Source organism: Bacillus fungorum (assembly GCF_002746455.1).
Taxonomy (GTDB): Bacteria; Bacillota; Bacilli; order Bacillales; family Bacillaceae_G; genus Bacillus_A; species Bacillus_A fungorum.
Genome location: NZ_NWUW01000004.1, coordinates 1 through 115343, shown reverse-complemented (window position 1 = coordinate 115343; position 115343 = coordinate 1). Strand labels below are relative to the sequence as shown.

At 35.4% G+C, this 115343-nt stretch carries 132 protein-coding genes, 4 pseudogenes, 4 riboswitches and 2 other annotated features (1 of these 142 running past the window's edge); of the genes and pseudogenes, 33 read left to right on the top strand and 103 right to left on the bottom strand.

Features of this window, described 5'->3' with window-relative positions; all coding sequences use genetic code 11:
- From CO726_RS07230 to gltP, 7 genes are all read right to left on the bottom strand, one after another.
- Window positions 1-1023, bottom strand: the 5' portion of a protein-coding gene (locus tag CO726_RS07230; RefSeq protein WP_098759129.1) for a sensor histidine kinase. It extends 33 nt beyond the left edge of the window; 1023 of the gene's 1056 nt are visible here — the first part of the coding sequence; its start codon is at window positions 1021-1023; its stop codon lies beyond the left edge, outside the window.
- Complete coding sequence (gene liaF / locus CO726_RS07225) at window positions 1023-1763, bottom strand: cell wall-active antibiotics response protein LiaF (RefSeq protein ID WP_099683811.1); 741 nt, start codon at window positions 1761-1763, stop codon at window positions 1023-1025. The genes CO726_RS07230 and liaF overlap by 1 nt, the downstream gene beginning before the upstream one ends.
- Window positions 1764-1869: 106 nt before the next feature.
- A complete protein-coding gene (locus CO726_RS07220; RefSeq protein ID WP_000814138.1) occupies window positions 1870-2532 on the bottom strand; it encodes a PspA/IM30 family protein in 663 nt (220 codons plus the stop codon).
- Between the two features lie 50 nt (window positions 2533-2582).
- Window positions 2583-2939, bottom strand: coding sequence for a lmo0954 family membrane protein (locus tag CO726_RS07215; RefSeq protein WP_000808632.1), 357 nt, complete (start codon window positions 2937-2939; stop codon window positions 2583-2585).
- A 226-nt stretch (window positions 2940-3165) separates the two neighbouring features.
- Entirely contained in the window at window positions 3166-4482 is a 1317-nt protein-coding gene (locus tag CO726_RS07210; protein WP_099683810.1) for a Na+/H+ antiporter NhaC family protein, read from the bottom strand.
- 94 nt (window positions 4483-4576) lie between these two features.
- Window positions 4577-4682, bottom strand: a riboswitch (SAM riboswitch).
- A gap of 120 nt (window positions 4683-4802) precedes the next feature.
- Entirely contained in the window at window positions 4803-5321 is a 519-nt protein-coding gene (locus tag CO726_RS07205) for a ribonuclease FAU-1 family protein (protein WP_099683809.1), read from the bottom strand.
- A 66-nt stretch (window positions 5322-5387) separates the two neighbouring features.
- Window positions 5388-6659 carry a glutamate/aspartate:proton symporter GltP gene (gltP, locus tag CO726_RS07200; RefSeq protein WP_098759134.1) on the bottom strand — a complete coding sequence of 424 codons (1272 nt, stop codon included), beginning with the start codon at window positions 6657-6659 and terminating at the stop codon, window positions 5388-5390.
- A gap of 493 nt (window positions 6660-7152) precedes the next feature.
- Here gltP and CO726_RS07195 point away from each other — a divergent pair, with 493 nt between their 5' ends.
- Together CO726_RS07195 and CO726_RS31715 are read left to right on the top strand one after the other, a co-directional pair.
- Window positions 7153-8415 carry a murein hydrolase activator EnvC family protein gene (locus tag CO726_RS07195; protein ID WP_099683808.1) on the top strand — a complete coding sequence of 421 codons (1263 nt, stop codon included), beginning with the start codon at window positions 7153-7155 and terminating at the stop codon, window positions 8413-8415.
- A 100-nt stretch (window positions 8416-8515) separates the two neighbouring features.
- The gene (locus CO726_RS31715) at window positions 8516-8677 is read left to right on the top strand and encodes a hypothetical protein (protein ID WP_169513023.1); all 162 of its coding nucleotides are present in this window, start codon (window positions 8516-8518) and stop codon (window positions 8675-8677) included.
- Here CO726_RS31715 and CO726_RS07190 read toward each other — a convergent pair.
- From CO726_RS07190 to CO726_RS07130, 12 genes are all read right to left on the bottom strand, one after another.
- A complete protein-coding gene (locus CO726_RS07190) occupies window positions 8667-10019 on the bottom strand; it encodes a sodium-dependent transporter (RefSeq protein ID WP_136699449.1) in 1353 nt (450 codons plus the stop codon). The genes CO726_RS31715 and CO726_RS07190 overlap by 11 nt on opposite strands.
- Before the next feature lie 112 nt (window positions 10020-10131).
- Window positions 10132-10380, bottom strand: a binding site (T-box leader).
- 61 nt (window positions 10381-10441) lie between these two features.
- A complete protein-coding gene (locus CO726_RS07180) occupies window positions 10442-11059 on the bottom strand; it encodes an NAD(P)-binding protein (protein WP_098759137.1) in 618 nt (205 codons plus the stop codon).
- Window positions 11034-11789 (bottom strand): sirohydrochlorin chelatase, encoded by a 756-nt coding sequence (locus tag CO726_RS07175; RefSeq protein WP_099683806.1) that lies wholly within the window; start codon window positions 11787-11789, stop codon window positions 11034-11036. The genes CO726_RS07180 and CO726_RS07175 overlap by 26 nt, the downstream gene beginning before the upstream one ends.
- Window position 11790: 1 nt before the next feature.
- A complete protein-coding gene (cobA, locus tag CO726_RS07170; RefSeq protein WP_099683805.1) occupies window positions 11791-12567 on the bottom strand; it encodes a uroporphyrinogen-III C-methyltransferase in 777 nt (258 codons plus the stop codon).
- Window positions 12568-12653: 86 nt separating this feature from the next.
- Window positions 12654-12854, bottom strand: coding sequence for a DUF3906 family protein (locus tag CO726_RS07165; protein ID WP_098759140.1), 201 nt, complete (start codon window positions 12852-12854; stop codon window positions 12654-12656).
- Between the two features lie 10 nt (window positions 12855-12864).
- Entirely contained in the window at window positions 12865-14487 is a 1623-nt protein-coding gene (locus tag CO726_RS07160) for a nitrite/sulfite reductase (protein WP_099683804.1), read from the bottom strand.
- Between the two features lie 144 nt (window positions 14488-14631).
- Window positions 14632-15243 (bottom strand): adenylyl-sulfate kinase, encoded by a 612-nt coding sequence (cysC, locus tag CO726_RS07155; protein WP_099683803.1) that lies wholly within the window; start codon window positions 15241-15243, stop codon window positions 14632-14634.
- 12 nt (window positions 15244-15255) lie between these two features.
- Window positions 15256-16392, bottom strand: a complete 1137-nt coding sequence (gene sat, locus CO726_RS07150; protein WP_099683802.1) for a sulfate adenylyltransferase — start codon at window positions 16390-16392, stop codon at window positions 15256-15258.
- A gap of 38 nt (window positions 16393-16430) precedes the next feature.
- Window positions 16431-17135 (bottom strand): phosphoadenylyl-sulfate reductase, encoded by a 705-nt coding sequence (gene cysH / locus CO726_RS07145; RefSeq protein WP_099683801.1) that lies wholly within the window; start codon window positions 17133-17135, stop codon window positions 16431-16433.
- 86 nt (window positions 17136-17221) lie between these two features.
- Entirely contained in the window at window positions 17222-17365 is a 144-nt protein-coding gene (locus CO726_RS07140; RefSeq protein WP_099683800.1) for a YezD family protein, read from the bottom strand.
- A 72-nt stretch (window positions 17366-17437) separates the two neighbouring features.
- A riboswitch (SAM riboswitch) is annotated at window positions 17438-17546 on the bottom strand.
- Between the two features lie 255 nt (window positions 17547-17801).
- Window positions 17802-19118, bottom strand: coding sequence for a diaminopimelate decarboxylase (gene lysA, locus CO726_RS07135; RefSeq protein ID WP_099683799.1), 1317 nt, complete (start codon window positions 19116-19118; stop codon window positions 17802-17804).
- 180 nt (window positions 19119-19298) lie between these two features.
- A riboswitch (Lysine riboswitch) is annotated at window positions 19299-19480 on the bottom strand.
- A gap of 94 nt (window positions 19481-19574) precedes the next feature.
- Window positions 19575-19964, bottom strand: coding sequence for a DUF3888 domain-containing protein (locus tag CO726_RS07130; RefSeq protein WP_169513022.1), 390 nt, complete (start codon window positions 19962-19964; stop codon window positions 19575-19577).
- A gap of 255 nt (window positions 19965-20219) precedes the next feature.
- On the opposite strand from CO726_RS07130, the gene CO726_RS07125 reads away from it, so the two are divergent.
- Window positions 20220-22106, top strand: a complete 1887-nt coding sequence (locus tag CO726_RS07125) for an LTA synthase family protein (RefSeq protein WP_099683798.1) — start codon at window positions 20220-20222, stop codon at window positions 22104-22106.
- Between the two features lie 182 nt (window positions 22107-22288).
- Entirely contained in the window at window positions 22289-22990 is a 702-nt protein-coding gene (gene pssA, locus CO726_RS07120) for a CDP-diacylglycerol--serine O-phosphatidyltransferase (protein WP_000285422.1), read from the top strand.
- A 31-nt stretch (window positions 22991-23021) separates the two neighbouring features.
- Here pssA and CO726_RS07115 read toward each other — a convergent pair whose 3' ends face one another.
- The 21 genes from CO726_RS07115 to CO726_RS32945 all read right to left on the bottom strand — a co-directional run bounded on the left by CO726_RS07115 (window position 23022) and on the right by CO726_RS32945 (window position 41614).
- Window positions 23022-23993 (bottom strand): 2-hydroxyacid dehydrogenase family protein, encoded by a 972-nt coding sequence (locus tag CO726_RS07115; protein WP_099683797.1) that lies wholly within the window; start codon window positions 23991-23993, stop codon window positions 23022-23024.
- A 144-nt stretch (window positions 23994-24137) separates the two neighbouring features.
- Window positions 24138-24305, bottom strand: coding sequence for a YozQ family protein (locus CO726_RS07110; protein WP_033694465.1), 168 nt, complete (start codon window positions 24303-24305; stop codon window positions 24138-24140).
- Between the two features lie 67 nt (window positions 24306-24372).
- Window positions 24373-25392 (bottom strand): histidinol phosphate phosphatase domain-containing protein, encoded by a 1020-nt coding sequence (locus tag CO726_RS07105; protein ID WP_099683796.1) that lies wholly within the window; start codon window positions 25390-25392, stop codon window positions 24373-24375.
- 11 nt (window positions 25393-25403) lie between these two features.
- Window positions 25404-25727, bottom strand: a complete 324-nt coding sequence (hisI, locus tag CO726_RS07100; protein WP_099683795.1) for a phosphoribosyl-ATP pyrophosphatase — start codon at window positions 25725-25727, stop codon at window positions 25404-25406.
- A gap of 10 nt (window positions 25728-25737) precedes the next feature.
- Window positions 25738-26043 (bottom strand): phosphoribosyl-AMP cyclohydrolase, encoded by a 306-nt coding sequence (gene hisI / locus CO726_RS07095; RefSeq protein ID WP_098758865.1) that lies wholly within the window; start codon window positions 26041-26043, stop codon window positions 25738-25740.
- Window positions 26040-26798, bottom strand: coding sequence for an imidazoleglycerol phosphate synthase cyclase subunit (hisF, locus tag CO726_RS07090; protein WP_099683794.1), 759 nt, complete (start codon window positions 26796-26798; stop codon window positions 26040-26042). The genes hisI (CO726_RS07095) and hisF overlap by 4 nt, the downstream gene beginning before the upstream one ends.
- The gene (gene hisA / locus CO726_RS07085) at window positions 26792-27511 is read right to left on the bottom strand and encodes a 1-(5-phosphoribosyl)-5-[(5-phosphoribosylamino)methylideneamino]imidazole-4-carboxamide isomerase (protein ID WP_098758863.1); all 720 of its coding nucleotides are present in this window, start codon (window positions 27509-27511) and stop codon (window positions 26792-26794) included. The genes hisF and hisA overlap by 7 nt, the downstream gene beginning before the upstream one ends.
- Window positions 27484-28113 (bottom strand): imidazole glycerol phosphate synthase subunit HisH, encoded by a 630-nt coding sequence (gene hisH, locus CO726_RS07080; protein ID WP_098758862.1) that lies wholly within the window; start codon window positions 28111-28113, stop codon window positions 27484-27486. The genes hisA and hisH overlap by 28 nt, the downstream gene beginning before the upstream one ends.
- Window positions 28114-28698 carry an imidazoleglycerol-phosphate dehydratase HisB gene (hisB, locus tag CO726_RS07075; protein WP_098758861.1) on the bottom strand — a complete coding sequence of 195 codons (585 nt, stop codon included), beginning with the start codon at window positions 28696-28698 and terminating at the stop codon, window positions 28114-28116.
- Window positions 28698-29987 carry a histidinol dehydrogenase gene (gene hisD, locus CO726_RS07070; protein ID WP_098758860.1) on the bottom strand — a complete coding sequence of 430 codons (1290 nt, stop codon included), beginning with the start codon at window positions 29985-29987 and terminating at the stop codon, window positions 28698-28700. Before hisD ends, hisB begins: the two co-directional genes overlap by 1 nt.
- An 11-nt stretch (window positions 29988-29998) precedes the next feature.
- Window positions 29999-30634, bottom strand: a complete 636-nt coding sequence (gene hisG, locus CO726_RS07065) for an ATP phosphoribosyltransferase (RefSeq protein WP_099683793.1) — start codon at window positions 30632-30634, stop codon at window positions 29999-30001.
- A complete protein-coding gene (gene hisZ, locus CO726_RS07060; protein WP_099683792.1) occupies window positions 30610-31872 on the bottom strand; it encodes an ATP phosphoribosyltransferase regulatory subunit in 1263 nt (420 codons plus the stop codon). The genes hisG and hisZ overlap by 25 nt, the downstream gene beginning before the upstream one ends.
- 312 nt (window positions 31873-32184) lie before the next feature.
- Window positions 32185-32766, bottom strand: coding sequence for a 3-isopropylmalate dehydratase small subunit (leuD, locus tag CO726_RS07055; protein ID WP_099683791.1), 582 nt, complete (start codon window positions 32764-32766; stop codon window positions 32185-32187).
- Window positions 32744-34138, bottom strand: coding sequence for a 3-isopropylmalate dehydratase large subunit (gene leuC, locus CO726_RS07050; RefSeq protein WP_099683790.1), 1395 nt, complete (start codon window positions 34136-34138; stop codon window positions 32744-32746). The genes leuD and leuC overlap by 23 nt, the downstream gene beginning before the upstream one ends.
- On the bottom strand, window positions 34138-35202 hold the full coding sequence (gene leuB, locus CO726_RS07045) for a 3-isopropylmalate dehydrogenase (protein WP_099683789.1): 1065 nt from the start codon (window positions 35200-35202) through the stop codon (window positions 34138-34140). Before leuB ends, leuC begins: the two co-directional genes overlap by 1 nt.
- Window positions 35203-35279: 77 nt before the next feature.
- Complete coding sequence (gene leuA / locus CO726_RS07040; protein ID WP_099683788.1) at window positions 35280-36800, bottom strand: 2-isopropylmalate synthase; 1521 nt, start codon at window positions 36798-36800, stop codon at window positions 35280-35282.
- 1 nt (window position 36801) lies between these two features.
- Window positions 36802-37812 (bottom strand): ketol-acid reductoisomerase, encoded by a 1011-nt coding sequence (gene ilvC, locus CO726_RS07035; RefSeq protein ID WP_001151735.1) that lies wholly within the window; start codon window positions 37810-37812, stop codon window positions 36802-36804.
- A 26-nt stretch (window positions 37813-37838) separates the two neighbouring features.
- Entirely contained in the window at window positions 37839-38348 is a 510-nt protein-coding gene (gene ilvN, locus CO726_RS07030) for an acetolactate synthase small subunit (protein WP_099683787.1), read from the bottom strand.
- The gene (gene ilvB / locus CO726_RS07025) at window positions 38345-40045 is read right to left on the bottom strand and encodes an acetolactate synthase large subunit (protein ID WP_099683786.1); all 1701 of its coding nucleotides are present in this window, start codon (window positions 40043-40045) and stop codon (window positions 38345-38347) included. Before ilvB ends, ilvN begins: the two co-directional genes overlap by 4 nt.
- Window positions 40046-40117: 72 nt before the next feature.
- Window positions 40118-40345, bottom strand: a binding site (T-box leader).
- A 16-nt stretch (window positions 40346-40361) separates the two neighbouring features.
- Window positions 40362-41258: a branched-chain-amino-acid transaminase gene (ilvE, locus tag CO726_RS07020; protein ID WP_099683785.1), complete on the bottom strand. Its 897-nt coding sequence runs from the start codon at window positions 41256-41258 to the stop codon at window positions 40362-40364.
- A gap of 158 nt (window positions 41259-41416) precedes the next feature.
- Complete coding sequence (locus CO726_RS32945; protein ID WP_099683784.1) at window positions 41417-41614, bottom strand: hypothetical protein; 198 nt, start codon at window positions 41612-41614, stop codon at window positions 41417-41419.
- A gap of 59 nt (window positions 41615-41673) precedes the next feature.
- Between CO726_RS32945 and CO726_RS07010 the strand changes: the two genes are divergently transcribed.
- Both CO726_RS07010 and CO726_RS07005 read left to right on the top strand, forming a co-directional pair.
- On the top strand, window positions 41674-41913 hold the full coding sequence (locus CO726_RS07010; protein WP_000752502.1) for a DUF3911 family protein: 240 nt from the start codon (window positions 41674-41676) through the stop codon (window positions 41911-41913).
- Window positions 41914-42039: 126 nt separating this feature from the next.
- Entirely contained in the window at window positions 42040-42279 is a 240-nt protein-coding gene (locus CO726_RS07005; protein WP_136699444.1) for a YkuS family protein, read from the top strand.
- Between the two features lie 352 nt (window positions 42280-42631).
- On the opposite strand, the gene CO726_RS06995 is transcribed toward CO726_RS07005, so the two are convergent.
- Window positions 42632-42721 (bottom strand): hypothetical protein, encoded by a 90-nt coding sequence (locus tag CO726_RS06995; RefSeq protein WP_000608225.1) that lies wholly within the window; start codon window positions 42719-42721, stop codon window positions 42632-42634.
- 108 nt (window positions 42722-42829) lie between these two features.
- Window positions 42830-43297 (bottom strand): GerW family sporulation protein, encoded by a 468-nt coding sequence (ytfJ, locus tag CO726_RS06990; RefSeq protein WP_099683783.1) that lies wholly within the window; start codon window positions 43295-43297, stop codon window positions 42830-42832.
- Between the two features lie 264 nt (window positions 43298-43561).
- On the opposite strand from ytfJ, the gene CO726_RS06980 reads away from it, so the two are divergent.
- On the top strand, window positions 43562-43945 hold the full coding sequence (locus CO726_RS06980) for a hypothetical protein (RefSeq protein ID WP_002002373.1): 384 nt from the start codon (window positions 43562-43564) through the stop codon (window positions 43943-43945).
- Window positions 43946-43978: 33 nt separating this feature from the next.
- Here CO726_RS06980 and CO726_RS06975 read toward each other — a convergent pair whose 3' ends face one another.
- The 6 genes and pseudogenes from CO726_RS06975 to CO726_RS06950 all read right to left on the bottom strand — a co-directional run bounded on the left by CO726_RS06975 (window position 43979) and on the right by CO726_RS06950 (window position 50717).
- Window positions 43979-45322, bottom strand: a complete 1344-nt coding sequence (locus tag CO726_RS06975; protein ID WP_099683782.1) for a TrkH family potassium uptake protein — start codon at window positions 45320-45322, stop codon at window positions 43979-43981.
- A gap of 904 nt (window positions 45323-46226) precedes the next feature.
- Window positions 46227-46847 (bottom strand): annotated as a pseudogene (locus tag CO726_RS32780) (IS66 family transposase).
- A 43-nt stretch (window positions 46848-46890) separates the two neighbouring features.
- Window positions 46891-47484, bottom strand: a complete 594-nt coding sequence (locus CO726_RS32775; RefSeq protein ID WP_281259832.1) for an IS66 family transposase — start codon at window positions 47482-47484, stop codon at window positions 46891-46893.
- 16 nt (window positions 47485-47500) lie between these two features.
- Window positions 47501-47635, bottom strand: a complete 135-nt coding sequence (locus CO726_RS32770) for a hypothetical protein (RefSeq protein WP_281259831.1) — start codon at window positions 47633-47635, stop codon at window positions 47501-47503.
- Window positions 47636-48425: 790 nt separating this feature from the next.
- Window positions 48426-49190, bottom strand: a complete 765-nt coding sequence (locus CO726_RS32395; protein WP_245916587.1) for a hypothetical protein — start codon at window positions 49188-49190, stop codon at window positions 48426-48428.
- 237 nt (window positions 49191-49427) lie between these two features.
- On the bottom strand, window positions 49428-50717 hold the full coding sequence (locus CO726_RS06950; protein WP_181950578.1) for an alpha-helical endospore appendage domain-containing protein: 1290 nt from the start codon (window positions 50715-50717) through the stop codon (window positions 49428-49430).
- 414 nt (window positions 50718-51131) lie between these two features.
- Between CO726_RS06950 and CO726_RS06945 the strand changes: the two genes are divergently transcribed.
- Entirely contained in the window at window positions 51132-51824 is a 693-nt protein-coding gene (locus tag CO726_RS06945; RefSeq protein WP_099683781.1) for an alpha/beta fold hydrolase, read from the top strand.
- A 56-nt stretch (window positions 51825-51880) separates the two neighbouring features.
- Here the strand turns inward: CO726_RS06945 and CO726_RS06940 are convergent.
- Both CO726_RS06940 and CO726_RS06935 read right to left on the bottom strand, forming a co-directional pair.
- Window positions 51881-52638 (bottom strand): annotated as a pseudogene (locus CO726_RS06940) (DMT family transporter); the annotation flags it as partial.
- 46 nt (window positions 52639-52684) lie between these two features.
- Complete coding sequence (locus tag CO726_RS06935) at window positions 52685-53164, bottom strand: GNAT family N-acetyltransferase (RefSeq protein ID WP_099683779.1); 480 nt, start codon at window positions 53162-53164, stop codon at window positions 52685-52687.
- A 143-nt stretch (window positions 53165-53307) separates the two neighbouring features.
- On the opposite strand from CO726_RS06935, the gene CO726_RS06930 reads away from it, so the two are divergent.
- Both CO726_RS06930 and CO726_RS06925 read left to right on the top strand, forming a co-directional pair.
- Window positions 53308-53760: a MarR family winged helix-turn-helix transcriptional regulator gene (locus tag CO726_RS06930; protein ID WP_099683778.1), complete on the top strand. Its 453-nt coding sequence runs from the start codon at window positions 53308-53310 to the stop codon at window positions 53758-53760.
- A gap of 223 nt (window positions 53761-53983) precedes the next feature.
- Window positions 53984-54166 (top strand): hypothetical protein, encoded by a 183-nt coding sequence (locus CO726_RS06925; RefSeq protein ID WP_099683777.1) that lies wholly within the window; start codon window positions 53984-53986, stop codon window positions 54164-54166.
- 474 nt (window positions 54167-54640) lie between these two features.
- Here the strand turns inward: CO726_RS06925 and CO726_RS06920 are convergent, their stop codons facing one another.
- Window positions 54641-54796 carry an imidazoleglycerol-phosphate dehydratase gene (locus CO726_RS06920; protein WP_099683776.1) on the bottom strand — a complete coding sequence of 52 codons (156 nt, stop codon included), beginning with the start codon at window positions 54794-54796 and terminating at the stop codon, window positions 54641-54643.
- A 135-nt stretch (window positions 54797-54931) separates the two neighbouring features.
- Window positions 54932-55351, bottom strand: a complete 420-nt coding sequence (locus tag CO726_RS06915; protein WP_136699442.1) for a MarR family winged helix-turn-helix transcriptional regulator — start codon at window positions 55349-55351, stop codon at window positions 54932-54934.
- Between the two features lie 162 nt (window positions 55352-55513).
- On the opposite strand from CO726_RS06915, the gene CO726_RS06910 reads away from it, so the two are divergent.
- On the top strand, window positions 55514-55945 hold the full coding sequence (locus CO726_RS06910) for a YrvL family regulatory protein (protein ID WP_099683775.1): 432 nt from the start codon (window positions 55514-55516) through the stop codon (window positions 55943-55945).
- A 33-nt stretch (window positions 55946-55978) separates the two neighbouring features.
- Window positions 55979-56566 (top strand): thioredoxin family protein, encoded by a 588-nt coding sequence (locus CO726_RS06905; protein WP_136699440.1) that lies wholly within the window; start codon window positions 55979-55981, stop codon window positions 56564-56566.
- Window positions 56567-56593: 27 nt separating this feature from the next.
- Here the strand turns inward: CO726_RS06905 and uppP are convergent, their stop codons facing one another.
- Complete coding sequence (uppP, locus tag CO726_RS06900; RefSeq protein ID WP_099683773.1) at window positions 56594-57385, bottom strand: bacitracin resistance undecaprenyl-diphosphatase; 792 nt, start codon at window positions 57383-57385, stop codon at window positions 56594-56596.
- 186 nt (window positions 57386-57571) lie between these two features.
- Between uppP and CO726_RS06895 the strand changes: the two genes are divergently transcribed.
- From CO726_RS06895 to CO726_RS31710, 3 genes are all read left to right on the top strand, one after another.
- The gene (locus tag CO726_RS06895) at window positions 57572-58927 is read left to right on the top strand and encodes an MATE family efflux transporter (protein WP_099683772.1); all 1356 of its coding nucleotides are present in this window, start codon (window positions 57572-57574) and stop codon (window positions 58925-58927) included.
- A gap of 76 nt (window positions 58928-59003) precedes the next feature.
- Entirely contained in the window at window positions 59004-59177 is a 174-nt protein-coding gene (locus CO726_RS06885; protein ID WP_098758840.1) for a 2-isopropylmalate synthase, read from the top strand.
- Window positions 59178-59195: 18 nt separating this feature from the next.
- A complete protein-coding gene (locus CO726_RS31710) occupies window positions 59196-59345 on the top strand; it encodes a hypothetical protein (RefSeq protein ID WP_000744621.1) in 150 nt (49 codons plus the stop codon).
- A 63-nt stretch (window positions 59346-59408) separates the two neighbouring features.
- On the opposite strand, the gene CO726_RS06875 is transcribed toward CO726_RS31710, so the two are convergent.
- Window positions 59409-59927, bottom strand: a complete 519-nt coding sequence (locus tag CO726_RS06875; protein WP_099683971.1) for a biotin transporter BioY — start codon at window positions 59925-59927, stop codon at window positions 59409-59411.
- Between the two features lie 83 nt (window positions 59928-60010).
- On the opposite strand from CO726_RS06875, the gene CO726_RS06870 reads away from it, so the two are divergent.
- Complete coding sequence (locus tag CO726_RS06870) at window positions 60011-60913, top strand: aminoglycoside phosphotransferase family protein (protein WP_099683770.1); 903 nt, start codon at window positions 60011-60013, stop codon at window positions 60911-60913.
- 2 nt (window positions 60914-60915) lie between these two features.
- Here CO726_RS06870 and CO726_RS31705 read toward each other — a convergent pair whose 3' ends face one another.
- From CO726_RS31705 to amaA, 5 genes are all read right to left on the bottom strand, one after another.
- A complete protein-coding gene (locus tag CO726_RS31705) occupies window positions 60916-61077 on the bottom strand; it encodes a hypothetical protein (protein WP_099683769.1) in 162 nt (53 codons plus the stop codon).
- 96 nt (window positions 61078-61173) lie between these two features.
- Window positions 61174-61947: a hypothetical protein gene (locus CO726_RS06860; RefSeq protein ID WP_099683768.1), complete on the bottom strand. Its 774-nt coding sequence runs from the start codon at window positions 61945-61947 to the stop codon at window positions 61174-61176.
- A gap of 24 nt (window positions 61948-61971) precedes the next feature.
- Window positions 61972-62418, bottom strand: coding sequence for a flavodoxin (locus CO726_RS06855; RefSeq protein ID WP_099683767.1), 447 nt, complete (start codon window positions 62416-62418; stop codon window positions 61972-61974).
- The gene (locus CO726_RS31700; RefSeq protein WP_169513020.1) at window positions 62411-62581 is read right to left on the bottom strand and encodes a hypothetical protein; all 171 of its coding nucleotides are present in this window, start codon (window positions 62579-62581) and stop codon (window positions 62411-62413) included. Before CO726_RS31700 ends, CO726_RS06855 begins: the two co-directional genes overlap by 8 nt.
- Window positions 62582-62965: 384 nt before the next feature.
- Entirely contained in the window at window positions 62966-64135 is a 1170-nt protein-coding gene (amaA, locus tag CO726_RS06845) for an N-acyl-aliphatic-L-amino acid amidohydrolase (RefSeq protein WP_099683766.1), read from the bottom strand.
- A gap of 335 nt (window positions 64136-64470) precedes the next feature.
- On the opposite strand from amaA, the gene CO726_RS06840 reads away from it, so the two are divergent.
- The 5 genes from CO726_RS06840 (at window position 64471) to dltD (ending at window position 68787) form a co-directional block, all read left to right on the top strand.
- Complete coding sequence (locus tag CO726_RS06840; RefSeq protein WP_000440293.1) at window positions 64471-64617, top strand: teichoic acid D-Ala incorporation-associated protein DltX; 147 nt, start codon at window positions 64471-64473, stop codon at window positions 64615-64617.
- Window positions 64618-64629: 12 nt separating this feature from the next.
- Window positions 64630-66144, top strand: a complete 1515-nt coding sequence (dltA, locus tag CO726_RS06835; RefSeq protein ID WP_099683765.1) for a D-alanine--poly(phosphoribitol) ligase subunit DltA — start codon at window positions 64630-64632, stop codon at window positions 66142-66144.
- Entirely contained in the window at window positions 66141-67307 is a 1167-nt protein-coding gene (gene dltB, locus CO726_RS06830) for a D-alanyl-lipoteichoic acid biosynthesis protein DltB (protein WP_098758831.1), read from the top strand. The genes dltA and dltB overlap by 4 nt, the downstream gene beginning before the upstream one ends.
- A gap of 68 nt (window positions 67308-67375) precedes the next feature.
- Window positions 67376-67615, top strand: a complete 240-nt coding sequence (gene dltC, locus CO726_RS06825) for a D-alanine--poly(phosphoribitol) ligase subunit DltC (protein ID WP_000807310.1) — start codon at window positions 67376-67378, stop codon at window positions 67613-67615.
- The gene (dltD, locus tag CO726_RS06820; protein WP_099683764.1) at window positions 67612-68787 is read left to right on the top strand and encodes a D-alanyl-lipoteichoic acid biosynthesis protein DltD; all 1176 of its coding nucleotides are present in this window, start codon (window positions 67612-67614) and stop codon (window positions 68785-68787) included. Before dltC ends, dltD begins: the two co-directional genes overlap by 4 nt.
- 21 nt (window positions 68788-68808) lie before the next feature.
- Here dltD and CO726_RS06815 read toward each other — a convergent pair whose 3' ends face one another.
- Complete coding sequence (locus CO726_RS06815) at window positions 68809-69939, bottom strand: NAD(P)H-dependent flavin oxidoreductase (protein ID WP_425427765.1); 1131 nt, start codon at window positions 69937-69939, stop codon at window positions 68809-68811.
- 73 nt (window positions 69940-70012) lie between these two features.
- On the opposite strand from CO726_RS06815, the gene CO726_RS06810 reads away from it, so the two are divergent.
- Window positions 70013-70933 carry a S66 peptidase family protein gene (locus CO726_RS06810; RefSeq protein WP_099683762.1) on the top strand — a complete coding sequence of 307 codons (921 nt, stop codon included), beginning with the start codon at window positions 70013-70015 and terminating at the stop codon, window positions 70931-70933.
- A gap of 27 nt (window positions 70934-70960) precedes the next feature.
- Here CO726_RS06810 and CO726_RS06805 read toward each other — a convergent pair whose 3' ends face one another.
- A complete protein-coding gene (locus CO726_RS06805) occupies window positions 70961-71359 on the bottom strand; it encodes an SseB family protein (RefSeq protein ID WP_099683761.1) in 399 nt (132 codons plus the stop codon).
- A gap of 183 nt (window positions 71360-71542) precedes the next feature.
- Entirely contained in the window at window positions 71543-72034 is a 492-nt protein-coding gene (locus CO726_RS06795; RefSeq protein ID WP_136699438.1) for a carboxymuconolactone decarboxylase family protein, read from the bottom strand.
- A 63-nt stretch (window positions 72035-72097) separates the two neighbouring features.
- Between CO726_RS06795 and CO726_RS06790 the strand changes: the two genes are divergently transcribed.
- The gene (locus CO726_RS06790; protein WP_001175498.1) at window positions 72098-72550 is read left to right on the top strand and encodes an Lrp/AsnC family transcriptional regulator; all 453 of its coding nucleotides are present in this window, start codon (window positions 72098-72100) and stop codon (window positions 72548-72550) included.
- 100 nt (window positions 72551-72650) lie between these two features.
- Window positions 72651-72833, top strand: coding sequence for a DUF3913 family protein (locus tag CO726_RS06785; RefSeq protein ID WP_000707104.1), 183 nt, complete (start codon window positions 72651-72653; stop codon window positions 72831-72833).
- Between the two features lie 36 nt (window positions 72834-72869).
- Here CO726_RS06785 and CO726_RS06780 read toward each other — a convergent pair whose 3' ends face one another.
- From CO726_RS06780 to CO726_RS06715, 13 genes and pseudogenes are all read right to left on the bottom strand, one after another.
- Window positions 72870-73883, bottom strand: coding sequence for a CPBP family intramembrane glutamic endopeptidase (locus tag CO726_RS06780; protein ID WP_099683759.1), 1014 nt, complete (start codon window positions 73881-73883; stop codon window positions 72870-72872).
- Window positions 73884-74084: 201 nt separating this feature from the next.
- A complete protein-coding gene (locus tag CO726_RS06775; protein ID WP_098758824.1) occupies window positions 74085-74861 on the bottom strand; it encodes an ABC transporter permease in 777 nt (258 codons plus the stop codon).
- Window positions 74861-75763, bottom strand: a complete 903-nt coding sequence (locus CO726_RS06770; protein ID WP_099683758.1) for an ABC transporter ATP-binding protein — start codon at window positions 75761-75763, stop codon at window positions 74861-74863. The genes CO726_RS06775 and CO726_RS06770 overlap by 1 nt, the downstream gene beginning before the upstream one ends.
- 14 nt (window positions 75764-75777) lie before the next feature.
- A complete protein-coding gene (locus CO726_RS06765) occupies window positions 75778-76566 on the bottom strand; it encodes an ABC transporter permease (protein WP_099683757.1) in 789 nt (262 codons plus the stop codon).
- A complete protein-coding gene (locus CO726_RS06760) occupies window positions 76563-77261 on the bottom strand; it encodes an ABC transporter ATP-binding protein (RefSeq protein WP_099683756.1) in 699 nt (232 codons plus the stop codon). Before CO726_RS06760 ends, CO726_RS06765 begins: the two co-directional genes overlap by 4 nt.
- Window positions 77258-77638, bottom strand: coding sequence for a GntR family transcriptional regulator (locus CO726_RS06755; protein WP_099683755.1), 381 nt, complete (start codon window positions 77636-77638; stop codon window positions 77258-77260). Before CO726_RS06755 ends, CO726_RS06760 begins: the two co-directional genes overlap by 4 nt.
- Before the next feature lie 217 nt (window positions 77639-77855).
- Window positions 77856-78824 carry a class 1b ribonucleoside-diphosphate reductase subunit beta gene (nrdF, locus tag CO726_RS06750; protein ID WP_099683754.1) on the bottom strand — a complete coding sequence of 323 codons (969 nt, stop codon included), beginning with the start codon at window positions 78822-78824 and terminating at the stop codon, window positions 77856-77858.
- A 94-nt stretch (window positions 78825-78918) separates the two neighbouring features.
- A complete protein-coding gene (locus CO726_RS06745; protein WP_074543497.1) occupies window positions 78919-79869 on the bottom strand; it encodes a ribonucleotide reductase large subunit in 951 nt (316 codons plus the stop codon).
- 182 nt (window positions 79870-80051) lie between these two features.
- Complete coding sequence (locus CO726_RS06740; protein WP_099683753.1) at window positions 80052-80522, bottom strand: NUMOD1 domain-containing DNA-binding protein; 471 nt, start codon at window positions 80520-80522, stop codon at window positions 80052-80054.
- Window positions 80523-80957: 435 nt separating this feature from the next.
- Window positions 80958-82085 (bottom strand): annotated as a pseudogene (locus CO726_RS06735) (ribonucleotide reductase N-terminal alpha domain-containing protein); the annotation flags it as partial.
- A complete protein-coding gene (gene nrdI / locus CO726_RS06730; protein ID WP_000959450.1) occupies window positions 82072-82431 on the bottom strand; it encodes a class Ib ribonucleoside-diphosphate reductase assembly flavoprotein NrdI in 360 nt (119 codons plus the stop codon). The pseudogene CO726_RS06735 and the gene nrdI, both read right to left, overlap by 14 nt.
- A 476-nt stretch (window positions 82432-82907) precedes the next feature.
- Window positions 82908-83225 (bottom strand): hypothetical protein, encoded by a 318-nt coding sequence (locus CO726_RS06720; protein ID WP_099683751.1) that lies wholly within the window; start codon window positions 83223-83225, stop codon window positions 82908-82910.
- Between the two features lie 26 nt (window positions 83226-83251).
- Complete coding sequence (locus tag CO726_RS06715; protein ID WP_000356685.1) at window positions 83252-83446, bottom strand: hypothetical protein; 195 nt, start codon at window positions 83444-83446, stop codon at window positions 83252-83254.
- Window positions 83447-83691: 245 nt separating this feature from the next.
- Here CO726_RS06715 and CO726_RS06710 point away from each other — a divergent pair, with 245 nt between their 5' ends.
- The gene (locus CO726_RS06710; RefSeq protein ID WP_098758820.1) at window positions 83692-84270 is read left to right on the top strand and encodes a GNAT family N-acetyltransferase; all 579 of its coding nucleotides are present in this window, start codon (window positions 83692-83694) and stop codon (window positions 84268-84270) included.
- A gap of 35 nt (window positions 84271-84305) precedes the next feature.
- On the opposite strand, the gene CO726_RS06705 is transcribed toward CO726_RS06710, so the two are convergent.
- The gene (locus CO726_RS06705) at window positions 84306-84908 is read right to left on the bottom strand and encodes a histidine phosphatase family protein (protein ID WP_099683750.1); all 603 of its coding nucleotides are present in this window, start codon (window positions 84906-84908) and stop codon (window positions 84306-84308) included.
- Between the two features lie 88 nt (window positions 84909-84996).
- Complete coding sequence (locus CO726_RS31695) at window positions 84997-85179, bottom strand: hypothetical protein (RefSeq protein ID WP_169513021.1); 183 nt, start codon at window positions 85177-85179, stop codon at window positions 84997-84999.
- A gap of 234 nt (window positions 85180-85413) precedes the next feature.
- Here CO726_RS31695 and CO726_RS06695 point away from each other — a divergent pair, with 234 nt between their 5' ends.
- Window positions 85414-85599 carry a YkvS family protein gene (locus CO726_RS06695; RefSeq protein WP_001165081.1) on the top strand — a complete coding sequence of 62 codons (186 nt, stop codon included), beginning with the start codon at window positions 85414-85416 and terminating at the stop codon, window positions 85597-85599.
- 55 nt (window positions 85600-85654) lie between these two features.
- Here CO726_RS06695 and queF read toward each other — a convergent pair whose 3' ends face one another.
- From queF to queC, 4 genes are read right to left on the bottom strand one after another with little or no spacing between them, the layout of a single operon-like run.
- On the bottom strand, window positions 85655-86152 hold the full coding sequence (queF, locus tag CO726_RS06690; RefSeq protein ID WP_000918895.1) for a preQ(1) synthase: 498 nt from the start codon (window positions 86150-86152) through the stop codon (window positions 85655-85657).
- A gap of 18 nt (window positions 86153-86170) precedes the next feature.
- A complete protein-coding gene (gene queE, locus CO726_RS06685) occupies window positions 86171-86887 on the bottom strand; it encodes a 7-carboxy-7-deazaguanine synthase QueE (protein WP_099683749.1) in 717 nt (238 codons plus the stop codon).
- Complete coding sequence (queD, locus tag CO726_RS06680; RefSeq protein WP_098758817.1) at window positions 86880-87371, bottom strand: 6-carboxytetrahydropterin synthase QueD; 492 nt, start codon at window positions 87369-87371, stop codon at window positions 86880-86882. Before queD ends, queE begins: the two co-directional genes overlap by 8 nt.
- Window positions 87371-88033: a 7-cyano-7-deazaguanine synthase QueC gene (queC, locus tag CO726_RS06675; RefSeq protein ID WP_087951763.1), complete on the bottom strand. Its 663-nt coding sequence runs from the start codon at window positions 88031-88033 to the stop codon at window positions 87371-87373. The genes queD and queC overlap by 1 nt, the downstream gene beginning before the upstream one ends.
- A 94-nt stretch (window positions 88034-88127) precedes the next feature.
- Window positions 88128-88171: riboswitch (PreQ1 riboswitch) on the bottom strand.
- A 207-nt stretch (window positions 88172-88378) separates the two neighbouring features.
- Between queC and kinB the strand changes: the two genes are divergently transcribed.
- The gene (kinB, locus tag CO726_RS06670; protein WP_099683748.1) at window positions 88379-89587 is read left to right on the top strand and encodes a sporulation sensor histidine kinase KinB; all 1209 of its coding nucleotides are present in this window, start codon (window positions 88379-88381) and stop codon (window positions 89585-89587) included.
- 11 nt (window positions 89588-89598) lie between these two features.
- Here kinB and CO726_RS32225 read toward each other — a convergent pair whose 3' ends face one another.
- The 4 genes from CO726_RS32225 to CO726_RS06650 all read right to left on the bottom strand — a co-directional run bounded on the left by CO726_RS32225 (window position 89599) and on the right by CO726_RS06650 (window position 92791).
- Window positions 89599-89715 carry a DUF6254 family protein gene (locus tag CO726_RS32225; RefSeq protein WP_000038254.1) on the bottom strand — a complete coding sequence of 39 codons (117 nt, stop codon included), beginning with the start codon at window positions 89713-89715 and terminating at the stop codon, window positions 89599-89601.
- Window positions 89716-89815: 100 nt separating this feature from the next.
- Entirely contained in the window at window positions 89816-90349 is a 534-nt protein-coding gene (locus CO726_RS06660; protein ID WP_099683747.1) for a DinB family protein, read from the bottom strand.
- Between the two features lie 139 nt (window positions 90350-90488).
- Complete coding sequence (locus CO726_RS06655) at window positions 90489-92183, bottom strand: M3 family oligoendopeptidase (protein WP_099683746.1); 1695 nt, start codon at window positions 92181-92183, stop codon at window positions 90489-90491.
- A 161-nt stretch (window positions 92184-92344) separates the two neighbouring features.
- On the bottom strand, window positions 92345-92791 hold the full coding sequence (locus CO726_RS06650) for a MarR family winged helix-turn-helix transcriptional regulator (RefSeq protein WP_000203345.1): 447 nt from the start codon (window positions 92789-92791) through the stop codon (window positions 92345-92347).
- Between the two features lie 189 nt (window positions 92792-92980).
- Between CO726_RS06650 and CO726_RS06645 the strand changes: the two genes are divergently transcribed.
- A complete protein-coding gene (locus CO726_RS06645) occupies window positions 92981-94477 on the top strand; it encodes a DUF3149 domain-containing protein (RefSeq protein WP_099683745.1) in 1497 nt (498 codons plus the stop codon).
- 29 nt (window positions 94478-94506) lie between these two features.
- On the opposite strand, the gene CO726_RS06640 is transcribed toward CO726_RS06645, so the two are convergent.
- Window positions 94507-94788: an aspartyl-phosphate phosphatase Spo0E family protein gene (locus CO726_RS06640; RefSeq protein WP_098758812.1), complete on the bottom strand. Its 282-nt coding sequence runs from the start codon at window positions 94786-94788 to the stop codon at window positions 94507-94509.
- 337 nt (window positions 94789-95125) lie between these two features.
- On the opposite strand from CO726_RS06640, the gene CO726_RS06635 reads away from it, so the two are divergent.
- On the top strand, window positions 95126-95896 hold the full coding sequence (locus CO726_RS06635; RefSeq protein WP_098758811.1) for a divergent polysaccharide deacetylase family protein: 771 nt from the start codon (window positions 95126-95128) through the stop codon (window positions 95894-95896).
- Between the two features lie 67 nt (window positions 95897-95963).
- On the opposite strand, the gene cbpA is transcribed toward CO726_RS06635, so the two are convergent.
- The 11 genes and pseudogenes from cbpA to CO726_RS31690 form a co-directional block, all read right to left on the bottom strand.
- Window positions 95964-96587, bottom strand: a complete 624-nt coding sequence (gene cbpA, locus CO726_RS06630) for a cyclic di-AMP binding protein CbpA (protein WP_099683744.1) — start codon at window positions 96585-96587, stop codon at window positions 95964-95966.
- A gap of 123 nt (window positions 96588-96710) precedes the next feature.
- On the bottom strand, window positions 96711-97340 hold the full coding sequence (locus CO726_RS06625; protein WP_098758809.1) for a class II aldolase/adducin family protein: 630 nt from the start codon (window positions 97338-97340) through the stop codon (window positions 96711-96713).
- Window positions 97341-97586: 246 nt separating this feature from the next.
- Window positions 97587-99869: an NEAT domain-containing leucine-rich repeat protein gene (locus CO726_RS06620; protein WP_136699434.1), complete on the bottom strand. Its 2283-nt coding sequence runs from the start codon at window positions 99867-99869 to the stop codon at window positions 97587-97589.
- 429 nt (window positions 99870-100298) lie between these two features.
- Window positions 100299-101081, bottom strand: coding sequence for a DeoR/GlpR family DNA-binding transcription regulator (locus CO726_RS06615; protein ID WP_098758807.1), 783 nt, complete (start codon window positions 101079-101081; stop codon window positions 100299-100301).
- A gap of 128 nt (window positions 101082-101209) precedes the next feature.
- Window positions 101210-101556 (bottom strand): annotated as a pseudogene (locus CO726_RS32390) (saccharopine dehydrogenase NADP-binding domain-containing protein); the annotation flags it as partial.
- Window positions 101553-102650 (bottom strand): 2-aminoethylphosphonate--pyruvate transaminase, encoded by a 1098-nt coding sequence (gene phnW / locus CO726_RS06605; RefSeq protein WP_098758806.1) that lies wholly within the window; start codon window positions 102648-102650, stop codon window positions 101553-101555. The pseudogene CO726_RS32390 and the gene phnW, both read right to left, overlap by 4 nt.
- Before the next feature lie 15 nt (window positions 102651-102665).
- Window positions 102666-103460 carry a phosphonoacetaldehyde hydrolase gene (gene phnX / locus CO726_RS06600; RefSeq protein ID WP_099683742.1) on the bottom strand — a complete coding sequence of 265 codons (795 nt, stop codon included), beginning with the start codon at window positions 103458-103460 and terminating at the stop codon, window positions 102666-102668.
- A gap of 21 nt (window positions 103461-103481) precedes the next feature.
- The gene (locus CO726_RS06595) at window positions 103482-105239 is read right to left on the bottom strand and encodes a putative 2-aminoethylphosphonate ABC transporter permease subunit (RefSeq protein WP_136699432.1); all 1758 of its coding nucleotides are present in this window, start codon (window positions 105237-105239) and stop codon (window positions 103482-103484) included.
- On the bottom strand, window positions 105240-106241 hold the full coding sequence (locus CO726_RS06590; RefSeq protein ID WP_099683741.1) for a putative 2-aminoethylphosphonate ABC transporter ATP-binding protein: 1002 nt from the start codon (window positions 106239-106241) through the stop codon (window positions 105240-105242).
- Window positions 106242-106261: 20 nt separating this feature from the next.
- Window positions 106262-107338 carry a putative 2-aminoethylphosphonate ABC transporter substrate-binding protein gene (locus CO726_RS06585; RefSeq protein WP_099683740.1) on the bottom strand — a complete coding sequence of 359 codons (1077 nt, stop codon included), beginning with the start codon at window positions 107336-107338 and terminating at the stop codon, window positions 106262-106264.
- A gap of 228 nt (window positions 107339-107566) precedes the next feature.
- Window positions 107567-107719 carry a hypothetical protein gene (locus tag CO726_RS31690; protein ID WP_000240799.1) on the bottom strand — a complete coding sequence of 51 codons (153 nt, stop codon included), beginning with the start codon at window positions 107717-107719 and terminating at the stop codon, window positions 107567-107569.
- A gap of 148 nt (window positions 107720-107867) precedes the next feature.
- Here CO726_RS31690 and CO726_RS06570 point away from each other — a divergent pair, with 148 nt between their 5' ends.
- Entirely contained in the window at window positions 107868-108203 is a 336-nt protein-coding gene (locus CO726_RS06570; protein ID WP_136699431.1) for a DUF3905 domain-containing protein, read from the top strand.
- Window positions 108204-108241: 38 nt separating this feature from the next.
- On the opposite strand, the gene CO726_RS06565 is transcribed toward CO726_RS06570, so the two are convergent.
- From CO726_RS06565 to phaR, 5 genes are all read right to left on the bottom strand, one after another.
- The gene (locus tag CO726_RS06565; RefSeq protein WP_099683738.1) at window positions 108242-109591 is read right to left on the bottom strand and encodes a TrkH family potassium uptake protein; all 1350 of its coding nucleotides are present in this window, start codon (window positions 109589-109591) and stop codon (window positions 108242-108244) included.
- Between the two features lie 23 nt (window positions 109592-109614).
- Window positions 109615-110808 carry an NAD(P)/FAD-dependent oxidoreductase gene (locus tag CO726_RS06560; RefSeq protein WP_099683737.1) on the bottom strand — a complete coding sequence of 398 codons (1194 nt, stop codon included), beginning with the start codon at window positions 110806-110808 and terminating at the stop codon, window positions 109615-109617.
- Between the two features lie 95 nt (window positions 110809-110903).
- The gene (phaC, locus tag CO726_RS06555) at window positions 110904-111989 is read right to left on the bottom strand and encodes a class III poly(R)-hydroxyalkanoic acid synthase subunit PhaC (protein WP_000206336.1); all 1086 of its coding nucleotides are present in this window, start codon (window positions 111987-111989) and stop codon (window positions 110904-110906) included.
- A gap of 82 nt (window positions 111990-112071) precedes the next feature.
- Window positions 112072-112815, bottom strand: a complete 744-nt coding sequence (locus tag CO726_RS06550) for an acetoacetyl-CoA reductase (protein WP_000250407.1) — start codon at window positions 112813-112815, stop codon at window positions 112072-112074.
- 151 nt (window positions 112816-112966) lie between these two features.
- On the bottom strand, window positions 112967-113449 hold the full coding sequence (gene phaR, locus CO726_RS06545; protein ID WP_099683736.1) for a polyhydroxyalkanoic acid synthase subunit PhaR: 483 nt from the start codon (window positions 113447-113449) through the stop codon (window positions 112967-112969).
- A gap of 198 nt (window positions 113450-113647) precedes the next feature.
- Between phaR and phaQ the strand changes: the two genes are divergently transcribed.
- The 3 genes from phaQ to CO726_RS06530 all read left to right on the top strand — a co-directional run bounded on the left by phaQ (window position 113648) and on the right by CO726_RS06530 (window position 115212).
- Complete coding sequence (phaQ, locus tag CO726_RS06540; protein WP_000939954.1) at window positions 113648-114100, top strand: poly-beta-hydroxybutyrate-responsive repressor; 453 nt, start codon at window positions 113648-113650, stop codon at window positions 114098-114100.
- Between the two features lie 42 nt (window positions 114101-114142).
- Window positions 114143-114667: a polyhydroxyalkanoic acid inclusion protein PhaP gene (gene phaP / locus CO726_RS06535; protein WP_087965320.1), complete on the top strand. Its 525-nt coding sequence runs from the start codon at window positions 114143-114145 to the stop codon at window positions 114665-114667.
- A gap of 101 nt (window positions 114668-114768) precedes the next feature.
- Window positions 114769-115212, top strand: coding sequence for a MaoC family dehydratase (locus CO726_RS06530; RefSeq protein WP_098758796.1), 444 nt, complete (start codon window positions 114769-114771; stop codon window positions 115210-115212).
- 40 nt (window positions 115213-115252) lie between these two features.
- On the opposite strand, the gene CO726_RS06525 is transcribed toward CO726_RS06530, so the two are convergent.
- Window positions 115253-115343, bottom strand: a 91-nt coding sequence (locus CO726_RS06525; protein WP_130953558.1) for an IS3 family transposase, incomplete at its 5' end; no start/stop codon positions are given.

Here is a 115343-nt window from a genome sequence, read left to right as displayed (position 1 = left end):
TACTTTCACTTCTATTTGTGTACCTTTATTTGGAAAACTAAGCACTTTTAATGTACCACCAATTTCATGAACCCGCTCTTGCATTGACCTTAAACCATATGAACCAGCCTTATTAACCCCAACTTTAAAACCTACACCATCATCAATAATTTTCAATATTGCATATTGCTCAATCTTGCGTAGACGTACTTCCGTTTTCTTCGCCTTCGCATGCCGTAAAGTATTAGACAGCGCCTCTTGTACAATACGGAATAAATGATCTTCTACACCTTTTTTTAATTGAATTGGTTCAATTAACCATTCAATTTTCATATGTTGCTTTCTAGACAGTTCTGTTAATAATTCTTCTATACCCTCAGTTAGTTTCTTACCCTCTAACTGTACTGGGCGTAAATGAAGAAGCAATGCTCTCATTTCTGATTGTGCATTTACAACCATATTTTCAACGAGATGCAATTGCTTTTTCGTCGTTTCTGGAAATTCAGCTACTTGTTCATTAATAGCCGACATCATCATCGACATTGCAAAAAGCTGCTGACTTACAGAATCATGCAGCTCCCTCGCCAATCGATGCCTTTCTTGGGAAATCGCTTCTTGTCTCATCTCTTCATTCCAATGAGCTCGTTCATTCGTTACTTTTTGAAAGAGTCCAGCTTGCTCCTCTAATCGACGAGCCAGAACGATTACTTTTCGTTCCACTTCATGAAATTCATCATCTGCAGTAAACGAAACATCGCTCGGAAAATTCCCTCGCTCTACTTCAAATAGAAAAGTATTTAATCCTTGTATACGCTGCTCTATATAGTAACCGATTGCATATCCTACAATTCCCCCGATAAGTAAACTTGTAGTCATAATAAACAAGCCAATTGGAACAGAAGCGATGGATTCCTTCCATAATAAATCATACACTTGTTGCTCGCTTTTCCATACATATACAATTGTACAAATAAGTGCGATACTAACAGAGGACAACATAGAATAACGAATATACATCCACGAAATATTTTTTTGTTTTTTCATTATACTTTCCTCACTTCCGTATCGCCTACGACAAGCGAAGAAATAATTTTAATGCGGCGAGGAGCCTCTTTATACTGCTCTGTTCTAAATGTAACATTGCGGTTAAACCCTGTCTCTTCATGACCTGGCAAGAGCACACGTCCGACAATAACAGAATGATTTAAAGACAGTTCAATATCATATGGCACATATAAACGGATATTACCAACGACACCTCGAATAGCAATTACCGTCTCCCCTTCTGGGATCATAGCAGTTGTTAAATCTATTTCCACATCACAAGCACCATATTGAACATTAATATCCTCAAGTTCATAAATATGATCCATCATTCGTATATTCCCTACAAACATATTTTTTAAATATGGTTCTGTACGATATATTTGCTTCTCTTCGTCTATAATCCCTTTTTCTTTAATTTCAACCTTCATTACTTTTTGCTGATGTCCTTGTTGAATCAGTTGATAACCAATTAAAGCTAAACAAGCAAATACGACAAGAACAAATGCTGCTGATGAAAATAAGAAGAATAAAAATACGATACCACCAACAAATAAAAATACATTTCCCCGTACGTAACGATTCTTTTTACGATAATGCCTTCCAAACATAAGCATAATAAATGCAAAAATGAGACCACCTGGCTCAAAATGTCCAAGTATCATATCAAGAAAAAGACCGAATCCAAATATGATGAGGAGCATCCCCATTAATTGTGTTTTTGAAAAATGCTTCTTCATTTCAGCTCCCCCCTTCTTTTCACATATACATAGAAGAAAAGGCATTGCTTTCCAACACCTTTTCTCCTATCACTATATCATAAGCCTGTTTTATAATATACTACTATTATTTTGTTAACTCTTTCGTTAACGATACATCATTCTTTTCTTTCATTTCACGCTCAAGCTTTGCAATCTTCATATCAAATGTGTCACGTTCATGCTCCTCATTCATACGAGTTTCTAAGTCACGAATATGATCTTCAATTTCTTCAAAGCGTAAGAATGGATTATTTTCATCCATTTTATGCATCGCAGTATTCATACGGCGATTTGCATGTGCCATATTTTCACGTGCCATTAATTCCATACGTTTCGCGTGCATTTCTTTTAATTTATTTTTCATTTCAGAAAGACGACGCTCTAACTCATCGATTTGCTCTACAACACCTGCATACATTTCTTCTAATCGAGTTACTTGCCCTTCATAATAAGCTACTTCTTCTAATGCACGCTCATGTAGTTGTAATTCGCCTGCTTCTTGAGCGATGATAGCTTGCTTTGATCTTTTATTCACGAAATAACGCGCTTGCTCAAGCTCACGAGCAAAGTTAGATTTTAATGTTTTATGACGCTGAATTAACTTCTCAATTTTTGTTATTTCACGCTCACTATCGCGTAAATATTGATTTAGCATAGCAATTGGATTTTTTCTTTCTTTCTCATCTAACACATTATGAAAATCTGCTAAAATTGCATCGCGTACACGTCCGAATAAAGATTGTTTCATTATAATCTTCCTCTCTTCTACTTTATAAATTTGATTTGATTTATTTTATATTAGTTTTTCATTAACTTGTTCCACTCATCTTCAAAGTTGCTATATGGTTTAGAACTTTCTGGAGCAGAATCAACAACTACATCTTTTTCTTTTTTCCACTCACGGTAGCCGTAGTATAAAACTACTAATGCTGCAATACCGATTAATGCTGGGGAATGAGAAAGGGCGATGGACAAGCCGATTAAACCAACAATACCCCAAGCTAACTTTCCAAAAAATGATTGTGCTCGCACAAATGATTTATAGCTCCAGTACACAACTCCTGCTCCAATTGCGAATCCTATAATACCAGCAAGACTGCCAAGAGCAATTAAAGCTAAAATACCAGCTGCGATAAACGCTAGAAATTGTTTCATCTTGTGCTTGCCTCCCTTCGATTTGATACTCTTATCTTAACTATTTTTTCTTTTTTCCATAACGAGCTTAAGAACCGTTTTCGACTCAGACTTAAGACCGAGTTGCATTCAGCCTTTTGTAAAAACATACAGTAGCATTGGATAATTCTCTTGTATCGCACATAAAAAGCCGTACAGAGAACATTCTCTGTACGGCTTTCGTTACTTTTAATAAACTTCATTTTCATTATGCTGTTTTATGATACTCTTTCTTTCCTGCTACTTTAGAAAACCTCGGGAAACCAATTAATATAGAAATGATTCCACATACTCCAACTAAGATCGGATAAAACGCATATGGTAACAGTTCAATAGGAGATAACGCCGCAAATCCTGCTGCCGTTAACATTTGCGCACCATACGGAATTAATCCTTGCACACAGCATGAGAAAAGATCTAATACACTCGCTGATTTACGAGGATCAATTTCATATTGATCTGCGATGTTTTTCGCAAGCGGACCTGTAAAGATAATAGAAATTGTATTATTCGCTGTACACATATTTGTCATACCTACTAAGCCAGCGATACCGAACTCTGCTCCTTTTTTTGAACGAATGTTTCGCGTTAAAAGATTCATTAAATATTGAATGCCACCATTATATTGAATCAGTTCGACCATACCGCCAATTAAAATAGCAAGTAATACTAACTCCATCATACCGCCCATTCCAGTCGTTACACTTTTAAAGAAACTCTCTAACGTGTAACTTCCATCTAAAAGACCAATAACGCCAGATAGTACAGTTCCACCAGTTAACACGATAAGTACATTCCAACCAAGTAGTGCTGTAATAAGTACTCCTGCATACGGTAAAATCTTTATCCAGTCAAAACTATGCGCTTTAATCTGCGTATCGCTTCCTAAAGTAATGATTACTAATAGTACAATTGTAATAATAGCTGCTGGTAATACAATTAAAAAGTTCGTTTTAAACTTATCTTTCATTTCTGTCCCTTGTGAACGTACAGCTGCGATTGTTGTATCTGAAATAAATGATAAATTATCACCAAACATCGCTCCGCCAACAACTGTCGCCATCGTAAGTGCAATTGAGATATCAGTTTGCCCACTAATACCTACAGCAATTGGTGCTAATGCAGCAATTGTTCCCATTGAAGTTCCCATCGCTAATGAAATAAATGCCCCTATAACAAAAATTCCAGCTACGATAAATCCTTGCGGTAAAATTGATAATGCTAAGTTAACTGTAGAATCAACGCCGCCCATCCCTTTTGCTGTTTCAGAAAACGCTCCTGCCAGTACAAAAATCAGAACCATAATCATAATATCTGGGTTCCCTGCACCTTTAGCAAATCGTTCCACTTTTACATTAAAACTTTCTTTACGATTCATTGCTAAAGCGACTCCTACAGCAATTGAAATCGCTACAAGTATCGGCAATTTATAGAAATCACCTGTAATAATTCCAGAACCAATAAATAGCGCCAAAAATATTCCAAGTGGTAATAAAGCCAAACCATTTCCTCTCGTTTCTTTCAAAGTACCATCTCTCCCTAGTTTCAACCTTTTTCTAATGAATAACAAAAGACCTCTTCCAATGAGAAGAGGTCTTATACATCTATAAGAAACGCTCTTCTCATCTTTCAAGCACATGCTTGCTGGATTTGGCACAGCACTCTGAAATCGAGTCCGCTGCCGAGGCATCGTAGGGCCAGTCCCTCCGCCTCTCTTTATAAGAAGGTTTTATATTTATTTTTTAATAATAATTTCTTCCCTAACTTTACTCGCTTACAAAACAAAAGTCAATTATTTTTTGTATAGATTTTTTTGGTAATTATACAAAAATTTGAATACAACAATCATTTTAACTTTTTGATTTCTTCTTCCAATATTGAAATCCAATAAAATTCATTATTTTTTATTACTTCTAGTATCCATCTCGTAGTGTACCAAGTTAAACCGTACTCTTCTTTTGTAACATCGCCACTTTTATAAGCGTCCTCTAACTCATCTTCATCCAATATATACATCTTGCCGTTCGGTAATAACACTACATCTAAATATAAATCATCAAAATACGGTAAACCACGGTCGTCTATTTCATATTCTTTCGCAACATCGATGTAATATTGCACTAAATTTTTTTGATCATCTAACATAGCTGTAATCGCAAAGTTTTTCCCGTTTATGAAATATTGAATCCACGTATACTGATTCGCTGCAATGCAAAGTTCTTCACCATCATATTCTTTACAACTAGGTTCTCTCACCTTTTTTATTTCCAGTATTCCTAGCATTCCCTCTTCTATTTGCTTAACCTTATAATCCTTCTCTATTAGTCGCTTCCACGAAGAACCGTCACCATATTTACGTTTCATTACGTCTGCTCCCCTTCTATATAGAAAAGCCCCCACATATTATGTGAGAGCTTGTTCAAATTATAATTAAGCTGCTTGCTTATTAGAAATTTCTTTCAAATAGGCTTGTCCTTTTTCGGCGTCATACTGACCTTCCCACTTAGACATAACCACAGCTGCTAAAGAGTTACCTACAACGTTAACTGCTGTACGAGCCATATCTAAAATACGGTCAATACCAGCAATGAATGCTAAACCTTCAGGTGGAATACCTACTGTACCAAGTGTCGCTAATAATACAACGAATGATACGCCCGGTACACCTGCGATACCTTTTGATGTAACCATTAATACAAGTAATAATGTAATTTGTTGTGTAATAGATAATTCAATACCGTACATTTGCGCCAAGAAAATAGCGGCAATTGCTTGATATAAAGTTGATCCATCTAAGTTAAATGAATAACCTGTCGGAATAACGAAAGATGTAATTGCTTTCGGACAACCGAACTTCTCCATTTTCTCCATGATTTTTGGTAAAACTGTTTCTGAACTTGCTGTAGAATATGCTAAGATCAGTTCGTCTTTTAAAATTTTAAAGAATTGGAAAATGTTAATTCCAAATATTTTCGCTGTAAGTCCTAAGACAACTACAACGAAGAAGATCATTGCTCCGTATACGACAATGAGTAATTTCCCTAACGGAATTAATGAAGCTAAACCGAATGTAGAAACTGTAACACCAATTAATGCAAATACACCAAATGGCGCAAACTTCATAACTTGGTTCGTTACGTAAAACATTGCATCAGCTACACCTTGGAAAAATTGAAGAACCGGTCGTCCTCTTTCACCAATCGCTGCTACACCTAAACCAAATAATACAGAGAAGAAGATGATAGCAAGCATATCTCCATCAGCTAATGACTTCATAATGTTCGTTGGAACAATATTTACAAATGTATCTGCAAATGAATGACTTTGTACTTGCTCTGTCGTATGTGTATATTTCGAAATATCTGTCTTTGTTAACTGCTCCATATTTACGCCTTTTCCTGGTTGGAAAATATTCGCAATTAATAGACCGACAACAATTGCAATTGTTGTAATAATTTCAAAGTAAATAATTGTTTTTCCGCCTAGTCGGCCTAATTTTTTAACATCGCCAACACCAGCAACCCCAACAACAATACTTGCTACAACAATCGGTACAACGATCATTTTAATTAATCGGATGAAAATATCACCAATTGGTTGTAAGTAACTCACCACTGCCGGATTGCCAAAGAAAATCGCCCCAACTGCAATACCAAGCGCAAGTCCTATTAATATTTGCCATGCAAGTCCTATTCTTTTCATATTTGTTGTAACCCCCTCTTCGATGTGTCACTCTATCTCTCACTCTATCTCTATAAAACATGAAATTAAGAGTATTACATATTATTCGACAATTCACTACATTTTGTCCCTATTAAAAATCATAAATCAAAAAATTAAATCTGACAACAAAATAAGTTTGCCCGAACGCAAATAATTTTCTTGACAAAAACAAAACCCATGTCAGAAAACCTCACATGAGAACGATTCCTTACTAGTATTTTATTGGGTTTCCAAATCAAATTTCACTATATAAAACAGTCTCGTTTATTCCTTTATTTAACAATAACAATCCAGAACACACCTTTGTTGCACGAACTAAAAAATAGAATCACTATTACAATTACCGTAAAAAAATGATAAATTCCGACAAAACTTAGCAATTTTATAAAATTTTCTTTACATTATGGTTACAACGATAGACACTCTTCTTCTTATGATATATAACATTCATAGGGAAAGGAGCCAGACAACCATGAAAAAGAAATTTGCAGCGTTTAGTGTTTTAGCAGCAGGAACACTTTTTGTTTCTCCGTTACTTTCACCCGTATACGCTGAAACGAATCAAGATAAATTATCTAATATTCAATCTGAATTAGAAGGAAAACAAAATGACTTACAAAATAAATCAGCTGAGAAAGAACAAATAGAAAAAGAAATTCAAGAATTACAAAAGAAAATTGATGACTTAACTACTTCTATTAATAAAAACGAAGCTGAATTAAATGATACAAAAAAAGAAATTAGTAAAACACAACAAGTAATTGCTGAAAAGAAGAAACATATAGAGCAATTACAAACAAACATAGATACACGTCAGGAAGTTATTAAGCAACGTTTACAATCTATGCAAGAAAAACCTCGTACAAATATCATTACAGAGGTATTAACAAATTCCTCCAATATTGCTGATCTTGTTGATAATATGTACTCTGTCAGTTTAATTTTAAACAACGATACTGATATTGTGAAAAAACAAACAACTGACCAAAATGCTATGACGAAAGAAAAAGAGGCTGTCGAGAAAAAAGAGCAACAATTAAAAGAATCCGAACAGAAATTAGTTCAAAAACAACAAGAATTGCAAACGAATCAGCAACAGCAGCAAACATTTATTAGCGATCTACATACGAAAGTAGCAAAAGTAGATTCAGAGATTGAAGGATTAGAAGAATCAAAAGGTATTTTAGAAAATCAGCGTCAAGTTGTTCAAAAAGCAATTGAAGAAGAAAAACGTGCCGAAGAGGCTCGTAAAGCTGAGGAAGCCCGCAAGGCAGAAGAAGCTCGTAAACAAGCTACTACATCTGCTCAAGCAGCTCCAACACCGCACGATACAAATATTGGCGGCTTTATTAAGCCAGCAGCTGGATCAAAAACTTCTGGATTTGGCGTGCGCTCTATAGATAACCATAAAGGAATCGATATCGCCGCTTCAGGAACCGTTCCAATTATCGCTGCTGCTGATGGCGTTGTTATTCGCTCAGAATTATCATCTAGTTATGGAAATGTTGTGTACTTATCTCACCGTATAAACGGAAAAACATATACGACAGTATATGCTCATATGAGTAGCCGTTCTGTATCGAATGGACAAACTGTAAAACAAGGAACTCAACTTGGATTTATGGGGAATACTGGCCAATCATACGGACAACATTTACACTTCGAACTTCACCTTGGAGAATGGAATGTCGGCAAGACAAACGCAGTTGATCCATCTCCTTATATCGGATTATAAAAAACTCGGTGCATACCGAGTTTTTTTATTTCCACTTCACACACTATAGGCATTCCACATAAACTACAACTAAATGCCTATATCTTACGGGGTGAATCATATGAATACAGAATTACAACAAAAAATAGAAGAGGCTAGAGAAACTTACATTGGCCGGCTATTTACATTTGGCGGCTCAGCATTATTTTTAATTGGATCATTCCTCGCAGTCGTCACAGCCTATAAAGCCTATAATCGTTTATTAAATACACCTACAACATAATAAATACACCTATCGCATTTAAAAATACAATAATTACAGTTACTGGAATAACATAACGAAGCAAGAAGAACCAAATATTAAATAATGTTTTCCCTTTCGTTTCCGTAACTTCTAATTCTTTCATTAACATTTCTTTACTCATTTTATTTGGTACGAATAGCGAAATGGCTAGTACCCCTAACGGCAGTAATACGTTACTTACCGAAAAATCGACTAAGTCAAAGAATGTTTTTCCGAATATTTTCACATCACTCATAATGCCAAACGATAGTGCTGACGGAATTCCAACTGCAAAAATAAGAATACCAATTAATAATGATGCTGACGGACGCTTTTTCTCATTATCCTTCGCAACAGATGCTACTACAATTTCAAGCATGGAAATCGCAGATGTTAACGTTGCAAAGAAGAATAAAATTAAAAACATAATGAAGAAAAATTGTCCAAATGGTATTTTCGCAAATACTGCTGGAAGGACGATAAACAGTAACCCTGGCCCTTCAGTCGGCTTAACACCTAATGCGAAAATCGCTGGGAAAATCGCTAATCCTGCAAGTACTGTAATAAAAACAGTTAAACTTACAATAGATGTTGCTGATTTAGCTAAATGTTCTTCTTTCTTCAAATATGAACTATACGTTACCATTACTGAGGCACCAACTGTTAGCGAGAAGAACGATTGTCCCATCGCATATAAAATCGTATCTGCTGTCAGCTTTGAAAAATCTGGTTTTAAGAAGAACTCTACCCCAGCAAAAGCACCATCAAGTGTTAACGCACGAATAATGATAGCAATAAACAAAATAAATAATAGCGGCATCATATACTTACTTGCTTTTTCTATCCCTTTCTCTACACCTTTACTTACAACAAAAATAGTGCAAAGCATAAAGATAAATTGCGCTCCAATCGCGCTTACTGGATTTGAAATCGTTTCACCAAACAATTTCCCATAATCAACAACACCATTCCAGAAGCTTCCTGTAACACTATAGTATAAGTACAGTAAAATCCATCCACCTACAACACTATAAAAAGATAGTACACTAAAACAAGTAACAACTCCCATACGACCAATCCAAGGATATACTTTACTATTTGGTACTAGTACTTTATAAGCTGTAACTGCCTCTTTTTGCGTACTACGTCCAATAACAAATTCAGCTAAAAGAAGTGGCATACCTATAAATAAAGTTAATAGTAAAAATACAAGGAAGAATGCGCCTCCCCCACCATTACCTGCAACATATGGAAATTTCCATATCGCACCAAGACCTACCGCTGCTCCGGCTGCTGCGAGTACAAAACCTATTTTCGACGTCCATTGCTGTGTTTCTTTCATCATAAATTCTCCTTTTCTGAATATTTAAACTTTTGTTAATTATACACTTTCATTTCATACTCGCACACCTCCTTTAGAAAATAAAAAAAGTCCCCTACACGCAAATATGCATGTAGAGGACGATATATGTAATGTAAATACCGTGGTACCACCTCAATTGGATTGATAAATCCCACTTGTTCAAGTACAGGAAAAACTCCGATACTCTATCCTTTTAACGGCGGAACCCGGGTTGCCTACTACAATGTTCAACATACCTCTCGCAAGCCCATTCTGTATATTTTATCGTACCGGGCTCACACCTTACCCCAGCTCTCTGAACGTATCAAATATACATACTCTTCTTGCTCATCGATTTCATCTATTGAAGTTACTTGTGATTATAAATTATATTTTTATAGTTGTAAAGTACAATTTTTTCATTATCCTATATGAACTCTTCTCTCTAATTCTTGTAAAAACAATTCTCTTTTTTGTTCATTTTGAACATATATCGACTTTAATACCTCTTGCAACAATATATTTCTCTGCCTTTTCTCTATTTGTAATTCTTTCACTTTTATTCTAACTTCGTATAAAAAATCAAGATACGCTTCATACGCCTCATCATATTTATTTGCGATATCATCACGAATTTTTTTTGCAAGTTTCGGGCTCGCTCCTCCGGTAGAAACAGCCACATTCAGTAATCCACGATGAATCGCTGCCGGAAAATGAACATTACCACTTTCCGGGTTCGTAATAACATTTACTAATTGATTCTCTGCGCTATCTTCAGCAATTTGTTCATTTAATACAGCATCACTACTCGCTGCAACAACTAAAAAAGCATCTTTAATATCACTTTTTTCATACTCTCTTTGATACCAACGAATTTTCTTTTCTTCTACAAGTTTCACTAAATTTGCATCCAATTCAGGGCTTACCACAACTATATCCGCACCTTGTTTTAATAAAGGAATAATTTTGAACCCCGCGACTTTCCCTCCACCAATGACAACAACACGTTTCTTCTCAACTCGCACTGTAAGTGGATACATATTGATCTCCCTTCAATAATTTCTTCGTTTTCTGAATTAACATATACTGAAACGCTTCATTCTTTCCTAAATACGGACTTATTTTTATCTCATCCAACTCATATTGGCGCACTTCTTTTTCAATATGTTTCATAAGTAAACCTGTAAATAACAAGTAAGGCAGCACAACGATGTTCTTTTCTTTTCGTTCTACAACTTCCTTTAACTTCTCCTCAAATTTTGGCTCTGCAGCCGCTAAATAACAAACCTCTACTTTTTTAATTTTCTCTTCCTTTTGAAATAAAGAAGCAATCCAGTTTATATTTCTTAATACCTCAGGATCACTACTCCCTCTTGCAACGAGAAGTAGCGTCACTTCATTCTTATCTTCCTGTTCGATGCCACTTCCGTTATACACCGATTTAACAAGTGTTTCTGATACACCAAACGGGTTACCATAGGTCACTTTAACATTCGAAAATTGATTATTTAACTTTTCCAATTCAAACGGGATATCTTTTTTCACATGACCTGCCGCTAATAAAAAAACTGGAATAACAATAATCTCTGTAGCACCACGCTTCACACATGTACGGAATCCTTCATCAATAGTTGGACTCGCTAACTCTAAAAAACAAACTTCTTGAATACTTGCCTCTACACGGTTCATGCATGACGTAATAAATGCAATCGCTTCTTCTTTAGCTGCTTTCAAACGACTTCCATGACATATATATAAGATGGCTTTCATTTTATAACACTCCACTTACTTGATACGTACTTTCTGTCTGTTTCTCAAACCAATGGATTTTTTCTCTAAAACGGACCACTTCTCCAATTACAATCATGCTTGGATTTTGAATTTGTTCTTTTTTTGCAACATCTACAATTGTTCCTAACGTCCCAACAACTGTGCGCTGCATAGATGTCGTTCCCCGCTCAATAATAGCAGTAGGTGTACTTTTATCTTTTCCATACTTCATCAGTTGTTCACATATGTAGGGTAAATTGCTAACCCCCATATATACAGCTAAAGTCTCTACACCTTTCGCTAAATTTTCCCACTTCACTTCCTCTTCAGCATCTTCTTTCCTATGCCCCGTCACAATAGCAAAACTTGCACTTGCATCACGATGTGTCACTGGAATGCCCGCATAAGTAGGAGCAGCTATTCCAGCTGAAATACCAGGAACAATTTCAAATGGTACACCTTGCTTTGCTAACGCTTCAGCTTCTTCTCCCCCCCTACCAAACACAAATGGATCGCCGCCCTTAAGCCTCGTTACAACTTTTCCTTTTTTCGCATACTTAATAAGAAACGTGTTAATTGTCTCTTGCTTCATCGTGTGATAATTTGGTAGTTTTCCGCAATAAATTAAATCCGCTTCAGGCTTTGCATAGGAAAGCAACTCTTTATTCACGAGACGGTCGTATAAAATAACATCTGCCTTCTCAATACATTTCAACCCTTTCACAGTAATTAAATCTGGATCACCAGGACCCGCACCAACGATATAAACCTTCCCCATCATCTCTCCTCATTTCTACTATTAAAGTGAAACTTCCATCCTTATATACGAATGGAAGTTTTCATTTCTTCATATTTCAATGTCCCTTACTCATGAATAACAAAGGCCGCACTTTTTCGAATCTTCTTTTTTTCAAATAAAGTAATCTCCTTTACCTCTGGTAACGGTAAAAAATGTTTTTCAAGCTCAATCTCCGCCATCTTAAATGCCTGTTCTTCACTTTCAGCAACAACAACAATTGGAACAATGCTATTCACTAATACCGCTTCAAATCGATATAAATCCATATTGCCCCTCCTAAGACGCTATTACTTCTTCTAACACGTTATTTAACGCTATTTGTAATGTCTCTACACCAACACGGCCGACAAAATTATAAAACGTTTCAGCTGGTAATTTATTTTCTTTGAAATAACTTATAAATGATGCGAGTACATCAGGTAGATCCTCGCCATCTATTTTTCCTTTTAACTTTTGATTATAAGCACCGCCATCTAACAACGTTCCACCTACATATATTTCAAATGCCTCAACAATTCCTTTTTCCTTCGTTTTCATTTTCACCCCTTGTAATCCGATGTCAGCAATTTGACGTTGCCCACATGAATTCGGGCATCCTACCATATGAATGCGAACTGGAACATCGAGTGCAATTTGTGTATCTAAGTATGCGGCAATTTTTCGCAATCTTTCTTTCGTTTCTACTAAAGCAAGATTGCAATATTCAATACCAGTACAAGAAACCGCATGACCAATAAACGATTTCGGACTTGCTGATATTGCTGCAAACAACGGCTCACTTAATAAACCCTTTACATTTTCTGGCGGAACATTCGGAATAATGAAGTTTTGCGAATTACATGTACGAATTTGTCCATTTCCATACTGTTTAGCAATTCTTGCAATCTCAAACATTTCTTCCGCATGTAGGCGTCCTACCGGCACATTAAACCCTACATATTTTAGTCCATCTTGTTTTTGATCTTGAACACCATAAAAGTATCCTGCATTCCAGCCTTTGAGAGCACTTTCTCCTTTACTTTGTAAAGGTCCTGTATACTCTATTAGTTTCTCTTTAAATTTCTCTGCTCCCCAGTCAGCAACAAGAAATTTCAAACGAGCTAAATGACGTTTTTCGCGGTATCCAAAATCACGGAATATCGTAGCAATCGCAATCGCTACCGTCTTCACCTCTTCTGGTAAAACGAATACATCTAATTCATCAGCTAAATACGGACGAGCTGATAATCCACCGCCTACTTTTATATGAAAACCAACTTTTTTCTCACCATCTATTTCTTTCGTTGCAGGTGTAAATGCAACACAATTAATCTCTGCGTTTGCTGAGTTATAAATGTTAGAACTAATAGACATTTTAAATTTACGTGGTAAGTTAGAAAACTCTTCATTATGTTGGAAATAGTCATATACTTCTTTCACAATATCGGTTGTATCAAACAGTTCATTTGCATCAATGCCAGCAAGTGGATTCCCAGTAATATTACGCGTTATATCACCACAAGCCCCAGCTGAAGATAACCCAACTCTTGCTAATCTTTTAAAAATATCTGGAATTTGATGAATTTCTAACCAATGAAACTGAATCGCCTGTCTTGTCGTAATATCTATTACGTCACGCCCATAATCCTCAGCGATAGAAGCAAGCACTTCTGCCTGTGCATTCGTAATAATCCCTGAAGGAATATTTACACGCATCATAAAATAACCAGCTTCTTTCGGTCTTTGTAAATACAACCCTGCCCATTTGAATGCGTCCCACTCTTCTTTTGGAATAGATTCGAAGCCATTCTCTGCATAGTAAGGAATATCATTAAAGATTTCCAATCCATCTTTTTTTAATTTATTTTTCTCAGTTTGATTTAATTTTTCATTGTTAGCCCATACTTTTTCATAACTCATTTTTACATCCCCCTATATAAAGTGAAGCTTTAATCAGTGGGGGTTTTATTCATCACCACTGATTATTAGTTGAACCAACCGGGCATTTATGGGCAGCCCGACTCCCACCTAACTTCTTTGCCCTAGAATTTTGAGGTGGGAGTTTTACTTCCCGGCAAATAGCGGGATAAAACTACGCTCTTGTAAGTACTTCACGATTTGTTCTGCACATTCTTCAATAGAATACTTGTGCGTTTCTACAATTAATTCCGCTTTCTCTGGTTCCTCATACGGTGAATCGATACCTGTAAACTCTTTAATATCACCTTTTCTTGCTTTTTTATATAGCCCTTTTGGATCACGTTTCTCACACTCTTCAATTGGACATTTTACAAACACTTCTATAAACTCATCTGCAGCTAGTAAATCTCTAACTTGTTTTCGGTCTACTCGAAACGGTGAAATAAACGCTGTAAGAACAACAGTACCTTGATCTACAAATAGCTTCGCCACTTCGCCAATCCGTCTTATATTTTCCATACGATCACTTTCAGAAAAACCTAAGTCTTTATTTAAACCGTGGCGTATATTATCTCCATCAAGTACATAGTTTCCAATATTCTTTTCAAATAGTTTACGAGCAACCGCGTTCGCTACTGTAGATTTACCCGAAGCTGATAAACCAGTAAACCAAATTACAAAACTATGATGCCCATTCTTCACTCTTCTCTCATCTTTTGAAACAGAAGCTGTATGCCAAGTAATATTCGTATCCATCTCATTCTCTCCCTATTCTGTTACTACTTCTTTTTTCAAACCTTTAATTAGTACTTCCACTACTTCTTTACGACTAAATGTACTTGGCGGAACCTCACCGTTTCTTAATAGTTCTCTTACTTTCGTACCTGATAAAATAACATGATCCTCTTTCCTGTGCGGGCATGTTTTCGTCGAAGCCATCGCTTCACATTTCGTGCAGTAAAAACTATGTTCAAAAAATAACGGTGTAATCCCTAACTCTTCCACTGTAAAGTTTGTAAAAATTTCTTGTGCTTCATAAGTACCGTAATAATCTCCTACCCCTGCATGATCGCGCCCTACAATAAAGTGGGTGCATCCAAAATTCTTTCTGACTAATGCATGGAATATCGCTTCCCTCGGTCCTGCGTAACGCATTGCTGCAGGAAATACACTTAAAAAGACACGATCTTTCGGATAATAGTTTTGAAGTAATACTTCATAGCTTTCCATTCTTACATCAGCAGGAATATCGTCCGACTTCGTTTCCCCAACTAGCGGATTTAAAAAGAGGCCATCTACAATTTCAAGAGCAGATTTTTGAATATATTCATGGGCACGATGTACCGGATTTCTCGTTTGGAATCCGACTACTGTTTTCCAACCACGTTTTTTAAATTCTTCTCTCGTTTCAATTGGATCTAAATGATAAGAAGGAAACGGATTATTTTCAAAACGTTTTGTAAGAATAATAGCTCCTCCGACGTAAACGTTCGGTCTTTCGTATAATTTTTTCACTCCAGGATGAGCCTCATCCGTCGTTTTATACACTAGTAACGCTTCTTTTTCCTTATCAGGCACAAAAATATCTTCTATTTGAATGACACCATATACATTTCCACCGTTAACAAGTTTTACTTCCTCTCCAGCTTTTAGAGTCTCTGCTCCTTCTTCTGTTACTGGTAATGTAATTGGTATACTCCAAACGCTCCCATTAGCTAAACGAAGCGTTTCTACAACCGAATCATAATCTTTCTTTCCTAAAAAACCAGTAAGCGGGCTATATCCCCCTGTCGCTAATAGTTCTAAATCACTTAACGCAATGTTGTCTAGCCCAATTTCTTTTTCAATTTGTGATACGTCGTATGTCTCGTCTATTCGATTTATTAATTCGTTTACTGTACTCATTTTCTATACCCTCCCTTAGCTTTATTTTCAAATTCATCTTATTGGTAATGAAGACCACATTCAGTTTTCACTTTCCCAGCCCATCTACCGTCTCTCGAATCGCCACCCTCTCCTACAGGCAGCGTACACTTCTCACACCCAATACTTGGATATCCAATGTCATGTAATGGGTTATACGGCAAGCTATGTTTGTATACATATCGCCATACCTCTTTCCATGTCCAATGAATGAGCGGACAAACTTTAATAAATTGAAAGCGATGATCTTGATTTATAAACTTTGTATGCTTACGGGTTTCTGATTGTTCCCTTCTCAACCCTGATATCCACGCTTTTTCATTCGCTAGTGATTCTTCTAAAGGTAAAATTTTTCTAATCTTACAACAGAGATTGGGATTACTTTCCCATAGCCTGTCACCATGCAACTTCGCTTGTTCATCAAGTGTAAGTTCTGGCTGTTTTTCTATAATATTCAATGAAGGAAATCGTTCCCGCACTTTTTGAATTAATTCATACGTTTCTTGAAAATGTACGTTTGTATCCAAAAATACAACTTTAGCAGATGGATTTACTTGGTTTATTAGATGCAGTAATACCATCCCTTCCACTCCGAAGCTACATGCGTATACAATTTCACTTTTATATTCTTTATATGCCCAACTTAATACAGATAGCGCACCTTTCGTTTCATCTTCTTCTGAAAATGAAATGTTATTTTCTTCCCACGTTTCATATGTCAACATGTTTTTTCCCCCTGTAAAAGCAAAAAGACGGTTTTAACCTAATAAATTAGGTTAAAACCGCCTCTAGTTTTTCTAGTCAGCGCTTTTTACTTTAAACGTACCTTTTCACTTTTCTCTAATTGAATAACTTCCCCATCTTGCACAACAATTGTAATTGAACCATATTTCATATCAGCAAGCATCGCTTGAATTCTCTCAGATACTTCCTCAAAATGTTCCCGTACACTCACGCGAACAGCCCCCCTTTTTATTCATAAAAAAAATCTTTCCCATTTCGAAAAGACTGTTCGGTAATATATTTTACCTTATCTTTCAAAATGGATTCCATTTTGCTGGATTTAGCACCTTGCTTTCTATAAGCAGGTTGCCGAGCTTCGCCGGGCCAGTTCCCTCCGCTTCTCTTGATAAGCTTTGTATTTGTATTTTATCACAATTCTGATTTTTTTCAATCCTAGTTTTCCGATATATTTTAATCATTTTATTTTATAAAAAAGGAATTGTCCATCCGAACAACTCCTTTTTCCTCATTTAACGAATTTACCGAAAGAATTCTCCTTCCAGAGGCGCGTGAAGGGCGATAGCCCAGCGGGAGATGGGAGATGAAAGGTTACTTTCGTCGTGGAACTGAGAAGCTCCCACTTCAAGCTTTACTAAGTGGGGAGTAGTTCACACAAGTTCTTTAATACGTATGCGATCGTTCCCAATAATATTTTCATATGTTTCGCGCTCTACAACAATTTGTGATGTGCCACCTTTCGCGAAGACGACAGCTGGTCTACGAATCCGATTATAATTATTCGCCATCGAGTACCCATATGCCCCTGTACAAGAAATTGCTAATAAATCAGCAGAAGCAACTTTCGGTAGCGTAATATCCCAAATTAACATATCTCCACTCTCACAGCACTTCCCAGCAATCGAAACGACTTCCTCGTTCGCATCATTCCCTCGATTTGCTAACATCGCTTCATAACGAGCGTTATATAAAGCTGGTCTTAAATTATCAGTCATCCCACCATCCACTGATACATATTTCCGAATACCAGGAATGTCTTTCACAGATCCGACTGTATAAAGTGTCGTTCCAGCATCACCTACAATACTACGGCCTGGCTCAACCCATATTTCTGGCAATGGATAATTACATACTGTAAATTGTCCTCTCACTGCACTTGTTACAGCTCGCACATATGTCTCAAGAGTTAATGGTGTATCTGACTCTGTGTAGCGTATTCCGAATCCTCCGCCCACATTTAACACTTTTACTACATAGTTCGTTCGCTCTCTCACTTCTTCTAAAAATTGATGAAGAACTTCAATCGCTCGCACAAAGCCGGCCGTTTCAAATATTTGCGATCCAATGTGTGAATGAATTCCTAACATATTATAATTTGATTTTTGTAAAACAAGTTCAATGGCTTGCATCGCTTGACCATTTGAAACGCCAAATCCAAATTTCGAATCATCTTGACCTGTTGTAATATATTCATGTGTGTGCGCCTCTACTCCAGGCGTTACACGGATTAATATGTTCACAAATTTCCCGTGTTGCACTGCTAAATCATGCAAAATTTCTAATTCCAAGAAATTATCTACGACAAAACAACCAATATTCGCCTGAAGAGCCATCACGATCTCTTCTTCTGTTTTATTATTGCCGTGAAAATGAATACGCGATGCTGGAAATCCTGCTTGAAGCGCAGTATATAATTCCCCTCCAGAAACAACATCTAATGACATATTCTCTTCACGAGCTACTCGGCACATCTCCATGCACAAGAACGCCTTGCTTGCATATGCTACTTGATAAGAGAAACCACTTTCTTTAAAAGCACGATGAAACGCGCGGCACTTTCCTCGAATTGACTCTTCATCGTATACATAAAGTGGTGTTCCGTATTGTTTTGCTAGCTGCGTCGTATCGCACCCTCCAATTTCTAAGTGTCCTTGCCCATTGATTCGGCTTGTGCCGTGTAAATACATTTGAATTCCTCCCTTATTTCCTCTAAAACTCATAACCCCAAACTTCTATTCATTGCAGCACGCTTTTAGATAGACAAAAAACGCGCGGAACAATGTTCACACGCGTTTCTTATTAGGAAAAATATATATTGAAAAAATAAACGAGTTGTTATCTCCTCAAAATAAGAAACCGCATCAACATCTCCAAATAGCTCTCCATAAAATAAATCTTATGACAGTACTACATTTATTCAATGCAGTCCCAATATATGAATAAGATGGTTATTCTTATATTTCGGCAATAGTCCCTTTCAACCTATGATCACAGATTCCATTAAATCTCCCATAGCTTACTCTTTCCTATCGCGGCCTCTACCTTTGAGAGTAGATGAGGTAAGTCTATTTAATTTTCAAACATCTAATTGTTGCTATTAACAATACCAAAGGACCTTTTTATTTGTCAAACAATTTTTTATATTATTTTTTACAGTTTAATTTCGTATAATTTGGTAAACGCTTCACTGTTACCTTTGTTACTTCCCATTCGCCTTCTTCGTTATTAAATGTTATTGTGACTTTTTCAAATGGCGGAGTAATTTTCCCACCAACTCTTTCATACTTCGTCACTTCAATACTTGCTTGAAATAAATATGTACCACTATACACTTTTTTTAAACTAATAATTTTAGGGCATTGATAAGGCTTCAAGCTCCCATATTGTTTTTCAATTGCTTTATTTATTTTCGGAAATAAAACAGAATAAAGGGCATCTTCCATAAGAGATGCATCATATTGGGCTACCGACACACTCGGTGAAGCAAAAAGTATAACACTACTGCATACTATAAAATATAATAATTTTCGCATTATAACCTCCGTATTGTTACACGATTCTTTCTGCGCACGATAATAATCATACATAGAAACTCCGTTTTATTGTCTCCTACTACCCTTTTTCTACTCAATTATTATAAAAAAGTCCACAACTCTCTTTTATTTTCGTATAATGATACTCATAGTATAATAAACATAATAACAAAGGACTGTTCGTATATATTAAAATGAGGCGCTAATCAAATCGGCTCACAAGAACTGTCATGCTTTTTAGGAGAGGAGTATATTATGCTACAACGTCTGTTTCCAAAACTGCGATTTGCACTTGTTGCAGTCGTTTTATTATGGATAAAAACATATATTGTGTACAAGCTAGCATTTGATATTAAAATTGATAATTTCTTTGAAAAATTTATGCTTTTTATTAATCCACTAGCTGCGTTACTTTTATTTTTCGGTTTTGCTTTATTTGCATCTAAACACCGAAACCGCATTATAGTTGGAATTAGTTTTATACTATCATTTATTTTATTTGGAAATGCAATGTTTTATGGGTTTTATAACGATTTCGTTACGTTCCCAGTGTTATTTCAAACAAATAATATGGCTGATTTAGGGACAAGTATAAAAGAACTCTTTACGTATAAAACATTACTTTTATTTGCAGATGCGATTATTTTAATGTTTCTTTCACGTAAATTCCCGGCATTTTGTGATAAGACGCCGCTTTCTCGATCTGAGAAGCGAACTTTCTTTAGCGGTGTAACAGCTCTATTAGCACTACAAATTGTTGTTTCCGTTATTTATAAACCACAAATGTTCTCACGCTCATTTGACCGTCAAACTGTCGTGAAAAATTTAGGTTTATACACATATCATTTATTCGATATTACACTTCAATCAAAATCTTCAGCTGAACGTGTATTTGCAAGTGGGGACGGGTTCTCTGAAATTAAAAACTATACAGACTCAAAAGATAAGCAAGTTGATAAGAACTTATTTGGAGCTGCAAAAGGTAAAAATGTAATTTTGATTTCAATGGAATCTACACAAAGTCTTGTTATTAATAAAAAAATAAATGGAAAAGAAATTACTCCATTTTTAAATGAATTTATTAAAGATAGTTTTTATTTCGATAACTTCTATCATCAAACAGGACAGGGTAAAACTTCTGATGCTGAATTTATCGTTGAAAATTCACTTTATCCGTTAGACCGCGGTTCTGTATTCTTTACTCACGCAACAAATGAATATACAGCTACACCAGAACAATTAAAGAAATACGGATATTCTTCTGCTGTTTTCCATTCAAACGATAAAACGTTTTGGAATCGTGATGTAATGTATCCTGCACTTGGATATGATCGTTACTTTAATTTACATGATTACGTAGGCACAGAACAAATGTCTGTCGGTTGGGGGTTAAAAGATAAAGAATTCTTTGAACAATCTATTCCAAAGCTAAAATCTTTACCACAGCCGTTCTATACAAAATTCATTACTTTAACAAACCATTTTCCATTTCTTCTAAATCCAGAAGATCAATATGTTGATGAGCTTAATTCAGAAAGTGGTGTTGTAAACCGTTACTTCCCAACTGTTCGTTACACGGATGAAGCTCTTAAACTATTTATTAAACAATTAAAAGATGAAGGACTGTATGATAATTCAGTTATTGTCATTTATGGAGATCATTACGGTATTTCTGAAAACCATAACGCTGCTATGGCTCAGTTCCTTGGGAAAGACGCTATTACGCCGTTTGATTCTATGCAATTACAACGCGTCCCTCTCATTATTCATGTACCTGGTCAAGAAGGAAAAGTCATTTCTAAAGTGTCTGGTCAAATTGATATTAAACCAACACTACTTCATTTACTTGGTATTAAAACAAATCAATCAGTTGAATTTGGAACTGACCTATTTATTAAAGAAGAAGACCCTCTTATGGTAATGCGTGATGGTAGCTTCGTTTCGGAAGATTATGTGTATACCAAAAACATGTGCTATAAACGAAATACAGGTGAAGAAGCAGACATCTCATTATGTCAACCGAATATTGAAAAAGCAAAAACTGAATTGAAACTTTCCGACAAACTCATTTATGGAGATTTATTACGTTTCGATCCTAACAATCGGTATAAAACCGGAACTATGACAACGAAATTTGAATAGTACAAGAAGCAACTTTATAAAAGTTGCTTCTTTTTCCACTTATTTTTTCAAATCATTCTTCCATGAAATCTTTCACAAATTGGGAATTTTTTTCGTATGAGGAAGAAATTTATGGTATGATAAAATAAGTAAACTTTCATACACTAATTAAGAATTTATTACAGAAAGCAAGGGATCAGATTTTGTATAGAGCAGCTATTCCAAACTTATTTACGCTCGGAAATTTATATAGTGGATTCTTGTCAATCGGCTATGCATCTTTAGGATATTATAAATCAGCTGCTATTTTAGTACTTATCGGGATGATGTTAGATAGTCTTGATGGGCGTGTTGCTCGTTTATTACGTGTTGATTCACAAATGGGAAAAGAGCTTGACTCGCTTGCGGATGTCGTAACATTTGGTGCAGCACCTGCTGTTCTCATGTATTACACATCTTTCTCTAATTATGGAATCATCGGACTATACATAGCGGGACTATTCCCTCTTTTCGGAGCATATCGTTTAGCACGATTTAATGTAACACCATCTTCTACTTCAATGAAATATTTCACTGGGGTACCGATTACAGCAGCGGGAGGGCTTGTTGCTTTCTTAACATTATTTTCACATACCATTCCAAAAATCGTTCTTATTACAGTATTTGTAACGTTCGCATTTCTAATGGTGAGCCGCATTCGTATCCCAAGTTTAAAAGATGTACCAATTCCACGATATAGCATTATTATTACACTATTTTTAGTCGGAATCATTATCACAATGTACCAAACAGGGTTCGGTAATTTTTCTGTTTTCTTATTCATTGCTATTCCACTATATATTTTGTATATGCTATCTCAATTCCTTAGACAAAGACCATCTAAAAGAGCAAATAAAGAAAAATAAGAAAAACCTTCCGATTCCGGAAGGTTTCTTTTTATTTTGTAACGAATGCTTTTTGATTTACAGGTGTTACAGGCTCTTCACCGTTTAATACGGCTAAAATATTTCTTACTGCCATTTCAGCCATCGCATCACGAGTTTCGAATGTTGCATTTCCTACGTGAGGAGCAAGTACTACATTCTTTAATTCTTTTAGCTCTTCTGTAATTTTCGGTTCAAATTCAAACACGTCAAGAGCTGCCCCTTCAATTTCATTCGTTTTTAATGCTTGAGCAAGTGCCGCTTCATGCATAATTGGTCCACGTGAAGCATTTACAATATACGCTGTTTTCTTCATCATTTTAAACTGTTCTTCATCAATCATATGATGCAATTTCGGATTATAAGCACAGTTAATTGTAATAAAGTCTGCTGTTTGTAATAATTCTTCCAATGTTACATATGTTGCGTCCAATTCACTTTCAGCTTCAGGTTTTCGATTTGGTCCTGTATATAAAACGTTCATTCCAAACGCTTTCGCACGCTTTGCAACTGCCTTTCCGATTTCTCCAAGGCCAATAATTCCAATTGTTTTACCATGTACTTCGCGGCCTAAGAAAAATAACGGTGCCCATCCATTAAATCCAGTTGTACGACATAACGTATCACCTTCAGGAATTCTACGTGCAGCTGCTAAAAGAAGGGCAAATGTTAATTCTGCTGTCGCTTCCGTTGATACTTTCGGTGTATTCGTTACCGCAATCCCTTTTTCTCCGGCATACGAGTAATCAATATTATCGTAACCAGCACCGTAGTTTGCAATAATCTTTAAATTAGGTGCTGCATCAATCACTTCTTTTGTTACTTTTGTAGAAAGTAGGCTTAACAATGCATCTTTATCTTTCACACGCTCTGTTAATTCATCTAAAGAAATTAACGCCTCTTTATCGTACATTTCTACATCATGATCCTTTAATAGTTCTAAACCGATTGCTGGAATTTTCCCTGCTACTAATATTTTTGCCACTACTAACACCTCTTCTATAGAAAATAAGATATCTCTTATGTTTCATTGTAAGAAATCCATCTATAAAAACCAAGGAATTTAATTATAGTTTTGAAAATCGACACTTTTCCATGAAAAAAGAGGAGATGCAAGTCTCCCCTCTTTTTACGCTTTTTCTTGCGATTCTTTTCCAAGCTTCACATCAATTGTTCCTTCTGCAACTGTATCACTAATTTGCTCCTCAATCACTGATTGAGATGTAGCATTCGTATCAGAAGTATACGCTTGTTGCTGTGCACCTTGTACATTTTGTTTATTTTGTTGTTTCGCCATTTCTTACCCTCCTTTTTATTCTTTCTTATTTTGAACAAAAAGGAGGGTTTTCATCAAAAAATCGTGATCATTTTGAAATTGTTATTTCTTCTTCTAGTAATCTCATCGTTCTGACTCGTTTCGTAAATGTAGCTAAGTGTGAAATATCATGATTACGTAACGTCTTTATCTTCTCTTCCACATATTTTCCTAAATCATTTGGATAATGAGCATCTGAAGAGAGTGTAATCGGAACGCCATGCTTAGCTAATACTTGTAAATATAGCGGACTCGGACACATTTCGCGCACAGGATAGCGATAGTACAATCCTGCATTTATTTCCGTTGCCGTATTTGTTTCTACTAATGCACGCGCAATTTCCTTATAATAAGAAAGTTGTTCATTCTCATCTAACCGATAATTAAATACTTTTATGTTGTCAAGATGAGCAATAATATCAAATAACTCAGAACGAACTGCACACTCAACCGTTTTGAAAAACGTATCATATAAAGCATATAAGTCATGTTCCTTAAAATATTCTTTCGTATCTGGATTATCAAATCCCCAGCCATTTAAAAAATGAACAGAACCAATTACATAATCAAAATCTCCTAATGCGAGTAAAGATTGTAATTCTTGTTCACCACCAATAAAATAATCTGCTTCAATTCCAAGTTTAAGCGTAACACCTTTTTTACTCCAGCGTTCTTTCGCCTCTTCAATTGCCTTTGTAAAATCATGTAGTGACGCTACCCTTACTTGATCTAACCATTCCTTCTGTAAACGTCCCAACTTGGAATCACTGATATCGACATATCTTTCATAATATTCTTTTGCTTCATAAAAACGGTATAAATGATCGACAATACCAACTTCTTTTATACCTTTTCGCAGTGCTTCTTCTAAATATAAATCAATCCACTGCTTCCTAAACGGCCCTTCCTTCACACGTTTTTGCAAGCGTTCTTGCGTTTTTATAAGCCATTCCATAGAATGTTTTTCTTCTTTAAGCGGTTCATAATGTTGTAGTGCTTCATTTATTTTAGCAAGCCAACTTATTGAATACGGCCCTTCTTCTAAATGAAGGTGATAATCCACTTTCATTCATATTCCCCCTATAATGTATCTATTTCTCTTCTGTCCCCTACTCTCGAGAGCTTCCCATTTCTTTCTGTCACTTCCTCCATAATATCTTCTAATGGTATATTTTTTTCGACTAATAACACGAAGCAGTGATACAATACATCAACCATTTCTTTCACTAGCTCTTCTTTATCATTATTTTTAGATGCGATAATTACTTCGGAACATTCCTCACCAATTTTCTTTAAAATTTTATCTTCTCCTTTTAAAAACAAGTAATTTGTATATGATTCAGGAAGTGGATTTCTCTTTCGTTCTTCAATTGTTTCAAATAGTAATTTAAAGGCATTTTCCATATGTATCCCCCTATATAATTTTGTAATGAAAACACGTTTTTTCTCCCGTATGGCAAGCAGGTCCCACTTGCTTTACGACAACAACGATTGAATCTTGATCACAATCTAAATAAAGAGATTGCACATGTTGGACATTACCTGATGTTTCGCCTTTATTCCATAACGACCTTCTTGAACGAGAATAAAACCATGTTCTTTTCGTTTCTAGCGTTTTTTTATATGCTTCTTCATTCATATAAGCTAGCATTAAAACTTCTTTTGTACCTTCTTCAATTACAACTGCTGGTAATAGTCCTTTTGAAAAGTTAGGTTTCATAACCGCACCTCGACGTTTGCATTTCTTAATTTTCTCTTTACGTCCTGCATTGTCGCCTCACCGTAATGAAAGATTGATGCCGCTAACGCTGCATCAACTGTTGTTTTTTGAAAAACTTCTATAATGTGATCAGCATGACCACATCCGCCTGACGCGATGACTGGTACGGAAACACTTTTTGAAATTTCTTCTGTTAAACGAAGGTCATATCCGTTTTTCGTTCCATCTGCATCCATACTCGTTAATAAAATTTCGCCTGCGCCTAGCTCTGTAACGCGCTTTGCCCACCTGATTGCATCCATTCCCGTATCAACTCTTCCGCCGTTCACATATACATTCCACTTACCTACTGCTACTTTTCTAGCATCAATTGCTACGACAATACATTGTGAGCCAAAGTGTTCTGCCCCTTCTTCGATTAATTTTGGATTTCGCACTGCTGCTGAGTTAATTGAAACTTTATCTGCTCCGGCTCTTAGTAAATTGTACATATCTTTAACACTTGAAATTCCTCCGCCAACTGTAAGAGGAATAAATACTTTTGAAGCCGTTTTTTCTACAACATCTATAATCGTTTTTCGTCCTTCATGCGTTGCCGTAATATCTAAAAATACAATTTCATCTGCTCCCGCATCATTATATAAAGCTGCTATTTCAACAGGATCACCAACATCTTGTAACCCTATAAAATTTACACCCTTTACGACTCGCCCTTCTTTCACATCTAGACATGGAATAATGCGTTTCGCTAACATAACTTTGTTACCTGTAGCACTTCTTCTAAATCAATCGTTTTCTCGTAAAGTGCCTTACCAATTATGACGCCGTATATATTCATAGCATTTAATTTTTTCACATCTTGAATAGATGCCACTCCTCCAGAAGCAACGAGACGAAGACCTACGCTTTTTTGTAGTAACTCCAATTGCTCTATATTCGGTCCTGTAAGTGTCCCGTCTTTCGAAATGTCTGTAAACACAATCGTTTGAACACCTACATTCTCCATTTGCTTCGCTAAATCAATGTAAGAAATTTCAGACACATCAAGCCAGCCTCTCGTTGCTACGAAACCATTTTTCGCATCAATTCCAACAATGATTTTTTCTTTATATAGACGAACTGCTTCTTCTAAAAACGCCTTATCATAAAGAGCAGCTGTTCCTAAAATCACTTTATCTACACCTATTGACAATAGCTTCTCTATCGCTACAAGTGATCGAATTCCTCCTCCAACTTGCACAGAAATACGTACTGCCTTGCAAATTTTTTCAATGACGGACAAGTTTAACGACTCGCCAGCAATTGCACCATCTAAATCAACAATGTGTAGTGTTTTCGCTCCAAATTTTTCAAATACAATCGCTTGCGCAACCGGATCTTCATTCATTACTGTTTCTTTACTAAACTCTCCTTGATAAAGTCTAACGCATCGCCCTTCTTTTAAATCGATAGCTGGGAAGATTTCCATGTTTCTACCACTCCTTTGAAATTTTTCAACATTTGCATTCCAATGTCACCACTTTTTTCAGGATGAAACTGCGCACCGTATATACTTCCTTTTGCTACAAAACCAGGTACTTTCACTCCATATTCACTTATTCCATACACAATGTCATTTGGACAATCTGCGTAATAAGAGTGGACATAATATACGAAAGAACCGTCCTCTACCCCATTCCAAAGTGCTATTTCTCCCTCTTTCTCTAACTCATTCCATCCCATATGTGGTATTTTATAAGGAACTTTTAACTTTCGAATAACACCTGGCAATAAATTCAACCCTTTACAGTCTTTTAGTTCCTCACTTTTTTCAAATAAAAGCTGCATTCCTAAGCAAATGCCTAGAAGCGGTTTCCCTGAACTCCCGACCTCTTGTAACACACGCACTAAATCTTTCTCTTCCAATATATCCATTGCTTTAGGAAATGCACCTACTCCTGGTAAAATCACTCCATCACTTCTAAAAATCTCTTCTTTATCACTCGTTACGATGTACTCTGCCCCAATATATTTTAATGCTTGCTCTACACTATGAATATTTCCCATTCCATAATCTATAATGGCAATCAATTACAACATCCCTTTCGTTGAATTTACACCAGTAATGTTGGCATTTCTTTCGACTGCTTCTCTAAGCGCTCTACCAAACGCTTTAAATAACGCTTCAATTTTGTGATGTGTATTGCTTCCGTATAAAATGCGAGCATGTAATGTAATATTGGCAGCATGAGCAACTGCTCTAAAAAATTCTTCTGTTAGTTCTGTATCAAAATCCCCAAGCTTCGGATTCGTTAATTCTCCTTGAAATACAATATATGAGCGCCCGCTAATATCAATTGCGACAAAGCCTAAAGATTCATCCATTGGTACATATGCAGAACCATAGCGGTTAATACCCTCTTTATTTTGCAATGCTTCTTTCAAACAATTTCCGAGTACAATTCCAACATCTTCAATTGTATGATGCGCATCAACGAATACATCACCTTCCGCCTCCACTTGCAAACCGAATCTTCCATGCCTTGCAAATAAAGTTAGCATGTGGTCAAAAAATCCAACTCCCGTTTGTACAGAAACGTTCTTGTCTTCATCAAGCTGCAAACTTAATTTTATTTTTGTTTCTGTCGTCTCACGTATTTGACTGGACTCACGCATTATTCTTCCTCCTCAAATCTTATTTGAATTGCTCTCGCATGCGCATGTAGTCCTTCTTTATTGGCAAGTTCTACAATATGATGTCGTACATCTCTTAACGCTTCCTCCGTATAAGACAAAAAGCTTGATTTTTTCACGAAATCATCGACTGATAATGGTGAGAAAAACCTTGCCGTTCCACTTGTCGGTAATACATGATTCGGTCCCGCCAAATAATCACCGAGCGGTTCCGGTGCATATGGTCCAAGAAAGATAGATCCTGCATGTTTCACATAAGCTAGAGCATTCATCGGTTCTTTTATATGTAACTCCAAATGTTCCGGGGCGATTTCATTCGATAATTGGAGTGCCTCATCTAAAGAAGGAACGATAAAAATAGCTCCATTTCTATTTATCGATTCACGGGCAATTTCGCTTCTTGGTAATGTTGCTAACTGTCTTTCTATCTCTTTTTCTACTTTTTTTGCTAACTCTATATTCGTTGTAATACAAATTGCTGTTGCTCTCTCGTCATGTTCTGCTTGTGATAATAAATCAGCAGCAATATATTTTGCATTGCCGGTTTCATCAGCAATAACTACAATTTCTGATGGTCCAGCAATCATATCGATATTTACTATTCCGTATACTTCTCGTTTCGCCAGGGCGACATACAAATTTCCAGGTCCAACTATTTTATCCACTTTCGGAATCGATTCCGTCCCGTATGCTAAAGCAGCAATTGCTTGCGCGCCACCTATCGTATAAATTTCATCTACTCCCGCAAGGCTTGCAGCAACTAAAATATGTGGATCAATTCCTCCTTCTCTTGGCGGTGTTACCATTACAATCTTTTTCACACCAGCGAGTTTTGCTGGCAATACATTCATTAATACTGACGAAGGATACGAAGCAGTTCCGCCTGGCACATATACCCCTACATTTTCTAACGGCCGAATGATTTGTCCTCTAATGATGCCTTTACTCGCGCAATCGAATATGGATTGCCTTTTTTGCTTTTCGTGATACGAAATAATGTTTTTTTTCGCCTCTTGTAACGCTTCTAAAAATGAATTTTCTACAAACGTACTCGCTTGTTTTATTTCTTCTTCACTTACACGAAACTCTTTAATTTCCACACCATCAAACTTGTTTGTATAAAAAGATAGGGCCTCATCCCTACTCTCCCTCACATTTTGAACGATTTCTCTTACACTTCTTTGAACAGTTTCTTCTATTATATTAGCGTTTTCTCGTAGCAATTTTATTTTCGATAATGCCTTTTGAAAATCTTCACAAACTATCTCCATTACAAGCCCCCCTATTTTCCAGACAAAATTTCTTGCTCCATCATATTTATAATACTGAATATTTCGTCTTTTTTAGTTTTTAATGCAGCCTTATTTACAATCATTCGAGCAGATATAGAACACATTTCCTCAAATACAATGAGTCCATTTTCTTGTAATGTTTTTCCTGTTTCAACAATATCAACAATCGCATCTGCCAATCCAAGAATAGGAGCGATTTCTACAGAACCTTCTATTTTAATAATTTCTACATCCTCTCCTTTATCATGAAAATAGCTAGAAGTAATATGCGGATATTTCGTCGCAATACGTTTCTTCCGGTAGCTCTTCGGGTTATACGTAGGAATAGAAGCAACACAAACCTTACACACGCCTACTCCTAAATCCAACATTTCATAAATATCTTTCTCGTTCTCCATTAAAATATCTTTTCCAACGACCCCCATATCAGCTACTCCATGTTCTACATAAGTAGCAACATCTACTGCTTTTACTAAAATAAATGAGATATTTGTATTTTTACTTTGAAAGACAAGCTTTCTTCCTTTATTTTTGAGCTCTGAACAATCAATTCCAATCTGCTCAAAGAGTGGAATCACATGTTTTTCTAATCTCCCTTTCGTTAACGCAATTTGAATGTTACGCATGAAGTTTCTCCTTCTTTCTGGACTACCCATTTCTTGTTCCATACATATTCCACTAATGATTCATTCTTTGCCTCAACAACCGTTACTATTTGATTTTTTCTTGCAAATTGAAAGGTGTCATTTAAATTAGAGAATAAAGATAGCTCTACTTTTTTCCCGTCCTTTTGAAGTAAATTTCGTAATCGTTCCGCTTCTGCTAATCTATTTAACTCATAATGAATCATAATATCTATTCTCTTTCGTTCATATGGCTCTTGCTGCTCCTGCAGCGCCTTCACAATTTGATTAACTTGCACCGCGAGTCCAACAGCCGGCAACATTTCTCCAAAATTCCCAATTAACTCATCATATCTTCCGCCACTAACAATTTCTTCTCCAATTTCATATATATACCCTTTGAAAATAACACCTGTATAATAGTCCAAATGTTGAATCATTCCTAAATCAATTGATATATAAGATCCATAGCCTAATTTTTCAATTGCTTCATATATTTCTTTCACTCTTGCAATAGCCATTTTCATTTCATTACTTGAGGCGAGTTTTTCTGCTTCCTCAATCACTTCTAAATTCCCAAACAACCTTGGTAATTTCTCCAGTAACCTTACTGTTTCATCACATCGCTCTAATTTCTTTTCTCTAATAAAATTTGATAGAGCGGCATAATTTTTACTTTCAATATATGTTCTAAGAACTTTCTCTTCTTCCTCATGAATGGAGAGCTTTTTGACAATACATTTATACAACTGCACTTGCCCAATCTCTATTGTAAAAGATTGTACCTTCAACTTTTGAAGTGATTGAATAACGCTTATGACGCATTCAATTTCAGCTCTTACGTTATCAATCCCGATAATTTCAATCCCACTTTGTACAATTTCATTATATTTTCCAGTAAGGGACTCATTCGCTCGAAATACATTCCCGCTATACGTCACTTTAAGTGGCATATCAAATCTCTGCGTTCCCATCACTCTCGCTAAAGGAATTGTCATATCTGGACGTAACACAATAATCCGTCCCTTTTCATCAAAAAATTTATACATCTTTTCCTCATCTATCGGCCTGCTTTGGAAGGCAAAAACATCATAAAATTCTATTGTCGGTGTCCTTATTTCTTCATAACCTCGCTCTAAAAAAGTGCGCCTTAATTTTTGCTCCACTTCCTCAATTAACGTACATTCTTCGAATAAATAATCTCTCGTTCCATTCGGATTTGCCCGTTTCCATTTTGTCATCTAAATTCTCACACCTTTCCCTTTCTAATGTATGCCAAATTCATGCGCCTAAACCGAAAATAAAAAGAGCCTTGTAGATAAAATATACCTACAAGGCTCTTTAGTAGAGTGTAGGTACAACGGGAATAACCCTTGCACCTACACACGTTTTCACGCTAGGTTCAAGGGCATTATGTATGATGATGTAGTTGTGTAAGCATTTTAATAGATTGCACGATATTCATAATACTTACTCCCTTTCTCCTCTGATTTTTACATAGTATATAATACTTAATTCTGAATGTAAATACATTTTAAATATTCCGTTATCTCTTAATACACAGCTACCTTTCTTTCATACTCTTTTATTTCTTGTTCATATTGCATCGTAATACTAATTTCATCTAAACCATTTAATAATTTCTCTTTCCACATTTTTTCGATTGTAAAATGAAACCTGTGCGTACTCGTTGTAATTACTTCATTCTCTAAATCTACTTCTATTTGTTCTCTCGCATCCGTTTTGGCAAGTTTTTCTCGCATTTCTTTATCCATTACAATTGGTAACATACCATTTTTCATACAATTCATATAAAAAATATCTGCAAACCCTCCGGCGATAATAACGCGGAAACCATAATCAGCAAGCGCCCACGGAGCATGTTCCCTTGAAGAACCACATCCAAAATTATCACCTGTAATTAATATACTTGCACCTTTTCTTTCTTGTGCATTCAGCGGAAAATTAGGGTTTTCATGGCGGTTATTATCATACCGCCATTCATCGAATAAATATTTTCCAAATCCCGTCCTTTCAATTCTCTTTAAGTATTGTTTCGGAATAATTTGATCTGTATCAATGTTATCATTCATCAGTACTGCGGCAGTACCTTTATGAATACGAAATGGCTCCATCATAGCTCTCCTTTCTAGTATCAACAAAATGACCATATAACGCAGCTGCAGCAGCCATTGCTGGGCTAACTAAATGTGTTCGTGCTCCTTTTCCTTGTCTTCCTTCAAAATTACGATTTGAAGTTGAAGCACAATGCTCTCCTTCAGGTACTTGATCTGGATTCATTCCAAGACACATGGAACATCCAGGTTCTCTCCATTCAAATCCAGCTTCTTCAAATATGTGATGTAGTCCTTTTTGCATCGCAGCTTCTCTTACTCTTTTCGATCCAGGCACAACGAGTGCTCGCACACCTTCTTTTACCTTTCTCCCTTTCACAACAGCTGCAGCAATTTCCAAATCAGATAATCGAGAATTTGTACAAGATCCGATAAAGACATGCTTAACTGGAATTTCATAAGTGCTTTGTCCAGGGCTTAATCCCATATATAAAAATGCTCTCTCATCGTTTCCATCCTGTGTTTCCGGCAACTTTTCATCAATACGAACACCCATACTTGGATTTGTTCCCCACGTAACGTACGGTGCTAAATCCGTAACATCTATCGAAATATGTAAATCATAAATTGCATCTGAATCTGTATAAAGTTCAGACCATTTTTTCTCGAAAATTTCATAGTCTTTCGGTGCATATTTACGTCCTTTTACATAAGCAAATGTTTTTTCATCTGGCGCGATAATCCCCGCTTTTGCTCCTCCTTCAATTGCCATATTACAAAGCGTCATTCTCTCTTCCATCTCCATAGCCCCAATCATCTCTCCGTAAAATTCCATTACGTATCCAGTTCCAACTGCTACACCGTACTTTGAAAGGAGATGCAAAATAATATCTTTTGCGTAAACACCTTTCTGTAATTTTCCCTTTAACTCAATGCCCATCGCTTTCGGCTTTCGTTGCCACAGCGTCTGCGTTGCCAATACATGTTCCACTTCACTTGTACCAATGCCAAATGCTAGCGCGCCAAACGCACCGTGCGTCGCTGTATGACTATCACCACAAACAATTGTTTTTCCTGGCTGCGTGAGCCCAAGTTCTGGTCCGATAACATGAACGATCCCTTGCTCTTCATCCCCTATATCCGCTAATGGCACCTGAAATTGTTTACAATTTTCCCGAAGTGTATCTAGTTGCTGCTTTGCAATGCGATCAGTAATATTCCAAACATCTTTCGTCGGAATATTATGATCCATCGTTGCAAATGTTAGATCTGGTCTACGGACTGTTCGACTTGTAAGCCGCAAGCCTTCAAAGGCTTGCGGTGACGTTACTTCGTGAACAAGATGCAAATCGATATATAATAAATCCAATCCATTTTCATTTGTCGTAACTATGTGTCTTTCCCAAAGTTTATCTAGCAACCTTTTCCCCATTATCTTCCTCTCCCTACTAACGCTTGCTCTTCCATTTCTTGTACAACCGCTCTCGTAAATGAAGTTGTCGTCTCATCTCCTCCAATATCTGCTGTACATTTTCCTAATTTAAGAACTGCAGATATCGCCGATTCAATTGCATTCCCTTCTCTCGTTAACCCGAATGATTGCCCAAGCATCATTGCAACAGAGCGCATCATTGCAATTGGATTCGCTTTATTTTTCCCAGCAATATCCGGTGCTGATCCGTGAATAGGCTCGTATAATGAAGGGCCCTTTTCCGCGTGACTTGCTGATGGAAGCATTCCTAATGATCCAGCTAATACTGAAGCCTCGTCACTCAAAATATCCCCAAATAAATTTTCCGTTACAATTACATCAAACCGTCCTGGATTCCGAATTAACTCCATAGCAGCTGCATCTACTAAAATATGTTCTAGTTCAACACCTGGATAACGAAGTGCTACTTCTTCTGTCACAGTTCTCCATAGTTTACTAGATTCTAAAACATTCGCCTTATCAATAGATGTTACTTTTTTCTTCCGCTTACTCGCTAATTGGAAGGCATAAGAAACGATACGTTCAATTTCATGACGATGATACGTAAGTGTATCTGTTGCTACTTCGTCCGTTCGTTCTTTCGGATAAGAAAAATAAATCCCGCCTGTTAATTCACGAACGACAACGAAATCAATTTCATCAGCCTTTTTTAATGGCGATAAATGTGCCGTTGCGCTTTCTACCGTGACAGGGCGAACGTTCGCAAATACACCAAGTCCTTTTCTTAAAGCTAATAATCCTTTCTCTGGTCTTTCTTTCGCACCATCCCACCTTGGCCCACCAACTGCTCCTAGTAAAACCGCATCACTTGCTAAACAGGCGGCAAGCGTTCGTTGTGGTAATGGTTGCCCGTTTAAATCAATAGCAACACCACCAAATTGTTCATCTTGCAAATGAAAATGATGTCCATATAGCCTTTCTACCATATGCAATACTTCCTTCGCACTTTCCATAACTTCTGGACCAACACCATCACCAGCTAAACAAACGATACGTTTTTTCAATTTCAACACTCCTTTTAACTGAATTTTCAGAACTTAAATTTGATAGGTGAGAACAGCTCCTCTCACCTATCAAACACTTATTTCACAAGCTGGATAAAAGATTTCAATTTCCCCGCTGCGTGGACATATGCTCTTGCCGACGCTTCCAATACGTCTTGTGCAACACCAAAACCTGATACTTGATGTGTTCCTTCTTTTAATTCAACATGAACATGAGCCAGTGCATCTTGACCTTGTGTAATAGATTGTATGCGATAATCTGCTAGTTCACATTCTAATCCTAAAATCCTTTGAATTGCATTATAAATCGCTTCAATACTACCAGATCCAGTAGCTGCATCTTCGAATACATTTCCTTCCTCATCTTTTAGTACAACTGTCGCGCATTGTGTACTATTTGATACGAAATGTACTTGCAATTGCGTAATGTTATATTGCTGAGCCGCAAATGCTGCTTCACCAAGCATAAGTGCTCGTAAATCCTCCTCCGTAATTTCCTTCTTACGATCAGCTAATTTTTTAAACGCTTCAAACACCGCATCTCGTTCTTCCGTTGTAAATTCATAGCCAAGCTCTTTCATTTTTTCTGTAAACGCGTGACGTCCAGAATGTTTTCCAAGTACAAATAGGTTTTGAGATTCGCCTACTAGCGCTGGTTCAATAATTTCATATGTTGTCACTTCTTTTAATACACCATCTTGATGAATTCCTGATTCATGAGCGAATGCATTCGCTCCCACGATCGCTTTATTTTTCGGTACAACCATACCTGTTAATCTACTTACTAATGTACTTGTCGCTTTAATTTCTTTTAGCGTCATAGAAGGCTCTGCTTTATAGAAATCTTTTCTAATATGAAGAGCAACTGCGACTTCTTCTAATGCCGCATTCCCTGCTCTTTCTCCAATTCCATTAATTGTTCCCTCTACTTGCAATGCTCCCCCTTCAACTGCAGCTAACGAATTTGCTACAGCCATCCCAAGATCATCGTGACAATGACAAGAGAAAATTGCTTTTTCATATGAAGGAACGGATTCTTGTAAGTACTTAAAAAGAGAATAATATTCTTCTGGATTCGTATATCCAACTGTATCTGGAATATTAATTACATTCGCTCCTGCACGAATCGCAACTTCTACTGCTTCAGCTAAAAAATCTCTTGATGTTCTTGTCGCATCTTCTGCAGAAAATTGTACTGTCGGAAATAACGCCTTCCCAAGTGTAACCGAGCGGTAAATACTATCTAATACATCTTCTTTTGACATACAAAGTTTATACTTCATATGAATATCACTCGTAGCTAAAAATACGTGTAAACGAGGAGATACCGCACCTTTCACAGCTTCATACGCTCTTCGAATATCACTTTCTTTCGCTCTAGCTAAACTCATAACTGTAGCATTTTGAATTGTATTCGCAATTCGTTTTACCGATTGAAAATCACCTTCGGAAGCTGCTGCAAATCCAGCTTCCATGACATGAATCCCTAGTCTCTCTAATTGCCTTGCAATTTGCAATTTCTCTTGTTCATTTAAATTCACTCCTGGTGATTGTTCGCCATCACGTAGCGTCGTATCCATGAACAAAATCTGCTTCATATTATTTCATCCCTACCTTTACTCGCGGCTGTACGAAAGGCATCATTTCACGTAATTTACGTCCAACTACTTCGATTTCATGCTCATTCTCTTTCTCATTTGTCGCATGGAAATTCGGTCTTCCTGCTTTATGCTCTGCAATCCAACCTCTTGCAAATGTACCATCTTGAATTTCCGCTAGCACTGTACCCATCGCTTTCTTCGTATCTTCCGTTACAACGCGTGGTCCTGATACGAAATCACCCCACTGCGCTGTATCTGAAACTGAATATCTCATATTTTCAAGTCCACCTTCATACATAAGGTCAACAATAAGTTTCAGTTCATGTAAACATTCAAAATATGCAAGTTCCGGCTGATATCCGGCATCAACTAACGTTTCAAATCCAGCTTTCACCAGCGCAGTTACTCCGCCGCAAAGTACAGCTTGCTCTCCAAATAAATCTGTTTCCGTTTCTTCTTTAAATGTCGTTTCTAATACACCAGCTCTCGTCGCTCCAATTCCATCGGCATAAGAAAGTGCCTTTTCAGTCGCAACTCCTGTTGCATCTTGGTATACTGCAAATAATGCTGGAACAGCGCCGCCCTCACTAAACGTACGGCGTACAAGATGTCCTGGCCCTTTTGGCGCTACTAGAAATACATCCACATTCGCTGGTGGTTTCACTTGATCAAAGTGAACATTAAATCCGTGTGCAAAAACGAGAGAATTTCCTGCCTGTAAATTTGGCGCAATTTCCGCTTCATATACTTCTGGTTGCAGTTCATCCGGTAGCAAAATCATTACTACATCAGCCTGCTTTGCCGCTTCTGCTACTGTATATACAGAAAATCCATCTTCTTTCGCTTTATCCCAAGACTTCCCTTTTCTTAAACCTACTACTACATCAAATCCGTTATCACGTAAGTTTTGCGCATGCGCATGACCTTGCGAACCATATCCAATGATTGCTACTTTCTTTTCCTTTAATACATTTACCGTTACATCTTTTTCATAATAAACTTTTGCCATTTTCATTTCCCCCTATATTTAAATGATTATTGAATTAACATAACTTGCTTATCTTGTTTTTTCATACTACGCGTAAAGGCTGTTACGCCTGTTCTTGCAATTTCTTTCAAACCGTATGGACGAAGTAATTCAATTAATGCTTCTACTTTTTCCTGCGTACCTGTTACTTGCACAACTATGGAATCCTTCCCAACATCTATTACAGCGGCTCGAAACGGTTCAATTAAACTGTATAATTCCGCCCTGGCTACCGAAGTTGCTACTTTAATAAGTGCAAGTTCTCTTGCGATCATCGCTTCTTCTGTAATATCTGATACTTTCAGAACATCAATTTGCTTATGAAGTTGTTTAATTAACTGCTCAACTTGCTGTTCATTTTCAACGTGCACAACAATCGTCATTCGCGATACGTCCGATGATTCCGTATGACCTACTGAAATACTTTCAATATTAAAATGTCTTCGTGTCATAACACCTGTAATTCGGTTTAACACACCACTTTGATTTCGAACTGTTGCTGTAACAATTCTCTTCACTTTTTTTCCACTCCCTCCATTTGGTGAACACCTTTCCCTGGCGCAACCATCGGCATTACCTTTTCTGATTGAAGGACACGGCAATCAATTACGACCGGTTCTTGTAATTCAATTGCATGCTGCAATTGTTTCTTCGCAAGAAGTGGATCATCTATACGAACTCCTTTTATGCCATACGCATTCGCAAGAGCAACGAAATCTGGTTGACACGACAATAAAGAGTGCGAATATCTTTGGTTATAAAATTCATCTTGCCATTGTCTTACCATTCCTAAAGCTTCATTATTTAAAATAAATACTTTAACAGGTAAAGAGTGTTCTTTTAACACACTTAATTCTTGCAGAGTCATTTGAAATCCAGCGTCACCAACAATTGCAATAACTAGTTCTTCAGGCTTTGCAATTTGTGCACCAATTGCTGCTGGAAATCCGAATCCCATCGTTCCTAATCCTCCTGAAGTTACCCATTTATCTGGAGTTTTCAGCGGATAATATTGAGCTGCCCACATTTGATGTTGCCCCACATCTGTTGTTACAATCGCTTCTCCTTTCGTAATTTCATATAATATATCAATTGCGTATTGCGGCTTAATACTTTCCGAATTTCGTTTATAAGATAGTGGATACTTTTCTTTTCTACTCTTTAATAAAGAGAGCCACTTATGATGCTTTCCTTTCCTTCCTTCTGATTGAAGTAATACTTGGAGCGCTTGCTTTGCACTTGCAACAATTGGGATTTCAGTTGGCACATTTTTTCCGATTTCTGCTGGATCAATATCGATATGCGCAACAGTCGCCTCTTTAGCAAAATAAGCTAAATTTCCAGTAAGACGATCATCGAATCTCGCACCTATATTAATGAGTAAGTCGCATTCATATAACGCCATATTGGCTGTATAAGAACCATGCATTCCTCCCATCCCTAGAAAAAGTTCATCATCTGGTGGAAACCCACCAAGACCAAGTAATGTATGCACAACAGGAATTTCATATTTACGAGCAAAACTTGTTAATTCTTTCGAAGCTTTCGCATGCAATACACCTGCTCCAGCTAAAATTAATGGCTTGTTTGCAACCCTAATTGCTTGTAATAATTTGTTTATTTGGAGTAGATTCGGTTCATAATTAGGGTTATATCCTGGTAAATCCATTTGCACATCACTACATCGTTCTCCTTGCTCTACTACCATATCTTTCGGAAGGTCAATAACGACTGGCCCTGGTCTTCCTGTTCTAGCAATATGAAATGCTTCTTTAATAATTCGAGGTAAATCTGAAGCTTTGCGCACTTGATAGTTATGTTTTGTTACCGGCATCGTAAGCCCCATAATATCCGCTTCTTGGAAAGCATCACTTCCAATTAACGTTGTTGCAACTTGCCCTGTAAATACGACAAGTGGTAATGAATCAATCATCGCATCTGCTAGACCAGTAATCACATTTGTAGCACCCGGTCCACTCGTTGCAATTACAACCCCTGGATTGCCAGTAATTCTGGCATACCCTTCAGCAGCGTGAATAGCTCCTTGTTCATGCCTTGTTAAAATATGCGGAATTTCACAGTCATAGAGCGCATCATAAAGAGGTAAAACAGCACCACCAGGATAACCAAAAATCACTTCTACTCCTTCCTTTTCTAGCGCTTCTAACAATAGCTGTGCACCAGGTGCCAGTTTCTCTTCCGTTTTTGAAGACATTGTTCTTATAAGCCCCCTTTTTAAAACTTTTATCAATAAAAAAAATCCTACGTCCACACTCCAGCTATGTGCTGAAGGGACGAAAGATTTCGCGGTACCACCCTTCTTTGCAAGAATATTCTTGCCTCAGTGACCCATAAATGAGTCTAGCTAATAACGGAGCTACCGTCTAAGCCTAGACAAATGCTTCAGCTTAGCACTCAAGGGCGATGTTCGTCGACGTGAACCATCGGTTTCCAGCAACCACCGACTCTCTGTGAGGCTTCACAATCAACTACTCCTCCCTATCAACGCTTTCTTATGTTATAAAGAATTGTTATCCAACTTTATTTTCTTCGTAAATTTTCTCTCCATCTTCTATAACTAACTTTCGGAATTCTTCTAATAAACGATTCGTATGTGGACCCGTTTGCCCTAAACCAATCGTTCTACCATCTACTGTCGTAACAGCAATTACTTCGGCTGCTGTTCCTGTTAAAAATACTTCATCAGCTACATATACATCATGTCTTGTAAATAACTCTTCTCTAACGTCATATCCAAGTTTTTCACCAATTTCTAAAATAGCGTTTCGTGTAATACCTTCTAATGCTCCAGCAGAACTTGGTGGTGTAATTAATTTATTTCCTTTTACAATAAACACGTTATCTCCTGAGCCTTCAGCTACGTATCCTTGATCATTTAACATAAGCGCTTCTTGTACTCCAGCCAATTTCGCTTCGATGCGAACTAAAATATTGTTTAAGTAATTTAAAGATTTTACTTGAGGCGACAATACATCTGGACGGTTTCGGCGCGTTGCAACTGTTACAACTGGAATCCCTTTTTCATAATATTCTTGCGGGAATAAAGATAGTTGCTCTGCAATTACTACTACATTCGGTTTCTGACAAGAATCAGGATCTAACCCAAGATTTCCTGCTCCTCTCGATACAACTAGGCGAATGTATCCATTAGATAATTTATTTTGTCGAATCGTCTCAACAACAATATTCGTTACTTCATCTAAAGAATATGGAATTTCTAACATGATGGATTTTGCTGATTTATATAACCGGACAAGATGCTCTCTCAAACGGAAAACATTACCGCTATAAACTCTAATTCCTTCAAATACTCCATCTCCATATAAATAACCATGATCATATACTGATACTTTTGCCTCTTCTTTTGGAACAAATTCTCCATTTAAGAAAATCCATTGCTCGTTCACTGGAAAGCGCCTCCTATGTTCTATGAATTTTTTATTGTTTCCTAGTTTACTCTCCTTTCTAAATAAATCAAGTGAATTTTTAGAAAATTTATAATTTTTAATCGTATGTACATCTTTGGTTATACTGATTTAACAGCATTGTTAACGTTTACAAAATGTCAAAAAATTTTTTTCGCCAATTTACACCAAAAAAATATTTGTTTAAAAGAAGGATTTTCATCAATTGATACGAATCTATTGTATTCAATAAACGGATGTCCGTTTTTATAAATTCGGGAATATACAATGACTTTTGCTGAAAAAGGGGGGAAATAATAAAAATAACGCTGTCTAAAAATAACATTCATATTTTTTATTTCGGAATCATAATCCTATTTTTAAAAAACAATTTGTCAAAATGAAGGAGGAAATCAATATGGCGTGTGTACAAATTAAAGGAACGAGACAAGAGGTAGTAGAAATGCTTCAACTATTTGATCTAATGGATACGAAAGGTTTTTGTAAATTCGATAATTATGTAGAGGTAGAACCAAATCATAAAGAACATAATAATTTTATTGCTTCAATCGACATCCATTCAAATACTTCTTCCGCCCAAGATACTTTAAACGATCAATTCGTAAGCCAAATGCTTACTGGGGTATATAACGACTAAATAAAGTGAAACTTTAAGCAGGCTATCCGTAAATAACAGGAAAAATATATGCTTTCTACCTTCTTTGCATAAATATATGCGATATACTTGAGCATACTAGCAACTAGATGGTAGGAGGTGAGAATTATGGCTAGAATCGGTGTTGAAAACTCGTTAACAGATGTTCAGCAAGCTCTTAAGCAACAAGGACATGAGGTCGTTACCCTTAACTCAGAGCATGATGCACAAGGATGCGATTGTTGTGTTGTAACAGGGCAAGATTCTAATATGATGGGTATTGCAGATACATCAATAAAAGGATCGGTAATTACAGCTCATGGTTTAACAACGGATGAAATTTGTCAACAAGTTGAAAGTCGCACTTAAAAAATGAAAGAGGACCCCTTTTGAAAAGGAGTCCTCTTTTTTATATTCACCTAACGGGAAAGTAACATATACTGGATGAAAGCCCTACCTCTCTCTCATCATTACGGTTCCACTGACCGCTCCTTGATTCACTAGTATACCTATAAATCCTATAATTATAATTTATAGGGTTTGTTCACAAAAGTTGTTGGTAAAACTACCCGATCTTTCGCAAACTTTTCGTATTATATTTATAAGATTTATTTACTTTACACTAGCTGTAACCGAGACACGAATTAAAATTCTAACACCAATACAATAACTTGTCAACATTTTTTACAAATTAAAAACAGACAGTAACGGTTTGTCTGTTTTAGAATGGAGCTTTTTCTTTTATTACATATACAACAAAGCCGCTTACTAACATACATAAGCCAACTACTAAGTTTTTAATATTAATCATAAATTCCTCTCCCTTATTCCACACATCATATATATTTACAGTTCAATTATTCCGATCATCATAAAGCGCACTTTTTCTAATATATCATAATTCCTAAAAAATGCAAGTTCACTTTTGACGACTATTTACAAATTTATCTACAGTGCTTGGTACAGTATTTAAAGCCTTCTCAATTAAATGTGTACTACTATTGAGGTGCAATACTTGCACACCGTTAGAACCAACTACTAAAAAAGCAACTGGGCTAATGGAAACCCCAGCCCCGCTTCCGCCCCCAAACGGATGACTTTGCTTGTTCTCTTTATGCTGCCCTTGTCCGTTATTATGTTTTTCGGAAATAAAATCACCTTTAAAGTCACTTCCACCGGCACCAAAACCAAAAGCCACTTGAGATACTGTTAATACTACATTTCCATCAGCTGTTGAAACTGGACTTCCAACAATCGTATTTACATCTACCATCTCTTTTAAATTTGTCATTGCTGTTTTCATTAAATTTTCAATTGGATGTTCCATTATGTACTGCACCCTTTCCTCATTATTCTTTTTTATACTTTCCAAAATAGAGGAAGTCATACTAACTTTTCCTATTTCAAAAAAACAATTTCCTCCTTCTAGATGGATATTACTCCCTGTACATACTCGGATAAAGTGAAACTTTAATCAGTGGGGGTTTTCTTCATCCCCCACTGATTATTAGTTGAACCAATCGGACTTTTATGGGCAGTTGATCCCCCACCTAACTTCTTTGCTTTCGCTGAATTTTGAGGTGGGGGGCTTACTGCCCATTAAAGCGGGATAAAAAAGAAAAAGAGATACATACTACTATTGAACCTTGTTATGAAAGGAGTCATGACTTTGACTGAGAAATTTGATGAGTATAAAAAAAGAGATAGAATAGATAGTGACTATAAAGAAGAATATGCAGCTGAGGTTGCACCACAACGTATTGATTATGATTACGATGAGAAGGATCATAAAGATGATGTAAGATCGTCAGCCGCTGGATCAACTGCTGGCTTTATCGCTCTTGCCTTATCTATCTTATCCCTTTTCACCTTCCCAACATTATTTGGTCTTGTTTCTGTATTACTAGGTATTTACGCTTATAACCGCGGAGCTACTGTAACCGGTGGTATCGCTGCGATTGTCGGCGGTATCGCAGCACTCATTGCAATTTTATTCCGAGTAGCGCTTATCGGTTTATTGTTCTCCCTTTTTTAAAAAGAAAAAGGTATCTCGCTTATGCGAGATACCTTATCCTGTAAATACATCTTCCGATGGATATTTAATTTTTTGTTTTGCTGGTCGCGCTAAAGAAAACACAAGTGTTAACGGTCCGATTAATCCACAAAACATAACAAACATAATAATACATTTTCCAAACGCTGATAACTTTGCAGTAATTCCCATCGTTAACCCTACTGTACCAAACGCTGAAATTGTTTCAAATAGTAACTGAATAAAACTGAAGTTTTCTGTAAGCATTAACACAAATACTGCTGCAAAAATGAGGATTTGACTGGCAACGGCAATGGCTAATGCTCTCGTTACTGTTGACATTTTAATCGTGCGCTGAAATAATACGATCTCCTCTTTCTTTTTAAAGAAAGAAAGGACAGATGTAACTAAAATAACAAATGTTGTTAATTTAATTCCTCCACCTGTTGATACACTTCCTGCACCAATAAACATTAAAACCATCGTAAATAATATAGATGATTCTTCCATCCCCCCATAGTCAACTGTATTAAATCCAGCAGTACGAGGAGTAATACCTTGGAAGAAAGAAGCCCATAACTTTTCATTTAAAGGTAAATTCCCTAACGTCTTCACATTATTATATTCCAATACAAAAATCACAATCATCGCTATCACATTTAGCACTACTGTTCCAACAATCATGATTTTGGAATGAAGCGATAGTTTTCGAAAACTACGGCTATACCATATATCAATTAATACGGTAAATCCGAGACCACCTATTACGATTAGAGAGCAAATCCCAATATTAATAATAGGATCTCCTACATACCTTGTTAAATTATCCGGCCATAGAGCAAATCCAGCATTATTATAAGATGCAATGACGTGAAAAATACTATAGTATACACCTTTTCCAAAGCCAAACTCTGGAATAAAACGAAATGATAAAAAGATGATTCCAATAAACTCAATACAAATCGAAAATATAAAGACACGTTTTACTAATTTTACGAGACCACCTATATTTGTCTGATTAAATGCCTCTCCAATTAATAAGCGATGGCGTAATCCGATTTTTTTACCTAATACCCAAACAATTAAAATGGCAATTGTCATAAGACCTAAACCACCTGTTTGAATTAAAAACATAATAACAATCTCGCCAAACATCGTAAACGTACTTGCAGTATCTACTACTCCTAATCCCGTTACAGTTGCTGCTGACGTTGCTGTAAAGAAAGCATCTACCCAACTAATATGTACTTTCGTTGCGAATGGTAACTTTAATAACAAACCCCCAACCACAATTAAGCAGAAAAAACCTAATGCTAATATTTGCGGTGGATTTAATCGTATAAAACGATTATACAGCCCTTCTCTTTTTGTTACTTCCATGTCACTAACTCCCTTTTCTCCTCATAAATAAAAGCTTATAAGAAACCTTAAACAGCGAGATAAACCTTATATTCTTATAATATAGTTGAGCATAGTCCTTTTTTTCATAGTTTTCAACTTTTATTTATACTCGATCTACACTTCATTTTATGACAAGACATTTTCTATTATATTGCTTCTCACTCTACAAATCTTACAACAATCATTTTATATGTATCATTTCTCAAATCCTCATATCTTTCACTCCATGTTCACACCCCGGTCACATCTATCTTTTATAGTATATGTATTGAAGTTGTTCCTCCCTAATTTATAAGACATTCCCCAGTGTCTTGAACAACTTCCATCCCTAATTAAATTGACATAAATTGTCCCCTTCCTTGACCATCTCATATGTGATGGTCTTATTTTTTTGTCTTTCAATCTTGTATTAAAAACTCCCTCTCTCTTTCACTCTATGTTCACACCCCGGTCACATCTATCTTTTATAGTATATATATCGAAGCTATTCCTCCCTAATTTATAAGACATTCCCCAGTGTCTTTGAGTAGCTTCCATCCCTAATTAAATTGACATAAATTGTCCCCTTCCTTAGGCCATCTTATATATGATGGTCTTATTTTTTGTTTTTCTATCTTTTATTGAAAACTCCCTCTCTCTTTCACTCTATGTTCACACCCCGGTCACACTTACCTTTTATAGTATGTATATCGAAGCTATTACTCCCTAATTTATAAGACATTCCCCAGTGTCTTTGAATGGCTTCCATCCCTAATTAAATTGACATAAATTGTCCCCTTCCCTAGGCCATCAAATGTGATGGCCTATTTTGTTTTTTTGTAACTACTCAGCTCATAGTTAAAAACACAAGACAAATAGAGGTAACCGCTACGAAGCGCTACCCCTAAGTTTTAGATGAAAAGAGATCTAATTCGCCTGTTTCAATCCATTCTTGGGTGCATTGAAAGATAGATTTCCCTTGTTTTTTGATTGTGCTCATATAACTTCTAATTCGTAAAAAGTTGCGAGCACCATATTCACTTCGAAACGAACCGCTTATTTTTTGTCGTAGTTTTACTGGGCGGATATCTCGTTCCGCTTGATTGTTATCAAATGGAATAGCGGGATGAAGAAAAAATGCCAAAATCGAGTTTTGATGTGTAATCAATCGGTTTAAGAGATTCCGCGCCAGACTTTGTTTCTGTCTTCCGCGTGTGTTCGTTTCTTTTTGGCGAATGAGATTCGCTTTTTCTCCTTTTGCGAGAATTGTTTTATATTCTCAATGCAAGTTGACGAGGTCTTGTGCATCTAAGCGTCCTGTTTCCTTTTGTTGTTTCGCTTTCAAAAGAAAATCAGCCATTTCTTGTGCCCATTCTTGTTTCGTTTGTTCAAATATACCGCGCAATTCACGAAGAAGATGCACATTGCACAAGACATGTTGGCACTTATCGTACTGAAAATACGGTTTCCAACAATCATGCATCGCAATACCTGTAAATGCGGGCAATACACCAATCGCATTCATCGCAATCGTTCCACGCTTTGGATGAATATATTGAATGGTAAACTCAGGGGGTACTATAGGTATGCACCCATTCTGTTTTGCCTTGATTACGAAGTCCTGTTTCATCACAATGAACAATCGGAGAAGCCAAAATTTCCAAACGAATTTCTTCTTTTTCTTGTAAGCTTTCACCGAAAGAGTGGATGAGACGATTGATTGTGCCTTGACTTATCGAATGTTGATACACATCTCGAAAGAATTCAGACGTTCGCTGAAGAGATAGATATTGATATTGTGTTAAATAATTCACCATCAATTGAACATTCGGCCCATATTGAGTTGCGTTTGTCACACCTTTTGGAAATGGAGATTCTTCGATATGAAGACAACGAGGACAAATTTTTCGCTCCACTTCATGTTGAAGTACATCAAAAGAAACAGGCGGGATATCAAACACTTGTCGCACTTTTTTCGAGCTAACAGGTTCATTTTCTAATGATGATTGGCAACATGAACACACTGTCACAGGATGAACAATCACACGATCTGGATGTTCCACTTGGCGAAGTGTATGACCTGTATGACCAGGTTGACCGCCCGTTTTACGTCCTGTTTTTTCACGTAAACTTTTCGTGTCTGGTTTTTGTAACCCATCCATTGATGGTGGTTTATGGCTATTTTTTGAGTTTTTTTTCCTGAAACTCTAATTCGCTAATTCGTTTTTCAAATTGGGAACAGACTTCAAAAAATAATGAAACAACAGCTTCAGGACCCTTTTCATAAGCATCTAGGATTATTTTTTGGTTCATACACTTCACCTCCCATTTTCTATATTCCTAGTGTTAACAGGAATTTGTGAAGGTAAACTTGAAAATCAAAATATCAAAACATCAAAACCTTAGGGTAGCTGAGTAGTTACCTTTTTTTATAAATAACTTCCGCTAACGAGAATTATGTAAATGAGCTGTCCATATGGCTGGCTTATTTTTTTACTTAACGTAGTTTTGTTCTAATCCTTTGGTTTGAAATTTGCTTTTTGGCTAGAGTGTTGGCTCGTCGTGTGGGGGCGAAACCCCACGTATTACGTATCTATTTTTTGAATAAGAACTATCTTGGGACGAATGATCTAAGCGGTTCGGCTCGTATACTTGCTTGTCCAAGTCAATCTGCTTTGCTTTTTGTCTGTCGGCTTGGCGAGAAAAGCACACGAGCCGAAAAAAGTTTTACAGGGACAATATTAAAAAGAAAAGGCGGTAGCCTTTAGGTGAGGATAAACGAACCGACTTTTAAATATTGAAGGTGGAGATTTTTGAGTGATTTTCTCAAAAATACTACCTGTTCCTTGCGGAACTTTTAGCCCTATATAAGAGTGAGAAGAGCAAAGTGAAGAAAGTCATTAATATCAAGGATTTGAGAGGAGGGGGGGTTTGAAAAAAGATACACCTAAAAAAATGGAAAAACAACAAAAAAAGAAGATGTCAATAGTGACATCTAAAATAAATAAATCGGTAAATTATGTTTTTTCTTATCTCCATCTATTTTAAAATTTCTAAAATACATTCTTCCTAAAAATAAATTTTCCACTAAAAAACAAATATATTACAAAAGCCTTTCAAAACGAAGGACACCTTGAGCTGTTATTAATCCATCTACACCACCTAATAAAGTTATAGGTGTGCCATTACTATTATTAATAATAGATACGGTATCACCAACATTTAAATTATATATACCAGGTATAATAATTGGACCTGGATTTGGTGTTGAACCACCATTAAACGTTGGTGCTGGTGTTCCATTAATTGCAATTTGAAATGAAGCTGCTTCATCAGTTTGAACTCTAGCATCTATTGCATAAATACCAGTTTCAAGAACTGTAACAGAACCATCACCATTTAAAACAAATGCTCCAATTGGATTTACTATGACAGTATTTACTAAGGGAACATTAGCTCCAGGAGCAATTGTAGGTGGAGCGGTTGTTACTAATGTAAATAATGAGAAAGTAGATAATGTAGGTCCTGTAGATCCTGTAGGTCCTGTAGATCCTGTAGGTCCTGTAGGTCCTGTAGGTCCTGTAGATCCTGTAGGTCCTGTAGATCCTGTAGGTCCTGTAGGTCCTGTAGGTCCTGTAGGTCCTGTAGATCCTGTAGATCCTGTAGGTCCTGTAGGTCCTGTAGATCCTGTAGGTCCTGTAGATCCTGTAGGTCCTGTAGATCCTGTAGGTCCTGTAGATCCTGTAGGTCCTGTAGATCCTGTAGGTCCCGTAGGTCCCGTAGGTCCCGTAGATCCTAAAAATTCAGGAAATGCACATGGAAAATGAGCATTTTGAAAAAAAGGATTGCAATTATTATTTCTTTTCATATTTTCACCTACTTTATAAATATTCAAATATATTTTTTTACTTAATCTTACAAATTATTATATGTTTTGAAAAAATAATTTGTTTGTAGTAAAACCTATAAAATTGCAAAAAAACAATTCAGTCAATAATAGGACGTTATGTTAACAGATTATGAATACATATTCATAACCTGTTTTTTCTTCTTTTATGATTTTGTTTATATCTCTAGATCTTTTCTTTGCTTTTTGAAAGAAAATTTAAACCGATGGTCCATCTGCAAATTTAATGATAGTAATATTAGCTGCAGGAGATCCGTTTGTTTGTGTTATTGTTCTAGTTCCTCCAGAACGATTAGCTAAAGATACAGTAAATGGTGTTGTTGTAACTTGAATAAGAGCAGAAGCAGCTAAATTACCACCTCCAGTGGCATCATTACCAGCAGAAGAAAAAGGAGCACCATTTTGTACTAATCCAAATGTACTAGCTGGACTACCTGCTTGTAAATTTACATCCCAATTAACAAGATAAAGACCAGGTTCATTAATTGTAATCGTATTACCTGGAGCATTAAAAGTAAACGCTGTTCCTGCAAGATCTGGAGGCGTAGTAAAAGTTACAAGTCCATTATTTGGTATTGCTTGAGTTGAATTAGCTAAAGTTTCTATTGCACTAGAAAGAATAGGCCCCGTAGGTCCTGTAGGTCCTGTTGCTCCTGTTGCTCCTGTTGCTCCTGTTGCTCCTGTTGCTCCCGTTGCTCCTGTTGCTCCCGTTGCTCCTGTTGCTCCTGTTGCTCCTGTTGCTCCCGTTGCTCCTGTTGCTCCTGTTGCTCCTGTTGCTCCCGTTGCTCCTGTTGCTCCCGTTGCTCCTGTTGCTCCCGTTGCTCCTGTTGCTCCTGTTGCTCCCGTTGCTCCTGTTGCTCCTGTTGCTCCTGTTGCTCCCGTTGCTCCTGTTGCTCCTGTTGCTCCCGTTGCTCCTGTTGCTCCCGTTGCTCCTGTTGCTCCTGTTGCTCCTGTTGCTCCCGTTGCTCCTGTTGCTCCTGTTGCTCCTGTTGCTCCTGTTGCTCCTGTTGCTCCTGTTGCTCCCGTTGCTCCTGTTGCTCCTGTTGCTCCTGTTGCTCCCGTTGCTCCTGTTGCTCCCGTTGCTCCTGTTGCTCCCGTTGCTCCTGTTGCTCCCGTTGCTCCTGTTGCTCCTGTAGGCCCAACGGGTCCTCCTGCAGGTCCTGTTGGGCCTGTAGGTCCAGGTGGGCCTGTTAATACAGGTATTTGAATCACACTATCTAATTTAGACTGCAACAACATCTGTGTTTTTAACGCAGATTGGATCGTTCGATTCACACTTTCATTTACTTCTAAAATCTCATCTAATGTAGCAGCCGGTGATAATCCACTCAAAGTTCCCAGTGCGTATTGAATTTTCTCCGCTTCCGCATTAATAATATGCGCTAACCCTAATTCTTCTAACGCAATCGAAGCCAATATTAAATTGATGGATTCTTCACGAGTTAATGAAATATTAGGTGTAATATTCGGTATGTTAGCTTGTGACATATGAATACCCTCCTTGCCTATCAAATTTTATAAAAATACATATCCTTATAAAATATGACAAGTATAGACAGATTGTTACAATGTTATATCTATCAAACTATAAGATCCCTAAAAACTTACACAACATATATTGGGGTCCCGCCACATCGCTATCAAGCTAAGAAAATAAAAAACCCCCTAAAATAAAAAAATACCCTACTCTTTCTGTTGAATCATAGGAAAGGATGGCGTTTTTGTATGTCTATTTCTGTATCTAATGAATTACAACGTGAATGAAAATAATATGACTTCAGTATTTCATTTTATCAATAGGCTATATTGCACAATGGAAATTCCAGTATTTACAAATAAACTACTCTTGTTATAAAATTAAACTGAACGGTCGGTTTATAATTTGTTATAGGAGTAGATAATATGAAAGATCACATCATAACTTTACAAGATGGGCGCAAGTTAGCCTATATTGAATATGGTAAAACAAATGGATTACCAGTCATGCTATTCCACGGTACACCCGGTTCAAGAATTTGGTCATTAACAGATGATATGGTAGCAAAACGATTTGGGATACGACTTATTTCAATAGATAGACCTGGCTACGGGCTCTCTGATCAAAAACGGAATCGAACAGTTCTGGATTGGGCAGAAGATGTAAATGAATTAGCAGATCAGCTAAAGCTCCAAACTTTTTCTATTATAGGGGTTTCAGGAGGAGGCGCTTATGCAGCTGCTTGCGCTTACCAAATTCCTGAACGCTTACAATCCGTACAGATGGTTTCTAGTGCAACTCCGTTTGAAGATGAAAAGCCGCCAGCTAGTATGTGCCGTGAAAATCGGATTGCTTTCTTTATCTCCAAACAATTACCTTTGCTATTAAAATGGGTATACCGTACTCAAAAAAAGCAAATGGAAAAGAACCCTGAAAAATATATACAGGGGCTGAAAAAGGGAAATACACATTTATGCAAATGGGATCAACAATTTATTCAAACAGATGAAGATATTAAGTTAGCTATGATTCATATGAAAGATGCAGGACATTTCTTAACTGACGATCCTGACATATGGGAATCTATTTTACAAACAATTATCCAAGATACAAAGTAAACAAAAAATAACTCCAAAATCAACTTTTATTGTATATTTTGGAGTTACTTTACGTTTACTATGGAGATTACTTTTGTTGATAAGAATCTCAAACTATCAAAAAATAATAGAAATGTAATCCCTGTATGGATAATCCCCGTAGCAATAGCTGCAGTCCAGTTCCCAAATGTAAGTATGGAAAATGCCCCCATTTGTATAAAAGGAAATAATATCATAATACCTAATCCTGTTTGTAGAAATGTTGTAGCATAAGGGCTTAACTTTGTAATCCCTTTCCCTAGTAATGTCATAAAAGCATTAAATAAAGCACCTGCCAGAGCCCAAAGAACACCAACAGGTAATAACTCTTTAAAAGAGGCAGAAAAATCTATATCTGAGATGAATACAGTTCCAAAAAAACAAAGAAGAATAGAAAAAACTGATTTTATCTTTAACTTTTCTCTGTAAAAAACACTTCCTAGTAATAGCATTAATACAGGGGCTAAATTATGTACAGATATAGCAACGGTTATAGATGTCGTTTCAAATGATTTAAATATAAATACCCAGTTAAAAACGAGAAATATTCCACAAGCTAATGTTTGAAGAACCTCTTTACTATTCCATTCCTCATTCCTATATTGTCCTGATATGAGCCAACAAGAACCTAAAAATAGTGTTGCACTTAAGCAGCGAATAAAGACTAATTCAAATGACGGCAAATTGGTCATTTCTGCAAAGAGGGCAATAGAACCAAAAACGACCATAGAAATAGCCAGTTAAGGGAAGCAACTGATTGCTTCGTTGAAGTTATTGGTAGTAGTTTTGTCAAAATAAAGCTCCTTCAATACTTTCCTTTTAATAGATGCGTTTAAATACACCTAATTTTGACAAACTTTTATATACCACGCATTCATAGCAGAGTGTTCAGAACCTGGGAGTGGTTCATGTAACAGCGTAAATCCAAATTTTTCGTATAATATACATGCCGCTTTTAATTCATGCATGGTTTCTAAATAGCACTTTTCATAATGTTTAAAGGCAAATGACAATGCTGTTTCCATTAGTTTCTTGGAAAACCCTAAACCTTTGGCTTTTGGACTTAAGTATAGTTTTTGTAATTCGCAAACTTTATCATATTCGTTAAACGGTGCTATACCAATTCCACCAACAACTTCTCCATCCATTTCTACTACCCAATAGTTCGCATGTTTTAAATTTTTATAATATTGGTGAAGGTTGTTAAGTTGAGGATCAAAATAGGCTGACCCAGGAATCGCTAATCCGAGTGATTCTAATGAATCTTGTATAATTTCTTTTATTTTTGCATTGTCTTCTTTTTTTATTTCTCGAATAATCATATATGAACTCCTTCAATTTGGTCTCAATCAAGATTGCGACAGATTTTTGAAAATAGTACATCCAAAATGTTGACTTAGTCCACATTTTGGATGTACAGTTATATTAATGTAAAATGTAGACTGCGTCAACTAAAGGAGAATATATGGATAAAGAAATTATTTATGATATTAGACAATTCAATCGGTTTTATACAAAGGTACTTGGTTTATTTAATAACCAGATTCTAGATACAGATTATTCATTAACCGAAGCACGAATATTATTTGAAATAAGTGAGAGGACGGAGTGTATTGCAAATAATCTTGTGCAAGAACTTAATATTGATAGAAGCTATATGAGCAGAATTTTACGTAAATTTGAGAGGGAAGAATTAATAGAGAAAAAAAGCTCAATAAAAGACAGTAGAAAAAACTTGCTCTTTTTGACAAAAAAAGGAGAGGAACTACTAGATATAATTCATATTCAGTCAGATGAACAAATAAATCAATTGTTTAACGAACTAAATGATAGTGAGATTAATGAAATTCGTATTTCCATGATGATAATAAAAGAAAAATTAGATAAAAATATTAAACAAAAGTTAAAAAATGACTGATTAAAAAAACTAATTGGGGTAGCGTCACATGCCCATCAACCTAACATTTTGAAGTATCCCCCAAACGAAAAACTTGCACTGTTAAAGGTAAATATAGAATTAGAATATAGGTTATCAAGAATTAATAATTAGTAAAGTAGAAGATTTTAATAAAAATTGGTAAAATAATAATCAAGTATTGAAATTAGAAATAGGACTGTGTTAAAAAAGGAGATTCTATACTATGGAGCAAATTATTTCAAACAATAAGAACGGATCTACAGAGATATATTATAAATTATTCTCTATGTTATCTTTGTTAACTTTTCATAAGATCACATCCATTGAAAAGAAAAAGAAAAGCCTTAAGATTTCCCTAGAAAACGAATTAAAAAATTTAATAAAAAATAATCCTCATAAATTATAATACGGTTACCAAAGATTAAACTCTATAAGAAAATTTATAGGATTTTATTAAACCAATATAACCTCATATTAATTTGACCTTAAAAACGCTATCCTTTTTGTATTTTTTTGCTTAACATGTTTTTTTCTGAAATGCTGGCAGTAATCCATCACAATCAAGCTTAGAAAAGCAAATACCCCAAATGTAGCTTTGGAATAAAGTTTGATTATTTTAATGCTCCTTATGCAACTAAAGCCCCCGTTAGTTGCATAAGAAACTTTAACTAACAGAATTTCTTATCAAATTTTATTAATAATTATCAATTTTTTTTATAAATGATCAGAATTTGTTTTATGGGTGTTAAAAAATTCTTAAGTTGATGGATGTAGTGGAACTCCACATAATAAAATAGGCAGGAACATTATATATATATCAAATATGTTCCTGCCTTTGATTTTATTAAGTTTAACATCTATGACCTAAATTTAAAAATTATCACTCCTTTTTTGATTTACTTCCTTTTTTCGAACGATATTCTTTTCCTTTGTTATCATTACCAGTCTCAAATTCAGTGCTAAACTCTTGCTGAAATTGACCTAATTTCGGTGAGCCTTGATTTCCGCTCCCTTTACTACCATTTCGATTTGTCATATTCCTCCCCCTTCCTTTACTAGTAGTATGTTACATATTTTCTTTTTTATAATCTTTTACATATAAAAGAAGACCTTCCTCATATAAGAAAAGTCTTCTCTTTCACTACGTAAGCGTTTTCTTACTTGTAATGACTTAAATAAGTTTTTTAGAAATAGATATCATTATATTCATTTCATCTTCTGAAAGCGCAGAGAATCTTTCTTGTAAATATTGTTTTTTCGCACCTTCCATTTTCGCAACTAAATCTTTTCCTTGTTCTGTAATCTCCAAATATACAACTCGGCGATCTGAAGTGGAACGTGAACGAGTTACAAAGCCTTTATTAATTAATTTTTCTGTAACAGCTGTAATATGACTATTCGACACATTTAACTCATTGGCTACACGTGATACCATTTCTTTATTCGTACGATTTAATATTCTCAGGACGATGAATTCATTCCACGGTATGTAACCACCAAATATTTTTCCAATATCATTACGCAGCGTGCGGAACATAGCAAACACATTTGTCGATAGTTCTTCCATTAATTGCTCTCGATTTTGAGACAACTTTGACAGCTCCTTTTATTTCATTTGGTTAAATAAAAACCTTATTAATAATTTTACATGAAATCTTACTTTTTGTCACCTTATTTTCCCATAATTCGTAGTTTTTTAATAGACATTTCATGATAAAATGAAGTTGAGTTTCCAAAAAAAGGAGTTGGAATAGTGAGTGAAGAAGACAAATTTTCTAATTTCAATCTAAAAGATAAAACTTTGATTATTGGTTTTGTTATTCTGTTTCTCATTATAATTTTTGCATTTATATTTTTTGTATATGTAGGAATCTTTCATATTACTGGTGTAGAGTATAGGTCGCGCACTGCCTTACTTCTATTTTTTTTATTAATTACTTTCTTAGACGGTATTACATTTTTTATCTTCAGTTTCTTCAAGGCACTGCTATATCCACTAACACAAAACATGTCAAATTGGCTTTCTATTACTCTTTTCTCATTTATTGAAATTACACTAGATTGGTTCGTCATTCATACCGCTGATGATTGGATAGAGAGCGTACAAATGTCCAACATAGCTGAATTATGTTTCGTACTATTCCTTTTCCTATTAAGTAAATTATTAAGCGACAAGAAAGAGTAAGAATACAAGCTTTTCTATATAAAAATTGGTACAATGAAAACAAATCATACTAAAGAGGTGTTACTTATGAACTTACAACAATGGGCTGATAAAGGTATGTCCTTTGATACATATGTGAATGAAATGAAAGTAAATCAATACGAGCTACTACATATTTACAATAACTTTTTAATTCCAAATGAATTACTTCCTGTATTAGAAGAACGCCAAAATGATGGCTGGCGTGTTATTGTATTAACAGCTGATTGGTGTGGTGATGCTCTTTTATGCGTACCTGTTATGAAGCGAATTTCTGAAGTTGCAAATATTGATATGTCATTATTAATTCGCGATGAAAACTTAGAATTAATGGATCAATATTTAACAAATGGAACAGCACGTGCGATTCCAATCTTTATTTTCATTGATAAAGACGGAAATGAACAAGCCGTTTGGGGACCACGCGCTCCAAAAGTACAAGAATTAGTAACTTCCATGCGCGCTACGTTACCTGAAAAAGAGGATCCAACATTCGAAGAGAAACAAAAAGAAATGTATGCTAATTTCCTTGCTACATTAGCTGACGATACTTCTCTTTGGGAACATGTAATGGAAAGCATGATGGAAAAAGTAGTAAAATAAAAAACTGCCGAACTCGGCAGTTTTTTATTACATAATGAAGAAATAGAATACCGCAGCTAAAATGAAACGATAGTAAGCGAACGGTGTTAGTTTTACACGAGATAATAATTTTAAGAATGAAACAATTGCAAGCATCGCAACAACGAATGCAGTTACAAATCCTGTTACAAATAGCGTTACATCTGCCGAGCTTAATACATCCCAGCTTTTAATTAAATCTAATCCGCTTGCAGCTACCATCATTGGTACCGCTAAAATGAATGTATATTCAGCTGCCGCTGTATGTGACACGCGGGCTAATAAACCACCACTTATTGTAGAACCAGAACGAGAAAATCCTGGCCAAAGCGCTAAACATTGGAACATTCCGATTGTAAATGCTTGCTTATATGTGATTTCATCTAATGTTCTTGCTGTACTTGGTTTTGAAAACTTCTCAGCAACAATCATTAAAATACCACCAGCTACTAAGCTAATAACAACTGGTCCTGGACCAAATAAAACCTCTTTAATAGTGCTATGGAATAATACGCCAAGTATCCCGGCAGGAATCATCCCGATAATAATATGTAATAAATTTAACGATGGTCCGTCTGTTACTTTTCCTATTCCAACTAGCGACCATAGACGCTTCCAAAATATAACAACAACTGCTAAAATCGACCCCAATTGGATAACAACTTCGAAAACTTTCGCTCTCTCGTCGTCAAATCCAATTAAATGTCCTGTTAAAATCATATGTCCTGTTGATGATACTGGTAAAAACTCTGTTAAACCTTCAACAGCACCCATGATTAAACCAATTAACCAATCAGCCACAAGTAGTGCCTCCTTAATAACAAATAATATGTAATTTTTTCATACCTTATCATAATACCTTATCCCTTTTCAAAGTGCATCCTTTTTTATAGTCAAACATAGTTTTAATAAGCGTATTCCTTTTCTATTTTTTGATTAAATTGTATGATAGTAAGAGTTTTCTTTTTTACATAGAAAGGAGATTTTATGAAAGAAACCAGTACATTCTCACAAAAATTAAAGCAATTTGTATTACTATTTTTCCCGATTTTTGTAACGCAAATGTCATTATTTGCGATGAGCTTTTTTGATACGACAATGTCAGGGCATGCAAGCCCTATTGATTTAGCAGGTGTCGCTATTGGAACGAGTATATGGATTCCAGTTAGTACGGGATTAACAGGAATTTTGATGGCCACTACTCCAATTGTTGCACAACTCGTTGGATCCAAGAAAAAAGAGGATGTTCCTCACGTTGTCATACAAGCAGTTTACTTAGCAATTTGTGCTAGTTTTATTGTTATCCTTATTGGATTCTTCGCTGTTTCACCTATTTTAAACGGCATGCGATTAGAAGAACCTGTAGAACGTATTGCGGCACAATTTTTAAGTATTATCGCAATTGGAATTATCCCTTTATTTACTTACACTGTTTTACGCGGATTTATTGATGCATTAGGAAAAACTCGCACAACGATGATCATTACGTTACTATCATTACCAATTAACGTAGTATTAAATTATGTATTAATTTTCGGTCATTTCGGTTTTCCAAAACTTGGTGGTGTCGGAGCAGCAATCGCTTCTGCAGCAACCTATTGGTGCATTTTAATTATTACCGTTATTATTCTTACGAAAGAGCCTTTTGCATCTTTCAATATCTTTAAACAATTATATCGCCCTTCCCTTTCGAGTTGGAAAGAATTCTTAAAACTTGGCGTCCCTATCGGATTTGCTATCTTCTTTGAAACGAGTATCTTCGCTGCGGTAACACTTATGATGAGTAATTTTAGTACGACAACAATCGCAGCTCATCAAGCAGCTATGAACTTCGCTTCCTTGCTATATATGACTCCTTTAAGTTTAGCAATGGCGATGACCATCGCTGTTGGATTCGAAATTGGAGCAAAACGATATACTAACGCAAAACAATATGGATTTATCGGGATTGGCTTAGCACTTGCATTCGCCCTATTGTATTCAATTCTTCTTTACTTCTTTGATGATGAAATTGCTTCTATTTATACGACAGATATACAAGTTCATCATTTAGCAAAAGAATTTCTTATATTTGCGATTTTATTTCAAATTTCAGATGCAATTGCAACTCCTGTACAAGGGGCACTACGTGGTTATAAAGACGTAAATGTTTCCTTAATTATGACATTAATCGCTTATTGGGTAATAGGTCTCCCTCTCGGTTACATATTAGCAACGTATACTGACTGGGCAGCAAAAGGATACTGGATTGGTCTTATTATTGGTCTAGCATTTGGCGCTATTTTCCTTCTTGTCCGTCTCTTTCAAGTACAACGAAAATATACAATACAAAACAGCCGCTAACGATACAGCGGCTGTTTTCTTTATGCATATTTTTGCTTATAACGTATAACATAATGAAAAAGAAAGGTGGATACATATGGAAGAAAAAGAAAAAAAGCAATCATTCAATGAAGAATTCGCCCCTGAAATTTCACCTGGATATCGGCAAGATGTACATAAGCCACCTAAATATAAAAATACTTCGTTTTTAATGGGTATTACCATTTTCGCTGCTGTATTACTTGTGCTTATCATTTTCGTTTATTTTTGATGGAAGGTGATTTATTATATGAAGAAACAAAATTCCAATCGTTCAAAAAGAACTGTGAAAACAGAAAAAGGGTATGCAGGTGATTCTGTTCTTACTCAGAAACAAGTCGAGCAAGGAAATTTATATATTGCTCAAAAAGAACTTGGTCAACAAAATGAAAACCTTTAGACTCCCCCAAAGAACTGGGGGGTTTTTTTATCCGCTATTTGTGACACTAATCCATGTTTCACTTTATTGTACATACTGTTTTTGTTCTAACACCTTAAATATATGATTAACCTTTACAATTTTGATTTCATAAATCAATTTCATTTCGCTTCTCTTACCATTTTCAGTGCCCGCAACGTACGCTACAGTTTGATAGAGAAAACTTTCATCCGTCAATTCACGTATCTCCTCGTTTGTAAATTTATACTCTAAATCCCGAAAACGATTTGGATAATAATTTTCCATTAATTGTTCATACCCTCTATTTAAAAATATTTCTTCACCTTTTCGTTTCACATCTTCTTTATTATGAAACCCAAACGCTGATAATTGCTCTGTCACAAAATGTTCTCCTACCTTTTTCATTTCATTATGAGTTAAAGTTTCTATACTTTTGTTCTTTAATTCCTTATTTAATTCGTACTGATCAATCGGTTTAAAGCTAGCAAAAACTTCTTCTTTATATGACCAAAACAATCCAAAAGCGATACATAGAAAAATAATTAATAATCTTTTCTTCGTAATACTCCCGCCCTTCTTCATCATGATAGTTATATTTTAACATGTAGAAAGAAAATTCTGATATCATAAAGTAGAATAACTTAACTTAGAAACGAGGAACAATTATGGACTCTTACAAACAATATATAAAAGAAGCTCTACCTAATCTTTCTATACATTCATATAAACAAAATGAAGAAGGATGGGATAATGTAGCGGTTATAGTAAATGATGAGCTACTGTTTCGTTTCCCGCGCAAACAGGAATATGCAATGCGAATTCCGTTAGAAAAAGAATTATGCGCACTTCTCTCTTATTCACTACATGAAATTGAAGTTCCAAAGTATCACCTACTCTATAAAAAGGAGACTGATACTATTCCGCTTTGTAGTTACTATACTCTCATTCATGGTGAACCGTTAAAAATAAAAATAGTTACTACACTAGAAAAACAAGAGCTGCAATCACTTATTACACAATTAGCTTCTTTCCTTGCGGCTCTACATAGTATTCCTTTAACACGTGTGAAAGCTTTAGGATTCCCTATAGAAAAAACACTTACCTACTGGAAAGAGCTACAAACTAAGTTAAATCAGTATGTTACTAACAGTCTTACTTCGTTCCAGAAATTATCTTTAAATCGTTTATTCGAAAATTTCTTTACATGTATCGATACATCCACTTTTCAAAATACAATTATTCACGCTGATTTTACACATCATCACATTTTATTTAATAAGCAGAACAAAAACATTTCAGGTATTATCGATTTTGGTGATGCTCAAATTGGCGATCCTGCTTTTGATTTTGCAGGGCTATATTATGATTTCGGACGTGAATTTACTACATCAGTATATGAACAATACAGTACGCTTATTTCACACCATGATCCATTACTCATTCACCGCATCACTACCTTTTATCAATACAGTCCTTTACTACATAATATAATTTATAACTTTGAAACAAAGAATGAACTTGAATTCCTAGCGGGTACAAAACAACTGAAAGCAATATTACAGGGATGAGATTACATTCTCTCCCTATACTCTCTCTCCTCATACATCATTAACTTTTTATCCATTTCAACAATGACTTTATACAGTTGAAATGCTTGTAAAATTTGCAGTTGAATCCCAAAAGGAGCATTCTGTTCTTTTAACCATTGAAATACTTTCCTTTCATCTTTCATTGATTATTCCTCCCTTTATTAATCTGCTACAAATATACGGTAAATGATGAAAAGCTTTTCATGTCAATAATAAAAAAGGATGCAAAATTGCATCCTTTAATGTACGATATTTTTCTTCTGCTTCGCTTCTTTTTTTACTTCTTCCCCTTGGCATTCACTACGAAATGCACAACTTATACACTCAGAACGAAAATGACGCTCTGTATAATGCTCGGGTTGCTGTAACATTTCTTTCATTCTAGATAAATCAGCCATTCCAGTTATAATATCTTCCTGTTTCGGAATGTACTCATACTTAGTTCCTTCTATTAAATTAATAACTTCAATTTTTCCTGGAAGAATGCCGAAAGCTTTATAACTGAATACTGTCATTAACTTTTGACAAAGAACAAGCATTTCCTCATCCGCATCGACAACATACTTTTTAATTACAAACGACTCAGTACTCCACTCACCAACCTCTAATGTCAATGACATGTGGACACCTAGCTCTTCCATATATGTTTGAAATTTTTCATACAAAAATAACGGCGGTGTCTGGCTATCATCTCTTTCAACAAACTGTAATAAGTGATCCGTTAGCTTCGCTAACACAATATAATACTCCGTCTTCGAAGCAAACATATTGATCCTTACTTTTTTCCAATACTTTTCTATTAATATTAAAAGTATGACTTTCGTTTGTTGGCCCGCAGGTAGCGTGTAATATTCGTTAATAATTCGATTCACAATCATTTGTGCGATTTGTTGCCATTCAAACGAAGAAGGTTCTCTTCTTTTTATATGACGAAAATAAAATTTATGCGGACAACGCATAAAATCATACAAATGATAATCTGTCATCGTTTTGATTGCAATTTTTTCATACACTTGCTCTTCATCTCCCTTCTGCCATTAAGAAAGGTGTTTTACAAATTCAGCTCCAAACTGTAAACATTTTTCTACATCTTCATCTTCTGGCGTTAATTCTACTTTTAGTCCTTCTAACACAACTGCTGCACCGCGTTCTTGTAGCTTTTCTATTAAAATGTCAACCGCCACGCCGTATTTCGGATAAGCCGAATCACATGATCCGAATACTGCTGCTTTTTTCCCTGTTAAATCAACAGAATCCATTGCGTCATAAAAATCTAAGAAATCATCAGGAAGATCACCATCTCCCCAAGTGTAAGCACCTAAAATAATTCCATCATACTGTTCTAATATAGAAGCTTCTGGTGAATCCATAATATCAATAACTTCAATTTCATTTTCTGTTTCACGAATTGCACCGGCAATATGATCAGCCATTTCCTCTGTATTTCCACTCATACTTGCAAAAATCATTACTAACTTACTCAACTGAACCTCTCCCTTTACTTTGTATCTCTTTTTCTGTTTGAATGTTCTTCTTCTCATCTACATATTCAGAACGAATTACATTTCGTTGCCATTCCATATGCTGATCAACATCTTTATTTTTATCTTTTAATCCCCTCCGCAGAAGGTGAAATTTTTTTCTCATTAACATGTCGCACCTATTTCATTGATAATAATTATCAACACTAACTATATTTAGATTAATTGACATTGATTATCAATGTCAACAACTATTTTTAAAAAAATGATTAAAATGTACAAGCTTGTCCGTTAGCCATTCATATACTATAAATGAGCATAGTTCTTTCTCAGCCCTCTCTGACGGAAAGAAATAAAAGCAACTGCGATAGAGCGCAGTTGCCTTTTTTTATCCCACTATTTGCGGACAGTAAAACTCCCACCTCAAAATTAGGCTGGGGCAAAGAAGTTAGGTGGGAGTCGGGCTGCCCGTAAATGCCCGATTGGTGCGAGCTAATAATCAGTGGGGGATGAACACCCCCCACTGATTATAGTTTCACTTTATATTCCTCTATGATTTTAGTAGTCTTATCGCTGTCTCTAAAAATAATTCCACTCCATAAATTAGAGCTGATTCGTCTACATCAAATTTTGGATGATGATGCGGATAGCAAGTATCTATCTTTTCATTACCAGTTCCTAGTTTAATGAAACACCCCGGTGCTTTTCTTAAATATGCGGAAAAATCTTCTCCTCCCATAGAAGGTTCCAGCTTCACAATACGCTCATTCCCAAACAAATGTAGTGCACTTTCTTCTACTACTTTCGTAATATATTCATCATTAATAACCGGATCATATCCATATCGATACGTATATGTATACTTCCCCCCATGTGCTTTTGTAATGCCTTTCACGATTTTCTCAATTTTCTCTTCTGCTTCCACCCTTAGTGCTTGATTAAATGAACGAACAGTTCCCATTAAAGTTGCTGCACTAGGAATAATATTATCAGCCATTCCTCCATGAAACTGCGTAACTGAAACGACTCTTTGCATGAAAGCACTGGTATTTCTTGATACGATATGTTGTAGATTTGTAATAATCTGTGCTCCGATAGCAATAGGATCTATCGTTTCTTCTGGTCTCGCCGCATGCCCTCCTTTACCTTGAATTTCAACTGTAAATACGTCCGGTGCCGCCATCATTGGCCCATACACAATTCCTATCTTCCCGCTCTCCAATCCAGACATAACATGTAAACCTATTACATAATCAACATCATCCATTACACCTGCCTCAACCATTTCTTGTCCGCCACCAGGATACACCTCTTCTGCGTGTTGAAAGAACAAACGAACCTCACCTGCAAAATCTTCCTTTATATTTGATAGCACCTCTGCTGTACTTAACAAAATAGCTGCGTGAGCATCGTGCCCACATGCATGCATCATTCCTTTATTCACAGACGTATAAGACTTACTTGTCTCCTCTTGAATTGGCAAAGCATCTATATCAGCTCGAATCGCAATCACTTTCCCTTGTTCCGTTCCTCTTTTAATTGCTAGTACACTATACTTCGTCGGTCTCGTTACTTCAAAAGAAGAAAATGAGCATAATGTATCATATATAAATTGCGAAGTTTCTTTTTCATGAAATGATAATTCCGGATATTTATGAAAATGCCGTCTCCATTTCACAATATTTTCTTCCGAAATTAGACTCTTCCACACTCTATTCATGATAATTTCCTCCTTTTCAAAAGAGCTAGAAATTTAAAGATTTAATCTGTCTCGAATGATTAATAAAAAAATACTATATTTTTACGTATTCTTATAGTCCACTTTTATGTATTCACACAATCCACTTTCTATTTACATGTCAAACCCATTACAAATTCATGCTGAATGTAATATAATTGCTAAGTTAGGGATTTTCTTTTTTAGTATTTAGTGCTACTATCAGAAAAGAGCCTTTTGTCTTATTTTTACCTAAAATGTGGAATTTTGTTTTTTTCACAATAATGTAGGACATGATACCTACAAAGAGCTATTATTTCATTAAGAGAGGGAAAGACATGGAAAGATTAAAAGAGATATGGTCTCGACCACTCACACAATGGGTTGCAAAGACGGTTTATTACCTTGCAATTTTATTTGCATTACTTTGGTTGTATGGATTCCATGATACAAACACAAGTACATTTATTTACAACGAATTTTAGGGTGGGAACGTTATGAAGTTATTAGAACAAATTGAAAAGTGGGCTATTGAAACGCCTGATCAAACCGCTTTTGTTTGGCGAGATGCGAAAATTACGTACAAACAATTAAAGGAAGATTCTGATGCGTTAGCACATTGGATTTCTTCTGAGTATCCAGATGATCGTTCACCAATTATGGTGTATGGCCATATGCAACCTGAAATGATTATTAACTTTTTGGGATGTGTAAAAGCTGGACATGCTTATATTCCTGTAGATTTATCTATCCCAGCTGATCGTGTACAACGTATCGCTGAAAATTCTGGTGCGAAACTACTTTTATCAGGAACAGAAGTAACTGTAACTGATTTACCAGTTCGCATTGTAAGTGAAAACAACTTAAAAGATATTTTCTTTACTCATAAAGGGAAAACTCCAAATCCTGAACATGCGGTAAAAGGTGATGAGAACTTCTACATTATTTACACATCAGGAAGCACAGGTAATCCGAAAGGGGTTCAGATTACTTATAACTGCCTTGTAAGCTTTACGAAATGGGCTGTAAAAGATTTCAACTTACAAACAGGGCAAGTATTCTTAAACCAAGCACCTTTCTCATTCGATTTATCTGTCATGGATATTTACCCATCATTAGTAACAGGTGGTACACTTTGGGCAATCGATAAAGATATGATTGCGCGTCCAAAAGACTTGTTTGCTTCTTTAGAGCAATCGGATATACAAGTATGGACTTCCACGCCATCTTTCGCAGAGATGTGTTTAATGGAAGCATCTTTCTCTGAGAGTATGCTACCGAACATGAAAACATTCTTATTCTGCGGTGAAGTGTTACCAAATGAAGTGGCTAGAAAATTAATTGAGCGATTCCCGAAAGCAACCATTATGAATACGTACGGTCCAACAGAAGCTACTGTCGCTGTAACAGGTATTCACGTTACAGAAGAAGTGCTTGATCAATACAAATCACTTCCAGTTGGCTACTGTAAATCAGACTGCCGCCTTCTTATTATGAAAGAAGATGGTACGATTGCACCTGATGGTGAAAAAGGTGAAATTGTAATTGTCGGTCCAAGCGTAAGCGTTGGATATTTAGGAAGCCCTGAATTAACAGAAAAAGCATTTACTATGATTGACGGTAAGCGCGCCTATAAAACAGGCGATGCTGGCTATGTTGAGAATGGTCTTCTATTCTATAATGGTCGTCTTGATTTCCAAATTAAGCTGCATGGTTATCGAATGGAATTAGAAGAAATTGAGCATCACCTTCGTGCGTGTTCTTACGTAGAAGGAGCAGTTATCGTTCCAATTAAAAAAGGTGAAAAATACGATTATTTATTAGCGGTTGTTGTTCCTGGAGAACATTCATTTGAAAAAGAATTCAAATTAACATCTGCAATCAAAAAAGAACTCAATGAGCGATTACCAAACTACATGATTCCACGTAAATTCATGTATCAATCTTCTATTCCAATGACACCAAATGGAAAGGTAGATCGCAAAAAATTATTGAGTGAGGTTACAGCATGACCGCATATGGATCATTTTATTTTTTCGCTATAGTGGGCATTTTATTAATACCTACTATCATAGCTGGATTAAAAGGTAAAATGTTGCGTAAATATAATGCCGTTTTAACATTAGTCATGATTGCTATTATCTTCTCGGATAAACCGAAGCAAGCGATTATGTTAGCCGCATTTATTATTTGGCAATATGCCCTGATTAAAGGCTATTTAATTTTAAGAAAACAAAATAATAGTACATTCATGTTTTGTATAGCTGTTATTTTATCGATTTTGCCACTTATTTTGGCAAAAATCGCACCATTTGTACCTGAATTGCATTTTATTGTTTTCGCAGGTATGTCTTACGTAACATTTAGAGCTGTACAAATGGTCTTTGAAGTTCGTGATAATTTAATTAAAGAACTTTCCTTCTTTAATTTCTGGGAGTTCGTTTTATTCTTCCCTGCGATTTCAAGTGGACCTATCGATCGTTATCGTAGATTCCAAAAAGATATCCAAAAACCGCCTAGTGCTGAGGAATATCAAAATTTACTATATACAGGGCTTAACCGTATTTTCCAAGGTTTTCTGTATAAGTTTATAATCGCGCATTTGATAACAACATATCTTGTAAAGGCAGTATTCGCCAATCAAGATACACTTTTATCTAATGTGATTTTTATGTACGCTACTAGCATGCAGTTATTCTTTGACTTTGCAGGTTATAGTGCATTCGTAATTGGTGTCAGTTACATGATGGGAATTAAAACTCCTGAAAACTTTAATAAGCCATTCCTTAGTCGTAATATTAAAGACTTCTGGAACCGCTGGCACATGAGTTTATCATTCTGGTTCCGTGATTTTATTTACATGCGTTTCGTCTTTTTTGCAACGAAGAAAAAGTTAATTAAGAACCGTTACACTATTTCGTATATCGGGGCATTTTTAAACTTCTTCATTATGGGCATTTGGCACATCCAAGGAAGCGCTGTTGCGCAGTATGTTATTTATGGTCTATATCATGCCGCACTGTTTATTTTATTCGATATTTTCGAACGAAAAAACAAGAAGCATAAGTTTTGGCCAAACAATAAATTTACACACGTCCTTGCGATTGTAATTACGTTCCACGTTGTATGTTTTGGCTTCCTAATTTTCTCTGGACACCTTAACAGATACTTTTAATGCACCTTTCTTATACCATTAAGAAGTTGCACATATAATATATTTCGGATATAAAGGAGATTTTAAAAATGGCAGAATTCAAAGAGCAAGTATTAGATATTTTAGAAGAAGTATGTGAAAACGATATTGTGAAAGAAAACTTAGATGTTCAATTATTTGAAGAAGGTATTCTTGATTCTTTCGCTGTAGTATCTTTATTAGTTGAATTCCAAGAGCGTTTAGATATTGAAGTTTCTATTTCTGATTTTGACCGTGACGAGTGGGCTACACCAAACATGGTTATTAAGAAGTTGGAAGAAATCCGATGAACAAAGCAAAATTTGGTCCGATGCTTTTAGCATTGGCCCTTTTTGCTGTATTCTTACTTATTCCAACGCGCTTCCTACTTCCACTTTTAAGTGATGAAAAAGTAGAACAAGCTGCCACTTCTTTAAAAGAAGAAAAGATTCAAAGTATGATTTTACAGCAAAAGATGTTAGCAGATTCGAAATACCTTCCGATGTACGGTTCATCGGAATTCGCACGTATGGATGCTTTCCATCCATCGAATTATTTCAAAGTAAGGCCTGAAGGATTCACACCATTCCTACTTGGACGCGGGGGAACACAAGACCTTGTACATGTATTAAACTTTGCATCTACAATGGATCAATTGAAGGATAAGAAAATGGTATTCGTTCTTTCTCCGCAATGGTTTGTACCACAAGGTATTGATGAAACACACTTTGCACCTAACTTTTCAAAACAACAAGGTTATCACTTCATTTTCAACGATGATGTAAAACCTGAAATGAAAAAGCAAATTGCAAAACGTTTATTAAACTTTGAGATCGTTAAGAAAGAAACGTTACTTAAAATTTCGCTTGAAGGTATCGTTTACGATGATACAAAGCATAAAGTAAAAGCACTTGCTGCTAAACCGTTCGCTTATATTTATCGTAACATTTTAGATCGTAAAGATTTATTTACAGCAATGTTTAATATTAAGCCGCATAAAGAAAAACTTGACCCTTCATTAAAACAAATGAATTGGGAAGAGGCTCGTAAACATGCAGATCAAACTGGTGCGGTAGAATCAGGATCTAACGAATATGGTATCGAAGATGATTACTTCAACAGCAAAATTAAGAAGAAGTTAAAGCAACGTAAAGGCTACTTAAAAAATGATGCTTATGATCAATCACCAGAATACGAAGATTTACAAATTGTACTGGATTTATTAAAACAATCTGGCGCAAAACCACTCTTCATTTCTGTTCCTGTAAAGGGTCCTTGGTATGATTACGCTGGCTTCCCGAAAGAACGCCGCGAATTGTACTACAAGAAAGTTCATGAGCAAATTGAGAAAGCTGGCTATCCAATTGCCGACTTCTCAAATCATGAGTATGATAAATACTTCTTAAAAGATCATATGCACTTAGGTTGGAAAGGCTGGGTTTATATTGATGAGGCCATCCAACAGTTTTATAAAGCAAACTAATAAAAAGACCACTTGAATTATTCAAGTGGTCTTTTTATATATATTTTGTAATTGTTCGATTACGTCCTCTGCTTCTTTCATGACTCGCTCCACTACATGCTGAGCTGATTCTATTCGTGCTAATGATGATGCTTGCCCTGCCCAAAGCGACATGTATTCTCCTTTATTTTGTTTTGCTGCTTCTTGGCGTATTTTAGAGGTTAATACATTTTGCACTGGATACATCGGAAGCCCTTCTTCTTTCCCTTCATGTCTCTCTATAAATTCATTACGAATCCCCCGTGCATATTTCCCGGAAAACGCACGGGTCACAGTTGTACTCGTATCTGTACTATGTAAAACTGCTTCTTTATACACATCATGCGTAATACTTTCTTCACTCGCTAAAAAGGCTGATCCCATTTGAACAGCTTCTGCCCCCAGCGTCAATGCCGCAACAAGCCCTTGCCCGTTCATTACACCACCTGCTGCAACAATCGGGATATGCGGAACTGCTGCTACTAGCTGCGGAATTAATGCAAACGTCCCAATCATAGCGTCCTGTTCTTTCCCGATAAACGTTCCTCTATGCCCTCCTGCCTCGCTACCTTGACCGACAATAATGTCTACTCCTAATTCAGCAAGTGCTTTCGCTTCCGCTACATGGGTAGCTGTTCCGATGACTTTTATTCCTCTGCTTTTTAAGTCATCTATTTCTTCTTTTTCTAACGTTTGAAATGCAAAGCTAACGACTGGTACGTTTTCTTCTACTAACACTTGTAATTGTTCTTTATAGCTATTTGGAAGCTTTAACGTCCCCTCTTCCTCTATACCGAATTCTCTATTCACTCCGCTAAGTAATACCTTTGCCAAGTTTACCTTCTCTTCTTCTATCTGTATCTCTTTCATTAACAGTAAATTAACACCAAAAGGCTTATCCGTTCGTTCCCTTATTTTATAAATTGCTTCACGAATTTGTTCAGGGCTCATATAGCCTGCTCCAAGCGTTCCTAATCCTCCGCTATTACTCACCGCTGCAACAAGTTCTGGCGTCGTAATCGCACCTGCCATACCTGCTTGAATGATGGGGTACTTAATTTGTAATAGATCTATGACTCGACTTGTAAACATCATTTCTCCTCCTATTCCTCTTATATCTTCTTTATTTGACAAACTTTCCCCTTCTTTTACAAGGGTTGAACTTCCTATGAAGCGAATATATTGAAAGTGAAGGAGGCTGAAAACAATGATATATCCAAATACGTTACAACAAGGTGATACAGTAATGATTATCGCACCGTCCGGCCCACCAACAATTGAAAATGTATTAAAAGGTGTAAACGTACTACAAGAAATGGATTTATCTGTAGTAATTGGAAAGAGTGTTTATGAGAAATATGGATATTTAGCTGGAAGTGATCAAGTCCGGCTCGATGATATACATGAAGCATTTTCAAATCATGAAGTAAAGGCCGTTTTCTGCGCACGAGGTGGTTACGGAAGTGCTCGTCTCCTCCCTCATATTCAATATGAAATCATTCGGCAAAATCCAAAAATCTTTTGGGGATATAGCGATATTACAGCTTTACATACTGCCTTTTCACGTTATGCAAAGCTCGTTACTTTTCATGGCCCAATGGTTGAAGAGTTAGGAAAAGGTGTAGATTCTCTTTCTTTATCTTCTTTCAACCAACTATTCCACCCATATTCAACCATCTTATCTGCTTCAGAATGTATCGTACCTAGCTCTTTCCATACAGTTACAGGTCAGTTAGTTGGAGGCAATTTAGCGGTGTTAACGAGTATCATTGGCTCACCCTACGAGATAAATACGGCCAATAAACTTTTATTGCTTGAAGACATTGGGGAAGAACCATATCGCATTGACCGTATGTTAAATCAGCTACTTTTATCTGGAACGTTTACTAAATGTAGTGGTGTTATTTTTACAAGTTGTCACGACTGCACTCCTTCTAAACCATCTCAATCATTGCAAACAATACTATATGAATATTTCACGCCATATGATATACCTGTCCTATTCGGTTTACCGATTGGACATATAAGCCCAAACATCGGTATTCCTCTTGGAGCTACAGCAACAATAAGTACAAATAATAAAACGCTCTCTATTTCTTCTGGCCTAGCCACTCCGTGTTCAAATTAAAAAGGAAAAGCGATTCAGCTTTTCCTTTTATTTATAATAATTAAAAATCCGTCCAGATGCGATATCTGCAATTTCTTCTGGAATAAATGTTTTACTTATATCAGTTCCAACATTTAATACTGCTGTAGCATCTTTCTCAATGCTACTAAATAATTCTTTCCCGCGTATCGTAATAAGGGGTGTTCCTTCTGGCAACACGTCTTTTACAAATTCCATTTGTGTAAAGAACGGAACGATCCATCTACCCTCTCCTTGGAAATGACGCAAACGCAGTGTTCCTTCTGTTGCCCCGTCCTCTGCTTCTAGTGAGCCAGCAACATAAAACTCAGTAGATAAGAGCAATTCATAAAATTCCTTTTGCTTTTGTTTATCATCCCCTGCTACAACAAGTACTTCTTCTATTCTCTTTACCGGAATTTGCCCCATATGATGCCACCCCTATTTTCAAAATGATTGTACTTAGATTATACGAAATATTCTTATTTTTTTCTACATAATTCGCAATTATTTTCTTAAAATAATTTTAACACTTCTTTTGTCGTCACAATCGTAGCAAACTCTTCATGTTGAAACGCCTTTTGTACATCAATTATGATAAGTGCTATTTGATTAGTCATCATTTTCTCCTTCATTCGGCTGTAATTGAAACAGAAAACCAAGTTGTTGTGAGGCAGTAATAAAACAAATATAAGCGCAAAGCTCTACAATTTCTTTTTCCGTCCAATATTGTTTCAATACATGAAACATATTATCATCTATCACCTTTTTGTCATGAACAAATGTATGTGCAAAAGTAACGGCTACACTCATTTCTTCTACCTTTTGCATATCATCAGGCCTTCCCTTTGCCATACAGTACGGACATTCATTCCCGTACGCTAATGTTCGTCTTACCTGCTCCTTCAACTCTGCCGAAAGAGTTCCTTTACTATGCAATGTATCCTCTACCATACTCCATGAATGTAATAAGTCCGGATTATGCCCTAATAACTTTTGAAACTTTGTATCTCCTACATTTGATAATGAAATTCTCTCCATCATTTCCCCTCCTATTTCCTTCTGTTTTATTGTAAAATAAATAAAGGCCACTTCACATTTCATATGAATCTTAATTTATATTTTCCCTTTACAAAAATTATTACTTTACTGGAGGTATATTTACAAATGCAACTAGACCGTGTTGATCGAAAAATTTTAAATGAATTATATAATGATAGTCGCCTTTCAATGCGCGAATTGGCGAAACGAGTAAACTTATCTGCTCCGTCTACTGCAGAACGTGTTCGTAAACTGGAAAGTGAAGGCGTGATTCAAAAGTACACAATCGATATCGATTATAAAAAAGCAGGACTTGTTTTAGATTGTATTTTAGAAATCACTTTAAAAAATGGTGATACAACACGTATGCAACAGTTTATTCAGTCTTATCCATCTGCAAGTTTTTGTTACCGAGTAACAGGGAGCTTATGCTACATTGTAAAAATTTCTGTTCCTTCACTCGTTGAACTTGAAGAATTTATCAATGATGTTTCTTCATATGCAACGACTGTTTCTCATATCGTATTATCAGAAGTATCTCTTACTCCAGATATTGAACATATCTTCCCAGAAGATTAATTTATTTTTATTCATAAAATATATAAAAACCCCTTACAATAAGAATAAAAATAATATATTATGTATTAAAATACATAAAGTTCGAGAAAGGGGCTTTACATTGAAAATCTGGTTTTATGAAAAAACGGCTCAATTAGATGACTTGCTTGGCATTTGGGACAATGTTCCGACTATCCCACGAATTGGTGAAAAAGTTGAGATTTTAAAAACAGTCCGTATCGTTACAGATATTAAATATGTAAAGAACGGTAATAATTTTCGTGTAGAAATTATTACAAATTAAAAAGTAGCTCTTAAGGAGCTACTTTTTAATTTGTAATTATCTATCATGCACTTTCTTTATAACGATTTTATCTTCTTCTACAGATACTGTTACATAATCATTTTCTTCTAACCGGAGCTTATTAACAGCCTCATCTGGCAGCTCTACAGCCATCAGTCTATCTGTTACAATCACTTGACTATACACTTCATTTTCTTGTGATGCACTCACTACTTTTTCCTCATTTATAAAACGCACTGTTGGCACACCCACTTCTTTTACTGTACGCCATTGTTTCCAAACATAAGGAATTAACCAAAGTAATCCAACAACAGTAAGACCGATACCGATCCATAAATTACTTTGCGCTTGTAATTCAGAAATTGAAATTGCGCTACTCTCTTCTCCACCGACAAATTGCATACTTGTTGCAATTAAATTATTGAGAGCGTGTACAGCGATATTCGTCCATATATTTTTCGTCTTTATGTATAAAAGACACATAACAACACCAAACATGAACGCACCAATAACATCAAAATGCCCTAAGCCAAAAATAAGTGAAGATATGATTACAGCTTTTTTAATTCCCCATTTATAAGCCATTCGCTGTAAAAAGAATCCCCTAAAAATAACCTCTTCCATAATAGGTGCTAACACACATGCTGAAATGAAAGTAAATATCGTCATATATACGTTACTCGTATTAATAACATTTCCGTCTTCTAACATAGTAACTAAGAAATTCGGTAACGTATGTGCTAATATGTAAAATTGAATATGAGATATACCAACTGAAAAAATCATTCCCATTATCGTTGCTAATACAATTAATCCCCATGGTAAACGTCCTGGCTTATCAAAAAAACTGTTAAATACAACATTATTTTTATTTGTTTTTACGTATAACCAAAATAACGGAAATACAAAAAATACAGTTATTTGTGAAATAACCTCCATCGTATTCTCAGAAACATTTGATAGACCTAATGGGATCATCGTAAGGAACACTCCTATAATCATCCATCCAAAAAAGCTACGTAGTCTTATACGTGAAAATGCATAGTGCATATAGAACACCCCCAAAGATAATAAAAACAAATGGTCAATAACTAAATTATAATTTGAATATAGTCGAAATTCCTCCTATTTTTCTCAATTACTTTCAAACAACATATCTCTTAAAATATCATATCACTGTTCTTCAAGTTGCAATCTAGGAGGAAGATATGTAATAAAAATCCCCGTTTTTACAAGCGGGGATTTCTTTTATTATAATACGTCACGTTTTTGGAATAATGCACTTGAAGCTACAAGTAATACAACAATATACGCAATCACAAGTAATAATGAAGTTGTAAACGTAAATTCTGTAAATGGTGGTTCTAAACCACGATTAATTAATTTATTGCCATCATAAGCATTTAAATTTAAATGGAACAACACAACAAATTTTGCGGCGCCTTTTGTAAGCATCATAAGCATCATCTTAATTGGTCCTTGTAGGAAAAAGAAGAACAACGTGATAATTAATGGCAATACAGATTTTCTAAATACATTTGCTAAGAAAAATGCAAGCGTAGCAAAGAAAATGGGTGCTAAAAGTTCATATGAAATTGCCTTTAATACAATTCCTAATGTTAATTCTGTTTTACTACCATCCATTACAATACCGCCGATAATCATTGCAATTAGCATACCAGCTAATACGATAAATAACATCGCTAATAACACAGTAATATATTTAGAAAATAATACTGTAAGTCGTTTTCTTGGACGGATTAACAATTGTTTAATTGTTCCTTTTTGGAATTCATCTGTGATTGTACGAGAGGCTGTTGCGATACCAAAAATTGTTGCAAACAATATAATTAGACCAATATCTGAATTTACAAAATCTAAGTAAGATCCACTTAAACTACCAGCTTCGCCCCATTTTGCCATTACTACTGCTCCTAAAATCTCCAATAAGGCTATAACACCTATTAAAATATACATACCTTTTTTCGCATGCAACTTTAAAAATTCATTTTGAATTAATTTAAACATTACGCTTTCACTCCCCCTGTAATGGCTAAGAACTCATCCTCTAACGTTTTATTTTGAACAGTAACGCCATACACAAGCACATCATCATGCACAAGTTTTTTTACAAGCTGCGGAATGTTCTCTTTTGTTACAGATGCTACAATGACATTCCCTTTTGCTTTACCTTTAATGATTTCATTTGCTTTCTGAACTTCATCTACTTCAAATGCTACAACTACTGTCTCATCATGTTTCGCTTGTTCATGTAAGTTGTACTCTTGTACAAACTCACCTTGCTTAATAATAACGACGCGATCACACATAAGTTCAATTTCACTTAATAAGTGACTTGATACGATTACAGCAATATTCTCTTCTTTCGCTAAACGTTGTAAATAATCACGAATTTGGCGAATACCAGCTGGATCTAATCCATTTGTCGGCTCATCTAAAATTAAGATTTTCGGCTGATGAAGTAATGCCTGTGCAATTCCTAAACGTTGTTTCATACCAAGTGAATATGTTTTCACTTTTTTATGAATCGCACGCTCTAATTCAACAAGCTTTACAATTTCAGCAATGCGCTCTTTACTAATCGGTGTAATTGCCATGTTCGCAAAATGCTTTAAGTTTTGCATTCCTGTCATATAATCATATAGTTCAGGATTTTCTACAATCGCTCCAATTTGCTCTAGCGCCTTTTCACGCTCCGTGCGAATACTATGACCACAAATTGTAATATCGCCCTCTGTCATCGATATAAGACCTGTCATCATACGAATTGTCGTCGTTTTACCACTACCGTTCGGTCCAAGGAAGCCGTACACTTCCCCTTCACGAACCTCAAATGATAAACCGCGAATAACTTCCGTTCCACCAATCTTTTTTCGAACATTCTCTAACTTTACTACTACGTTTCCCAATGTTGATTCCTCCTTTAGACTTCTAGTTTTTTATCAATAATGCGACCTGTTATATAAATAAGTAGAACAAATATACCGATTGAAAAAGCAATACTATATAAATTCATAAGTTTTTCTGGATAGAGAAACACATTCACTTCTAATGATTCATCTATATATACTAACTTCGCTATTAAAGGCGTAGTAGGTGCAAGACCGCCCAACATTCCATATATAGTACCTAATAATTTTGTTACTAGTAAAAATAAGAAAAATACCAGTGGATATTTTAACTTCTTCTTTTTCAAAGAAAACACTTTAACGCTTGCTACTGAAAAAAGTAATACTAGCAATACGCTAGATAAATTAAATACATATAACATAGTACTAAAGAGGTGCTTTAGTGGATTGAATACACTTTGAGTAAATAATACTTCATAGAGCTCTGTACCTTTTATTATTTTCATAGAAATACCATATAAAAAAATAGATCCTATTAATTCGAAAATAAGTAAATAAATTACAGCGTATAACAATATTGCTAAAACAATCTTTTTACCGGATATCGATGTTAACCGAAATAATGTGCTTTCAGTCATTTTTCCAAATGCAGACACCGCCTGAATAACTATCATTGCTAAAATAGTTATATATACTAGAATAACGAAACTAACTATAATTGTTTGTCTTACTTCTCCTGATTCTTGCTTAATATAATTCCCCAAACTTACGAAAGCTACAGCGACAACGAATATAAATGTTAACAAAGAAATAATTATTTGCTTTTTATTTATATTGTACATATATATTAAGCTCGGCTTCATCTACTAAACACCTCCTTAAACACCTCTGTAACAGCTTTTCCTCGTTGGAAGCGTAATTCCTCTACATTTTCATGAAGTACACTTTCACCATCTTTTAAGAAGATTACTTCATCAAAAATATTTTCCACTTCTCCAATTAAATGTGTTGCAATTAAGATCGTACAATCTTCTCGATAAAACTGTAAAATAAGTTCCAGTACGTGTTCCCTAGAAACGAGATCAATTCCGCCCAGTGGTTCATCTAGTACGTATAACTTCGCTTTCCTCGAAAATGTTAAAATAATTTGTAGCTTTTCAACCATCCCTTTTGATAAAGCTGTAATTCTTTCTTCTAACGGTATTTTAAATTCCGCAATCGTATCTACCGCTTTTTGAATATCGAAGTCTTTATAAAAATCTCGATAGAAAAATAAAGAATCTTTAACCGTCATCCAATCATCAAATACTGGTTTATCCGACATAAAAGAAACAATTTCTTTCGTTTCCAATCCGACCTTTTTACCAGCGATTGTAATACTACCTTCAGAAGGGTGCTGCAAGCCTGCAATCATTTTCAATAACGTCGTTTTCCCGCTCCCGTTATCTCCAACAAGCCCAACAATTTTTCCTTCGGTAATCTCTATGTTCAAATCACGAATCACTGCTTTCAACCCGTACCTCTTCCATAAGTTTTCTATTTTTAATAGCTCTGTCATTCGCTCTCCTCCCTTTTCTCATGTAATGAAGAACGAAGGATTGTAAGAATTTCTTCTTCTGAAAAACCTAAATTGTCCATTCCATCTATAAAAGAATGAAGTAATTCTTTCGCCATCTCTTTTCGCAGCTCCATAATTTTCTCCCCTTCATTCGTTACATATCGTCCCATTCCTCTACGTGTTACAACAACTCCATCCCGTTCTAGCTCTTGAAATGTACGCTGAATCGTATTTGGATTTACTTGTAATGCACTCGCTAATTCACGTACAGAGAGAATTTTATCACCAGGCAATAAATGTCCTGTTACGATTTCTTTTTTTATGTATTCCATTACTTGAATGTAAATTGGTGTATTTGGAGAAAATTCTATTTTCATTTCTTCCCTCCTTTTGTATTGGTGTACTAGTTAAATAATACACTAATACAAAAGGTTTGTAAATACCCATTTAATTACAAAAAAAGTTCTATCCATTAGCTGAATAGAACTTTTTAAACTACACTCGTTATACGAAAATAATAGTGTTATGTAAACAAAATCATAAAGAAAAGCTGTCTTATCAATGAATAAGACAGCTTTTCTTTATAATCATATATTAAAAATTAAACACGAAGTCATCGTCAGATAACTTTTCAACGTTCGTTGCTTTTACGTAACCATTTCCTTTTACAGAGAAGAAATCATGATTTTTCGTATCTGTACGTAAACCATTTAAAACGATTGGGTTAATTTCTTCTTCCTCAAACTTCGGCTCAAGTCCTAAGTTCATAAGTCCTTTATTCGCATTGTAACGAACGAAACGATTTACATCCTCTACAAGACCGATAGAAGTGTAAATTTCTTCTGTATATGCCATTTCAATTTCATATAGTTCCATTAATAACTCTTGCGTTTCTTTTTGCACTTCTTGTTGATCTTCTGCAGATAGTTCCGAAAAGATTTGTTGTGCTAAAATACCGACGAATACGCCGTGAATGGACTCATCACGAATTATTAAGTTAATAATTTCACCACTTGCCGTCAATTTCCCTTGACCTGCTAAGTAAAGCGGATAGAAGAATCCACTATAGAATAAATAACTTTCTAAGAATACACTTGCTACCATCGCCATGTATAACTCTTTTTTCGTTACTTCAGGCTTTAATAAACGACGATAATAACTAGTAACAATACCAGCCTTTTTCTCAAGTAATGGATGCTTATCTACCCATTCAAAAATATCATCGATTTCTTCTTCAGTAGCTAACGTTGTGAAAATATGACTGTAACTCTTCGCATGTACTTCTTCCATAGCTCCCATGAAAGCTAATACACTTTTCGCTTGTAAATTTTCAAGATGAACAAGTACAAGTGGCATCCCTTCGCCGCCTTGTTTCGTATCTAAAAGTGTTAAACCACCTAATACACGCTTATAAGCAACCTGCTCTTCTTTTGATAATTGTGCCCAAGTATTTTTGTCAGAAGACACTGCGATTTCTTCTTCTGTCCAAAACTGAGCGATGTTTTGCTTCCAAAACATTAAACTAAAATCATCTTCTTTTTTGTTCCAGTTTACCGCACGCATTCAATCGCCCCTTCTCTAAATAAACATGAAAAATTCATAACTAAGCATGAGCAGGGTTCAGAAAAACCCTGCTCATCATGTCTTACTTTTTATATTAAACGGTACAAGCCACGCACTCTTCCACGCTTAATTTACGTGTTCTCGTATAATACAGACTCTTTAAGCCTTTTTTATGTGCATAGATGTAGTAACGTGCTAATTCACGTGTTGAAATATCACTATTAACATAAAGAATTGTACTAATTCCTTGGTCAATATGTTCTTGAATTTCTGCGATTAAATCAATTAGTTTAAACTGATTCATATCGTAAGAAGATTTATAGTACCAGAACGTATCTTTTGATAAATACGGCATTGGATAATATGTTGTCGCATTCGCATACGTTCTTGATTCAATTTGGCTTACGATCGGCATTACGCTTGAAGTTGCATTTTGAACGTAACTGATTGATTGTGTTGGAGCAATGGCAAGACGATATGAGTTGTATAAACCATTCTTCTGTACTTGCTCTTTTAGACTTGTCCAATCTTCTTTTGTTGGAATGTGGATTCCTTCAAATAGTTGCTGAACTTTTTCAGTTACTGGGCTATAATCAGTCGTTTCATACTTTTCAAAGTATGTGCCGTTCGCATAATCAGACTTATCGAAGTCTTTAAATGTTTCGCCTTTTTCTTTAGCGATTTCCATACTTTTCTCAATAGAGTAGTAATTTAACATCATAAAGAATGTACGAGCGAACTCTTTCGCTTCTGCACTTTCATAAGCGATTTTATTTTTTGCTAAATATCCATGTAAGTTCATTGCACCAAGTCCAACGGAATGAAGCTCATCATTAGCTTTTTTCACAGTTGGTGCATTCGGAATAATCGTCATATCAGAAACAGCTGTTAAAGCTTCCATTCCCGCATGAACTGCTTCACGAATTTCTTTATTTTCCATTACATTTACAATATTTAATGATCCTAAGTTACAGTTAATATCACGACGGATAATGTCATCTGTACCGTAATCATTTATTTCAGAAGTTTCTTGAAGCTGGAAGATTTCTGTCTCGAATGTTCAACCGAGTTCGCTATTCCTCAGTCCGTTGCTCATGCAACTGCTGTATGTCACCATACAGGACAGACTATATCATCACCTACAGCATTACCTGATTAGGTGCTCCGCTTTTCGAACGCCAATCGCTTGCGCTCTACTCCCATAAGGGATAGTCGTTAGGCTTTTACTTATCTTAATCTTTCAGAAAGTCTCTTATAACTAGGATGTTTCTCACTATCTAAACGTCTTATCACAGTAGGGGATGATATACCTAAGGAACTAGCTGCATCTTTAATGCTCTCATACACTATCCCATCGACACTTAGCTTACAGGTAGGATTATTAGACTGTTTTTGAATATTGTTTTTCTCCTTAATCCTTAGCCACTCTGGAAAGTTATCACTATTCAACCGATAGTTCACAGTAGTTATTCCTAAATTTAATACTTTAGCCGCCTCTGTTTGACTTTTATAATAAACCCCTTCAACAATAACAGCTCTAGAATTTGCTTGTTTTACTGCTTCTATCATTTTGATAGTCTTAGCTTTTCCATATTGATGATTTCCTTTTCCACTCATCTGCGTTCTTCTTATTTCACGTATTTCCTCTTTACGAGGATTGTTTGTGAAAATATCTCCGCCAATTGCAGTGAGTTTCACATTATAGAATTCTTGAGAGTTTACAGCATCAAACTTTAGGATATATTCTTCCTCTAGACTGTTTAATTCTTCTTCAGAAAAAGCTTCTACCAGTATGTGTTTTTCAAAATTTTCTCTCCCATACTTTTAGATAGCTCTTTGAAGGTATAATCCAGACCCTAGATATTTACACCGATTATTTTGTCTTTTATAAATACATTTCCCAATGTATTTCATCCCATTTAACTTATTTACTGTCATATAGATAAAACCATAAGAGACTTTCTGATTCATTTTACCTCGCCATCCTCTGTACTTTAATTCCCAAAATACATTTTACAGAAAGCGAATCATTCTAAGATAAGATTTAGCACGGTAGGTTACCTCAAATTTGAGGCTTTCCCCGTTTAACGGAGTTTTCGACTAGCATTTCTACTAGAAGGTGCTACATATTTAACACAAGTTCGACATCTTCACAGTTCCAATATCCTTCAGTGGATGTTGGTTATTTGCATTTGATTTAAACATTAAGTATGGATAACCAGACTCAAGCTGAATCATAGCAATTTTAATAAGCATATCACGCGCACTAATATCTAGAGGCTTCTTCTTCACTTTCGGATTGCTCATTAATTCATCGTACATTTCATCGATATCAATATCATCTAAATGCTTTCCGTATTCTTTATACACCGTATAAGGCGCGAAAACATGGAAAGGTTCGTTTTTCTCAGCAAGTTCGAAGAACTTACTTGGAACGATAATTCCGATCGATAGAGATTGAATACGGCTCTTCTCATCGGCATTTATTTTTTTTGTATCAAGGAATTCAATAATATCCCAATGGAAAATGTTTAAGTATACTGCACCGGCACCTTTTCGTTGGCCAAGTTGATTCGCATATGAAAACGAATCTTCAAGCAATTTCATAACGGGTACTACACCACTTGCAGCGTTATCAATACCTTTAATTTGCTCACCACGTGCGCGTAGCTTAGACAAGTTTAAAGCTACTCCTCCGCCGATTTTTGATAATTGCATTGCAGTATTGATGTTAAAGCCGATTGAATTTAAGCTATCATCCATCTCTAACAAGAAACAAGACACCATTTCTCCTCTTCTGCTTCTTCCCGCATTTAAAAAGGTTGGTGTCGCTGGTTGGTAGTTTTGTTTGACAATCATGCTTGCGAATTGTTTTGCCTTCGCAACATCACCGCGTCCTAAGTATAATGACACAATTGCTACACGATCTTCATAGTTTTCTAAGTATTGTTTTTGATCATTTGTTTTTAGCGCATAATCTTTATAGAACTTAGATGCTGCCATATAAGATTGGAACTCGAAGTTTTCACCATAAGTGATGTTATATACCTCTTCTACTTCCTCCAAGTTATACTCGTCCAGAACGTTGTAATAGTAATCATGTTCTTTCATATACTCCATTCGCTCAGCCACGCTATTAAAATGAACGGTATTCTCTCTAGCTTCTTCCATAAAGACTTCTAATGCCTCTTTATCTTTATGAAGCTGATAAAAACCGTCCTGCATTTGCGTGATTTCATTATTCAGTTCAATGTGTCGCAATCTCCCGCACCCTTTCCTTAAAGTATTCTACATCGTTATTTGTTCCTGATAACTCAAATTTTGATACAATAGGCACTTCATATTTAGCAGAAATTTTGTCAGCACTTGCACCGAACATGTCTCCCCAGTTACGATTGCCGCTTGCAGATACGCCTTTTAATTTTTCATTATTGCGCTCTAAAAATTCTAAAACACGTTCTGGTACATTGCCAAAACCTGTTGTATACGTAATTAAAATAAAGTCTTCATCTATTACTAGATCTTCACCAATTTGAACGGCCGGCATATTTAATTTGTGGATGAAACGCTTCACGTTTCCTGTCATAGAATCATATGCAACTAACATTTCCGACCCTCCCTTTTCAATCTATACTCTCTGTATGTTGTTTCTCGATTTCTCTATATATTGTATTACGTTTCAAAATAAGACACAAGATATATGTATAAATTCTTTCTTTTTTTAACTTTTACTTTTCGACAAGACAGTCGATTTTTTTCAATACAATGACTATGAAACAACATTCTAAAACTCATGTCAATAAAGTGCTTTTCAAAAAAGTTGTCAACGAATTTAACCTTATTTTTAAAAAAGTTAACAATATATTTTGTCATAAAACGGCAAATGCTGGAGGAATATATTTCTCCAGCATCACGCAAAAAAGAACAGATACGAAACGATAATCTGCTCTAAAAAACGATTACATTTATCAGTTTTACTTTATTAAATATTATACATATACTTTCGGTTCTCGTTACATACTAAAAGATAACTATTATAGAAAAAGATTATTATTACGGAAATTTAACTTATTTATGAAAAGTTTATTCAGAGTGCTCAATACGCAAAATATCTTTTACAAATATATGATGTGGATTTTCATCTTTATCAATCATTGTACATACAGGAGCTTCTTCATCAAAGTATACAATCATTCCTTCAACATACTGATATGTATGTTGAACTTGTACAGTTACTTTAATTTCTACAGCCTCTTCATATGCTCTTTTTATTTTCTGAAGCATTTTTGCCGAACACTTTCGTTTCTCTGGATACATGACCATCCCCATAAATCGATTGCCGGCTCTATTTTTCCACATATAATCCCAATGCGGTAATATACCTTGTTTAAAATCGCCCATAATTCTCCTCCCCTATATTCTTCTAGTTACGAACGTGGCGTTTCTGAATATGTATAAATTACTTGTCCGCCGCGCTGCGCGTTCCCAATAATATGTTTAAAATCTTCTCGACTTACTACAACTTCTCTGAACGTATAAAATACATCTTTCGTAACAACATACTCCTTTATTTCACCATTTTTCAGCTGATCCAAAATTGTATTTGCTAATTCTTTATCCATGTATTTCACCTCTATGCAATATTTTATTTTATCTTATATTCTATAGGTCAACAACTGTAAAATTATCCAGGTGCTATACCTTCATTTTATTTTCATTATTTTTCAAAAGATATCTCTTTATTATATGTCCACTAAATATCATATACTAACATAGCTACTTCTCTATATCAAACATTTCTACATTCAATTATGCAAAGTTTCATACCACTATGCTACAATATATAAATAGAACTAGGAGGGATACTATGATTCGGAAAGCAAAAAAGACAGATGCGAAACTGGTAGCACCTTTATTGTATAACGCTCTGCACGAAATTGCTGAAAAAATCACAGGTAGCACAGTTGAGACAGAAGTATTACTAGGACTTGAAACATGGTTCTCAAAAGAGAGAAATCGACTGAGCTATGAAAACTGTTTTGTATATGAGCAAGACGGGGGGGCAGTTGGAGTTATTGTCGCTTATCACGGTAGTGAAGCAACAAGGCTTGATGCACCAATTGTACATCACTTAAGAGAATTACATAAAGATGAATCGATTACGTTAGAAAAAGAAGCTGAACTTGATGAATATTACATTGATACATTATCAGTTTCAAGTGCATATGGCGGAAAAGGAATTGGTTCTAAATTAATTGAAGCTGCTGAAATTCATGCAACTGAAAAGGAGCATAAAAAAATCGCATTACTTGTTAATTTAGAAAACAACCGTGCCTATTCACTATACGAAAAACTAGGTTATAAAAAAGATCAAATCGTTATGCTTGTAGGCGAACCTTATGCACATCTCGTAAAACCATTGAACATCAAAATTTCTATATCTTAAAAAGAAAGCACACGATTTATATAAATCGTGTGCTTTTATGTTAAATTCGTATTTAATATATTTCCATTCATCGCCTCATGAAACGTATATGTTGTACATCCCCATGGCTCTCTGTGCAAAATAGGCGTACCAGACCATCCCATCGCTCTCAGTTCGGCACCAATCATTACATTCACATAATTATGACCTACAAGAGCAATACTTCCATGTACGAGAGCGTAACGATGTAATAAGTAAGCCGCTTGCTTTGCCCTCTCTCTTACTTCCTTATAAGACTCAACATCTTTATGGTAACCAAGTATCCATAGTGTTCGTCCGATAAACATCCATACGTTAGGTTTACACTTCAACCATTTGGGAGCATAAAAACTCGTCGGAACGTCAGCTTCCCTAAATAGAGAATTTTGCATAAAAGATAAAGAATCCATTAATTCAGCTGCTGACTGTACAGCACACCTTTGATCACTCGTTAAAATCAATTTTGCTGCTTCAATCGCTTCCCTTGTTTCCGTTGGTATAGGTGCTTTTTCTGTTATAGTATGTAAGTCATATCCTTTCATCCATTCATGAAAGGATGTAACCGTCATTGGTTCTATAGTACGACCTAAGCGACCATGACGAATAAAAGAAATCTTCATTCTTTCCACTCTCCATTCATCACTTACGAACTCTATTATGTACTATTTTTACATATCATACCACGCAAAAAAAGAAAGTTATACACCTTTACATATCCCCGCCACTCTCATGTGTGACCCCAGCATGTATCCCATCCATCCCATCAAAATATGTAGTCGTTTCATGATGACGAATCTTTTTTAAATTTATATAAGAAAATACAAATAAAATTAATGCTATTACACTCCCCACAAATTCAAACATTATTTTACCGCCTCTAATTTCTCCCACTTTAGTAGGTTATTGTATATTTTTATTATACCTCCATATAAAGATGGACGCATTTAAACCGTTGTTTTTTTCTAATAACATGGAGTTCTTGTATATTTTCTTACAAAAAGTGAATATTTTTCGAATTTTTACTTTGTAAACATTTACAAACTGAACAATATGGTTCAAAATAAGAGGAAATAAAAAAACCAAAATTATTCTTTTTTGGGAAAACTGTAACAAGGAGAGTTGCTTATGCAGATCGCAGAAACTGGAGATATCATTGAATTTAAAGGTGGAATGCAAGGCCGTGTTCAAAAAGTAAATCAAAACTCCGTTATTGTAGATATAACAATTATGGAGAATTTTAGAGAACTAGATATGGAACCCCTTACAGTTGTAAGTCATAAAAACTATACTGTCATTAATCAAAATGCATAATATAATAGAAAGAAAGGATCTGTATAACATACAGATCCTTTCTTTCTATTATATATTAACGATTATCAATTGTTTCTGGATATAGATCATGGTTCATCATGCGGTAGTCTGCCATTTGTTCATATTTCGTTCCTGGGCGACCGTAGTTGCAGTAAGGATCAATTGAAATCCCTCCACGTGGTGTGAATTTACCCCATACCTCAATGTAACGTGGATCCATTAATTTAATTAAATCATTCATAATAACGTTCATGCAATCTTCGTGGAAGTCACCGTGATTGCGGAAACTAAATAAATATAGCTTTAAAGATTTACTCTCTACCATTCTTTGTTCTGGAATGTAGCTAATATAAATTGTTGCAAAATCCGGTTGGCCTGTTTTCGGACATAAGCTTGTAAATTCAGGACAATTGAATTTAACAAAATAATCACGGTTTGGATGATTGTTATCAAATACCTCTAAAATTTCTGGGCTGTATTCAAATAAATATTTTGTATTTTGATTTCCTAATAATGTTACATCTTTTAAATCTTCATCTAATCTTCCTGCCATTTTAAACATCCCTTCTCATTATACTCCGCGTTTATTTCCCCATACTAACGCATGAAGCTGCGGCAATACTTTTGCATTATTCATTTCTTTGCGGTTAACTGCTTTTTCAATAAGCCACTCATACTTATCTAATAACTTTTTAATTAACATCGCATCATCCACAGTTTTTGTATCATCATTCCCTACTTGTAAGAAAAATGGTACATTTGGATAACGTTCATGCATCTTAACTGCATACTCGAAGTCATAATCGTCAAATACTACTACCTTTAAACTAATATCTTTTCCTGCTAGTTTCTGAATCACATCATCTAACTTCTGAAAATCAGTTTTCATTGCCGAACTTGGTGGTTTTGGAGAAATCGTTATCTCATCAATTTGAAGTAACCAATCTTGCCATTTACTCCCTTGCGTTTCGATTGCCGTTCGCATTCCATTCTCTTTTAATATAGAAAGAAGAAACTCAATATTTTTCAGCAATGCCGGATTTCCACCTGAAATCGTAACATGAGAAAAATTTTCGCCACCAATTTCTACAAGCTCATTCCAAACGTCTTCTGCTGTCATCTGTCTAATTTGCTCTTTAGCCGATCCATCCCACGTAAAGGCAGAATCACACCAAGCACAGCTATAATCACAGCCAGCTGTACGGATAAACATCGTCTTTTGCCCTACAACCATTCCTTCACCTTGAATAGTCGGACCAAATATTTCTAAGACTGGGATTTTACTCATCGAGCATCCACTCCCGTCTTACTTCCGCATAACTAGTTGGCGTCTCAAACAGACGAACAAACTCAACACGAGCTCCTTTATATTCGTTCGCACGATTATCTTTTGTTAACGCTTCTGCCATCTTTTCATAAATCCAAACGACCATATTTTCAGCAGTTGTATTCATCGCTGGTAACGTTTCGTTTAAATAACGATGATCTAAATAAATTTCTATCTCATTCTTCCAGATTTCTTTTATATCTCCAAAGTCAATTGCAAGACCTATTTCATTTACATATCCACTAATCCCAAATACAACTTTATATGTGTGACCATGTAAGTTCTTACATTTCCCTTCATAACAGTGTAAATGGTGTGCTGCATCAAATGTAAATTCCTTGCTGACCATTACTCTCTTATTATGATATTTAAGCTGTTTACGCTGAATATCCTTGTCCATTTGTTGTAAATTTTCTACGATGCGAAATCCAAAGAAATTATCCATTAGTTACTCGCTCCTTCGCGTTCTTGTAGGTACGTATCTAATCCTGCTTTACGAAGTTGACATGCTGGACATTCACCGCAACCATCACCAATGATTCCGTTATAACATGTTAATGTTTTTTCTCGAACAAACTCGAATGCTCCAAGTTCATCTGATAACTTCCATGTTTCCGCTTTATCAATCCACATAAGTGGTGTATGAATAACAAACGGATAATCCATGGATAAATTTAAAGTAACGTTTAACGATTTCACAAACACGTCACGGCAATCTGGATAACCACTAAAATCAGTTTCACATACACCCGTTACAATATGACGTGCTCCAACTTGTTTTGCTAATACAGCAGCAAATGATAAGAATAGTAAATTTCGTCCATCTACAAACGTCGACGGTAATTCACCTTCTTCATGTGTAATCTCCATATCCGTTCTCGTTAACGCATTTGGAGCAAGTTGATTTAATAAACTCATATCTAGTACCGTATGTTTAATTCCTAGCTCTTTTGCAATTTCCGCTGCGCAATCAATTTCTAACTTATGACGTTGATTGTAATTAAACGTTACAGCCTCTACTTCTGCAAACTGCTGCATTGCCCAAAATAAACATGTCGTACTATCTTGTCCTCCACTAAAAACAACAACTGCCTTTTCTTTTTTCATTTCACTCATTCTCCTTCTCTACTACGAATAAGAAGAAAGAACGTTCTTGAACTGTCACAATAAAAAAAACAAAACAATACCTAAAGATATTGTTGTTTCCATAGTTTTTTATAGAGGGAGTTCGCGAACCTCTCCCGTGCATTGCACGGAATTCCTTCTTTCATTGACAAAGCTTATTGTAACATACTGTATACTACCAGAAAAAAATTCTGATTTTTCCGCTTTTTCTCATTTCATTTCTTTCATTTTATAGTATGATTAATTTAATGTGAGAAGAGAGGAGGCACTCCACTGAAACCCTTTATTATTTATCTCTTTTTAAATATATTATTCATCCTTGTTACAATGCTCGTATACCATTTATTTTGGAATCAAAAAGGGAAACGTTCTCCTAAATTAAATTCAACTATATTTATTGCATTATGTTGCCTCGCTACCATACTATGTATTACTTTCGGAGCAAAAACAAATTATGGATTTCAATTTGATATGCGCCATATTGTATTAATTGTCGGGACATTAACAGGAGGTCCTATTGCCGGTGGATCTATATTAGTTGTATTAAATATATACCGCTTCTTATTAGGAGGAATAGGTGTTTTCCCATCGCTTATCGGTTCTATCCTTCTATTTATTGTCCTACTATTTACATACAAAGTTTTCAATCGAACTTCTAATCGTATAAAAATAACACTTGCTATTATATACAGTCTCACATACGGCTTTAGTTGGATACCATTCTTCCTTTCAAAAGTTACAAATAAGGCTGATTATATACCACATATTATTGTGTATGAGTTATGTACGATACTTGGAACAATCCTTATTTTATATTTGCTACACATCCTACAAATGCAAGTTCGTCTTCAAAACGAACTTATGAATGCTGAAAAATTCCATTTAATTGGCGAAATGGCAGCGTCCATCTCTCATGAGATTCGCAATCCATTAACTTCAACAAAAGGATTTTTACAACTTTTGCAGTCAAATACATGCACTGATCAAGAGCGAAAATTATATATCGACATAGCCATCAACGGAATCGAACAAGCAAATCATGTTCTTACAGATTATTTAACCTTTGCAAAACCAAGTATTGAAAAAGAACAAAAATTACAGTTAGAAGAAGAACTACTACATGCATTATCGTTAATTACACCGCTTGCTAATTTAACAAATGTGCGTACACATTATATAAAGCAAAGCACTTCTTTTTTTATCGCGGGAGAAAAGCAAAAACTAAATCAATGCTTGTTAAATATTTTAAAAAACTGCATTGAGGCCATGCCAAAAGGCGGTGATCTTTATTTTACATTAGTTCCTAATCATAAGCATATTCAGTTATATATAAAAGATACAGGAGTTGGTATGGGTCCAGAACAAGTAAAACGCCTTGGATCTCCTTTCTACTCAACAAAAGAAAAAGGTACTGGTCTTGGAATGATGGTCGTATTCAGTGTTGTTCAAGCTATGAATGGAAAAATTGATATTATAAGTGAAAAAGGTACAGGTACAACCTTCTTATTAACTTTTCCACTCATACAAAAAACGTGATGAAATACTCATCACGTTTTTTCTGTTCCTTCAACTAATTCAGCAAAAGCTTTCACTTTTCCATGTGGTTTTTGATTTTCTTTACGTGCTTTCCAAGCACGCTCTTCTTCTTTCTTTTTCTTGGACATATTTTTCAACTCCTTCTTTTCTTTCTCCATATAGTATTCCAAAATAAGAAAGAAAACTATGCACATATCAAAAAAGAAGTGGTCTCCCACTTCTTCCTGATTATCGCTGCAAAATTGCGTGTTTCGCCTCTTTTAACTGCGTAAGATGTCTTTGTTCATGCAAATTAAGAAATTGAACCCACTGATACAAATTCAGATCATTAAAAACAGGATGCTTTAATCCATTTTCAAATAAATCTTGTTCATCAATAACACTATGGAGCGCGTGTAATAGTTCTTGTCGTGAATGTTCTAGTAATTGAATTCCTTGCTGTTTTTTCATTAACGTTTCTGTTGGTTTCATTTGCTGAGGAGCTTCTCGTTTATGTGTGCGATCGAGCGTAAGTTGAAGGTCTTTAAATGGAGTCGTGTTTCTTTCATTTTTTTGTAAAGCATATACAAGGGCAGATGTGACAGATTGTTCAACTAAATGCAAGTGATGCAAAATTTGAATAATACTCCATTTATCACGGCGTGGCTTTACATTTACTTCTGTATCATTTAACATTTCAATTTCTGATAATAGCATATTTCGGGTAGACTGCAATGAGTTCACCAAACTTTCTAAGCTAACATCCATATTAGATTGAAGCATGCTTCTTTCCCCCTTTTTTGTTGGTGAAAAGAGGTGCTCCTTATTAGAAACACCTCTTTAGTATTCTGAATTTTCTTTTATTATCTCATCATTTTCTCGTTATGTCGATGTTAAACATGTGAAAAAAAGCGCATGTTTTTTACAATTTTGTGTCGTCAATCGCATGTAACCACGCTTCAATTTCTGTAATGACACTTTTCACACAGCCTTCAGCAAATGGTGATGTTAAATTTGCAACTTCTACTAATTCCAAGAATGATTTACTTCCACCTTGTTGGCACAGATTCACATAATCTTCCCACGCCTCTTGTCTATTATCTCTTGCACGTTTCCAAAATTGCAGTGCGCAAATTTGTGCTAACGTGTAGTCGATATAATAGAACGGCGAGCTATAAATATGCCCTTGACGTTGCCAAAATCCACCGCGCTCTAAATACTCATTATCTTCATAATCACGATGCGGCAAATACTTTTTCTCTATATTTCGCCATGCTGTCTTACGCTCTTCTGGTGATGCTTCTGGATTTTCATATACATAATGTTGATACTCATCAACAGATACACCATATGGTAAAAACAGAAGTGCTGAACCTAAGTGAGAGAAATAATATTTATCTGCATCTTCTTCAAAGAATAACTTCATCCATGGCCATGTAAAGAATTCCATACTCATAGAATGAATTTCACACGCTTCATACGTTGGCCAATTGTATTCTGGAATTTCAAACTTACGGCTTTCATATACTTGGAAAGCATGACCAGCTTCATGTGTTAATACATCAATATCGCCAGATGTTCCGTTAAAGTTTGAGAAAATAAATGGCGCTTTATAATTCTCAATATATGTACAATATCCACCGCCAGCTTTTCCTTTTTTCGCAACTAAATCTAATAAATCATTATCTAGCATGAAATTGAAAAATTCATCCGTTTCAGCCGATAACTCTTTATACATCGTTTTCCCATGATTAACAATCCAATCCGCATCTCCTTTTGGAGTTGGGTTACCTGTAGGAAATTCAAAGTTTTCGTCGTAATACGCTAACTTCTCTACACCGATACGTGCTTGTTGGCGTTTTCTTAATTCCGTTGTGACGGGAACGATATAATCTAGCACTTGCTGACGATAATTTGCCACCATTTCCGCATTATAATCTGTACGGTACATTCTTGCATATCCAAGTTCAACAAAGTTTTTGAAACCTAAAGATTTGGCAATTTTTGTTCTTACTTTAACAAGCTCGTCATAAATACGATCTAACTCTTCTTCATTTTCAGCTAAAAATCCGTAATATGCCTCACTTGCTGCTTTACGTTCACTTCTTTCTTTCCCTTGCATAAATGGAATAAGCTGTGATAACGTTCTTTCTTCTCCTGCAAAATCAATTTTTGCAGATGCTAATAATTGTGTATATTGTGAAGACAATTTATTCTCTAATTGTAAATCCTTCACGACTTCATCAGAATATGTTTTTAAATCACACTCCGCAAGAGCAAATAATTGCTTTCCATAATACGCTTCTAATTCTTCACGGAATGGAGAATGAATTAACGCATTATAATACTTTGTACCATATCCTTGTACAACTGGAGAGAATTCATCAAAGAAATCTTGCTCTTCCTTATAAAAAGCATCTGTCGTATCAACAGAATGACGAATGTAACAAAGGTTCCCCATTGTACCAAAATCGTTACGAATTTCATTAATTGAATTGATTACTTGTTTTTGTTCTTCAACCGTTTTTGCATTATCGAACTTCTCTAAAGCAACAGTAAACTTCTCTTTTAATTCTTCAATATTTGGGCGTTTATATTCATAGTCTTTAAATGACATGAACGAGCCTCCTCTCCATTATATGCATCCTTACTATAATTCCATGCTTACTTACAAATCTCCTCTTATTCTTCAGCAAAATACGGTAGATGCTGTCATAATGACATGTAAATAAAAAAAGCCTTGGATTTCTTTATCCAAAGCTCCTTTGGAACATATTATTATTTTTCATACTTTCCAATCTTTTTTAATAGATCAAGTAATTCATCCTTTTCCTCTTTCGTTAACATTTCAAAAGATTGATGTATAACTTGCTCATGCCCTGGAAAAATAGAAGCAATAAAGCTTTCTCCAGACTCAGTTAGTTGTGCATAAATAACACGTCTGTCATTTGGGCAAGGAATTCTTTTTACTAGTCCCTTTTTCTCTAGCTTATCTACAACATATGTAATGCTGCCACTAGCTATTAAAATACGCTCACCAATTTGCTGAAGTGGTTGACCGCCTTTATGATATAACAGTTCTAATACAGCAAATTCAGTTGGATTTAACCCATTACTTTGTATAGATTTATTTGTAGTATCCATAACAGAACGATGTACACGAGATAATGCAATAAATACTTTTAAAGATTGAGAAATATCTTCTCGTTCATTATTTGATGTCATACAACTTTCAACCCTTCACTTAAATTCTCAGTAATAAAAAAACAGGTTCGTACTTCATGTAAATACCGAATGAGTATTCACTCATTCCTTACCTCTCCCCAAATATATTATGATTGATTCTTGAATAAAAACATGACAATTTTAACATAGTTTATATATAATGATAATAAAAAAGAAGGAGTACCAAATTTGAAAGTCAAATTTCACAGCATAGTTTTATATATATTGCTTGTTATCCTACCAACGATAGGGCTTGGTGCTACATTTTATTCCTATCATTCGTATAAAATGAAACAGGAAAACAAACTATCTGCTCATACGGTTCTCTTTTTATATAGAGATTATTTAGATTATCACCTTGGTGAAGCAATTTCCGCATTAGAAATGCTCTCAAAGGTCGTAGGAACCGAGACTGGAAATATAAATGGAGTTAAACAAATTGTACATGATACAGATGGAAACGATGCACGCTTTTCTGGTCTATATTACGCTACACTAGGAGGCATAATTACAATCGCATCCAAAGGCGACCGACCACCTGTTGATGTCTCAGATCGCAAATATATTCGAGACGCATTACAAACTAAGAAAACCACTGTATCATCAGTCATTACAGATCGTGTTCTTGGACATCAAGCTATTATGATTGCTTCTCCCATTTTCAATAAACAGAAGGAGCTCTCAGGCTTATTGTTAGCAAGTTTACGCTTTGACTACATTTCATCATCTTTAAATGGCATTAAACCACAATACCATTTTGAAGTAACCGATAAATATGATGTAGTTTTTCTAACCGATGATAATAACGAAACAAGCGATGCGCATTCTAATATGCTTACTACCCCACTCCAAAGATTAAATTGGAAGGTCTCTGTTTCTCCATTGCCTATCCATCAAAAAACTTTATACCAGTGGGTTTCAATAGAGTGTATAGCTACTTTATTTTTAATGTCTATTTTATTTTTACTTACTCAATATATGTTGTTAAAACGTCAAACAAAACTGGAAAGACAACAAAATGAACTACAAAAAATTGAATTGGTTGGGACTTTTGCAGCTAGTACAGCCCACGAAATCCGTAATCCCCTTACTGGAATTAAAGGACTCGTCGCTCTATTAAAAGAGAAATATAAAGATGAACAGGATCAGTTCTATTTTTCCATCATCGAACAAGAAGTAGAACGGATTAATGAAATTGTAAGCGAATTTCTTATTCTTGGAAAGCCAACTGCTATCATTGAGCAAACATATGATGTGAGAACCATTCTAAATGAGGTAGCATTAATTATTCAATCTGAGGCGAATCTACATAACATTGTATTACATTTACATTTGCCAGACCATCCTGTTCATATCCGTTGCTCAAAAGACCATATGAAACAAGTGGTTTTAAACATTACAAAAAATGCAATTGAAGCCATGACTTCTGGTGACACACTCACCATTGTCGTAACAAACAATGAAACACACGCACAATTACAAATTATAGATACTGGAAAAGGAATTCCAAAACATATTCAAAAACACCTCTTTCATCCGTTCTTTACTAATAAAGATACTGGAACAGGTCTTGGACTTGTCATATGTAAACGAATTGTAGAGATGTACAATGGGCGTATTTTTATTGACAGTATAGAAAACCAAGGAACGACAGTTCATATCGAAATTCCGTTACACCTAGTATAATTATCCTTATCTCAAAAGGGTAATTATACTTATTTCATAAAACCAGCTACAAGCATTCGCCAAAAATTACTCGATTTCCCTTCATACGCAATTTGAAAAATAGGTCCCTTTATAATTGATAACCATTTTGGTGTTTGTTTTTCTTTATAACACTGGTACTGTAAAATAAGCTTGTCCAATTCTTGACTAACTTGAATTGTCTCCATACTATTTAACCCACTCGTTAAACCTAATTGAATCATCTCTTCACGTTTCATATGAATATCACGTGAAAGCTTTTCTAATGTGTACTTCCTTTTTACAGTAAACATTCATATCCCCCTTATTATACTTCCATGCTCTCAACTTCACTTCTCCATTGGCCTTTTAACTACTTAATCATATTTGAATTTGAAGAATCAGAAAATTTAACATTTTCTCCCTGTAATTTACAAATCTTTACCCTCACTTTGAGAATTATTACAAATTATTCTATCTTTGTAAATACATTCGCAATAATAGACATTTTTTTCATCTTCTTTTTTTATAAACACCACTTAAATAGCGGATTCTCTATTTTCCATATACTTTTCTTCGACATTTTTTGTTTAATTTATGTAAAAACGCAAACCATAATGATGATTGATAATATAGAAAGGAAATATTTATATGCGCAAATATACGATTGCATTGCTTATGTTTACTATGTTCTTACCATCCTTCTTGTTTCCTGTTCAAGCAACTGCCCATACAAACAAAGTAGCTATTGTTATTGATGACTTCGGCAATCATATGAAGGGGACTGATAAAATGTTATCACTCCCTATTCCACTAACTGTTGCCGTTATGCCTTTTCTCCCTTCCACAAAGGAAGATGCAATAGCGGCTCATAAGAAAGGCCACGAAGTTATTATACATATGCCAATGGAACCTATTAAAGGTAAAAAAGAATGGCTTGGACCAAAAGCAATTACAACTGATTTAAGCGACGAAGAAATAAATAACCGCCTCGAACAAGCGATTCAAGAAGTACCACATGCAATTGGGATGAACAATCATATGGGATCAAAAGTAACCGCGGACGAAAGAATTGTACGACTTATACTTGCAGCTTGTAAAAAACACGGTTTATTTTATTTAGATAGCAAAACAAATCCTAAGAGTGTCGTCCCAAAAATCGGGAAAGAATTAGGAGTGCCTATTATTGAAAACCAATTATTTTTTGATGATGTGTATACAGCCGCTCATATTTCAAAACAAGCCCAACTGCTCATCAAAAAACTTCAAGAAAAACCGATTATGGTAGCTATTGGACATGTTGGGCCTCCAGGTGAAATTACATCACGTGTTATAGAAACTTCTATTCCTAAAATTCGCGAACATGCAGATTTTATTTTTTTATCTGATTTAGCATTATCTCCGCCTCCTGTTTCAAAATAAGATTCATTACTCAAACTAAAAAAGGGACCAATCTACATATAGCAAATTGCTCCCTTTCCTTTTCACCTTAAATATAATCTACATGACTCACCCTGAATCCTTTTTTCTCAATTTTTTCGATTAATTGCTTTAATCTTTTTTCATTTAACTCATCTGTTATATTTACGATAACGCGGCGAATATATTGATCGCCATTATCTAGCGTAAATAGTCCACCGATATTAAATGCCTTCAACAATGTCCCAAGTTCTTTAATCGTTCCCTTACAATCTTGTGTTGCAATCGTTAATATATAACCACCCGTCCGCATACCGAATGAATCTTCAATAACATCAAATATATTGGAATGCGTTAAGATACCGACAAATTCATTATAATCATTTAGCACAGCTAAAAATGGAAGACGACGAATAACATAAAATGCTCTGAAAAAAGAATCCTTTTCAAAAATAAATGCAGTGGAATCTTCCAGCATATGTTCCGCACCAAACTTCTCTAATCCGCTATTACACTTCTTTTCTAAAAGATCTACTTTATAAATAATCCCCATGAATTTCTTTTCATCTTCTGCTAATACAGGGATTGCTCGAAATCCCGTTTCATTCATAATGCGCAACGCCTCTTCACCTGAATCGTTCATTTTGCAAAATGTTACTTGCTGTTTTGGCAGAAAATGATATTTAACTCGCAAAATATGTTCCTCCTTACATGTCAACATGTAATCTATATATAATAAGGAGAACTATATTTTATGAGTAAATTTTTTTAAAACGCTTTCATTTGTTTATTGATTTGTAACGACATTCCAAACATTTTATATAACAGAGCTCTTTGCACCTTTTATCATTAACAACTTTACATGGTAATTCATTAAATATTCTATACCCTCTAGCCATTTTTTCGCTTCTTCTGGAGTTTTCCCCCACACAATCATGCCATAATTATGAACGAGAACTACTCCTCCACCTTCAATAAAATTCGGCACATTATTTTCTAATAAATCAGCGAATTTTTTCTCATCTTCTACAATGGGAATTGTCATTTCTGTTATACCTTCTTTTCCAAAAATACGTTCGACGCTACGTTTATCGAATGTTACTTCCCCTTCTTCTCCATACAACTCTGATATTAAATGACTATCTACAGTCTGTACTTGTAAAATACATTCTGCACTACTTTTTTTATAAATATCCGCATGCATAAATGATTCCGCAGCTGGTTTTTCTTCATTTTCAAATACTGGCTCACACATACAATTTACAACAATAAAATCTTCTTCTGAAAATAACCCTTTATCTCTTCCCTCAACGTTTACTAAAAAAGTTAACGGCTCTTTTGACGTACAGAGTGATAAACTAATTTTTGTACCATAAAACCAATCACGAAGTGCCAATTCAGATTTCACTTCTTTTAATTCATTCCATTTCTTTAGAAAAAATAACATTTCGTCACCCCCAGCGTAATATTCATATAATGTTCAAATCCTTTCTATGTAAAAGGAGTATTTTTTGATTATTCTAAAAATTTAATTGAATTATCACATGAGAACTCTTTTTTGTCAATATAGTTTCACAGCTCTTCTTTAAAATGGGCTATTTATATGTCTATACTCCTGTCTATTGACTATTTCATTTTATACATAAAAAATACGTTATTCTTTTTAATTAAAGAATAACGTATTTTTCATCTTTTATTTCTTTATTGCGTTATATAAAAACTGTGCATATTGTTCACGTGTTACGAAATCATCACCTAAAAAGTTCCCTTTTCCATCACCTTTTGATATATTATTATCCGCTAGCGCTTTCACATAGCCTTCTGCCCAATGACCTTTTGGCACATCAGTCAAGCTCTCTACACTCTTTTCATTTCCCTTTAACTGGAATACTTTTTGTAATACTACTGACATTTCATATCGAGTTAATACTCCATCTGGACGGAACTCACCATTACCGTCTCCTTGCATAATTCCAGCTTGTGCAACGGTAGCAATATCTTGCTCAAACATATGCCCTTTCGTATCTGTAAATCTTTCTTTCTGCTCTACTTGATTTTCTAATTTCAAGTACCTTTGTACTAAAGACGCGACTTGTCCACGAGTAATATTATCACCAAATCCAAATTGCCCATTTCCATATCCTTTAAAAATGTTGTCTTTTGCTAAATGATTAATTGCTTCTTCTGACCAATGCCCCTTTGGTACATCTTTAAATTCTATTACTTCTACTTTCTCCTCTTCTTTAGAAGTGTTGTCCTCTTTACTTTCTACCACATTTTGAATCACAGATCCTGTAAAGAAGATTCCTGTATCCGCATATGGATCTTTTACACCAAATTCATACACTTTCTCACCCGGTGTACTCCATTTCACTATACCATTACTATACATACCATTATCGCTCTTCAGACGGATTTTCGTAGAAACCTCACCATCTTTTTCATATATAGGTACTTTTACTTCTTTATTTACTTCAGTATCCTCTAAAAAGACTTTTTGGTTTTGAACGTTAATATAAGCTTTCTTACTTAGTTCTATTACTGGTCGAACATCACGTATTTCATTTGCAACAAAACTTAGAAATACTAACTTATTCAACTTACTAACTGGCGATAAGTCTGAAATATAATTTGCTTCTAAATCAAGCTTTTGTAAGTTTACTAGACTGGATAATGGCTTAATATCCTTTAACTCATTATGAGGTAAATCTAATTCTGTAAGATGAGTCATTTTAGCAAGTGGTGTCACATCTTCAATTTGATTTTTCCCGATAAATAATTTATTTAATGGATTCATTTGATCAATGCCCGATAAATCTTTAACTTTATTACGTGTTAAATTTAACATCTTTAAAGGCAATGAATATAACGGTTTAATATCTTCAATTTGATTTCCTGCTAAAGTTAAGTTTGTTACATTTTTTAACGCGCCTAATGGAGTAACGTTCGTGATTTTATTATTTGCTAAATTCAAGTACTCTAGTTGTTCCATTTTCGCTAATGCTGTTACATCTTTTATTTGGTTGCCTGTTAAATGTAGAATTTTTACATTTTTCATTTCAATTAATGGTGCAACATTTGTAATTTTATTATTACTTAAATCGAGAGATTCTAAATTATCCATCTTAACAAGTTTTGTTACATCTACAATTTCATTACTACGCAGAGCTAAATGGTTTAATTGCTTTAGGTTCGCAAAGAATGACGGATCTTTTATCTTCGCATTCGCAACTGTTAAAGATTTTAAATTGGGCATATATTTTAATGCACTATAATCAAGAATCTCATTCGTATTTAAAAACAAGTTTTGTACTTGTAATAATTCCTCTTTCGTAATTGGTGTATTTAAATCTTTTCTATTAAATACTTTTTCATTAACAAGTTCTCTTAATTTGTTATCTGTTATCATATTTTGATTATCAACTGGATTATCCGTTTCCTTATTTCCTGAATTAGAGTTATCATTTGGTTTCTCTGTTTCTTTCTCTCCTACCGTTGGATCTTTAATTTCAAATTGAACTTGATATTTGTGATTGTATCCAATAGCTGGAATAAGTATATGCATTTGCATATTATGCTTCTTCTCAAATTCACCAATTTCAAATTGAACTACTTTCGTCCCATTTTTCTTCTTATCTTCTGACAAAACTTTTACATCATGAAATACACCAGGCTGGTTTCCATCTTCTATTCTAAGATATTGAAAATAATCGCTATCTTGTATTGTTACAGTAACAATTTTTTTCCCGTCTTCAATTGCTACTTTAGGATTTTTTATGTATTGAGAAACCATAGATGGCTCGTCTTTTTGGTCCTTATATATTTTAATCTCAGTATCGTATGTACGTTCACTAGCTGCTGCTACCGATTGGTTTGCTTCAATTTTTATTGCTGCTAATGCTGGAGTAGAATAAATAGCAAATGGAATTGCTAATGTTGTTGCTACTACTAACGCCTTCATATATTTTTTTTTCAAAATAATATCCCCTATCATATATAATTTTTATAATTGATAATTTTTATCAATTACTCACAAATAAATGATAATGAATATCATTATCATTGTCAACGAGAATATTACATTTAATTTGTATTTTTAAAGAGAAAAAATAAAAAGACCCTTTATTAAAGGGCCTTTTTACTTATCGTATGAAGAATTTCACTTTTTTCTTTTTCATTAATAACACCAATTTTTTGCAAAATATTTGCATACAATACAAGTTTATTATATATCCGTTCTGACATACTTTTCCCTTCTTTCCTTCGACCAACTTTTTTTGTATTGGTAAATTATATGAAAGAGATGAGAAAATGTGTCCACTTTTTGCATAAATACAAATCTTTTATCCCGCTATTTGCGGACAGTAAAACTCCCACCTCAAAATCAGGTGGGAGTTCAATGTATTTAACAAATTGTCCATTGAATATTATGCTTTTTGACTTCCTCTTCAAAACTATAGGGCATTTTCTTATCACAAATTACATGTTGAATACGGGAAAATGCTGCTATTCGATAATTCCCTTTTACGCCTACCTTTGTATGATCACATAGAATATATGTTTTTTCCGCTAATTTCATCATCGCTTCTGACAGTTTCGCCTTTTCTAATTCAAAACTAGAAACTCCAAAACCAGGTAATAATCCATCAATCGATACGAATGCTTTATGAAAATGAAATTGCTGGATTACTTGCTGCGAAATAGATCCTGATACACGCGAATGCTTTGGAGATACTTTTCCACCAATAAATAAAACTTCACCGTGAAACATCTTTTTATTAATAGAAGAAATTAATTGTGTTGCTACTGGAAATGAACTTGTTACAATCGTTAAATTTTTACGATGAACAAGATATGGCACCATTTGAAGTGGTGTACTTCCGTCATCAATCACAATAACATCTCCATCTTCCACAAACGTTGCTGCTTTATACCCAATTCTCTTCTTCTCTTCTATATGCAACATCTCTCGTTCTAACATCGGTGCCTCTATTCCAGCTCCCGGAAGTTGGACGGCTCCACCATACACTTTCTTCAGCTTCTTTTCACGATCCAATTCTTCTAAATAACGGCGAATCGTCTCTGTTGATACAGCAAACTCTTTCGCTAATTCTGAAACTTTTACTTTCCCTTTAAACTCTACCTTCTCAAGAATGGTTCGCTTTCTTTCTTCACCTACTACAGACATAACCTCACCCCATTGATTTCTACCTCATAAACTTCCTTACTTATACAAAGTTATAACTTTCTTTGTAAGTAGAAACTTCTTCATGAATATGAATACCACGCTTTTTTAGTTCATCAAAAATAATTTGTGGATTTACAAAATATAGAATGCGAATCATTTTCTTCACCAAATCCATTTAAATTCACAACGTGACAACTTGCTTCTGCAATACATTGAGTAGACAATCCATTTAACTTAATTGTTGTACCATCCATTACAATGTCATAGCCCTTCATTTTTGCAACCGTATCCTCATGATTCGGTACATCTATTTTCACAAAATCTACGCGAGGATCGTTGAGCCATTCTACTACTTTAAGGCCTCTTCCTCATTAAAATCAGCTACTGTAATCGTCTCAAAAGATGAAAATTGTATCAAATCTAAAATTGCTTCACGACAAATTTTACCTGCTCCACCTAAGCAAAATACTTTCAACCTATATCAACTCTTTTAGCGATACTATCAACTAAGCGATTGATATCTGCCTCATGTACATCACCGATATTTCCAATGCGGAACGTATCTACTTTTGAAATTTTACCTGGATAAATAACAAATCCATCACGCTTTAATTCATTATATAACTGCTGAAAATCAAACCACTCTTCTGGATAAATGAAGGATGTAATAATAGGCGATTGATATTTTTCATCTACTAGTGGCTTAAATCCGATTTCTCTCATTCTATTCACTAATAGTTTTTGATTGTTATAATATCGATTGTAACGTGCTTCTACTCCGCCCTCTTCTTCTAATTCAAGTAGTGCTTGATAAAAAGCATGTACAACATGTGTAGGTGACGTAAAACGCCATTTCCCATTTTGATTTTCCATCGTTTCCCACTGATCGTATAAATCTAATGATAATGAACGTGCCTGCCCTTTACATTTCAACAATTCATCGTGCTTTGCAATAACAAAGCCGAACCCAGGAACCCCTTGAATACATTTATTCGCACTACTAATTAGAAAGTCAATTTGCAACTCAGCGATATCTATTTTAATACCCCCAAAACTACTCATTGCATCAACTAGTGTTATTTTTCCGTATTGCTTCCCTAATTTACATACATCTACAATTGGATTGATAATACCTGTTGTTGTTTCACAATGAACAACTGCAATATGTGTAATCTTTTTATCTTGCTGTAATATCTTTTCTACTTCTGCAATATTAATAGGCTCCCATTCTTCCGTTTGACTAACCACCACATCTATATGTAACATCTCTGCCATTTGTACAATTCGCTTACCGTACGCACCATTTGTACAAACAAGCAACTTTCCATTTTTAGGAATAACAGAACCAATTACTGCTTCAACTGAAAACGTACCGCTTCCTTGCATTAGAACAGTCGTATATTTCTCTTCTTCTTTCGTTGCTAACGATACAAGTTTAGCTCTTACATCTTGCACCATCGTGTTATATTCAACATCCCACGTACACCAATCGTATAACATAACTTCTTTTACCGTTTTTGTTGTCGTCAATGGTCCTGGCGTTAATAATAAGTAGTGATTTTCAGTCATGATCCTATTCCCCTTTTATGAAATAATAAGTTCTTGTTTCTCAATATCTTCCATTACGGTTTCAAGTTCCTGCATCGTTTCAATCGTAAAGTGCGCTCCATTTTCAACAAAACAATTACGGACTACTTCTATTTTTTCATGAAGCTCTATAGGATCCATATTCTCCACTTCTTCTTCAGTTAAGCCAAGTTCGCTACTGCCGAGAATTACACCCACTGTCCACATACCCGCATTTCTTCCCTCTTTCATATCCGATACCGTATCTCCAACTTTTATCATATGATTCATCGGATAGACACCAAGTCCCATCGCATTTTTATAGCACATCCACGGATATGGACGACCCGCTGGAACGTCATCTGGCGTTACAAGAAAATCAGGTTTATATCCTTGTAGTGCTGCTTCTTTTTCTACAACATCCATCATTTCTCTCGTATAACCAGTCGTTGAACCAATTTTAATTCCTCTTTCACGTAAAGAAGCAATCACTTCTTTTACCCCATTAATTGGCGACGCATATCGCGGTAAAATAGCGAAGAGAATCTCTTCAAACTCTTCATACATTTTCTGAATATCTGCTTCTGTTGGTAATTGTCCAAAAACACGATTCCACTCACTCGCAATACGAGGCATCTCTGTAAGTGCCCTTACATGATCTATTTTTAATAACCCCATTGGCTTACGAGCTTCTTCTGCTGTAATTTCAACCCCACGTTTATGGAAGATCTCCATAAATACTTCCAGTGGTGCAAAACATCCGTAATCAACTGTCGTACCTGCCCAATCAAAAATAACTGCTTCAATTTTCATTCTATCCATCACCCTTCTCACTTATCTTTTTTGCCATTGTGACGTTCGGTTACGAAGTGCTTTCGTTCCCCATTCATATACAACTCTTACTACAATATTTGTAACAACAATAAGTACACTCATTGCAGCTGCTGGCGCTACATTTCCTGCATCATCCATATTTACAATTGACACGGCAGCTAGTTTAAAATCAGCTGCGTATAGGAATACAACTGCCGAGACAGTTACCATTGAATTTACGAAGTAGTACATTACCATTTCTAAAATCGCCGGTAAGCACAACGGTACTGTTACTCGAAAGAATGTTTTATAAAACGGAATCCCCATCGACTGTGAAACAAGTTCAAACTCCCGATCTAATTTCTTTAAAGCTGTCGTTGCCGTAACAAATGTTACAGAATAAAAATGAATGATATTGACTAGTACTAGCACAGCAATTGTTCCGTATAGAGAATGAAACGGGTTCATTACTGAAAATCCAAAGATTTGTATTGTTGGTTGACTAAAGAAGAAGACGTAGCCTAACCCAAGTACTAAACCTGGTATCGCTAAAGGGACGATAGAGAAAAAGTAACCTGCTTTTCGGAAAAATTGTAGCTGATTTATTTTCTCAATTGCATAAGCAAACATAAATGTTAAAACCGCTCCAATAACCGCTGTAATTGCCGAAACAATTACGCTATTTTTAAACGCTTCAAGTCCATCTCCTGTTAAACTAGAAAAATTAAAATGCTCAAATGTAAAGCTCATATTATACGGCCATACTTTCACACTTGCAGCAATACCCACTGCCACAAATAATAGAATGATCATAAGCGTTACTACGCTACAATATACGAATGAAATAACATCTCGTTTCTTATTATTTATTATTCTGTAAGGTACTGCTTTAGAAGATAAGAGATTTGCCTGCTTTCTTTGCGTAATGCGATCAACTACAAATGCAAATATAGCTGGGATTAATAAAATCATTCCGACAGTTGCACCCATCGGCATATTTTGCTGCCCAATTACTTGCTTATATACGTCAGTAGCAAGTACATTATATTGCCCACCAACAATTTTTGGTGCCCCAAAATCAGTGAAACTAAGTGTAAACACAACGAACATCGCACTAATTAATCCGTACTTTACACTAGGTAAAGTAACAGTGAAAAATTGCTTTGTTTTACTCGCTCCTAGCATATTAGAAGCTTCATATAAACGATAATCAGAGCCTTGAAAAGCAATTAATAATATAAGAAATGCTTGCGGAAATGTATACATGACTTCAGCCATTACAATTCCTACTGGTCCATATAAAGGAATTTGTATCCCTTCAAACAAACCAAACATTCCTTTCGTTACTAACCCTTGATTACCAAATAAATATGTAAGTGCGATACCATGCATCATCGTCGGTGCGAATAATGGTAACAACGCGACATATTGAAATACACGCTTCCCAAACACATTCGTACGAGCGATCGCATAGGCGTAAGCAAAAGCGAGTGTCACTGCAATAATTGTTGTCGCACCCGAAATCCATATCGTATTTTGTAATGATTGAACTAGCGTTGGAGTTGTGAAATATTTACTGAAATTCGCAAGACCAATGAAAGCTCCATCTTTATCATAAAAAGCTTGTGTAAACAATTGTAATAGAGGGAATACAAGCATGATCAAAAATGCAAGAAGCATACCAATAATTAATAGTCTTTGTATCCACTCTTCTTTACCGATACGTCTCTTAATCTTTTTTTTCGTACTTTCTACCTTTAAATTTTCTAACATCTCCATCTATACAACAACCTTCTTTCCATATGACAACATATGATTTTCTGAGAAAGAGATTTGAATCGGCTTTCCTTTCCTAATAGCTGTTTTTTCTACTTCTGATGCCAATATATCTACAACGATTTTCTCATTATATAGATGTGTTCTCTCATCTATAACTCGCACTTCTGTCCGGTATACAGATCCGCGGAACTCCATGCTTTCTACAATTGTTTTAATACCATCCTTTTGTACGACTGTTACATGTTCAGGACGAATTGCATGTTCTTCATTATTTCTCGAAAAGAAATTAATAGAACCAATAAAATCTGCCACAAACGGATTGGCTGGTCTTTGATAAATCTCCTCTGGTGTGCCAATCTGCATAATTTCCGCATGATTCATTACAACAATTTTATCAGCCATCGTTAATGCCTCTTCTTGATCATGCGTGACCATAATAGTTGTTACTCCCACTTTTTCTTGCAAATCACGCATTTCTCTACGTAACTTTTCACGCACTTTTGCATCTAAAGCAGATAACGGCTCATCAAGTAACAAAATATCCGGGGACAGAGCGAGCGCACGTGCAAGTGCTACTCGCTGCTGTTGTCCGCCAGACATTTGAGCAGGATATTTATCTTTTACATTCAGCAAATCTACAAGTTCTAACGCCTCTAGCGCTTTCTCTTTTACTTCTGCTTTTCCATATTTTTTTGTCTTTAAGCCGTATTCAATATTTTCAAGTGCTGTTAAGTTCGGAAATAATGCATACGATTGAAACACCATTCCGAAATTCCTCTTTCCAGGAGGTAATGCTGTAATATCTTTTCCATCCACAGCTATACTACCTGTTGTTGCCTCTTCTAGCCCAGCTAAAATTCGAAGCAATGTTGTTTTCCCACAACCACTTGGGCCTAATAAACATACAAACTCATTTTTTTTCACAGTAAAAGAAATATCTTTTAACGCTGTAAATGCATCAAACTGTTTTTGAATGTGTTGAATTGATAAATATTCGCTCATTTTTTCTCTCTCCCACTCACTTACTTTTTCGGTTCTGCTTTTTGGCCAAACTCTTTTTCCCATTTTTCTAAAATTTTGTCCCGATTTTCTGCTGCCCATTTAAAGTCATTCTTTTTGTATAACTTTTCTGTCACATCTTTAGGGAATCCATCTGGAAGCTTATAATCATTTTTAATTGTCGCAAATCCATTTTTCTCGAAGTATAACTTCATTACATCATCAGTAATTGCCCAATCTAAAAATGCTTGCGCTAATTTTTCATTTTTTGCATTATCTTTCTTAATAAGTGCGTTCGCTTCTACTTCCCAACCTAATCCTTCTTTCGGCAATACAACTTCAACTGGTGCACCTTTTTGTTTCTCTTTCAAAGCACTATAAACCATTGAGACGCCAACTGGATATTCACCCGCGCCTGCTAATTTCGCTGGTTTTGAACCTGAATGAGTATAAGTTGCCATATTTTCATGAAGTTTCTTCATGTAATCCCAACCCTTATCTTCACCCATAATTTGTAACCATGCAGAAACTGTTAAAAATCCTGTTCCAGAAGAAGCCGGATGTGGCATAACAAGCGTTCCTTTATATTCTGGTTTCGTTAAGTCTTCGTATGATTCTGGCATCGATAAATTTTTCTTCTTTAATTCTTCTTTATTTATAGCAATCCCCGTCATAAATGCCGTATTACCTACCCATTTTTCTGGTTGCTTATCATCTTTAAATTGTGGAAGAACACGATCTGCTCCTTTTGGAGAGTATCCTTTTAACATATCTTTTTTATCTAAAGCTAATAGACTTGACGCAGCAGTTCCCCATACAACATCTGCTTGTGTATTTTTTCCTTCAGCTAGCAATTTCGCTGTAATAACTCCAGTTGAATCACGAACAATGTTCAGCTTCACATCTGGATACTTCTTTTTAAAAGAATCAAGATAAATTGGTACAAGTTCTTCTTCAATCGCTGTGTAAACAGTTAATGATCCAGATAATTTATCATCTTTTACTTTTGCCCCAGCACTTTCTTCTTTCTTTGCACCACACCCCATTAATAACGAAAATACCATTCCAGTTGCTACAGCTTTAAAGATTGTTTTTTTCACTGTCTCTCTCTCCTTTTACAAATCTTATGTACAGCTCAAATATAAACAACTAGTGTAAAAGCAGTATTAAACCAACATTAATCTTTTATTTGTTGTTTGTTTTTGTGTAATACGTTGCTACTTCTATGTTTTTTCGCATTTTTCTCCTAATAATGAACACTAAATTTACAAATAATTAAAAAAACCTTTATAATCCCACAAAAAAATGAGGCGTTTGTAAAAAACGCCTCATTTTTGTTTACCTTTTTTTGAATTACGATTTGCATACTTCGCGCTATTTTCTCCTTCATACTCTAATGCAAATTCTGCATCTGGTAAGCTTTCTTTCGGAGTTTTATTATTGTTGATTGCCGCATTTTGTTTCACTTTTCTTTTTACCAATCCATTCACCTGCTCTCAAAAATTCACTTTCTACTCTAGTTTGAAGCAAGCTGAAATAATTATTACTGGCAAGTGTTAACAAGTACATAAGAGCCGCCAGATGGAAATACTATCTATGAAGAAATCATTATAAAAAGGAGCAATTATTTTGAAGAAAAAAGATAAAATTCAATCACCAATTTTAGATGAAACGCTCCCACATCAAGTGAATTTCCCATCTTTTAAAGGGACAGAAAAGAAGATGCAACAACCTTTCATAAATCAATATGACGTCGTAATCGGGGACAGTAAATATAATTCCGAGAACAGTCCGCTTAACAATTGGAGTGATGAAGTAGATCCTGCCATTATGGCTGGAGAAGAATGGATCCATCCTACAAATGATATTGGATGGATTTCAGAAGAAAATCAAGAGTTGCTAAAAAAAGAAGGAGATAATAAGAAGGATGCTTTTATGCATCCGCAATTTGGTATTAACGACTAAAAAACCATTCTACCTAGCATAGGTAGAATGGTTTCATACTATCCAATAATAATTCTCTCTTTCGGGTATTTATAGCGAGGTGGCTGTTCTCTTCCACCACTAGCTAGTATAAATGTTAAAATACCGACACGCCCAATAAACATAAGTACAATGAGGACAAGTTTACCAACAGTTGTTAAATTTGGCGTAATACCTGTCGATAATCCTGTCGTCCCAAAAGCAGAACACACTTCAACGATTAAACTCATAAGCTGTACATTTTCCGTAATAGATAAAATGAATAGCGCTGTGGCACATAATAAAATCCCCATCGTCATAACGACAGATGCTTTCAGCACGTCCTCTTCATGTAGCTGACGTTTGAAGACTCTAACTGTTCTACCGCCCCTTGCAAAAGTGTATAGCGATAATATACTAACAGCAAATGTTGTTGTACGTATTCCGCCCCCAACCGAACTTGGAGATGCCCCTATAAACATTAATATACTCATAAATAAAAGCGTCGGTTGTGACAATTCAAGTATATCCATTGTAGCAAGTCCCCCGCTTCGCGTCGTCACAGATTGGAATAATGTATAGAAAACTGTTTCATGCCATGATCTTCCTGCTAAAAAATGATTTCGCTCTAGTAAAAAAATCATGATTGTTCCAACGACAACGAGCGCAAAAAATGTTGTTGTCGTCAATTTTGTAAATAACGAAAAACGAAATAGTTGCTGTCTCCTTTTACTAAGGAATTGTTTCACTTCCATTAATACAGGGAAACCGATCGCTCCTAAAATAATAAGTAACATATGAATCATTTGAACAATATAATCTTTTTTATACGGAATTAGCGATTGTCCTGTTAAATCAAATCCGCCGTTCGTAGTTGCACTAACAGCCGCAAAGAAACCGTGAAAATAAGCTTCTTGCCAAGTTGGAAAGTAAAGTAAGAATCTTGTACCTAATAATATTGCTCCAATAAGTTCTATCGAAATAATTACAATTAAAATAGAGCGCATCAATTCTACAAGGCCTGATAAATTCCCTTGATTATGGTCTGCCATAATGAGTCTTCTTCTCTGCAAACCAATCTTTTTCCCTGTTATAATCCAAACGAATGTACCCAGTGCCATAATTCCTAATCCGCCTAATTGTAAAATAAGGGCTAAAATAATAATTCCTGCTGTAGTAAATGTATCTGAAATCGTAACAACAGACAGACCCGTAACACTTACTGCACTTACAGATGTAAATAGAGCATCGATAAATGTCCATTTCACACCAGACTTCGTAACAAACGGTAAACTAAGCAAGATTACCGATACAACTACTGCTAATAAATAAAACAAAACTATGAGTTGTACAGGACGTAATTTTTGTAAAAACTTTTTTATATCTCTCATTCCATCACTTCGCTACCTTTTTTCTATCGATTAAATAAAGAAAAATCTTCACTTTCTTTATTTGTAAATAACTGCTCAAATAATTTGGCAAATACCATTCCATACACAGTTCCATTACCACCATACGGCAATGCATAAAATAAATTATGTATCTTTTTGTCTTCTTTTAAAATAGGGAGACCATCATGACTACCACCAAATGCAGCTGCCCAATAGTACTCTGCCTGTATATTCTTATACTGCGGGAACATTTCTTTTACAATGTTAATAAGGATATCACGCTTATGCAATAATTTCGTGTCACCAATCGTTTGAATTTGCATCGCTTCATCTAATCCACCTACAATGATACGGTTTTCATACGTTCGAAAATATAAGTAAGGCCGTGCTGTTTCCCAAATTAATGATTGTTCATGCCAGCCTTCAAATGAATCTACCTTATTTGTCACAACTGCATATGATGTTTCCACTGTTGTATTTTTTTCTTTCTTGCCGAAAAGCGCTTCATAACCCGTCGCCATAATAATATTCTTTGCTATAATTTGATTCCCTGTTTTCGTATAACAAATGAAATCATTTTGGCGTTTTTTTATATGTATGGCCTCTGTATGTTCATATATAGTAGCACCCATTTGATTTGCTTTATGCAAAAGGCTATGCGCTAATAAAAACGGATTCACCTCAGCATCCCCATGCGTATATAATGCTGCTTGTTTTGTAAAGGAATACTTCTTCTTCATATGTGAATCGGTAAAATATTCAACTGGGAATCCATAATGACGTAACGTATTATATTCTTCTTGTAAAAACGATACGTCCTCACTTCTACTTGCATAATACAAACTACTTCGCGGAATAAACTGGGGATCAATATCAAGAGTCGGTACAACTTTCTCCATTGTTCTGAGCGCTTCATAACAAAGCTTATATGCTCGTACCCCTTTTTCTTCACCAAATGTATGGATGAGTGAAGTTAACGATTTATCATGAAGAAATTGTAGTAAACCTGTATTAGCAGCTGTGCTACCGCATGCAATTGCCCTTTTTTCAATGAGTGTAACACTCATGCCAATTTTCGCTAACGAATATGCTATATGAGCACCTGCTTCGCCACTTCCGACTACGAGCACATCACATATCATATCATTTTCTAACAGTGGATAACAAGGTACAGAAACTCCTGTATTCCAAAACAACCTACCAGTCATAAGTTTCATAATTATACTCCTAAAATGTAAATTTCTCCTTTCTATGTTTTGTTATTTTCCATAAAAAAATCCAACTAACACAACGCTAGTTGGATTTTTTACTTTTAATTGGAACGCTCTTCAAGCCAATTTCCAATCGTCGGATATGTTTGTTTTACAGCTGTTCCGCCGTAAACGATTGACATATGTCCCGTTGGTAAACATACATATTGTTTATCTGTGCTAGAAATATGATCTAGCAATGCTTCTACTTGGCAGGGCAGGGCGATATGATCACGTTTCCCTGAAATATTTAAGACATTCGCCTTAATATTTGCAAGGTCTACCTTTTGTCCACGAATAACGAGTTCACCCTTAACCAGTTTATTATTTTGATAAAAATCACGAATCCACTGTCTGTATGATTCACCTGGGAACGGAATGCCATCGCCAACCCACTTTTGAACTAACCTCCAGCTTTCCACGAAGCGCTCATTCTCTGAACGATCTACTAAAGCAACGTATGGGCCAACAAAGTTTGTAATTGGTTTTAACATTTTGTTTCCGAAATCAATCATTTCTGGCGGAATATTGCCAAATGTATCAACCGCTTTATCTAAATTGAAATATTTCTCATCTAATAAAGGACCATATAATCCTGTTTCAGAGAAATCAAAAGGACTTGTCATAAAGATTAAGTTGCGAATTGGCATGTGCGGATGAAGTGCCGCATAAATAGAAGTTAGCGTTCCACCCATGCAATAACCAAGTAAAGAAATCTCGTCCGATTTTGCAGTTCGCATTACTTTTTTTACTGCTTTTGCAATGTAATCAAACACGAAATCATCAAATTTCAAATGACTATCTTCTAAACCAAATGTGCCCCAATCAAGCATATACACATCAAAACCACGGTCCACTAGATATTCCACTAAACTATTTCCAGGAGTTAAGTCCATAATATATGGTTTATTAATAAGAGCATATATTAATAGAATTGGAACTCTTTGTGTTTTTTCTTGTTTTGGAATGTAGCGATAAAGCTTCGTCTTATTCTTCGTCCAAATAACCTCTTTCGGCGTTAATCCTACTTGCGGCTCTGGTTCACGTAATAAAATTTCACTCGCCCTTTTCACTCGGCGGTATGCTTTTCGGTACTCTTCTGGGTATAGCTCTAATTGCTTTTCCCATTCTGTTGCGAATGTAGTCATTTTTCTATCTCCTTTTTGGGCAATTTCCTTCTAAAAAAAGAAGTGCATTCCTGCTATGGATATGCACTTTTTTCTTACTTCATTACATATATAATCCGCCGTTAATGTTTAATTGCTGACCTGTGATATAAGCACCGTCACGGCATAGGTATACTACACCTTTTGCAATTTCATCAGCTTGACCAAAACGTTTTTTCGGGATTTTAGCAACGATTTTTTGACGTACTTCTTCTGGTACTTCTGCTACCATTTCAGTATCAATAAATCCTGGGCAAATAGCGTTTACAGTTACATTTGTTTTTGCAAGCTCTAATGCTAATGATTTTGTAAATCCTAGCATACCTGCTTTCGCTGCTGAGTAGTTTGTTTGTCCAAATCCACCCGCTTGACCAATAATAGAAGAAATGCTAATAATTCTACCTTCTTCCGCTTCCGTTATGTATGGAAGTACCGCGCTTGTCGTATTAAACACACTGCTTAAGTTCACGTCAATTACGCGTTCCCAATCTTCACGATTTAACTTTTTGAATGTACGATCTCTTGTAATACCAGCATTATTAACAAGAATATCAACTTTACCAAAATGATTCACTGCTTCTTCTACAAGTCGGTTTGCGTCTTCTACTTTAGAAACATCCGCTTGAACTGCATAAACGTCATGTCCGTCTTTTCCTAGTTCATTTACTAAGTTTTCAGCTGCTTCTTTACTGCTATTATAGTTAATAACAACTTTTGCTCCCTCTTGTGCTAGCGCTACTGTAATCGCTTTACCAATCCCTTTTGCCCCACCTGTTACGATTGCTACTTTTCCATTTAATTGAACCATTTCTTTTCCCCCTTAAATGAATTTGTGAACGACTATTATGAATCATTTTGGTACTCATACAATGGAGTCCCTATATAATTATGTTTCGCTGTTTATACATAGAAAAGAGATTCTCCCTCTCTCTTTTATCTGTTATAAACAAGCGCTATTATCACTTTTTATTTTCTGGCTTATTCGTAGGTTTTACTTCTTCTTTTACAGGTTCTTGTAGTTTCGCTAGTACTTCATTTTGCTTTTCTAGCAATTCTAAAATTTGATCAACTTTCGTTTCTAATGTGCGAATATCTTGTTTTACTTTCGTAACATCACGCTTTAATGTAGGAGCTTGTCCTAATGAATCCACTTTCTCTTCTAGAACTTCCTCAATGTTATCTACTTTATTTTCTAAGTTAATAACAAGCGTAGCCACTCTAGCGATATCCTCTTTCGTAGGCACATTTACCTGTTCTAAATAGTTTTTTGTTGTATCATTTAATGCTTTTTGATAAAACAAATTCAAGTCTAGAACACTGCCCATCCAAGCAGAATATTCTTCTGTTTTAATTGTTTCATTGAGCGCTTTTCCCCAAAATGTTTCGGTTTGTTCATAAGCATTTTTCCATGCTTGTAGTGGATCGAATTTTTGATCAATCACTTTACCTACACTCCCTTTTTCGTTTTTGAAACAATTCAACCTATTCACTATTTTCTAATATTCTGAATAAAACTTCAAGTCTATATTTTATTTTTCTTTATTTTCCAACAAATATATTGACATTAAAAACAGATAGGTGTAAATTGCACTTATAAGCAAAAAATTCCATCTAACTGATTCATGAGGTGATGCACAATCATGCTACAAAATGAACCAGAACAACGCGAAAGTTTGGAGAATAACCAAGCGAAACAACCAAACTCCATGCCAAAAAACTTCTTAGTTCCCTTCTTACTTCTCTGTCTTAAAGACTGGAGTCTTCATGGTTACAAACTTATTCAAATGCTAATGGATATCGGCTTCTCTTCTGTTGACCAAGGTAATGTGTACAGAACACTACGCAAATTAGAAAAAGAAAACCTTATTTCTTCTACTTGGGATACAAGCGACGGAGGGCCAGCCAAAAGAATTTATTCTTTAACTGAATATGGAGAGCAATATTTAACAACATGTGCGACTTCTTTTGAACATTATCAAAATATGTTGCGGACGTTTTTCACGTTATACACCAATGCATTCTTTCCATTTTCTACTTCTCCAGAAAAGGATGAAAAGGATTCTTCATCTTCACCTGGTGGTACAGCAGAGTAATCTGCGTTCACAATATGTAAAAAAACATTTGGGGGTCAAACAATGGAAACTAAACCATACGAATTAGTCGATGCATTTTGGAAAAACTGGTCTCAATCACTTTCCCTTTTCTCTTCAGCTGGGAAACAATTAGAGCAACTTACTTTAGAAACATTAAAACAACAACAAGACGCTTTGCATAAATTAACATCAGGAGTAGATGAACTAGAAAAAGAACTACAACAATTCACTGCTCAGTTCAATAACCAATATACAGATTACGTGAAGCAATTAACTGGAAACTCCTTAAATGATCAAATTAATGAGTGGCAAGACAAGTGGAAAGAACTTTCTGCTCATATGCAACAGCTTACTGTTTCTCCTACAAAAACATCTTTGTCTATTCTTACTCAAACAAGCGGTCAATTTGAAGAAACGACAAAGCAATTTATTGAACAACAACAATTACAACGTGAAGAGGCTCAAAAACAGTTAGAAGGTTTTTTGGAAGAGTTCAAGTCAAAACAGTTGGAACTCGCAAAAAAGTTCGAGGAAAACTCAAAAAATCTATTTACTTCCATCAAGTAAGAAAAATGTGGGAGCTAACTGCAGCACAAACAAAACTCTTTCTTCCTCCTACTACATCAAGATGGCTGACATTTTTCGATATGGAAAAGAAGGAGGACAAAATGAATCCATTTCAAGAAGCACAAACCGTCCCGGAGCTTCGTTATGATGAGATTCAAGTCGGTGATCAAGCATCACTTACAAAAACGATTACGGATGAGGACGTTATCAATTTTGCAAAATTGACTGGAGATGTGAATCCCATTCATATTTTAGACTCTTTTGCAAAAACGACAATGTTTAAACAACGTATTGCCCATGGTATGCTCGTTTCGAGTTTTATTTCTACCATCCTTGGAACAAAACTTCCGGGCAAAAATACGATTTATTTATCTCAAAACGTTTCATTCCGCGCTCCTGTCAAAATCGGCGATACACTTCGCGTTGTGGCAGAAGTCATTAAAAAACGGGATGATAAAAAAATCATTACATTACAAACAAACATCTATAATCAATCAGATGATATTGTCGTAGAAGGTACAGCGACAATACTCAAAAAAGAGTAGCAAATGAAGTGACCCCTAAAAGTTAGACACGGTTATTTCATTAGGCAGCTTGATAAAAGTGAGTCCGGTATTGTACCGGGCTCATTTTTAATTTTGCCTTAATCCGTTTCGTATTATAATAATCTATATAT

Coding starts and splice junctions, on each gene's coding strand:
- CO726_RS06905 (WP_136699440.1), top strand. CDS start 55,979: ATGAAAACAAATCATACTAAAGAGGTGTTACTTATGAACTTACAACAA.
- leuA (WP_099683788.1), bottom strand. CDS start 36,800: ATGAAGCAGATTTTGTTCATGGATACGACGCTACGTGATGGCGAACAA.
- CO726_RS06935 (WP_099683779.1), bottom strand. CDS start 53,164: ATGATTATTCGAGAAATAAAAAAAGAAGACAATGCAAAAATAAAAGAA.
- dltB (WP_098758831.1), top strand. CDS start 66,141: ATGACCGCATATGGATCATTTTATTTTTTCGCTATAGTGGGCATTTTA.
- liaF (WP_099683811.1), bottom strand. CDS start 1,763: ATGAAGAAGCATTTTTCAAAAACACAATTAATGGGGATGCTCCTCATC.
- ilvB (WP_099683786.1), bottom strand. CDS start 40,045: ATGTCTTCAAAAACGGAAGAGAAACTGGCACCTGGTGCACAGCTATTG.
- CO726_RS06895 (WP_099683772.1), top strand. CDS start 57,572: ATGAAAGAAACCAGTACATTCTCACAAAAATTAAAGCAATTTGTATTA.
- CO726_RS06885 (WP_098758840.1), top strand. CDS start 59,004: ATGGAAGAAAAAGAAAAAAAGCAATCATTCAATGAAGAATTCGCCCCT.
- CO726_RS07180 (WP_098759137.1), bottom strand. CDS start 11,059: ATGTATCCACTTACAGTGCGAGTTGAGAAGAAACGTGTTGTTGTCATT.
- CO726_RS06590 (WP_099683741.1), bottom strand. CDS start 106,241: ATGAGCGAATATTTATCAATTCAACACATTCAAAAACAGTTTGATGCA.
- CO726_RS06930 (WP_099683778.1), top strand. CDS start 53,308: ATGGATAAAGAAATTATTTATGATATTAGACAATTCAATCGGTTTTAT.
- CO726_RS06655 (WP_099683746.1), bottom strand. CDS start 92,183: ATGTCATTTAAAGACTATGAATATAAACGCCCAAATATTGAAGAATTA.
- hisA (WP_098758863.1), bottom strand. CDS start 27,511: ATGGAAATCTTCCCAGCTATCGATTTAAAAGAAGGGCGATGCGTTAGA.
- phaP (WP_087965320.1), top strand. CDS start 114,143: ATGGAAACTAAACCATACGAATTAGTCGATGCATTTTGGAAAAACTGG.
- CO726_RS06530 (WP_098758796.1), top strand. CDS start 114,769: ATGAATCCATTTCAAGAAGCACAAACCGTCCCGGAGCTTCGTTATGAT.
- CO726_RS07165 (WP_098759140.1), bottom strand. CDS start 12,854: ATGGATTTATATCGATTTGAAGCGGTATTAGTGAATAGCATTGTTCCA.
- CO726_RS06595 (WP_136699432.1), bottom strand. CDS start 105,239: ATGGAGATGTTAGAAAATTTAAAGGTAGAAAGTACGAAAAAAAAGATT.
- CO726_RS06710 (WP_098758820.1), top strand. CDS start 83,692: ATGATTCGGAAAGCAAAAAAGACAGATGCGAAACTGGTAGCACCTTTA.
- CO726_RS06790 (WP_001175498.1), top strand. CDS start 72,098: ATGCAACTAGACCGTGTTGATCGAAAAATTTTAAATGAATTATATAAT.
- CO726_RS06810 (WP_099683762.1), top strand. CDS start 70,013: ATGATATATCCAAATACGTTACAACAAGGTGATACAGTAATGATTATC.
- nrdF (WP_099683754.1), bottom strand. CDS start 78,824: ATGCGTGCGGTAAACTGGAACAAAAAAGAAGATGATTTTAGTTTAATG.
- CO726_RS06945 (WP_099683781.1), top strand. CDS start 51,132: ATGAAAGATCACATCATAACTTTACAAGATGGGCGCAAGTTAGCCTAT.
- phnX (WP_099683742.1), bottom strand. CDS start 103,460: ATGAAAATTGAAGCAGTTATTTTTGATTGGGCAGGTACGACAGTTGAT.
- CO726_RS06870 (WP_099683770.1), top strand. CDS start 60,011: ATGGACTCTTACAAACAATATATAAAAGAAGCTCTACCTAATCTTTCT.
- CO726_RS06565 (WP_099683738.1), bottom strand. CDS start 109,591: ATGAGAGATATAAAAAAGTTTTTACAAAAATTACGTCCTGTACAACTC.
- CO726_RS06805 (WP_099683761.1), bottom strand. CDS start 71,359: ATGGGGCAAATTCCGGTAAAGAGAATAGAAGAAGTACTTGTTGTAGCA.
- cysC (WP_099683803.1), bottom strand. CDS start 15,243: ATGGATACGAATATTACTTGGCATACAGCTTCTGTTTCAAAAGATGAG.
- CO726_RS32395 (WP_245916587.1), bottom strand. CDS start 49,190: ATGAAAAGAAATAATAATTGCAATCCTTTTTTTCAAAATGCTCATTTT.
- CO726_RS06780 (WP_099683759.1), bottom strand. CDS start 73,883: ATGCACTATGCATTTTCACGTATAAGACTACGTAGCTTTTTTGGATGG.
- kinB (WP_099683748.1), top strand. CDS start 88,379: ATGCTCGTATACCATTTATTTTGGAATCAAAAAGGGAAACGTTCTCCT.
- queE (WP_099683749.1), bottom strand. CDS start 86,887: ATGAGTAAAATCCCAGTCTTAGAAATATTTGGTCCGACTATTCAAGGT.
- CO726_RS06995 (WP_000608225.1), bottom strand. CDS start 42,721: ATGATTAATATTAAAAACTTAGTAGTTGGCTTATGTATGTTAGTAAGC.
- phaC (WP_000206336.1), bottom strand. CDS start 111,989: ATGACTACATTCGCAACAGAATGGGAAAAGCAATTAGAGCTATACCCA.
- CO726_RS06920 (WP_099683776.1), bottom strand. CDS start 54,796: ATGACAAATCGAAATGGTAGTAAAGGGAGCGGAAATCAAGGCTCACCG.
- CO726_RS06775 (WP_098758824.1), bottom strand. CDS start 74,861: ATGTTTAAATTAATTCAAAATGAATTTTTAAAGTTGCATGCGAAAAAA.
- CO726_RS07110 (WP_033694465.1), bottom strand. CDS start 24,305: ATGGCGAAACAACAAAATAAACAAAATGTACAAGGTGCACAGCAACAA.
- CO726_RS07195 (WP_099683808.1), top strand. CDS start 7,153: ATGAAAAAGAAATTTGCAGCGTTTAGTGTTTTAGCAGCAGGAACACTT.
- cobA (WP_099683805.1), bottom strand. CDS start 12,567: ATGGGGAAGGTTTATATCGTTGGTGCGGGTCCTGGTGATCCAGATTTA.
- CO726_RS06925 (WP_099683777.1), top strand. CDS start 53,984: ATGGAGCAAATTATTTCAAACAATAAGAACGGATCTACAGAGATATAT.
- CO726_RS32770 (WP_281259831.1), bottom strand. CDS start 47,635: ATGAACCAAAAAATAATCCTAGATGCTTATGAAAAGGGTCCTGAAGCT.
- gltP (WP_098759134.1), bottom strand. CDS start 6,659: ATGAAAAGAATAGGACTTGCATGGCAAATATTAATAGGACTTGCGCTT.
- CO726_RS07175 (WP_099683806.1), bottom strand. CDS start 11,789: ATGAAAGCCATCTTATATATATGTCATGGAAGTCGTTTGAAAGCAGCT.
- CO726_RS31705 (WP_099683769.1), bottom strand. CDS start 61,077: ATGAAAGATGAAAGGAAAGTATTTCAATGGTTAAAAGAACAGAATGCT.
- CO726_RS07005 (WP_136699444.1), top strand. CDS start 42,040: ATGGCTAGAATCGGTGTTGAAAACTCGTTAACAGATGTTCAGCAAGCT.
- dltC (WP_000807310.1), top strand. CDS start 67,376: ATGGCAGAATTCAAAGAGCAAGTATTAGATATTTTAGAAGAAGTATGT.
- CO726_RS07205 (WP_099683809.1), bottom strand. CDS start 5,321: ATGAAACGTAAATATGGTGACGGTTCTTCGTGGAAGCGACTAATAGAG.
- CO726_RS07160 (WP_099683804.1), bottom strand. CDS start 14,487: ATGAGTTATGAAAAAGTATGGGCTAACAATGAAAAATTAAATCAAACT.
- hisD (WP_098758860.1), bottom strand. CDS start 29,987: ATGGAGATAGTTTGTGAAGATTTTCAAAAGGCATTATCGAAAATAAAA.
- amaA (WP_099683766.1), bottom strand. CDS start 64,135: ATGAATAGAGTGTGGAAGAGTCTAATTTCGGAAGAAAATATTGTGAAA.
- hisZ (WP_099683792.1), bottom strand. CDS start 31,872: ATGACAAAATGGAAACGGGCAAATCCGAATGGAACGAGAGATTATTTA.
- ilvC (WP_001151735.1), bottom strand. CDS start 37,812: ATGGCAAAAGTTTATTATGAAAAAGATGTAACGGTAAATGTATTAAAG.
- CO726_RS06695 (WP_001165081.1), top strand. CDS start 85,414: ATGCAGATCGCAGAAACTGGAGATATCATTGAATTTAAAGGTGGAATG.
- CO726_RS06755 (WP_099683755.1), bottom strand. CDS start 77,638: ATGAAAATAGAATTTTCTCCAAATACACCAATTTACATTCAAGTAATG.
- hisI (WP_099683795.1), bottom strand. CDS start 25,727: ATGGAAAATGCCTTTAAATTACTATTTGAAACAATTGAAGAACGAAAG.
- dltD (WP_099683764.1), top strand. CDS start 67,612: ATGAACAAAGCAAAATTTGGTCCGATGCTTTTAGCATTGGCCCTTTTT.
- ytfJ (WP_099683783.1), bottom strand. CDS start 43,297: ATGACTTCCTCTATTTTGGAAAGTATAAAAAAGAATAATGAGGAAAGG.
- hisF (WP_099683794.1), bottom strand. CDS start 26,798: ATGTTAGCGAAACGCATTATTCCATGTCTAGATGTGAAAGAAGGGCGA.
- leuC (WP_099683790.1), bottom strand. CDS start 34,138: ATGGGGAAAAGGTTGCTAGATAAACTTTGGGAAAGACACATAGTTACG.
- CO726_RS06560 (WP_099683737.1), bottom strand. CDS start 110,808: ATGAAACTTATGACTGGTAGGTTGTTTTGGAATACAGGAGTTTCTGTA.
- CO726_RS32225 (WP_000038254.1), bottom strand. CDS start 89,715: ATGTCCAAGAAAAAGAAAGAAGAAGAGCGTGCTTGGAAAGCACGTAAA.
- CO726_RS07190 (WP_136699449.1), bottom strand. CDS start 10,019: ATGAAAGAAACACAGCAATGGACGTCGAAAATAGGTTTTGTACTCGCA.
- lysA (WP_099683799.1), bottom strand. CDS start 19,118: ATGTATTTACACGGCACAAGCCGAATCAATGGGCAAGGACACTTAGAA.
- CO726_RS06760 (WP_099683756.1), bottom strand. CDS start 77,261: ATGACAGAGCTATTAAAAATAGAAAACTTATGGAAGAGGTACGGGTTG.
- CO726_RS06840 (WP_000440293.1), top strand. CDS start 64,471: ATGGAAAGATTAAAAGAGATATGGTCTCGACCACTCACACAATGGGTT.
- hisI (WP_098758865.1), bottom strand. CDS start 26,043: ATGAAACCTAACTTTTCAAAAGGACTATTACCAGCAGTTGTAATTGAA.
- CO726_RS07130 (WP_169513022.1), bottom strand. CDS start 19,964: ATGCGAAAATTATTATATTTTATAGTATGCAGTAGTGTTATACTTTTT.
- CO726_RS06705 (WP_099683750.1), bottom strand. CDS start 84,908: ATGAAGATTTCTTTTATTCGTCATGGTCGCTTAGGTCGTACTATAGAA.
- queD (WP_098758817.1), bottom strand. CDS start 87,371: ATGGATAATTTCTTTGGATTTCGCATCGTAGAAAATTTACAACAAATG.
- CO726_RS07220 (WP_000814138.1), bottom strand. CDS start 2,532: ATGAAACAATCTTTATTCGGACGTGTACGCGATGCAATTTTAGCAGAT.
- leuD (WP_099683791.1), bottom strand. CDS start 32,766: ATGGAGCCATTTCGTATTCATAAAGGTACTGCCGCAGTACTGATGAAT.
- CO726_RS06650 (WP_000203345.1), bottom strand. CDS start 92,791: ATGACATCAAATAATGAACGAGAAGATATTTCTCAATCTTTAAAAGTA.
- dltA (WP_099683765.1), top strand. CDS start 64,630: ATGAAGTTATTAGAACAAATTGAAAAGTGGGCTATTGAAACGCCTGAT.
- nrdI (WP_000959450.1), bottom strand. CDS start 82,431: ATGTTAGTTGCATATGATTCTATGACAGGAAACGTGAAGCGTTTCATC.
- CO726_RS06975 (WP_099683782.1), bottom strand. CDS start 45,322: ATGGAAGTAACAAAAAGAGAAGGGCTGTATAATCGTTTTATACGATTA.
- CO726_RS31710 (WP_000744621.1), top strand. CDS start 59,196: ATGAAGAAACAAAATTCCAATCGTTCAAAAAGAACTGTGAAAACAGAA.
- CO726_RS07215 (WP_000808632.1), bottom strand. CDS start 2,939: ATGAAACAATTTCTAGCGTTTATCGCAGCTGGTATTTTAGCTTTAATT.
- CO726_RS06550 (WP_000250407.1), bottom strand. CDS start 112,815: ATGGTTCAATTAAATGGAAAAGTAGCAATCGTAACAGGTGGGGCAAAA.
- phnW (WP_098758806.1), bottom strand. CDS start 102,650: ATGACTGAAAATCACTACTTATTATTAACGCCAGGACCATTGACGACA.
- CO726_RS06950 (WP_181950578.1), bottom strand. CDS start 50,717: ATGTCACAAGCTAACATACCGAATATTACACCTAATATTTCATTAACT.
- CO726_RS06615 (WP_098758807.1), bottom strand. CDS start 101,081: ATGTCTGTAGTAGGTGAAGAAAGAAAGCGAACCATTCTTGAGAAGGTA.
- CO726_RS07010 (WP_000752502.1), top strand. CDS start 41,674: ATGGCGTGTGTACAAATTAAAGGAACGAGACAAGAGGTAGTAGAAATG.
- cysH (WP_099683801.1), bottom strand. CDS start 17,135: ATGTTGACATATGAAACGTGGGAAGAAAATAACATTTCATTTTCAGAA.
- CO726_RS06980 (WP_002002373.1), top strand. CDS start 43,562: ATGAAAGGAGTCATGACTTTGACTGAGAAATTTGATGAGTATAAAAAA.
- CO726_RS31715 (WP_169513023.1), top strand. CDS start 8,516: ATGAATACAGAATTACAACAAAAAATAGAAGAGGCTAGAGAAACTTAC.
- CO726_RS06640 (WP_098758812.1), bottom strand. CDS start 94,788: ATGTTTACTGTAAAAAGGAAGTACACATTAGAAAAGCTTTCACGTGAT.
- phaQ (WP_000939954.1), top strand. CDS start 113,648: ATGCTACAAAATGAACCAGAACAACGCGAAAGTTTGGAGAATAACCAA.
- CO726_RS06660 (WP_099683747.1), bottom strand. CDS start 90,349: ATGCTTCAATCTAATATGGATGTTAGCTTAGAAAGTTTGGTGAACTCA.
- queC (WP_087951763.1), bottom strand. CDS start 88,033: ATGAAAAAAGAAAAGGCAGTTGTTGTTTTTAGTGGAGGACAAGATAGT.
- CO726_RS31700 (WP_169513020.1), bottom strand. CDS start 62,581: ATGAGAAAAAAATTTCACCTTCTGCGGAGGGGATTAAAAGATAAAAAT.
- CO726_RS06625 (WP_098758809.1), bottom strand. CDS start 97,340: ATGTTATTTTTTCTAAAGAAATGGAATGAATTAAAAGAAGTGAAATCT.
- CO726_RS07105 (WP_099683796.1), bottom strand. CDS start 25,392: ATGAAAGTGGATTATCACCTTCATTTAGAAGAAGGGCCGTATTCAATA.
- hisB (WP_098758861.1), bottom strand. CDS start 28,698: ATGCGTGAGTCCAGTCAAATACGTGAGACGACAGAAACAAAAATAAAA.
- CO726_RS06795 (WP_136699438.1), bottom strand. CDS start 72,034: ATGAAATGTGAAGTGGCCTTTATTTATTTTACAATAAAACAGAAGGAA.
- hisG (WP_099683793.1), bottom strand. CDS start 30,634: ATGCGTAACATTCAAATTGCGTTAACGAAAGGGAGATTAGAAAAACAT.
- CO726_RS06720 (WP_099683751.1), bottom strand. CDS start 83,225: ATGGGCGATTTTAAACAAGGTATATTACCGCATTGGGATTATATGTGG.
- CO726_RS06715 (WP_000356685.1), bottom strand. CDS start 83,446: ATGGATAAAGAATTAGCAAATACAATTTTGGATCAGCTGAAAAATGGT.
- queF (WP_000918895.1), bottom strand. CDS start 86,152: ATGGCAGGAAGATTAGATGAAGATTTAAAAGATGTAACATTATTAGGA.
- CO726_RS06875 (WP_099683971.1), bottom strand. CDS start 59,927: ATGAAGAAGGGCGGGAGTATTACGAAGAAAAGATTATTAATTATTTTT.
- CO726_RS06765 (WP_099683757.1), bottom strand. CDS start 76,566: ATGAAGCCGAGCTTAATATATATGTACAATATAAATAAAAAGCAAATA.
- CO726_RS32775 (WP_281259832.1), bottom strand. CDS start 47,484: ATGGATGGGTTACAAAAACCAGACACGAAAAGTTTACGTGAAAAAACA.
- CO726_RS07125 (WP_099683798.1), top strand. CDS start 20,220: ATGCTACAACGTCTGTTTCCAAAACTGCGATTTGCACTTGTTGCAGTC.
- CO726_RS06635 (WP_098758811.1), top strand. CDS start 95,126: ATGCGCAAATATACGATTGCATTGCTTATGTTTACTATGTTCTTACCA.
- sat (WP_099683802.1), bottom strand. CDS start 16,392: ATGAGTACAGTAAACGAATTAATAAATCGAATAGACGAGACATACGAC.